The following is a 112,439-nucleotide window of genomic DNA, read 5'->3' on the forward strand; positions in this document are numbered from 1 at the left end:
TGATGGAGTCCATCAAGGAGGAGTCGGTCGCCTTCATCTTCAACGTCGAGGTCGACATCGAGGCGATGCAGGCCGACCTCGCAGCGCAGGCCGAGCTGGCCGAGCTCGAGGAGACCGAGGCCGAGGACATCCTGGTGCCGGGCGCCCCGGTGGCCGAGTTCCCGGGTCGGCAGTCCGGTGACGACGACGAGGACCGGCCGCAGGACAGCCCGCGGCCGCAGGACGCCCCGAAGCTGCGCGCCAAGGGCCTGACCGGGACGAGCCGTCCGCAGAAGCTGTCCTACTCGGCGCCGACGATCGACGGCGACGACGAGGTGTCGGTGCACATGGACGCCACCGAGGGTGGCGCCCTGGAGTACGCCGGTACGCCGCGCAACGCGGTCTGCCCGTGTGGCTCCGGCAAGAAGTACAAGCGCTGCCACGGCGATCCGGCCTCGGACGTCTACAAGAGCTGACGCAGTCCACGAAGGCCCGTCCCGAGGTATCGGGGCGGGCCTTCGCTGTTTGTGACCCGCGACATGGCCACGGTGTGCGGCGATGTGGTGCTCTGGTGGTCTGCGAAAGGAGCCGCTGATGGGGACCTGGCTGACGGAGAAGTTCGGGCTCACCGTGCCGGTGGTCGGTGCGCCGATGGCGAACGTGAGCGGTGGCCGGCTGACGGCGGCCATCTCGGCGGCCGGTGGCCTCGGCATGCTGGGTGCCGGTTCCGCGGTCACCGCCGACTGGATTCGTACCGAGGGAGCGATCGCCGCGGCAAGCGGCAAGCCGTACGGGGTCGGCCTGATGGCCTGGTCGGTCGCCGACCGCCCCGAGCATCTAGAGGCGGTCCTCGAGCTGCGGCCCGCCCTCGTCTCGCTCAGCTTCGGCGACCTCACGCCGTACGTCGAGCCGTTGCAGGCGGCCGGGATCGTCGTGGCCATGCAGGCCGGCACTGTCGCTGACGCCCAGCAAGGGATCGCGGCCGGTGTCGACATGATCGTTGCCCGGGGCGCGGAAGCCGGTGGGCACGGGCGCAACGAGGTCGGCACACTTCCTTTGCTGCAAGCGATTCTGGACCTCACCGACCTTCCCGTCCTCGCCGGCGGCGGTATCTCGGGCCCGCGGGGTCTGGCCGCCGTCCTCGCGGCCGGGGCGACCGGCGGCTGGATCGGTACCGCGTTCCTCACGGCCGAGGAGGCGCTGACGCCGGAGCCGTCGAAGCGGGCCCTGATCGAGGCCGACGAGACCGCCACCGTCTACGGCACGGTCTTCGACGCCGCCTCCAGAGCCGGCTGGCCGGACGAATTCGGCGGCCGAGCCCTCCGCAATGCGTACTACGACCGCTGGGAGGGCCAGGAGGCGGCCCTCAAGTCGGACGACGCCGGTCACGCCGAGTACGTCGCCGCTACCAAGGCCGCCGACCCGACCGCCGCCTCCCTGTACGCCGGGCAGGGCGTCGGCGCGCTCCGGAAAACCACCACCGCAGCCGACGTCCTGGCCGACCTCGCCACCTACCGCACCTACCTGGAGCGAGCCCTCTAGACCGGCACCCGCAATGACGGTTGCAGGTAGTTGCTGTGGGCATCCACCAACTCGTTGCACAAGGCCCATAACTGCTCGACGGGGAGCGTGGAGGCCGGGTCCATCAGGAGTGCCTGCCGGATCGAGAGCGGGTCGTCCTCCACGGCGGCACGGACGACCAGCTCGTTGACGTTCACATAGGACCGGTTCAGCGCCGCACACTGGGCCGGCAGAGCGCCGACCGCTGTGGGCTGAACACCCGAACCGTCAACCAGGCAAGGGACTTCGACGACGGAACCACCCGGCAGGTTCGAGATCAGGCCCTGGTTGACGACATTCCCGTAGATCGTCCGTGGCGTGCCCGTCACGATGCTGTGGATCACCTGCGGTGCGTACTCCATGGTCCCTTCGACCGCCAGCGGTTCACCGCGTTTCAGCGCATCGCGGGTCCCTTCGTACAGCGCGACGTTCTCTTCGACGATGCGCAGATAGTCGCCGATCGGCAACCGGAGCCGCTCCACCTCGGACTGGTGCGACAAGTACCAGGGCACGTACTCCGAGGAGTGCTCGCTCGTCTCCGTCGGGTAATAGCCGAGCCGCCGATACATGTCGACCCGCACCCGCCGCTCCAACTCGGGCTCCCGCGCGATCCGGTCGTCCAGCAAGGGATAGAGATCCTCCCCGGCGCGTTCGAACCGTAGTACCCACGCCTGGTGGTTGACGCCGGCCGCGAGGTAGGTGACGTCGCCGTACGGGACTCCCACCAACTGGGACAGGTCGTTCATCGTCCAGTAGACCGAGTGGCAGAGGCCGACGACATTGCGGACGCCGAGCGCCTTCAGATACCAGACATTCATCGCCATCGGGTTCGTGTAGTTCAGCAGCCAGGCATCGGGGCAGATCGCGGCGATGTCCTCGGCCAGCCCTTTCAGCACCGGGAAAGTTCGGAGCGCGCGGAAGACGCCGCCGACGCCGAGCGTGTCACCGATCGTCTGCCGTACGCCGTACTTCGCCGGTAGCTCGAAGTCGATCCGGGTGGCATCGTTCATCCCCACCTGGACGATGTTGATCACGAAGTCGGCGCCCTCGAGCGCCGCCCGTCGGTCGAGGTGCGCACTGATCCGCGGCCGGACACCACGCTGATCGGCGATGTACTGCGCGGCTCGGGCGGCCGTGTCGAGCCGCTCGGGATCGATGTCGTGCAACGCGATCTGCAGCTCGCCCAGGTCCGTGAAGCTGAACAGGTCGGCCAGCAACCCCTGCGTGAACACGACACTGCCCGCGCCGATGAAGGCGATCCTCGTCATCGGGCACTCTCCAGCGCCAGGTCCCAGTCGGGCTGGGCCGCAGTACCACCGGCCGCGCGAGTGGACAGCGAACCACAGGCGGCAGCGATCGCGAGAGCCTTCGGCCGGCCGAAGCCACGCAGTACGGCGGTGACGAAACCCGCGTCGAAGCTGTCGCCCGCCCCGACCGTGTCGACCGGTTCGATCGGCAGCGCCTCGGCTTTGAGCACCGACGAACCGTCGTGGGCGATCGCGCCGTCGGCACCGTTCTTCACGACCACCAGCGGGCCACGCCGGGCCAGGATCCCAGCGGCGTCGGCGAGGACGGGGTGGCCGGTGAGCGCGTGCGCCTCGGCGGCGTTCGGCAGCAGGATGTCGGTGACGCGCAGAACCGGGTCGAGCACCATCCGGTCCCAGCGGTCGGCCGGGTCGTCGTTGGTGTCGAGCGAGGTGGTCGCCTTGTTGCTGCGCGCCTCCTTGAACAACCCGGCGAGCCCGGCCGCAAGTTCCGGCATCAGGTAAAAGGACGCCGCGTGCACATGCCGGACCGACCTGAGCAACTCGGCGGGTACGTCGTACGCCGTGGTTGCGGGCAGGCAGCCGGCAGCGGTCAGGATCGCGCGATCCCCGGCCGACGTGAGCACCGTCGTCAGAGGCGTCGGCAGGATGGCGTCGACCACCAGCGCGGTGGTGTCGACGCCGCGTTCTTCCAGGGCCGCGCGAACGAAGGCACCGGCCGGGTCGTCACCGATCCGGCCCGCGAACGCCACGCTGAGGCCGAGCCGGGCGGCGCCGCAAGCCATGATCGCGGCGGATCCACCCAGGCACAGCGATCCCGTCGGGACCAGCCGTTCGCGCTGTCCGAAGGCGAGGGGTTGGTTCACCGGGCCGATCACCACGTCTGGATTGGCGTCGCCGATGACGAGCAGGTCGAAAGTCTTCATATCAGCCTTTGAGTCCGGTAGAGGCCAGCGAGCGGATGAACGCCTTCTGGGCCAGCAGGAAGCCGAGCAGCACCGGCAGCACGGTGATGACGTTGCCCGCCATCACGGCCGCCCATTGGGTGTGGTGCTGGCCCTGGAAGGTGGTCAGTCCGAGCTGGAGGGTGTAGTTCGAGTCGTGGTTGATCGCGATCAGCGGCCAGGTCAGGTCGTTCCAGGTGCTCAGGAAGGTCAGTACGGCGACTGTGCTGAGCGCGGGCCGGGCGAGCGGGAGGACGACGGAGACCAGGATCCGGAGCCGGCCGCAGCCGTCGATCCAGGCCGCCTCCTCGAGTTCGCGGGGCAGCGTGACGAAGAACTGGCGGAACAGGAACACCGAGAACGGCGTCACCAGCGACGGCACGATCAGCGCGCCCAGGGTGTCGATCAGCCCGAGATCCTTCATCACCAGGAAGGTCGGGATCATCGTCAGCTGGAACGGGATCACCATCGTCGCGAGCATCAGCCCCAGCAGCAGCCGCGAGCCGGCGAAGCGCATCCGGGCGAACGCGTACCCGCCGAGCGACCCGAACACCAGGTTCGCCGTCACCGCGACCGCCGAGACGATGAACGAGTTCAGGAACCACCTGGGAAACAAGGCGTTCCCGAGCACGAACCGGTAGCCGTCGAGCTTGATCCCCGACGGCCACAACGCCGGTGGGAACTTGTTGATCTCCGCGTTGCTCATCACCGAGCTGACCAGCAACCAGATCAACGGCAGCGCGAACAGCAATGCCAGGGGAGCCAGGACGAAATGCCACGGGCTGAACGGCAGCTTCTTCATCGAACCACCTTCCGTCGGCGCTGATACAGCTGCCAGACGAGTCCTGCGAGCAACAGAGCAACAGCCAGCGCGTACGCCGCCGCGGCGCTGTAGCCGGCCGTGAAGCTCTTGAACGCCTTCTCCCAGATGAAGTAGACGATCACCGTCGTCGATCCCAGCGGCCCGCCCTTGGTGGTGACGAAGACCAGGTCGAACACCTGCAACGCGTTGATCAGCTGGAACAGCACGAGAAAGACGGTGACCGGAGTGAGCGTCGGCAGCACCACATGCCGCAGTACGCCGGCTCGCCCTGCCCCGTCGATCCTGGCCGCCTCGACCAGTTCGGCCGGAACCCCTTGCAGGGCAGCGAGATAGACGATCACGCAGAAGCCGGTGCCGCTCCATAGCGAGATCGCGACCAGTAGGTAGAGCGCCTGACCGGGATCGCTGAAGAATCCCTGCGCGGGCAGGCCGAACTTGTGCAGCACCGAGTTCGCCACCCCGAACTCCGGATCGAGCACGAACGAGAACAACACGCCTTGCGCGGCCGCCGACACGACGAACGGCACGAACACCAGGGTGCGATAGATGCTGATGAACCGGATCTGCCGGTCCAGCATCAAGGCGATCCCGAGCCCCCCGACGACGCTGAGCGGAACGTACAGCGCCGTGTAGACCAAGGTGTGCTCGACCGCTGCCTGGAATGCCGGATCGGCGGACAACGCCTTGTAGTTGGCGAATCCGACCCACCGGCTCGGCGAGACCAGATCGTTGGCCTGGAACGACAACAGCAACGACCACAGCACGGGCACGACGCTGAGCCCGAGGATGATCAGCACCGACGGACTGACGAACGCCCAAGCGGTCGCCCCTTCACCCCTGGTACGACGCTTCGCCGCGGCCCGCCGGGCTCGTGGATCGATCGTGAACGTGCCGACGACGCTGGCCATCAGTTCGGCACAGCCAGGATGGAGTTCGACTGCTCGACGCACTCCTTCAGCGCGTCTGCCGGCGACTTCTTGCCCAGCAGGACCGCGACGATCGCCTGACCGAGTTGCTGGGAGATCTTCGGGTACGCCGTGATGGTCGGCCGGACCCGGGCGGTCTCGAGCGAATCCACGAAGACCTGCAAACCCGTCGTACTGGTGGCGTGCTTCTTCCACTCGGGGAGCGCGGCCGACGCCGTGGTCAGGGGGAGACTGCCACCCTGGATGTCCCAACGCACGTCCTGCTGGGGATTCGTCAGCCAGGTGAGGAACTCGGTCGCGGCTTTCACCTTCGCGGAGCCGTTGTCGAACACGGTCCAGGTGTCCGGTCCGGAGATCGTCAGCGGCTTACCGGAGTACGACGGCAGCGGGGCGACGCCGTAGTCGAGGCCCTTGTCGATCACGTCCGGGAGCTGCCAGGGGCCGGTGGCAACCATTCCCATCCGGCCGCCGAGGAAGACCTGGTAGAGCTGCTCGCCTCCGGGTTTGGGGTCGACGTACAGGGATTTGTCGGTGCGCAAGCGGTCGAGCGTGCCGAGTGCCTGCTCGCCGACCTTGTCGAAACCGACGGTCTTGCCGTCCGCGCTGACGACGTCGCCGCCGAGGTCCCAGATCATCGGCCAGAGCCGCCAGACGGTGTCCTCGTCGCCGACGCCCGGCCAGCCGGTGCCGAAGACGCCCTTGCCCGGATTGGTCAGCTTCTGCGCGGTGGCGATGAAGTCGTCCCAGGTCCAGCCCGCCTTCGGCGCCGGCACCCCGGCGGCCGCGAAGAGTTTCTTGTTGTAGACGACGCAGAGCGAGTCGACCAGGGCCGGCATCGCGCGCACCTTGCCCTGCACCGTCACGGCGTCCCGCGCTGCCGGCCAGTAGTCCTTGAGATCCACGGCCGAGGTCAGGTCGGCCACCTGGGGACTGCGGGTCATACTGGCCAGGTCCGAGCCGAAGATGTACGCGATGTCCGGGAAGGACCCGGCGGCCAGCCCCGCGGTGACCTTCTGCAGCATGCTGTCGGCGGTCACCCCGCCACCACCACCGACCACCTTGATCTTGGGATGGGTCCGGTTGAACTCGTTGACCAAGGCATCGATCGCCTTCTTGCCGCTGTCGACCTGGCCGTGCCAGAGGTCGACGGTGACGACGCCGTCGGCGCCGGCTCCGTCGTCCCCGGACTTGCCACAGGCGCCGAGGGTGCCGGCAGCGGCCAGGACGGCGGCCGCGCGCAGGACGTCGCGACGGGATGGTGATGACATGGGTGACCTCCTGAGAGGACTACTGGTGGAGGGTGGGGGTCAGCAGGTCTTGCGGACGTAGCCGCTGTCGCCGGGGACGGAGACGTCCACGTCGCGCTGCACGATGCTCAACCTGGTGCCGAAACCGCTGCAGGCCTTCTTCCGGCCGCTGTCGGTGTACTCGATCACGATCACGTTGTTACCGAAGGCAGCGGTGTAGTCGCCGCACTCGTCGTACTGACCGCACTCCTCGGCGACCGCGAAGTCCAGGCCGACCGACTGGCGCGAGCCGGCCAGTTCCACGGTGTTCTTCTGGGCGATGGCGAGGTTCTTGGTGTGCGCGTGGGTGGCCAGGAGTTTCAGGTACGCCTTGGCCTGGCTGGTGGTGATCAGGTTCTTCGAGCGGCTGTAGCTGTCGTAGTTGTCCGGCTCGATGCCCTGGTAGCCCTTGGCCGCGCAGCCGTCGATCCAGCCGTTGACCTTGGCCGCGATCCGGGTCTGCTTGGCGGTGGTGCGGATGTCCAGCAGCGCCTCGCCCCAGTCCTCGTCGATCACGACGTTGCCCTGGGCGTCGCGCAGCAGCAGGTCGGAGTCCCACTGGCTCTGCTCGCCGGGCTGGACCTGGAAGGCGTTGACATAACAGATGTTGTAGAGGCCGGCAGCGGGTGCGGCGGTCCGGTCGCGGGTGACGACCTGGACGCCCGACGGCGGCTTGTAGGCGCCGCCGATCTGGTAGTCGAACTTCGCGTGGGTCGGCGGGAGGGTGGCGGCTGCCGAGGCGTCGTTGCGGCTGAGTGCCGTGATGAGCGCGGTCAGTGCCAGAGCGGCAGCGAGACCGGCGAGCAGCAGGCGGAGGGAGAGCGGGCGAGATTCGGACACGATTGGCTCCATCGGTCCCGTGGACGCTACCCCGCCTCGGGCACGAGCCCTGGCGCCGGAGTACCGGACTTCGGGCGTTGCTGCCCTCTACCGGCTGGGTGCGTCACTCGGCACCAATCTCTTGGTGCCTGGCGCCCTAGTTAAGCGAGGCGGTAGCCGCCTCGTCAAGGGAAAGACTGCAAACGACTGCGTGGAACTTGTCGAAGAACGCGTTACTGCGCAGTTGGGCGTGAACCCTTGACGATGCGGGTTTACACCGGTTTAGTGAGCGTTTAAACCGGTTTAAACACTCAGAACGAAGGTGCGGATGAGCAAGGAACGGCCGACCATCGCGGATGTGGCCACCCGGGCAGGCGTGTCCAAGGGTGCTGTCTCGTTCGCCCTGAACGGCCGGCCCGGCCTGGCCAGTGCGACCGTCGACCGGATCCTCGCGGCTGCCGACGAGCTCGGCTGGCGGCCCAGCAACCGGGCCCGCTCGCTGTCGGTCTCGAAGGCGTTCGCGCTCGGCCTGGTGATCACCAGGGACCCGGCCGTGCTGTCCTCGGACCCGTTCTTCCCGGCCTTCATCGCCGGGGTGGAGAGCGTGCTCGCTCCGCGCGGCCAGGCCCTCGTGCTGCAGGTCGTGACGGCCGGCGAGGACGAGGCGGCGGGGTACCGGAGGCTGACTCAGGACGGCCGGGTGGACGGTGTCTTCCTGTCCGACCTCCGCCACGAGGACCCGAGGATCGAGCTGCTGGTGGAGCTCGGCCTGCCGGCCGTCACGCTGAACCGTCCGGTCGGTTCCTCACCCTTCCCGGCGGTCTGTCTCGACGACCGCCCGGGCACGGTCGCCGTCGTGGAGCACCTGCTCCAGCTCGGTCATCGGCGGATCGCGCACGTGGCCGGGCCGCCGGCCTTCGTGCACGCGACCGCCCGCTCGCAAGCCTTCACCGAGACCCTGGCCGCGGCCGGTCTCGAGCCGATCGCGGTCGAGGTCAGTGACTTCACCGCCGCCGGCGGCACCGAGGCCACCCGCCGGCTGCTCGCCCTTCCCGAACCGCCGACCGCGATCGTCTACGCCAACGACCGGATGGCGATCGCCGGTATCGGGGCGGCCCACCAGGCCGGCCTGACCGTGCCCGACGACCTCAGCGTCGCCGGCTTCGACGACAGCGAACTCGCCGAGTTCGTCCATCCCGCGTTGACCACCGTGCGCGCCGATCCGTTCGCCTTCGGCACCACCGCGGCCACCACCTTGATCCAGTCGATCGACGGCGACGGTGACGTCGCCGATGTGGAACTCCCACCGGCCCAGCTGGTTGTCCGGGGTTCCACGGCTCTTTTGGAGGAGTAATGAAGCGAAAAGTCACATCCGTCCTGCTCGCGCTGGGACTGGCCGGTACTGCGGCCGCCTGCGGCGGTGGTGGTGGCGGCAGCTCCGAGGCGGCCGCGCAGGCCAAGGGACCGATCACGGTCTGGTACTCCAACAACGCCGAGGAAGTCGCCTGGGCCAAGCAGATGGTCGCCTCCTGGAACTCCGCGCACGCGGATCAGAAGGTGACCGGCCAGGAGATCCCGACCGGTAAGTCGTCCGAAGAGGTCATCGGTGCCGCGATCACGGCCGGGAACGCGCCCTGTCTGATCTTCAACACCTCGCCGGCGTCGGTCTCCCAGTTCCAGAAGCAGGGTGGCCTGGTGGCGCTCGACAGCTTCTCCGACGGCAAGTCGTACATCGAGGAACGCAGCGGCAAGGTCGCCCAGCAGTACAAGTCGACCGACGGCAAGTACTACCAGCTGCCGTGGAAGGCCAATCCCGTGATGATCTTCTACAACAAGAAGGCGTTCGCGAAGGCCGGGATCGACACCGCGAAGCCGCCGCTGTCGACGTACGACGAATTCCTGGCCACCTCGCGCAAGGTGGTCGCCGCGGGCGGCGCGAAGTACGCGATCTATCCCGCGCCGAGCAACGAGTTCTTCCAGTCCTGGTTCGACTTCTACCCGCTGTTCGCGGCCGAGACCGGTGGCAAGCAGTTGATTGCCGACGGCAAGTCTCAGTTTGCCTCGGAGGAGGGCAAGAAGGTCGCCGCGTTCTGGCGGACCTTGTACGCCGAGAAGCTGGCCTCGCAGGAGAAGTACAACGGTGACTCGTTCGTCGACGGCAAGGCCGCGATGGCGATCGTGGGTCCGTGGGCGATCGCGACGTACAAGGGCAAGGTCCAGTGGGGTGCCGTGCCGGTGCCGACGTCGGAGGGCAAGCCGGCCGCCGAGACCTACACGTTCAGCGATGCGAAGAACGTCGCAATGTACTCCGCGTGCAAGAACCGCGGGACGGCGTGGGACGTGCTGAAGTTCGCCACCAGCAAGGAGCAGGACGGCAAGTTCCTGCAGGCGACCGGTCAGATGCCGCTGCGCGACGGGGTGTCGACCGCCTACCCGGAGTACTTCGCGAAGAACCCTGACTACAAGGCGTTCGCCGACCAGGCAGCCCGCACGGTCGAGGTGCCGAACGTCCCGAACTCCATCACGATCTGGCAGACCTTCCGCGACGCCTGGTCGAAGTCGGTCATCTTCGGCCAGCAGGATCCAGCCGCGGCCCTCGACGGAGCAGTCCAGAAGGTCGATCAGCTCGCCTCCGGATCATGAGCACGCGTGGCCGGGCGGCCGACGGGGGCGGCGCCCGAGTGATCACCCGGGTGATCGGGAAGCAGCCGATCGGGACGGCCTTCGTCACGCCGTACGTCGTGTTCCTGGCGGCCGTCTTCGCCTATCCACTCGGGTTCGCGGTCTAAATGTCCTTCCACGACTACTTCTTCGCGGCGCCGGGCGCGATCGTGGATCGGCCGTGGGTCGGGTTCGCCAACTACGCGACCGTGCTGTCGGACCCGGCGGTCCGCCGGTCGTTCGTGAATGTCGGGATCTTCCTGCTGATCAACGTGCCGCTGACCGTGGTGCTCTCGTTGCTGCTCGCCTGGTCGCTGAACGCGGCCATCCGGTGGCGCGGGTTCTTCCGGGTCAGCTACTACGTCCCGTACGTGACGGCTTCGGTGGCCGTGGTCGGTGTGTGGCTGTTCCTGTTCAACTCCGACGGCCTGGTGAACTCTGTGCTGGGGCCACTGGCGCCTGATCCATCCTGGCTGGTGAACTCCAAGTTGGCCATGCCGACCGTCGCGATCTACGTCACCTGGAAGCAACTCGGCTTCTTCATCCTGCTCTACCTGGCCGCGTTGCAGAACGTGTCGAAGGACCTGTACGAGGCGGCGTCGATGGACGGCGCCGGTCGGTGGAAGTCGTTCCGCAACGTCACTGTGCCAGGGGTCCGGCCGGCCACGACGCTGGTGGTGCTGCTGGCGACGGTGACCGGGGCGAACCTGTTCACCGAGCCTTACCTGCTCACCGGTGGCGGTGGTCCGGACGGAGCGTCTGCCTCGCCGGTGCTGATCATGTACCAGCGCGGCATCGAGCAGGGTAATCCCGACGTCGGCTCGGCGATCGGCGTACTGCTGGTGATCGGTGTGCTGATCCTGGCGCTGATCCAGCGCCGGCTACTGGATCGGGAGAGCTGATGAAGAGTCCGTGGCGGTTCGTCGCTTTGTTGCTGGGGGCATTCGTCTTCCTGTTCCCCTTCTACTACATGCTGATCGGCAGCCTGCAGGCCGAACCCGACTCCTCGGTCGGTGGGGCTTTCCCGAAGCCGGGCAACCTCACCTTGCACAACTACCAGGAGATCAACGCGGCGATCAAGTTGGGTAAATCGCTGCTGAACTCGGGCATCTTCACCGGTGGGGTCATCCTCGGCACGCTGGTCTTCGGAGTGCTCGCCGGTTATGCGCTGGCCCGGTTGCAGTTCCGCGGCCGGGGGACGGTGTTCAACCTGATGTTGCTGGTCCAGGTGATTCCGTTCCAGCTGCTGACGATTCCGCTCTACGTGTTGATCGTGCGCAGCTACGGCCTTGCCGATTCGTACCTCGGCATGATCCTGCCGTTCCTGATCAACTCGACCGCGGTGTTCGTGTTCCGGCAGTACTTCCTGCAATTGCCGCAGGAGTTGTTCGACGCTGCCCGGATCGACGGCGCCGGCGAGCTCGCCATCCTCTGGCGGGTGGCCGTTCCGTTGGTGAAGCCGGCCTTGCTGACCGGCGTCCTGCTGACCTTCATCGGCCCGTGGAACGAGTTCCTCTGGCCGTTCCTGATCACCAAGCAGCAGGGGCTCCAGCCGTTGGCGGTCTCGTTGTCCAACTACATCACCACCGTGTCGGCGCGAGCGGCGAACCCCTTCGGCGCAGTACTGGCCGGTGCCTGCGTGCTGGCCGCGCCGGCGGTCGCGCTGTTCATCGTCTTCCAGCGCCGCTTCATCTCCTCCAGCCTCGAATCCGGGGTCAAGGGCTAGATCCTGAAAGGTTTGTTGTGACTGTTCCTTACACTCTGACCCGTCTCGGCGTCGTGATGACACCGGAGCCCGGTAACGAGCTCGAGTCCGAGGGCGTGCTGAATCCGGCCAGCGGCTACGGGCCGGACGGGCAGCTCTACCTGCTGCCCCGCCTAGTTGCTCCTGGCAATATTTCCCGCGTGGGGCTGGCGGCGGTCGAGTTGACCGACGGAGTGCCGACCGGCGTACGCCGGGAGGGGGTCGTACTAGCTCCGGACGAAGGCTGGGAGCGCGGCCTGAACAACGCCGGGGTCGAGGATCCCCGCGTCACCTGGATTCCTTCGCTCGGTCAGCACGTGATGACCTATGTCGCCTATGGGCCGCTCGGGCCGAAGCCGGCGCTCGCGGTGTCGGAAGACCTGCGGCACTGGACCCGGTTGGGGCCGTTGCACTTCGAGTACCAGGCCGACCTCGACACCGATCTCAATCTGTTCCCGAACAAGGACACGGTGTTCTTCCCCGAACCGGTGCCGGGACCGGACGGCGAACCGGCGTACGCGATGTTGCACCGGCCGATGTGGGACCTGGGCTGGTTCCGCGAAGGCGAAGGGATTCACCTGCCGGCCGGGGTGACGGACGACCGGCCCGGGATCTGGGTGTCGTTCGTGCCGGTCTCCGCGGTGGAGCGCTCGCTGTCGAATCTCGTGCATCTGCAGGGACACCGGTTGGTGGCGATGTCGGAGTACCCGTTCGAGGAGCTCAAGATCGGGGCCGGACCGGCGCCGCTGCGGGTGCCGGAGGGATGGCTGGTGATCCATCACGGCGTGACCGGGGAGCAGCCGAAGGGCTTCGACCCGACGACGCAAAAGGTCAGCTACGCGGCGGGGGCGCTGTTGCTCGATCCCACGGACGTCACCAAGGTGATCGCTCGCACCGCCGAGCCGATCCTGGTGCCGGAAACCGAAGAGGAACGGATCGGCACCGTCGGGAACGTGGTGTTCCCGACGGCCATCGAGGAGGTCGACGGCGTGAGGTATGTCTTCTACGGAATGGCGGACGCGAAGATCGGTGTCGCCAGATTGGATCGGTTACCGTGACCGCCTCACGGCGGGCGGTGCTGGGCGCCGGCGGCGCGCTCGCGGTTGCCGCCGCGACGGGTGTCCTACCGGCTTCCGCTGGGCCGGCCTCTGCTGGGCGGGCTTCTGCCGGGTCGGCTTCGGCTACTGGGGTGGCTTCTGGGGCGGCGGGTGCTGCGGCCGGGTTGACCAATCTGGCTCATCTCGACTTCCTCGGTGCGGTCGTGACGCCACCGCCGGCCGCCGGACACGTTGCCTATGGCACCGAACCGCTGGGCGTGCTCTGGACGTACGCCGACCATCGGGACGACGGTTCGTATGCCCGGGTCGGCGGTGGCGCTTATGACCCGGCGACCAACACGTACGGGCAAGGAGCCTTCAACGCCGACGACATCGCCCGCGCTGCTGTGGTCTACCTGCGTCATTACCAGCTGCGTCGCGACTCCCACAGTCTTACGGCGGCTCGTGGATTGCTGCGTGGGTTGACGTTCCTCCAGACCGCTGAGGGTCCTCACGCCGGCAACGTCGTGCTCTGGATGCAGCCCGACGGCACGCTGAACCCGAGTGCTGATCCGCCAGAGCTCCCTGACCCGTCGGACTCCGGTCCGGCGTACTGGCTGGCCCGGACGGTGTGGGCGTTGGGGGAGGGCTACGCGGTCTTCAGGACGATCGACCGTCGCTTCGCTGCCTTCCTGCGGTCACGGCTCGAGTTGGCGATCGCGGCGCTGGAGCGTCAGGTGCTGGTGCGGTACGGGCAGTGGAACATCGTGGACGGCCGACGGGTACCGGCGTGGTTGATCGTGAACGGTGCGGACGCCACGTCCGAGGCTGTGCTCGGCTTGTCGGCCTATGTGCGCTGTGGTGGATCTCCGCGAGCGCGGAAGGCTTTGGCTCAGTTCGCCGCGGGTGTTGCGGCGATGGGCGCCGGCGACACCCGGACGTGGCCCTTCCGCGCACTCTTGCCGTGGGGCGAGTCGATCTCGGACTGGCACGCGTGGGGCGCCCAGATGCCCTCCGCGCTGGCTGCTGCGGCTACGGCGCTGGGGGACCGGTCGCTGCTGGGACCGGCCATCGGTGACGCGGCCGGCTTCACCCCGCTGCTGTTGACCGCGGGTGGACCAGACAACGGCTGGCTCCCCGTGCCGATCGACCGTACCCAGATCGCGTACGGCGTGGACGTTCGGGTGCAGGGGCTGCTCGGAGTGGCTCGCGCCGCGAGTCGCCCTGGGCTCCGCCAGGTCGCGGCGTTCGCAGCAGCCTGGTACTTCGGCGCCAACCGCGCCGGCGAACCGACGTACGATCCCGCGACGGGTCGCACCTTCGACGGTGTGTCCGGTGCAGGCGTGATCAATCGCAACTCCGGTGCCGAGTCCACGATTCACGGGCTGCTGTCCATGCTCGCGCTCGACGAACACCCTGACGTGGCTCGACTGGCTCAAGACCTCGGCGCAGGTGAGCGCAGTGTGTCCGGTCTGGAGTGGGTCGAGGCCGAGGCGGCGGTGCTTGCCGGTGGTGCCGCTGTCGTCACGCCGCCGTCTGCGTGGACCGGTGAATCCCAATGGAGCAACGGCTCCTACGTCTCGCTGCCGCCTTCATCGACCGCGAGCTGGACCGTGAGCGGCGCTGAGCAGCCACGATTGGTGTTGCCTGTCGTCAATCTGCTGCCTGGCGCTGGACGCACGAACTGGAGAGCCGGGTCTGCCGCGCTGGGAGGTGTCGACCACAGCAAGGTGGGGCCGCAGGGCATCTCCGCTGCGCCCGGTGCGCTGCTTCCCGCCACCCTGCGCGGTGTTCTGCCCGCCGGTGCGACCACCTTCACTGCTGTCGCGAGCGGGCCGTCGGTGCAGCTCGATGCTGTGCTTCTGTTGCCGATGATCTCCTCGCTCCGTCTCGGGCGTGGACTGCTGCTCACGAGCGTCGACGACCACACCAGAGCGGTCGATCTTCCTCAGGCGGCGATGTTCTACAGCTACGACAGCTCAGGTCAGCTGCACTCACGGCAGTACGCCGCACGGGCAGTCGTACTGCCGGGCGGCTTCACCGTCGTCCAGTAGCCGTCATCCCTGCAGGAGAGCGCGTGGTGGTACGCCGGTCAGTGCTTTGACCTCGCGGGTGAGGTGAGCCTGATCGGCGTACCCGGTCTGTGCTGCGACCGTCGCCAGGGTGAGTCCTGTGCGGGCGTGGTCGAGGGCGCGGTTCATTCGGAGTACGCGATCCAGCATCTTCGGTCCGTAGCCGAAAGCGTCCAGGCAGCGCCGATGGAGTTGTCGCTCACTCAGCCCGACGTTGGCGGCCAACGTGGGGACGGCGATGCCTCGGTGGATCCCCTGCACCACTTGACCTATCAGCCGGTCCGGTGGCTCGTCGAACAACCTGACCGCAGCGTCCTCGAGCCCGGCCGCCGGATGGGCGGCCTTGGCGACCCGATCGGCCAGCCGCCTGGCCCGACCGAGTGACCACAACTCCGCGAGCGGGACCCGATGGTCGACTACCTCGCGCGCCGGTACGCCGAGGAAGCCGGGCGCTGTGCCCGGCGCGAACCGGATCGCCGCGCATCGAGCCCCGCGCTCGGAGGATGAGACGTACGCCCTGGTGTCCGGGCCGGCGACGAGGAGCTCGCCTTCGATCCAGAGGAGGTCCATGCAACCGTCCGGGAGAATCCGGTACGCCCCACCGTCCGCCGTACGGGTCCACAGCACGGCGCCGGGTAACCGAGCGGCGCGCTCACGGTACGGGTGTGGTTCGTAACTCACCCTGACAGTGTCCCGCGCCCCACCGACAATTACTGGCTGGGCACGGTCCAGAGGCTGTCGGTCGACACCGTCACCCCGAAGCTACTCGCCAGGTTTGCGTCGCCGTAGGCCGTTCCGTACTTCACCACCAGGTCGACGCGCCAGCCTCCGACGTAAGCGCTGTGTGATTGCCCGTCCAGGTGATCCGCGGACCACTTCTGCACGTCCGGGAGGCCGTTGCCCCCGGCGATCCCCAGGGTGTTGCCCACCAGCTCAGTGAAGGTCTGCTTGGTCGTCGCCGCATCCGCGTCACGCGAGGTGTCGGTGGCTCCGATGATCAGGGTGGTGATACCGCTCGAACCCAGTCCGGCACTGAGAACGGAGGTGCGCCCCTTGCCGTCGCGGAAGCTGCCGGAACAGTCCTCCCGAGCCGCGTCACAGGTGAAGCCCTTGGCGGTCAGGGCGTCGGCAAGCTTGGCCGGCGAACTGGCCATCTCGATGCGCGGGACAGTGAGCGGGTATTTCCCCGACTTGGCCGCGCTCACGGTGGTCCCACTCGCGCCCTCGCGAACGTGGTACCTGCCCCAGGACCCGTCGAACGTGGCGTCGTCGGTCTTCGGCAGGTCGGAGACGGCCCGAGCGACCTTGTCCTGGTCGGCGTCGAACACCACTTCCGAAACCGTCTGCAGTACAGGTGCCAGCGTCACGAACGCCACCCCTTCCTGCTGGCTGAAGGTCTTGAGATTCAGCCCGATGACGGTGCCGCCGTTGTCGTACTGGAAGAGCACCTCGGCCGAGGTCATCCCCTTGTCCGCCCAGCTGAAGCAGCCGGCGCTCCCACCGGCCGCGATCGTGAACCGCACACTGCACTCCAGGCCCTTGCCGGTGAGCGCATCGGTCAGCTCTTTCGCCTGACCTGTGGTCTCGCCACCCGCCTGAGCGACATTCGGCGCCGCCGCAGGCGAACTGGCCGAGCCGCCGTCATCCCCGCGCTGCGCCAGCCACACCACGGCCCCACCAACAATCAAAACCAGCGCCAGCCCCACACCAACCAACACCCCCACCTTCCCTCGCCCCTTAGGCGGCCCGTATCCGGGACCGCCTTGTGGTGGAACACCTTGTGGCGGCCAGGGGGCGGGTGGTTGTTGCCCTTGCCAACCAGTTTGCGGGCCGGGGTAGGGCTGCTGTGGTGGCTGTGGTGGCTGTGGTGGCTGGGGTGGCTGGCCGGTCGGGCCGTAGGACGACATGCTGGGATCCTTCCGGGAAACGCGAGGCGTCCCAGAACATACCGCCGGACGAGGTCGTCGCTCGCGGACCCGACTGCCGGCGGTCAGCTCGCCGGCGGGTACTGCGTCACGTCGATGTCGATCACGGTGACGCCGGTCGGGATGTACTTGACCAAGGCAACGTTCTCACGCACCAGCTCGTCACGGACCGCAGCTCCGGTCCGCCGGTCGATCACGGTGCGCCAGATCTCGTTGCGACGGAAGTACTCCGAGCCGGCCCGGAAGAACCGCTCACCTCGCGCGAACACGCGGTAGGACGAGGAAGTGCTCTCGTCGGCGAGGATCTCGCCTTCCAGATACCGCTCGCCGACGCCCACCTTGAGCTGGAACGTCCGGTCGGTGTCGTTGCGGAACTGCAGATCCACGTAGTTGTAGACGATGCTGCAACCCACACCCCACGGGAGCACGCGGCCGTTGTCGGGGAAGGGGTCGAAGCTGTGTGTCGACCGCTGCGTCACCGTCAGCGGCGAGTGCAGGACCATCCAGTGCAGCAGGTTCGCCAGTTGGCAGATGCCGCCGCCGATCCCCGGCCGCGCCTGGCCGTTGGACAGCCGCATGCCCTTCAGATATCCCTTGCGCCGGGTCGCGTTCCCGACCAGCTTGTTGAAGGAGAACGTCTCGCCCGGCCGGATCACCAGACCGTCCACCTGGGCGCAGGCGAGCTTCAGATTGGTCACCTTGTTGTGCTGCATCCACATCTCGGTCTCGCCGAGCTGCCGGAGCAGCAGCGACTTGTGCCGCTTCACCCGGACGGGCAGGTCCTGGCTCTGCCGGGTCTGCGCGAACGCCGTGTCCGAACGCATCCACTCGATCCGCCGCCGGGCCCGGTGGTACCTGACCGCGACCGGATAGAGCGCGGGGATCCGCTGCGACCAACGCCGCGCCCCCACCCGCGGCAACACCCGGGCAACCTCAGCCGCAGTCAGCTCCGCCACCGCCCCGGAGCCGTCAGCCCGGTCCGACTCCTCGGCCGGCCGGGAGCCCTCGACTCGGCCCGACTCCGCCATCGGCTCGCCCTCAGCCCGGGCCAACTCCTCGGCCAGGTCCAGGGCATTGGTCACGCCGGCTTCGGGTGCCTGCAGGTTTGTCATCGTGATGCTCTCAGTCATTCGTTCCCCCGGAACGGGACACGGTCGATCCCCCTGATCGATCCGGCAAACGCTACGCCCGGCCGTGTACCAGCCAGGTGGCGGCGAGCACACGATCGAGTTGCGCCAGGTATGACGCCACCTCCACCAACCCGGTTCGAATCAATTTCAGCCGAGTTGGAGGGCGGTGCAGATCCAGCGGCCGCGGTGGACCTCGAGCCGGAGCGCGATCGCCCGCGAGCGTTCGCCGTACCGGACGTGCGCGGCGACTTCCGCGACCTCGGTCGCCGGCGTGGAGACGTGCACCGAGCGGACCGCGCTGCGCTCCTTCGAGCCGCGTGCGGTGGCCGTGGTGGTCAGTCCGAGCAGGCGCACCCGACGGTTCAGCTCACCGAAGACCACCGAATCCGTGAACCGGACCAGCTGCGAGATCGGCCGATCCCCGGCCAGGACCTCCGCGACCGCCTGCACCAACTTCGACGCCCACGCCTGCGGATCCGGCAGCCGCGGCCCCGCCGGCACCAATCGCAACGACGGCGCCGGTACGACGTCGCGCTCGAACTCGACCTCGTACCGCAAGGCCAGGGCGCCCTGCGTCATCGGCCCGGTGCGAACGGAGCCCGGGTACGTCGTGCCCGCGACGGCCGGGCCGGCCGACGTCGGATCAGTTTCCGGAAGGGGATGGACGGTGGCGAGGGTTGCGTAGGCACTCATGTCACTTCTCCTGGTGGGTTGGCGGCACGGGATGGCCGGCGGCTGGGATACGCAGCACCTGGCCGGGATAAAGCTGGTCTGGGTCAGGCCCGATCAGGGCTCGGTTGGCGGCGTACCACTGCGGCCAGCGCGCCGCGACGGCCGCGTCGGTGGCATCCGGCCCGAGCTCGGCAGCGGCCAGGTCCCACAAGGTGTCGCCGTACTGGACGACGCGCGTCGCAGGACGCACCGGATGCCCGGACCGCAGATCGGTGTAGCGAGTAGGAGCCCCCACCGTCGGCCGATCCGGCACCCCGACCCGCCCCGCCTTCGGCCGCACCGGCTGCACCGGCCGATCCGGCACCCCGACCCGCCCCGCCTTCGGCCGCACCGGCTGCACCGGCCGATCCGGCGCTCCGACCCGCCCGGCCTTCGGCTGCACGGGTCGTTGATTCGGCTCTGACGGGTGCGCTTCTCCAGTCAGCTGCACGCTCGACGCCTTCTCGACCGCACGCCAGTCGCCCGTCGTGTCGGAGGTGCGCGGTTGCGCTGCCTCGGTCGGTACGGCGGTGCGGTGGTCTTGGGCGTCTGTGGTGCGAAGGGCTCGGAAGTGCTGGTCGGGGTGGGCTGTCAGGCGCGGTTCGTCGGTCAGGGGCACGCTTGAGGGCTTTTCGGTTGCACGCCAGTCGGTCGGAGCAGCGAGGCGGAGTGACGAGGCCGGTTCGAGGGGAGCCCAGTCGGGGTGGGAGGTGTCGGTGGGCGCGGCGTGCGCGACGCCGATGGTGAGTGGGGTCACGGCTGCGACGCCCAACGCGGAACGGAGCAAGGCTCGCGAGGTCTGCGAGGTGATCCGGGCGGCAACCTGCGAGGCGCCGCGCCCGATGACACCGGGTGTTTGCTCGAGAACGGTCGCGAGGACGGCGGCCAGCAGCCACACATAGGCGACCCAGGCAACGGCGCCGACGGTCAGCACCGCCATCGAGGTCAGGTCTTGCGTCGTCGCCGCCTCGATCGAACCAGCCGTCGCCCAGCGCAGCCCAAGCCCCACTGCGGTCAGCGCGGCCAGCGCGAGGAGCCCTTTGAGCCCTCGGATCATCGCGTTCATCAGCTTTGGCCTCTGATCTGTGAGTTTGCTTGAGTTTGCGTTGGTCTGATCAATATAGACCCATGAAGCCGTGCTTTGGCAAGCCGAATCTGTGATCGGGTCGCTACGGAAGGTGAGAGTGACCACGCAGAGTGCCCATGAAGTAGGTTCTGGGTATGCGCTTGGATGCCTTGTTCGAGGACCTGGAGTCGCAGTTCGACGCGCTGCAGGACAGCGATCTGTACGGCGAGGTGGCCGATCGCATCCGCGCCGAAGTCGGCAAGATCACCGTGCTCGACCGGCTTCGCGGCGCGGTCGGCACCGTCGTACGGGTCGAGCTGACGCACGCCGAGCCGGTCGCCGGCACGCTCAGCAGGGTCGGGAAGGACTGCCTGCTGCTCGAAGCCGAGCGCTACGAGGAGTGGCTGATCCCAGTCACCGCACTGGCCGCGGTGCATGGTCTCGGACCGTGGGCCGAAGCAGCCGAAGGCGCGATCGCGGCGAAGCTCGGCCTGGCCCATCTGCTCCGCGGCATCGCCCGGGACCGCTCACCGGTGACGTTGTTCAGCGCGGCCGCTGGAGGGCACCCGGTCACCGGCACGATCGACCGCGTCGGCGCCGACTTCCTGGAGATCGCCGAACATCCGCTGGACGCACCCCGCCGCCGGACCGAGGTCTACAACTCCCGGCTCGTCCCCACCGCGGCCCTCACCGCAGTACGCCGGCGCTAACCCGCTGAGTTGGCGTCTTCGGAAACGTCCGCGTCTTCGCCGAAGGGGTGGGTGTCGATGAACTGTTTGGTCTCGGTGTAGAGCCGCTCGATGTACTTCTCCAGCTCCGACGACTCCACCCGCCACTGGCCGCGGCCGCCGATCTTCACCGCGGGGATGTCACCGCGGCGAACCAGTGCGTACACCTGGTTGGCAGAGATGTTCAGCACCTCCGCGACGTCGGAGAGCTGGAGGAAGCGCGGTGCCGGCATGCGCCGCCCTTTCGGGAAGGAAGTGGACTCGACGAGCTACTTGCTTCAGTTTGCCACGGTTGGCCTCCGGATGAGCCGCTTTGTCCACAGCAGCGGCACTTGTGGATGAAGATCTGCAGAGAACCTGCGGACACGGCAGAATGACGCTCTCTGAGCGCGATCACGCGATGACAGCGAATGACTGGGGAGTTCGAGTGGCCGACAATCCCGCGGTGCGGAGCGGATTCGCCGCACCGTCCATCCCGACCGTGCGGAACCGGCGGGCCCGGTGGAAGGACGGCAGGCTGGTCCTCGGCGTGTTGCTGGTCGCGATCACTGCGCTGGCAGGTGCCAAGCTGCTCGCGTCCGCGGACGACACGACGACCGTCTGGGCCGCCGAGCGCGATCTCCCCGCCGGCACCAAGCTCACCGGCGACGACCTCACCTCTGTCCGGGTCCGCTTCACCAGCAACGAGGAAGCCGGCCGGTACGTCGATGCGACCGCAAACCTCAAGGGCCTCGTCATCGTCCGGTCAGTCGGAGCAGGCGAGTTCGTACCGCGTGAGGCCGCCGTCACCCAGACCGAGAACGACCGCACCGAGTTGCCGCTGTCCATCGCGGCCGGCCGCCTGCCGGGGGACACCGCCGCGGGTGATCAGGTGGATGTCTGGGTCGTCCCCAAGGACGCGGAGCAACCGGCCAAGAAACTGTGGGACACCATCCGGGTGGTCCAGGTCGACACGGTCAAGGGGGTGGCCGGCGGATCCGCGCGTCGGCAGGTCCTGGTCGGCCTCGATCCTGCGGATCTCCCCAAGCTTCCCGCCGCGCTGGCAGCGATGAGCACAGGCGAGCCGGTGCTCGTCCGGCGAGGCCGCTGATGGCCGTACCGCTCCTTCTCGCGGTGACCGGTGCACCCTGGGAGGCAGACGTCGTACGCCGGGCCGAACGCGCTCCTGGCATCCGGATCGTCCGCAGATGTGTCGACATCGCCGATGTGATGGCAGCGGCCGCCAGTGGACAAGCCAGGGCCGTGTTGCTCGCAGAAGACCTTCCACGGTTGACGTCTGACGCGGTCGCCGCGCTGCATTCGCGGCGCATCGCAGTGGTCGCCATGGTCGATCCATCGGACAACGGCGAGTTCGCCGGCGGCGAGGATCGCCTCAGCCGGATGGGCATCGAGCGGATCCTCCCGGCCGACGTCAGTGCCGAGGACCTCGGCCGGGCGATCGTCGACGCGGTCGAGTCGGGCCCACCGGCGACCGTCTCGCACTTCGCCGGCGGGTTCGTGCCGTACCAGGGCGACGCCCCGCCGAGCGAGCCACCTCGCCCGTACGGCGAAGGGACGGGCCGAGTGATCGCGGTCTGGGGGCCAACCGGCGCACCAGGTCGCAGTACGGTCGCAGTCGGGTTGGCCACCGAGTTGGCAGCGCGAGGGATGCCCACCTTGCTCGCCGATGCGGATGTGTACGGCGGGACCGTGGCCCAGCAGCTCGGCATGCTCGACGAAACCTCAGGGTTGGCTGCCGCGGCCCGATCAGCGGGTGGCGGATCGCTCGACGTGACCGTGCTCGCGCGGCACGCACGGCAACTCAGCCCACATCTCCTGGTGCTGACCGGACTCAGCCGCGCCGATCGGTGGACCGAGCTGCGACCGGCAGCGATCGAGTCGGTGTGGCTCACCGCCCGGATGCTCGCCCCTTGCACTGTGGTCGATGCGGGCTTCTGCATCGAAAGCGACGAGGAGATCTCCTTCGACACGCTCGCACCCCGCCGCAACGGCGCAACGCTGGCAACGCTCGAAGAGGCCGATGAAGTCGTAGTCGTCGGTACTGCGGACCCGATCGGCTTGACCCGTCTCATCAGGGCACTCCACGAGCTGCGCGCAGCCGTGCCCTCGGCGAACCCACGAGTCGTGGTCAACCGCCTCCGCTCCGGCCCACTCGGCAACGCGCCCGCGGACGCCGTCGCCGAGGCCCTCAGCCGGTACGCCGGTGTCCAGGCCGCCGCGTTGCTGCCGTTCGACCAAGCTGCCTGTGATGCCGCGACGGCGCACGGGCGCAGCCTGGCCGACGCGGCGAAATCGAGCAAGCTGCGCAAGGCGATGCAAGGGTTCGCAGCCGGGGTTACGGCGGATCTCCTCAGTTGAAGATGGGGGTAAACCCCACCGACAAGCGGCCCGGGATATGCCAGGGTTGACCCCACAAGCACCGTCGGTACGGAGCGCACCGCCAGTAGCTCCGGCACCACGCAGCACCAGGGGAGAAGCATGTCCGAGGTCCAGGGCCGCCCGGCCGGCACCATGAGCACCGAGCGCAGGTACGGCATCGCGATCTCGGTCGCCCTCATCCTCGGCGGCGTGTACTGGGCCTTGACCGGTCTCACCGACGACAGCCGCACGAGCAACGGCTCGTACCAGGTGGAGAACAGCGCGATCACGATCGAGGCGGTCTCGGCTGACGTGGAGTTGCGGACCGGGGACGTCTCCGAGGTGACCGTCAGCAGGAAGTACAACCGGAACCTGTTCGGATCGGATCCGAAAGAGGAGTACAGCGACGGCAAGCTGCAGCTCAAGGACACCGGCTGTGGGTTCCTGTCGTTCGGGTGCGACACCCACTACGAGATCACCGTGCCGAAGGATCTGAAGGTCACGATCGAGAGCAGCAGCGGTGATCTGAAGGTCAGTGAGCTGTCCGGCGGCGCGACGGTACGGTCGTCGTCGGGCAACATCGACGTGGACCACATCGGTGGCCAGGTGACGCTGAAATCCTCCTCGGGCAGCATCAAGGCCGAGAACCTGAGCGCCTCCGCCGTGACCGGGCAAAGCAGTTCCGGAGATGTCGAGCTGACCTTCGACCTGGCTCCGCAGCAAGTCGAGGCGCAGACCAGCTCGGGTGATGTCGAGATCCACCTACCGGACGGCGCCGAGACCTACAAGGTCGACGCCAAGACCAGCAGCGGCGACGAACAGACAACCGTGAAAACCGACCCGGCCTCCGCCCGGGAGATCAAAGCCAGATCGTCCTCCGGCGACACGACCGTCGACTACGACAACTGACACTCACCGCCCATCAGGCCGCCAGCGTTCCGTAGTACGGGGCTTGACCGGGGGAAGGTGGACCGTTTGTCCTGAGTAGTCTTGCGCGCATGTCTGACGACAAGCCCGTGCCACGTGGCCTCCTGGTCGACTGGGGTGGAGTGCTCACTTCCGGTCTCGACGAGGCGCTGCGCCGCTGGGCCGAGCTGGACGGTCTCGACTTCGACGCGTACTACCGCGCGATGGTCGGCTGGCTCGGCGCCAGCCCGGTCGAGGCCGAGGTCAACCCGATCCACGCGCTCGAGCGCGGACAGCTCGCCGTACCGGACTTCGAGCGCAAACTCGCCGCCCTGCTGGTCCGCGAGGACGGCACCAACGTCCCCGCCGAGGGGCTGATCGAGCGGATGTTCGCGCACTTCGAGCACCAGCCGCAGATGTCGGCGCTGATCCGCCGCGCCCGGTCGCTCGGCATCCGGACCGCGCTGCTGTCGAACTCGTGGGGGAACTCCTACCCGCGCGAAACCTGGGACGGGATGTTCGACGAGATCGTCATCTCCGGTGAGGTCGGCCTGCGCAAGCCCGAGCCGGAGATCTTCCTGCTCGCCGCCGAGCGGATCGGGCTCGCCCCGGCCGAGTGCGTCTTCGTCGACGACATGGAGCCGAACATCGTCGGTGCCCGCGAACTCGGCATGACCGCGGTCCACCACACGTCGTACGAGCAGACGCGGCAGGAACTGGAATCGGTGTTCGGAGTAGAGCTGACGTGAGCGTGACCACCACTGTACGAACCACCAACCCGCGCCGGATCGTCATCGGCGTCCTCGTCTGCGCGGCCCTGGTCGCGCTCGGCGCCTGGGCGTACGGGCTGTTCGACGGGATGATCGACCTGCGGGTGTACCGGATGGGCGGCTCGGTGCTGCTCGACCGCGGATCCCTGTACGACGCCAAGCTCGCGGGCTCCGGCTTGCCGTTCACCTACCCGCCGTTCGCGGCGATCGCGATGCTGCCGCTGGCGGCCGTTCCGTGGGGCGTCGCGCTCGTCGCCTGGACGACGCTCTCGGTGCTCTGCATCGCCGCGATCTGGCGGAACAGCCTGCCGGCGTCGGCCTGGGCGTACTTCCCGGAGCGGAAGCGGGTGGTCGTCCTCGTCGCGTTGACGGCCGCGTCGTTGCTGCTGGAGCCGGTCTGGCAGACGCTGCAGTTCGGCCAGATCAACCTGTTGCTGACGGCAATGATCTTGCTGGATCTGATCCGGCCGGCCGGGGCGAAGTGGCGCGGGTTCTGGGTCGGCGTGACGATCGGGGTGAAGCTGACGCCGCTGCCGTTCCTGGCCTTCCTGCTGATCACCAAGCAGTGGCGCGCCTTCCGCAACGCCGTACTGGGGTTGCTGGCCACGATGGCGATCGGGTTCGCCGTGGTGCCGAACCAGTCCTGGCACTACTGGACCGTCGTGATCCGCGACGCGAACCGCGTCGGCGGCCTGGCCTACACCGGCAACCAGTCGTTCATGGGCTTCCTCAGCCGGCTCGGCGACGACTCGTCCTGGGTGGAGCCGACGTGGTTCGTCCTGTCGGCCGTCTTCGGACTCGCCGTCCTGTGGCTGGCCCGTCGGTTCTGGCTGGTGGACGAGCGCGTGACTGCGATTTCCGTGATGGCGCTGGCCGTCCTGTATGCGTCCCCGGTCTCGTGGAGCCACCACTGGGTGTGGATCATCCCGCTCGGGGTCAGCCTGATCCGCGCGGTCAACCGCCAGTGGGGCCTGAACCCGGCGGTCGTCACCGGCGTCCTTTGGTACGGGCTGTTCGTACTGCGGTCGATCTGGTGGGTCCCGTACCGCGACGACCGCGAGCTCTCCTGGAGCTTCTGGCAGTCCATCCCCGGCAACTCGCACCTGATCCTCGGGATGCTCGCCTTCCTGCTCCTGGCTTTCACCAGCCGCAACCTGCCCAAGCCGCCGGTGGCCCATACTGGACGGAACCGATCGGAAGGGGGCAGTGGTGAGTGATCAAGCGTTCGAGCCGTGCCCGGCGACAGATCCGCGGCTGGATCCAGAGGTAGTCGAAGAGCCCGTTCCGGACCTCGGCCATGATTTCGCGTACGACCTTGCGCACGAGGCAGGCGTCGGACGCCCGGCGGAGACTCCCCGTGACGCCGGGCAGCGCGAGGCCGTTGCCACCGCCACGCCGGAGTACGACGGTGACTACTCCTACGACCTGGCCCACGACGTCCCCAAACCGGGCGCCCAGTACTAAGCGGAGAACAGTAGTAGCAGGCCGCCGACCGTGTAGCCGACCATGACTACGAGTAGGGGGAGTTGGCCGGCTAGGGCTTTGTGCCGGGGGAAGAGGGCTACTGCTCGGTCGTGGGCGGAGATGACGCCCATGAGGTGGCCACCGACGACTGCGAGCACCTGGATGACGGCGATGGCCGTGCTGTGGTTGGTGATCGAGGTGTTGAGGCCGAGGAGGCCGGTGCCGAAGATGTTGGCGCCGTTGCTGAGCGGGTCGCTGAGGTAGATCAGGGTCCGCTGGCCTTCGAGGATGAGCAGGGTGAGGTAGTGCGCCACGACGTACCCGAAGGCGATCGGGACGACGGAGTGCGCGAACAACCCCGGCAGCGCAGTACGCGAACTGCTCGACAAGCGCCCGGCCAGCAGCGTCGCACTCGAGTACGTCACCAGCACGAAGAGGATGAAGCAGATCAGCGCCAGTGTGCCGAGGGTCGTCATCGAGTAGTCGGTGTTCTGCGCCCAGCCGATCCACGCCGTCGAGTTCGAGAAGCCGTCGTACGCCGTGGAGCCGAGTAGCGCGGCCACCATGCCGACCAGGCCGGGCTGTGCTTTCAGGCCGTCCAGGTTCTCCAGTGGCCGGCGGATCACCAGCGAGCCGTCCGTACGGCGACCCCACGGGGACAGCCGAGCCATCAGCGTCGCGTAGACCTCGAACGGGTCGGCGGTGGAGAACCAGCGGTCGCCGAACAGGATGGCGCCGAACATGGTGATCACGACGTACAGGGCGAGCCAGCCCTGCAGGACCGGCAGCGTGGCGCGGTCAGGAGCGACCAGTTCGAGCCAGGTGAACGCGAAGATGCCGAGCGCGGCCGGCCACAGTCCAAGCCGCGGCGACAGTTCGAACAGGCCCTTGGACGGCGGCTGACGCAGCGCCTTCGACAGCAGCAGGTGCAGGGTCCGGAGCGGGTTCAGCGTGCGCCAGACCGGGCCGAGCAGCAGCGAGATCGGTACCAGGCCGACCCAGACCAGGATGTAGATGAAGCCGAAGATCGGGTTCGTCAACCGGTCGACGCCGAACATCAGCGCGACCATCGCGTACAGGAAGATCGCCAGCCCGACGATCCGGACGAACCAGCGGAACCCGCTCGAGTCCACCGTCCGTGTGATTGCCTCCGGCAACGGCTTGCCGGAGGCGTTGCCGCGGTACTTCGGATTGCGCCAGGCGAAGCCGAGGATGACGAACGACAGCGCGATCGCCACCGCGGCGCCGCCGACGGCGAGGCCGAACGGAATGGGCAGGTCCTGGCGGCCGCCGATCCCGTGCAGTGGTAGCAGAAGCGGCAGGAGAAGAGGCATCACGGCGGATCAGGAGACGACGAGCTTGGCGACCAGCTTGCCGCTCTTGTGCGTCTCGACCTCGAAGGTGCCCTTCATGTTCGCGGTGAACTTGACCGAGGCCGCCTTGCCCGGAGAGAGCTCGAGCTCTTTGTCGTACCCGTGGATGTGCAGTTCCTCTTCGGTGTCGGAGACCGCGGTGACCAGCACGGTCTGGCCGGCCGCCACCTTGATGCTGGCGCCGCTCGGGCTGACCTTGCCGTTGGCAACGGTGACGTTGATGGTCACGTCGGCCTGGTCATGGGACGGGTCGGCGGTGTTCGACGGCGTGTCCGTCTTCGGCCCACCTGGGGTGGCGGTGGTCGGCGCCGAGGTGGGGACGGACGTCGGGACCGACGTCGGCGTGTTCGACGGGCTGGGGCTCGAACCGCTGTCGGAACCGCCACAGCCGGCCAGGACGAGCATGCCGAGGGCGGGCAGGAGCGCGAGCGCGGTGCCGCGGGAGAGCGTCGAACGCATGAGACGAGGGGCCTTTCACCAGAGATTCAGCTGACTAGGAACAGGGCGGTCGGTGGTCGGGGCCGACAGCTCGCCCTCTTGCCTGACGAACGTGCCAGGCCCAGTGTTCCCGGTATGCACCATCGGTTCTGCCACGATCGCTGAGGGCGACTGCCGCCACGCGGAGCCAGTGTGGCAGGCCAGGTCGCGAGCCGCTGTCGGCGGACCCGGTTAGGGTGACTGCACAAGGAACGACCAGGACAGGGAGGACCCGGATGCCGGACCGGTTGACATCGCTGGACCTCACGTTTCTGAAGGCCGAGAGCGCGGCGACGCCGATGCACGTCGGCACGGTGGACATCTTCGAGCCGCCGGTGCACGGTGACGACGGCTTCGACTACGAGAGCCTGGTCGCGCTGATCAGGGACCGGATCGCCTTCGTCCCGCGGTACCGGCAGCGCATCCAGCAGGTGCCGGGCCGGTTCGCCGGGCCGATCTGGGTCGACGACGAGGACTTCGACCTGACCTTCCACGTACGCCGGTCCGCCCTGCCCCGCCCCGGCACGCATGCCCAGTTGCTGGAGCTGGTCGCGCGGATCATGTCCAGACGCCTCGACCGGGCCCGGCCGCTGTGGGAGATGTACCTGGTCGAGGGGCTGCAGGGAGACCGGTTCGCGATCATCGCGAAGTCGCACCAGGCGCTTGTCGACGGCAACAGTACGGTCGACATCGGCCAGGTAGTCCTCGACTCCACCGCGCATCCCCGCGACACCCCGACCGACACCTGGCAGCCGGCCCACCCGCCGTCCGCGCTCGAGTTGCTCGCCGGTGTGTTCGCCGATGCGACCCGCCACCCCGCCGCGGTGCTGGAGCTGGCACGCGCCGAGATGGCCAGCCTGACCGGATCGACGTCGGTCCGCGAGGTGCTCGGCGACGTGGTCGGTTCGGTGGTCGCACAACGGCACGTCCAGGAGTCGTCGCTGCATGTCAAGACGTCCGGGCAGCGCCGGTTCAGCACGGTCCAGACCGAGCTCGAGGACTACCGGACGGTCCGCGCGATGCACGGCGGCACGGTGAACGACGTCGTACTGGCGGTGGTCGCCGGTGCGCTGCGCGCCTGGATGATGACCCGGGGCGAGTCGGTCAGCCCGACCCGCGGCGTACGGGCTGTGGTGCCGGTGAGCATCCGTGACGACGATGACGAGGAGCCGACCTCGCTCGGCTCCCGGGTGATCGCCTCGACGGTGAACCTGCCGGTCGGGGAGAACTCCCCGGTGATGCGACTGCACCAGATCTCGTACCAGACCAAGGTGCACAAGGACACCGGCCGCGCGGTCAGCGCCCGCTCGCTGGTCGGGATCGCCGGGTTCGCGCCGACGACGCTGCACGCGCTCGCGGCCCGGGTCGCCACCGCGACCGTCCGGCCGATCGACGACGTGGTGATCACGAACGTGCCCGGCCCCCAGTTCCCGCTGTATGCACAAGGCGCGCCGATGCTGGCGTCGTACCCGGTGGTGCCGTTGATGCCGGGGCAAGGGCTGTCCGTCGGCGTCACGTCGTACGACGGCAAGGTCTCGTTCGGGCTGAACGCGGACCGGACCGCGATGCCGGACCTGGTGGTGTTCGCCCAGTGCGTCACCGACGCGCTGGACGAGTTGCTGGACACCACCAAGGGGAGCAGGAACCGTGCTGCGCGCGGCCGGAAGAAACCTCGCACTCCGAAGAAGGCAGGCTCATGAGGGTCTACATCCCGAGCACGTTCCCGCTCCTCGATCTCGCCTGCCACGCGGGCGAGTTCGGCCCGGCACCACTGACCGTGTACGCCGTGACGCCGGCCTTGCGCGAGTGGTACACCGAAGGCGACGACGAGGAGCTCGAGTACGCCGCGATGGCGCAGGCGGCCCGCGCGTCGGTCGGCCTGCTCGCCGCGGACCCGAACGCCCCCCGGCGCCGCGTGGTGGTGGCCTGCGAGGTGAGCGCGATCCCACCGGCCAACGGCACGATGGAACTCGGCGACGCCCAGCTCGAGCTGCACGTGGTGGTGCCGTGGACGGCGGTCGCGGCGGTGCACCTCGACGCGACCAGGGCCGCCGACGTGGTCGGCAAGGCGGCGGAGCTGTGGGAAGCCGCCCGAAACGGCGACGAGGACGCTGTTTTCGCCCTCGACTCGTGCGAGGGTGAAGACCTGCTGTGGTACGCGACGCAGGAGATCCCGGATCTGCTGGCCGCCGAGGGACCGCGGGGAACGAAGGCTTGACGGGCTGAGCTAGGGAGCTGATGGCGATGCAGGCGATCTGGAAGGGTGCCATCTCGTTCGGGATGGTGACGATCCCGATCAAGGTGTTCTCCGCGACCGAGGAGAAGGACATCTCGTTCCGTCAGGTGCATGTCGCCGACGGCGGCCGGATCCGGTACAAGCGGGTCTGCTCCGAGTGCGGCGAGGAGGTGCCGTACTCCGACATCGGCAAGGGCTACGAGATGGCCGACGGCCGGATGGTGGTGCTCGAGCCGGAGGACTTCGCCGATCTGCCGCTGTCCAGCAAGAAGGTCATCGACGTCCTGGAGTTCGTGCCGGCCGACCAGGTCGACCCGCTCTACCTCGGCAAGTCGTACTACCTGGCCGCCGACGGTGGCCCCGGCGCCAAACCGTACGTGCTGCTCCGCGACGCGCTCGAGGGCTCCGAGCTGTATGCGCTGGTCAAGGTGGCGCTGCGCTCGCGGGAGTCGCTGGGGCTGCTGCGCACGCACGACAACGTGCTCGTCCTGCAGGTGATGCTGTGGCCGGACGAGGTTCGCGACTCGTCGTTCGCGGCGCCGTCGGAGGACGTCGAGATCCGCAAGCAGGAGAAGGCGATGGCGGAGTCGTACATCGACACCCTGCGCGGCGAGTTCGACCCGGACCAGTACCACGACGAGTACCGGACCGCGCTCGAGCAGGTCGTCGAGGCCAAAGCCGCCGGCGTGCCGATCCCGGAAGCCGAGGAGGAGGAGCAGGAGGGCGCCGAGGTCGTCGACCTGGTCGCCGCGCTCCGCGCCTCGGTCGAAGCAGCCAAGGCTCGCCGCGCGGGTGGCGGCACAGGCGGCGGCGGCAAGGGCGACGCCGCCGACGAGAAGCCAGCCGCCAAGAAAGCACCCGCCAAGAAGGCGGCACCGGCAAAGAAGGCAGCCGCCAAGAAGGCCCCCGCCAAGAAGACCGCAGCAAAGAAGACAGCCAAGAAGTCCGCCTGACGCGGATCGCAACTTCTGGCTGTCCCTGCGCATCGTGATGATCGAGGGGAAGGATCATCACGATGCGCAAACTGCTGCGTTGCCTGCTGGGTGGGTCGGTCGCGCTGGTGCTCTGCACCGGTACCGCGAGCACTGCCGGAGCGGTCGATCTGGATCGGATTCCGTTCCGGGTGCCGACCGTCGAGTTGCTCGGGGCCTCGTCGGCCGGGGTGCTCTACCGGGTGACCGGGAGCGACGAGTGGGCCGGCGAACAGGTGACGACCTGGGTCAAACCAGCCGGCGCCGCGGCGTACCAGGTGCCTCAGTCGTACAACCGGATGGCTGGGAACAGGATCTTCAGCTACTCCAGCGACCGGCGGTACCAGGTCGTCGGAACACCGGTCGACCAGGTCTGTGACGACTTCATCCCGGATCCGGTCGCGATCACCGCATTCGGCTGGATCAGCGCCGAGGCCGAGCGGGTCGAGCTCAGCTCCTCCGGTTGCCGGAAGACCACGCAGTACGCGCATGAAGGCCAGGTCGTGGTCGCCGACGAGACCGGATTCGTTGTCCAGCTGAGCCTCGACGGCGATGGCGGACGCAGACTGATCTACCACTCGTACGCCGATGCGGCGCATCCGCGGGTGATCGACGACGGCGGGCACAACAAGTACCTCGGCGGCCTCGCATTACGTGGTACGACGCTGACCTGGGCCGCGCTGGACTACACCGGCCTGACCAAGTCGTATGTGCTCAGGGCCAAGACCGACGGCTCCGCCCCGCTCGTCGTCAGCACGGTCAATGCCCTGGCAACCTCGACAGCCATCGCCGGCGCGACCACCGGCTGGGGTGCCTGCTATCTGAACGGCGGATGTTCGAGCGGTTCCATCGACGCGGACGGGACGGTGCACCAGCTGACCGGCACCCACAACGTCTTCAGCGGCGGCAGTCGCCTGTACTTCGATTTGCCGCAGGGAATCGTCACGGCGCAGGCTGTTGATCCGACCACCGCACGGACCAGGATCGCGGACGTCGCGCTGCTGCCCGCGTTCGCGAAGTCGGTCGCGTTGGGCGCCGGTGGCGTCGCGTACGCGGACGACCAACTCCCCAAGGACTCGGTGAACCAGCGCGGCTACAGCCGGTCAGGAACCACGATCACGGTCTCTGCGCAAACTCGGATCGCGCAGGCCGAGCGTGGTGGGCGGATCGCGCGAGACGGCCGGCGTACGGCGTACGTGGACGGCGCCGGGGACGTCTGGCTGAGTGTCGACGGTGGCGTCAAGACGAAGGTCTTCGACGCCGCTGTGAAGGTGGCGATCGTCGACGGCAACCTCCAGTTGTCGGGGACGAGAATGCTCTGGTGGAAGGCGAAGTACCGCGGTGAGGGCTGCGACATGGCTGCCTGCTTCCCGCTCTACGATCCGCCGGTACCGATGCTGTACAGCGCGGCGAACGGTGTGAGCGCTACCGTGACCGGGCCGGTTCCCTACAAGCCGGCAGCGCTGTGGGCCAACTACCTCGCTTATGCAGACAACGGGAATGCGATCTGGAGAAGGGATCTGTCGAGCAACGCTCTCGTCCAGGTGAAGGCAGCAGGCGGACCTCCGGTGACGAACGTCGCGGTGCACGACGACTACGTCTCCTGGTCGACCTGTGTCGCCGGTTCGCAGGTCTACTGTGACGCGTCGACTGTTGCCTTCCGCAACATGGCGACCAGGACCGCCGCAGTACGGATCACCACCCAGAGCACCCGGCAGCTCGTGATGTCCGGCGGCCATGTCGTGTACGACGAATATGTCGGCAACTTCCCGTCGACGGGCACTCTGAAGGTGCTGCGCCTCGGCACCACGGCGACCGGTGTCGTCGGCCCGATCTGGGGCAGCGCCCGGTTCGCCGTCCACGACGAGACGCTGGGCCGGGTCGGTCCGGACGGTGTCGCCAAGATCACGGCCAATTCGTCGTTCGTGGCGCCCCCGCGGTACCTGGGCAACAGGATCGCAACGGCGTCGTTCACACCGTCCGCCGGTGCGTGGCGGCCGGAGTTTCCGATCAGCAAGGCGCTCACGACGTGTCTGCTGACGATCAGATCCGGTACTACGGTGCGCCGGGTGCTCACCTGTCCGACCACCGTGGGCTCGGCACGTCCCGGCTGGAACGGCCTCGACTCGGCGGGGCATCTGGTGGCGAAGGGGACCTATTCGTGGACGTTGACGGGGAGTGACTCGGACGGGACGCTGCGGTGGTGGACCAATGCCACTCATCCGATCGCGGGGACGGTTCGGGTCACCTGACGCCGGGCCGGTGGTGCCAGGGGTGTAAGCGTCGTTGATAATTACCTTGACCGGACCAGTCGGGTTCGTGGTCTGCGGGTTTCGCGTGGCAGCATGAGGGGTGCGCGGACCTGCGTGGGCGATCCCCGCGCGACCCGCTGTCCAGTCCCGGCGTACACCTGAGCTGATCGAGGAGCACCGCACCATGGATGCCGTCACCGCCGTCCCGACACCTGTCAACGAGACCGTCCGTGGCTATGCGCCCGGCTCGCCCGAGCGGGCCGGCCTGGAGGCGAAGGTCAAGGAGTTCAACGCGGCCGGTGCGATCGAGCTGACCTGCACGATCGGCGGCGAGGAGCGGCTCGGCGGCGGTGCGCGGATCGACGTCGTCCAGCCGCACAAGCACGCCCACGTGCTGGGCACGCTGGGCAACGCGACCGAGGCCGACGGCAAGGCTGCGGTGGACGCGGCGCTGGCGGCGGCGCCGTCGTGGCGGGCGCTGTCCTTCGACGACCGCGCGGCGATCTTCCTCAAGGCGGCCGACCTGCTGGCCGGTCCCTGGCGCGACACCCTCAACGCGGCCACCATGCTCGGTCAGTCGAAGACGGTCCAGCAGGCCGAGATCGACGCGGCCTGCGAGCTGATCGACTTCCTGCGCTTCAACGTCGCGTTCGCGCGCACGATCCTCAACGACCAGCCGGTCTCCTCGCCCGGCGTGTGGAACCGCACCGACTACCGCCCGCTCGAGGGCTTCGTCTACGCAATCACCCCGTTCAACTTCACCGCCATCGCCGGCAATCTGCCGAGCGCGCCCGCGCTGATGGGCAACACCGTGGTGTGGAAGGCGTCGCCGACCCAGCAGTTCGCGGCGCACTGGACGATGCGGTTGTTCGAGGCGGCCGGACTGCCGGCCGGCGTGATCAACCTGGTCACCGGTGACGGCATCGACGTCAGCAAGGCCGCGCTGACCCACCCCGACCTGGCCGGTATCCACTTCACCGGTTCGACCAAGACCTTCCAGAGCCTGTGGGCCACGGTCGGGCAGAACATCGCCGGCTACAAGACCTACCCGCGGCTGGTCGGCGAGACCGGCGGTAAGGACTTCATCCTCGCGCACCCGTCGGCCGATCCCGCCGTCGTGAAGACCGCGATGGTCCGCGGCGCGTTCGAGTACCAGGGCCAGAAGTGCTCGGCCGCGAGCCGCGCGTACGTCGCCCGCAGCGTGTGGAGCAAGATCCGCGACGAGATCGCGGCGGAGACCGACTCGCTGACGATGGGCGATGTCGCCGATCTGTCCAACTTCATCGGTGCCGTCATCGACGACCGCGCGTTCGGCAAGCACAAGGCTGCGCTCGACCGGGCTCAGCAGGTCGACGCGATCGAGGTGCTGGCCGGTGGCACGTACGACGACAGCGAGGGGTACTTCGTCCGGCCGACGCTGCTGGTCTCCGACGACCCGACCGACGAGATCTTCACGACGGAGTACTTCGGGCCGATCCTCGCCGTGCACGTGTACGAGGACGGTGACTACTCGAAGGTCCTGCGGCAGATGGAGAGCGCGGCGGCGTACGGGCTGACGGGTGCGGTCATCGCGCAGGACCGGCACGCGGTGGCGGAGGCGAGCGACTACCTGCGGTTCGCGGCGGGCAACTTCTACGTCAACGACAAGCCGACCGGCGCGGTCGTCGGGCAGCAGCCGTTCGGCGGCTCCCGGGCCAGCGGTACGAACGACAAGGCCGGCTCGATGTGGAACCTGATCCGCTGGGCCAGCCCGCGCTCGATCAAGGAGACCTTCGCGCCCCCCACGGACTACCGCTACCCGCACCAGGGCTGACCCTGCAAAAGGGAAGGAAGAAAGGCGTGGTGGGAGGCCCGACCAGGACTGACGGCCTGCAAAGGGACGCAAGGCGTGGTGGGAGGCCCGACCAGGGCTGACGGGCGGACGCCGGGGTCGGGTTAGGTGCCTAGGCCTCGGCGGACGACGATGTAGAAGGTCGTCATGTCGTCGATGAGGGCTTCGAGTTGGGTGGCGGACTTGAGGTTCGCGTCCAGGAGCCAGTCGGAGATCAGGTCGAACAGGCCACCGACCAGGCCGATCGCGACCGCGTGCCGCATCCGCTTGTCGGCCGGGTCGCGCACCGGCACCTCGTCGTACCGGTCCCAGATGCTTTCGAGGAAACCGGCTGCCCAGCGGCGGTTCGCCCGGCGCTGGCGCTCGACCGTCTCCGAGATGCCCGCGGCGATCCCGAAGGTGACCTTGGCGACCCTCGGATCGTCGACCAGCGCGTGCGCGAAGGCGGCGATCAACGAGGGGACCGCCTGCTTCTCGTTGCCGACACCCTGCTGGGCGACGGCCATCATGTCGGCCTCGAGCCGCTCGGACGTGCGCTGCAGCAGGGCCAGATAGCAGGATTCACGGTTCTCGAAGACCTCGTAGAAGCTCTTCGTGCCGATGAACGCCGTCGTGCAGATCTGCTCGATGGTCGTGTTGAGGTAGCCGTTCGTCGCGAACAGATCGAGGGCCGCGTCGAGGAGTTGCTCGCGGCGCTCCGCTCGGCGCTCGTCCGCGTCCAGTCCTCTGATCAGTCGCCCCATGCGTGCACGTTACCCGGCTGCCACGCCCGGTAACCAATCGGTCTGTTATGAACACGAGGTCTTGTTCGTAACCCGAACCCGTGCTCAACTGTCCGTCATCCTGTCACTACCCTCAGGCACAGGACTGTACGCCATCCCGGGAGCCGCCATGAGCAAAGTCCTCAGGCGAGCCGCCCTGGCCCTCGTGGCCACCGCGATGCTCGCCACCTCGACCACGGCGGCCACTGCCGCCACCCAGACAACGACAGCCGCAGGCTTCGACGACTGGTCCTGCAAGCCCTCCGCCGCGCACCCGGAACCCCTGGTCCTGCTGCACGGCCTCGGCGGCAACGGCCCGGGCAACTACTCGTACCTCGGGCCCTTCCTCGCTGCAAAGGGCTACTGCGCCTTCACCCTCACCTACGGCCAGGCGACTCCGGCCATCCCGGTGGGGGGCACCGTCTCGGTGGTTCAGTCCGCCGCCGAGATCGAGGCCTTCATCGACCGGGTCCGGACGGCGACCGGCGCCGCGAAGGTGAGCATCGTCGGACATTCGGAGGGCGGCTTCCAGAGCATCTACGGTCCGAAGATCCGCGGGTACGCAGGCAAGGTGGCCAGTGTCGTCGCACTCGCGCCACCCACGCACGGTACGACGTTCGCCGGGCTGGTCAGCGTCGGCGACTATCTCGGTCTGCGGACCCAGGTCGACCAGGTACTCCGCGGCTTCGGCTGCCCCGCCTGCGACGAGATCATCGTCGGCGGCTCCGAAGTACAGAAGCTGACCGCGGGCCCGATTGCTCAGCCCGGGGTGAAGTACACGGTGATCGCGTCGCGCTTCGATGCGCTGGTCACGCCGCACGAGACCTCGTTCATCCGCGAGCCCGGCGTACGCAACGAATACGTCCAGGACTCCTGCCCGCTCGACCCGGTCGGCCATGTCGGCCTCGCCTTCGACCCGAGCGTCGCCCAACTGGTCGCGAACGCCCTGGATCCTGCGCACGCACACCCGGTGATCTGCGGCTTCGGTCCGCCGCTGTAACTCCTCAGGCGGTGTGGTGGAGGTACTGCAAGGGCGGCCCGATCAGCAAGGCGGTGCCGCAACTGACGCAGATCCACTCGCCGGCGGGATCGTCCACCGGGTGATCGGCCGCCTCGATCCGCTCGAAGAGCATGACAGCGTCGCAGAAGACGCAGTACTGCGAATCCTCCGACTGCGCGACGGTCCGGCGTTTCCGCATAGCAGGCTCACCTCCGGTGGCAACTCGTCTTTTTCAGAGTGCCACCGGAGGGCGCGGACTCAGCGCAGCGACACGGCGGTCACCAGCGACCAGTCGCCGGCCGGCTCAGTTGGTGCCGTCGTGCCAGTCGCGGCCGAGTTCGTGTTCCTTCTGCAGGCCCTTGCGGATCGCCTCGACGACGAACGGCTCGATCTTGCGGCCGATCAGCGGCACCGACACCTTCACGTCGAGGTCGATGGCCTGAACCGTCTCGCCGCCGGTGGAGCTGATCGTGGCCGTGCCCTTGAGCGTCACCGGGGTGTTGGCGATCTCGCCCTTCACGTCGGCGTTGCGCGAGCCGTCCGCGTTCGCCGGGTGCCAGGTCTCGGTCTGCACCACGGTCAGCGTCTGGCCGACGAACTTGCGGGCGATGTCCGGTACGTCGTCCGACGGCATCTCGCGCTGCACCCGCACCACCGTGTCGCCGCCCGACGTGGTGACCTTCACGTCGTACGACAGGGCCTTGGTCTTCTCGCAGGCCTGCTCGCGGAACGTGGCGTCCGTGACGATGGCGAATACTTCCTCAGGGGTCGCGTCGTACGACGCCGACATCTTCAGCTCCATGGCCGACATCATGGCATTACCCGTCGGTCACCATCGTCGAGAGAGCCTGACAACCTCACGCCTGAGAGTTCCGTATTCATCGGTGACGGGACGATCGAGGGGACAGTGGATGGCTGAGACGGGACGCGACGAACAGTTCAGCGAGTACGTCGTGCAACGAAGAACCCAGCTCCGGCGGATCGCCTATCTGCTCTGCGGAGACGTGCACAAGGCCGAGGACCTGGTCCAGACAGCCTTGATGAAGCTGTACGTCGCCTGGCCGCGGGTCCAACGGACCGGCAACGTCGATGCCTACGTACGCCGGATCCTGGTGAACTCCGGTATCGACGAGAGCCGCCGGCCGTGGCGCCGCGAGGAGTCCGGGCTGGAAGGCCTGGATCCGCAGGTCGCGCCAGGCCCGGGGGTCGAGGACAGAACAGCGCTGATGGACGCATTGGCGACGTTGCCGCTCGGCCAGCGCCGGGTGGTGATCCTGCGGCATTTCCTCGGGATGTCCATCGAGGAGACCGCAGGCGACCTGCAGTGCAGTCCCGGCACGGTGAAAAGCCAGAACTCGCGCGCGCTCGCGCGCCTCAACGACTTGCTGGCCCCGCAGTTCGGGGCCGTTGGAGGAAACGACCGATGATCGACGAGAACCTGCTGCAGCAACGCCTCACGGCGGCTGCGGCCGCGCAGGACGATCTGTTGCCGAGAGCACTCGAAGACGATGTCGCGGCCGGCCACCGCCGGCTCCGCCGCCGCCGCGTACTGGCCGGCAGCGTGCTCGGTGCAACGGCCGCAGTCGCCGTACTGGCTGTGGGTGTCACGAGCTGGCTGACCCCGAACGCAAGCCCGCAACCCGACACCGGCCCGGTCGCCGGCCAGTCGTCGACTCCGAGCATCCCGCCGACCAGCATCGGCCCTGGCCCCGGCACCACGGGCGACAAGCCGGTACCGGCCACTCCGGTGCAAGGGTCCGGTGCGGATGCGGTCTTCGTCCGGAACCTGAACGCCGCCATCTACGCCCATCTCGATCCGCAGAAGGTGCACCTGGACTTCAGCTCGGGCGGGTTCAAGGTCGATCGGCAGCTCGGCACCATCCTCAGCGGCGGGAACCGGATCGGCTGGCGGATGCCGGGCCAGATGGGAGCCGAGGGCTACGTCGCTCTCTCGATCGAGCCGAAGAACAGGACGCCCCGGGCGTGTGGCACGACTTCCGAGCCCCGGATGACCTGTCACGCGGTCAATCTGCCGAACGGCCGGACGGCACAACTCGGTCGCAAGGGCGATGCCGCGGATGTGCTGTACCAGCAGCCGGACGGCGAATGGGTCAGCGTCTCGGTCAGCACCTTGTTCGGTAACAACACCGAGATTCCCGTGCACGACCTGGGTATCACCGATCAGATGCTGCTCGCGCTCGTCCAGGACGACCGGCTCAACCTGCCGAAGCTGACCGGGAACGAGCAGAATCACGAGAACGCGCTGAAGGGCTTCTACCCGTCGGCGAAGGAGTTCCGCGCGGCGGTGGCGCGGGCGGTGCCGGGCGGCACGCTGACCGGCGGTCAGTTGGAGAAGGTCACGGAGCAGGTCGATTACAGCCTGAGCTGGCAGCGGGGCACGGTGTCGGCGACGATCGAGGTCGGTGTCGACGCGTCGACCGGCGTCAGCCCTTGTGATCAACAGCTGTCGATCATGGTCGCCTGCAGTCCGATCACCCTGCCGAACGGGAAGAAGGTGATGTTCGGCGAGCGGGCGATGACCTATCAGGGCGGCCCGATGTACGTGATCGGCGGCACCTACCTCCAGCCCGACGGCGACTCCGCCCACGTCCGCATCCTCTACCCCGGCAACAAGGTCCCAGCCGGCGCGCTCACCAAGGACCAGATCCTCACCCTCCTCACCGATCCCGAACTGGACAAGTAACTCTCAGACCGAATTCATCCACGACCAGGTATCCGAGGCGGCCGGCACCCCGGCCGCCTCGAACCACGCCAGCACCTGCGAATAGTTGAACTGCAGCGGCCTGTCTTCCCGGAGCTCACCGCGCGCGACCAGCTCCGTGAAGCACCACACCAACTGCTCCTCGGGAGTGTCTCCCGGCGCGATGTGGTCGAGATGCCGCTCGAGGAACGTGGTGAGGGCTGCGATGGACGAATACGGCGAGTACGCCGTGTACCCGTACTCCCGCCCCGCGTCGTCGGCCAACGGCCCCGTAGTCGTAGGACTCGGTGAACGAGACGCCTTTCTCTCCGCCGTGCGCATCCAAGACCAACACCAACTTGAAGATGCAGTCGGTGGATTTCCTGTACACGTTGATCAAAGTCGCCCGCCGAGCCGCCACACCGAGCAACGTAGAACCCACCGGGGTCATCAGACAGCAGGTGAACTGGAGGAAGCTCGATGCTCGATCGAATGGGTGCGATATCGCGAGCGACCTGAGCAATCGGGGGCAGGCCCAGAGCGAGGCAGCGGAGGGGCGGCGAAGGAGCGCCGTAGCTGGGGGTGGGGAGCGGGCGACGAAGGAGCGCGCGCGGGCGGGAGCCTTAAGGGGTGGCGTTCATCAGGTCCAGGGCGCTTTGTTGGCGGGCGGCGTCCAGTTTGTCGATGGGGCCGTACCAGCGGAGGCCGTACTGGTCCATGGGGGTGCGGTCGGCGGCGAAGGCGCGGTCGGCGTTGCGGCGGAGGTAGGTCGTGTAGGGGTGGTCGGACAGGGCCGCGTTCAGTTTGCCGAGGCCGCGGACGTGGGCGCCCTTGAAGGTCGGACCGTCACCGCCGCAGTCGCCCGATTCGCACGGCTCTTTGAGGATTCCGTCCGAGGTGTTGAGGCTGCTCGACGTCGTCGCCGCGTCGGCGATCTGCCGCGCAGTGGTCAGGTACGCCGTGTTGTTCGTTGCCCTCGACAACTCAGTGAGTGCGCCCAGCAGCACGCCCTGGTTGTAGGTCCACGCCGTGTCGCCGTTGTTCTTGCAGGTGGACAGATTGATGCCGTCGTTGACCAGGTGCGAGCTGTTGACCATCCCGGTCTGCTGGAACCAGGTCCACCCGTTCTGCGCCCGTTGCAAGTACGTCGTATCGCCGGCGATCCGGTTGTGCAGAGCGGCGCTCAGCTGGATATAGAGCGAGTTGGAGATCGCGTTCTTGTACGTCTTCGCCTCGCTCCACCAGACGCCACCGCCGCAGGTGCCGTCCCAGTACGCCGCCATGTGGTCGGCGTCGGCTCTCGCAGTCTGGAGATAGCGGGACTCGCCGGTCAGGTCGTAGGCCGCGATCCACGCGAGACCCCACCAGCCCGTGTCGTCGATGTAGTCGTTGCGGAACTGCCCTTCCGCCGCGTTGACGTTGAGGTCATAGGTCTTGGCGATCGCGTACTTGTAGCTCGGCATCCCGGTGATGCGCGCGTTGTCGATGATCGCGTTCAGCGCGTTGGCGGTGTTCCACCAGCCGGTGGTGTCGAACCTGCCGGTGGAGAGGTTGTAGAACTGCATCTGCGCGGTCGCGGCCGCCGTACGCCGGTCGCCCGCGTTCCAGGTGGTCCGGGCCCACGCGGTACAAGCGATGTCGGGGCGATCGCCGGCCTTGCCGCAGGCGCGCAGAGCGCCGACGCCGAGGTTGTTCCAGTCGTCGACGTTGTACATCAGGGTTCGCCAGCCGCTCTGGCCGGACGGGATCGCGGTGTTGCCGAGGCGGCTGCCGCCGGACCAGCTGCGGCCGCCGTCCATCGAGCGGTCCAGCCACACCTCGTCGCCGGGACTGCCGTTCTCGATCGAGGCCCAGCCCATCGCGTCGGCGTCGTCGAAGTGCAGCCGGAGCGTGCGGCCGAAGATCGTCGCGCTGACCGGGATGCGGTCGCCGGGGGAGAGCGCGGGGTCGCGGGCGTCGCAGTACTTGTTGCAGATGGTCGCGCTCGACTTCATCGGCACCGCCGGAGTGGAGGGAACTGGGGGAGATGGCGCGCCGGCCGGAAGCGACAACGCTGTCAGCAGGGCAGTGGTGATGGCTGCGACGATCATGGTCGTTCTCCCTGGGGCGGTAGGAAGAGAGCGCTTCCATCGAAAGGTAGGACCCGTTTTGCGAACGGGTCAATACGTCGCGTGATGGAAGATGCGGGGAAACGTGAGACAACCGGCGAGCGGCAACGGGCTCAGCGGTGGGTGATGGAGGTGCCGGCCTTCGGTTGGTCGACTGCGTCCGCGATGAGTGTTGCCAAGACTCCGATGGCCAGCAGGGACGTCACGAGGATCGCGACAGTGCGGCCGCAGGCGTTGCGGCGGGCCAGCTCGGTACGACGAACCGGGCGGAGCGAACACGGGTCGAACGACGTGTCGGCGGGTGCTTCGAACATCGCGAGGAAGCGAAGTCCCCAGACCTGCGGCAGCAACCACCACGGCCTACGGGCTTGTGCTTGTTTGATGGCTTCCTGCCGCACGCGGTCGCGGACGAACGACCTGGCGTCGGTGGCGCCACGCAGAAGCCTTTCGAGGCGGCGGTGGTCGGGGAGCGCGCGCTGCACCACGCCGTGCGCGGCGATGACGCGACGATGGCGTCCGCCGTACGCGGGCAGCAGGGCGCAGGCGATGCGGACCAACTCGGGGTAGTTGTCGAGCAGAGCCGCCTCGGCATCGGCCGGGCTGATCGCTGCGACATCGGCCGGGCTGATCGGGGAGCAGGCCGTCAGCAGAGGCCTTTGCAGGGTGGTGGTGTCGCTCATGACCGGCTCGCCGCTCCTCGTTGCCCGAACAAACTCTCTTCCAAAGCAACGAGCGACTCCGGCTGCGGTCACCCTGATCGTGATTTTCGCTGCGTGCGTTCACTCTCCGTGAGACGGTTATCCTCGGCCTCGTGACCAGCGCGAGCGAGACAGAGGGAGCCGGTACCGGCGGCGAAGCGGTGACCGGGCGATGGGACGGGGTCGACGTCAACTTCGGCGAAGAAGGCGGCCGGCTCACCTACGGTAGTTACCTGCGGCTGGGGCTTCTGCTCGACCAGCAACGGCTGGAGTCCGATCCGCCCGCGCACGACGAACTGCTGTTCATCACCATCCACCAGGTGTACGAGCTGTGGTTCAAGCAGGTCCTGCACGAGCTGACCGCGTCCCGCGACGCGATGCTGGCCGGCGAACTCTGGCTCGCCCAGCATCTGCTCCGCCGGGTGCACACGATCGAACGGACCCTCACCCAGCAGGTCGACATCCTGGAGACGATGACGCCGCAGGACTTCGGTGAGTTCCGGCACCGGTTGTCACCGGCGAGCGGGTTCCAGTCGGTGCAGTTCCGCGAGATCGAGTTCCTGTCCGGGGCCAAGGATCCGTCGTTCGTGAAGCGCTTCCGCGGTTTGTCGGAGGACGAGAAGGTGCGGCTGCAACGGCGGTTGGAGGAGCCGACGTTGTGGGAGGCCTTCCTCGTCGTGCTCAAGAACGCGGGGTTCTCCGTCGGCTCCGACGAAGACCTGCGCAAGGCCCTGCAGACGGTGGCGAACGACCGCGCGCAGTACGCCGCCACCTGGGAACTAGCCGAAGCGCTGCTCCAGCACGACGAACTCGCTGCCGCCTGGCGCGCCCGCCACGTCGTCATGGTCGAGCGCATGATCGGCACCAAACCAGGCACCGGCGGCTCCTCCGGCGCCGGCTACCTCCGCTCCCGCCTCGACCTCCGCTACTACCCCGACCTCTGGCACCTCCGCACTTCGCTGTAGCTGGCCGATCCCACTCTTGACCTTGACCTCGGGGGCAGGCTTTAGGGTCGGGGGATGGGCGGAGTCGTTGTTGTCGGAGTTGGGCCGGGGATCGGTGTCGCGGTGGCCGGACGGTTCGTCCGGGAAGGGATGAGCGCAGGGCTGATCGCGCGGTCCGAGGAGAAACTGAAGCTCGCCGCGGATGCGCTGGCGGGCGCTGAGGTGCTCGCCGTCGCGGCGGACAGTACGGACGAGGACCGGCTGCGGGCGGCGCTCGACCGGATCGTCGCGGAACACGGCGTCCCCGACGTGGTCGTCTACAACGCGGCGGTGATCCAAGCCGATGCGATCGGCGACCTGAGCGCCCAGCAGCAGTTGGACGCGTGGGCGGTCAACGTGGTCGGTGCGATCACCACCGCGGCGCACGTCGTACCGGCGATGGTCGAGCGCGGCGGCGGCACGTTCATCATCACCGGCGGGATGCCGCAGCCGAAGGCCGGCTACTTGAGCCTGTCTCTCGGCAAGGCGGGGGTGCGATCGCTCGTGACGATGCTCGACCAGCAGTACGGCGCTGCAGGGCTCCACGCCGCGACCGTGACGGTTGGTGGCGGGGTCGCGCCCGGATCACTCTGGGATCCAGAGGACATCGCAGAGCACTACTGGCGCTTGCATGCTCAGTCGCGGGCCGACTGGACGCACGAAGTCGTGCTTTGACTTGCCGACAGCGCTGTAGCTCAGTCGGTGGGGCGGTTCAGGGCGTCCGTCAGCTGGGCGAGGATTTTGTCGGGGGAATCGGTCCAGTCGGTGGTGAGGACGTGGTGGACCTCCCAGCCGCCGGTGGTGAGGGCGCGGGGGTGGGTGGTGAGGCGTTCGAGGAGGGAGTCGGCGGCTACTCGCTGCGGGGTGTCGACCAGTACGGCGATTCGGTGGCCCTCGTCTTCGGGGCGGCGGAGGGCGAGGTCGCAGCGGAAGACGGATTCGCCGACCTCTGTTTCCACCACGACGCCGAGTTCTCCAAGACGCTGCGCCAGTTGGTCGATCACCGCAGAACGATCGACGGTCCGATGCCGGCCGGCCGGAGTGCCGGTGCCGGTTGAGGTGCGGCTGGGTGGTGTGCGGCGGGTGACGGCGTACGGGGCGAGGGCTGCTCGGGTGGCTTCGGGGTCGGCTTGGGAGACCGCGTTGGCGTAGGCGAGGAAGCGGCGCAGGGTGTTGGCGCCGTCGTTGTAGGTGTTGGTGATCGCTTCGGGTTCGATGCTGCTGACGATCACCATGTGTTCACGGGCGCGGCTGAAGATGACGTTCAGGCGTTTCTCGCCGCCGGAGGTGTTGATCGGACCGAAGTTCATCAGCATCCGCCCGTCCGGTCCGGCGGCGTAGCAGACGCTCATGATGACGATGTCGCGTTCGTCGCCCTGGACGTTCTCCAGGTTCTTCACGAACAGCCCGGCGTCCTGGTCGTCGCGGGTCCTCACCTGCTCGGCCTCGTACCGCGCGCCGAATTCCGGGTCCTGCTCGCCCAGCTCGTCCAGCGCCCGCTCGATCTCGCCCTGCTGTGCCTCCGAGAACGCGACGATGCCGAGACTCTTGTCCGTCTCGCGACTGAGCAACTCGCGCACCAACCCGGCGATCCAGGCGGCCTCGGCAGGATTCGTACGCCGTACGTAGGTGCCGTCGACGACTCGCACCGACGTGATGCTGCCGGCCAGTACGCCGTCCGCGATCTCGGCGCTGACGGGCGCACCGGCGCGCACGGTCCACGGCGGCGCCGGTACGGCGGGGAGCCGGTCCGGGATCGTGGCCAGCCGGCCTTGGTAGAAAGCGGCGTTGCTGAAGGAGATCAACGCCTCCGACCGGCTCCGGTAGTGCCAGGTGAGCATCGTCGACACCAGCCGCAACGCGCTGATCGCAAGGAAGCTGTCGTCGGTCAACGCAACCCCGACCCCTTCGTCGGCGTCGTCATCCGAGTCCACCGCCGGTGTCGTCACCCGGAAGTACTGCGTCGGCGGCAACTGCATCTGGTCGCCGACCACGATCACCTGCGGCGCCCGGTGCAGCGCGGGGATCGCCTCCTCGATCGGGATCTGACTCGCCTCGTCGTAGATCACCACATCGAACGTCGCGTCCAGCGGCAACGTGTCCGACACCGACGACGGGCTCATCAGCCACACCGGCCGCAGCAGCGACACCACCGAGCCGGGTGCGCCCGAGGCAAGCTCGCGGATCGACTTGTATCGCATCACCTTGCCGAACTCGTGCTCCAGCTCCCGCCGACCGGCACTGAAAGCCTTCTTCCGCGCGCGATCCTCCGCCGACATCCCGGTCACACTCAGCTCGGAGTGCGCGACCTCGGCGAGGAACCGCCGCCGTACGCCGGCCACGACCACGTCGGCGTTGACCCCGGTGAGTTCGTCGTACACCATGCCCAGCTCGCCCACTACGTCGTCCAGCTGAGCAGACGACAACCGTGGACCGGTCGCACGAGCGCGCTCCCAGTGCAGCGCGCACACGGCGTACTCCAGTTGCGCAGGCGTCGCCTCCAACCTTCGCACTGCGGTTGCCACGGACGCGGGGCAGTCCGCAAGCGCACGCATCGCCGGCACCAGCGCCTGAATCATCGGCACCAACTGCCCCGACGACAAAGCCGAAACAACCTCCCGTACTGCGGCCAGCGTCAACCCCGAGTACGCCTCGATCAGGAACCCCCGGGTCGCCTCGTCCGTCGCCTCCAGACTCGTAGCGACCGCAGCCAGCTTCGCGGCTCGCTCCGAAACGGCGAGCCCGGTCAGCGACGGATCCTTCCGGAACCGCTGCAGCTGCGCGGCCAACTCGGCAGGATCGCGCGTCCCCCACTGGCGCTCGGTTTCACTCTCGTACTGCGTGACCGCGGCCGCCGCGTCGTGCGCGGCCACCAGTTTCGTCAGCACCTCCGTGACCGAAGGCTGAACCGCTCGCCCGGACGAGTCGTGCCGCGAACGAACCAGCGTCTTCACTCGGCGCCAATCCCCGCTGAGGAAGGAGAACAGACCGCCTTCCTTGCTCTGGGCAACTGTCAGGGCGGAGCGCGCGTCCGCCGGCGGCAGCGGGTCCTGCCAATCGCCGGCGGCCTCCCAGGCTCGCTGTTCCGCCGCGATCAGCGCCTCCCGGCGCTCCACCGCTTCATCCAGCTTCTGCCCGGCCGTAGACGAAGGATCGATCGCCGAACCGAGGCCTCGTTCGACCAGCGGCAGCAGGACCACGCCGAGGTCGGCAACCTTCCGCACCCAGTCCAACGGCCGGTCGCCGATCTCTTCGTCATCCGCCGCGCCTTGCAGGGCAGCGAAAACCGCATCCCAGTGGACGCGCAGCTCGCCGGCGCGAGCAGGAATCTCGGTGTCCGCAGCCGGAGCAGCCCAGATTTCCGGCGCGACGAAGGCGAGCGGACTCCGAGCCAGTACGCCGTCGCTCGCCGGGTCAGCCTTGATCAGCGCCTGTCCCAACCGCTCAACCGCATCCCGCCCGGCCCACCACTCACCCGCCGCCGGAACCAACCGCCGCTCAGAAGGTTCCAGCCCGCCACCCCACCGCGAATCCCGCAACTCCGCCAGCCTGCCGACCACCACCCGCAACGCCGGACCATCGAACCCCGATCCCGCAGCCGCGCTGGAGGGCTGTCCCAGCAGGGTTTCGAATTCGGTGACGGTGGTGAGGAGGCGGTTGACGCGGGAGAGCAGGGCATCGCGGCGTACGGAGAGGTCGTCGGCGTCGTCCTCGGCGGTCAGCCAGGTCTCGTAGGTTTCGCGGAGCCCGTGGACGAACGCTTTCTTGTCCGCCTGCGAGTCGTGGATCAGCGTGCACAGCCCGTCCAGCCGCCGACTCGCCAGCCGTGCGTGCACGACGTCCAGCGCCGCGCGCTTCTGGCAGACGAACAGTACCCGCTGCCCGCGTGCCACGAAGTCCGCGATCATGTTCGTGATCGTCTGCGACTTGCCCGTCCCCGGCGGCCCCTGGATCACGAAGCTCTCACCACGCTGCGCCCGCGCGACCGCCGCCACCTGCGAACCATCCGCCGGCACCACCAGATGCCGAGCTTCGACAGGCAACTCGGGCGGCTCACTGCTGATCGGCCGTGGCCGATCCGAGAACAACTGCTCGAAGGAAGCGCAGGACCGGCCGGTCTCCAGCAGTTCGTCGTAGTCGCGGACCAGCCCGAGCGTGCGGTAGTTGAAGTTCGCCAGCGCGACCGCGCACAGGTCGACGTCCCACGAGTACGGACCGCCGTCCGTGTCGATCGTGTACGTGTCGGTCTCGAGCGCGCCCGGTTGCCGCGGCGCGGGCTCGGCACCGAGCGCGATGCTCAGCGGCAACTCCTGCGCGGCCAACTGGCTCCGGAAGATCTGCACACCCAGCGGCTCGTAGTCGGAGCGTCGGTACGAGTACGAGTAGTGCCGTCCGCCGAACTCGTTCGCCGTGTTCCCGTGCTGGCGACGCCGGTAGTTCCGCAGTTTGACCATCGCCCGCTGCCGGACGACATCGATCCGCGGCTTCTCCCTCAGGTGCAGTTGCAGTCCCGGCTCCGACGCCTGGATCTCCTTGGCCAACCGCTCGTGCAGCAAGGCGATCGCGTCGGGCTCGGTCAGATCCACCGTCACCGGCAGCGTGATCCCGTAGAGCTGATGCAAATGGTGCCGCAGCGTCGGATTCACCTCGGCGACCGGATCGGTGATCCGCAGCGTGTAGGAGTCCCGTACGCCGCGCTTCTTCGCCAGCTCCACCTTGACCAGCACCAGTGGCGACGTCAGCCGGGTCTCCGGGTCGTTCTTCAGATCGTGCCAGCGCAGGAAGGCCGGCACGAGCCTGAGTTGGTCCTGCCCGTACTCCGCCCGGTCGCGGCGCGCCGTCGAGATCAGCTTGTCGAGCGAGCCGGCGGCGTACGGCGCCTCGTCGTACCGGATCCATTTGCCGAGCGACTGGGCCGAGCCGCCGACGAGCCGGGCGGCGAGGTCGGCATTCCAGGTGAACAGTTGCTCCGCACGGATCGTCCGGAGGTCCAGCATCAACGGGACGGAGACCTCGGTCAGGTTCACGGTCTGCGCGGTGTGCCGGAAGTTGACCAGGCGGTTGCGGCGGGACAGGTCGAACAACCGATCGCGCAGCGCTCGCAGTACGGCAGCCCGGCGGTCCGCGGCGCCGGAGGTGATCGCGTCGACGTCGAAATCGAGCGGCTGGTCGCGGTAGTTCTCGAGTTGTTCGATCAGTGAGCGGAGGTCCTGCGCGCGGTGGTGCCGGTCCGGCTCGGCCATCTGCGCAGCCACCGAGAGGATCACCGGATGCAGCCCTGAGCCGAGCGAGTAGAAGTTGCCCCGGGCATCGATCAGCCGGGCCACGTCGCCGGCGCGGTCGAGGTCGAGGCCGCAGCCGAGGCCGATCAGCAGCTGGCCGAGGCTTAAGATGTCGGTGAGCGGGTCGTGGTGCCCGATCACGTGCTCCCAGCTCTGCCAGCCCGGAACCAGGACCGGCGCGGTGATTGCCGCCGGCATCGGATCGGTCACCTGGACCCGGCGCCGGCCGCCGCTCTCGCCGAGGTCGATCTCCTCCTGCCGGTGCGCGATCACGTCAACGGCATCGGACCGATGTCCCTGCCTGGCTTCGAGTTCCGCGGCCACCAGGCAGGGCCGTGCGGCGTTCTCCGGTGCGAAGCCCAGCCGGCTGTGATCGTCAACGGTCAGCTTGTCGAGCCCTCGCAACGGCGCCACCAGCCCGCGCTCGTGCACCGCGGCCGTCTCGTGGAACAACGGCAACACGGCCGCCAGCAACGCGTCGCTGCTCAGCCCACCCCGCGAAACGGCCAACTCCACCAGCTCGCGCGCGCCGCTCATAGGAGTGCCTCCGCAGCCGCCGCCAGCTCAGCGCGACGCTTGTCGGACCAGCCGAGCTCGTCGTCCGCGAGATCGTCGTACGGCGTGAGCCCTGCCTTGCGGGCAACGCCCATCGACGCGATCAACCCGGCATCCCCGGTCTCGGGATCGGCCGTCGCCAGATCGAGCAGCAGATAGCACAGGTACTGCTTGGTTGCCGGGGTCAACGATCTGGGGCGCGGTATCGGCGCCCCGTCGACAGGCCGCACGGCCAGCGGCTCGTCGAACCTCGTGATCACCCCACCCGGTACGCCGAGCGGCCCGGGTGGATCGGCGAAGCCGGCCGCGTACGTCGCGACCGCGTCGGTCCGGAGCCCTTCGGTGTGGGCGATGTGGGCCGCGAAATCCGTGCTCAGCTCACGCAACAGCTCCGCGTCGAGGAGGTCCGGCGAATCCACGTCGAGCGGGCCGGTCAGCAGGATCTCCACGTCCTCGTCGGCCAGCCAGTTCTTCAAAGCCCAGGCCCGGGCGACTCCCTCGGGATGGCTGGTGCCTCGCGAGCCGGTGCTCAGATCGAGCTCGTCGGCTTGCCGCAGATAGGCCTCGGGATCGACAGTGGCCAGACCGGTCTGGGTCTTGAGGAGCGCGCGCACCGTCGTACTGAGGTCACCGCAGGCGACCAGGGCACCGCGGTCGGCGAACAGCTCGGAGGCCATCACCCAGCGCCGATGGGTTTCCAGATACTGCCCCGGCGTCCGAGCGTCGCCCGCGGCGGCGTCGAGCAACCGGTCGACGGCGAGATAGGCACCGTCCTCGAGCGTCCAGAGCAGGCGGTGGGCCAGCTCGTGACCGCAGATCGCGGCCAGTTCGCCGGCGTCCAGCCGCTCCAGCAGCGGACCCTCGAACAAGATGACCGCCTTGGCGGCCTGATGAAACAGCCTCGCGTTGGGCGCCGCGGATCCTTCGCCCTGGTAGTACTCGATCGGCATTTCGAGGCCGAGCGCCGCCGCGGCGCGTCGCCCCGCGGCGTGCAACTCGGAGTGGCCGGCCTCGTCCAGGCGGTAGGTGTGGCGCAGCAACGCTTCGTCCAGCTCGGGGTCACTGCCCGCCGTCGGCAGCAGAGCCTGCCACGCACGTTGATCCACCCGGCGAACATGCCCCAGCACGCTCCGGTGATAACTCAACGGCCCCACAGTTCGAACCACAGCGCCACCCTAACGAGCCCCACAGACAAGAAAGTCAGGAAACTCTGGTACCCATCAGATACACGGCGGCCGGGGAGCGCAGCGCGGTGATGTCGTCGAGGGGGTTGCCGGGCACAACGACCAGGTCGGCGTCGTAGCCGGGCAGGATCCGGCCCTTGCGAGGCAACCGGCACGCGATGGCGGCGTGCGACGTGGCGGAGGCGAGGGCAGCGGTCGAGGGGATTCCGCCGGCGACCATCGCGATCACGGACTCGGGAAGGACGCCGTGATACTTCCCCGGATTGATGCCGGCGTCGGACCCCGACACCAGGTGTACGCCGGCCTGATAGAGGTCCGCGTACAGGCGCCCCCGGGTCTCGACGTCCAGCCCGGTACGACGCATCAGTTCCAGTACTGCCGGCGGCGGAACGGCGCCGGGCCGAGCGCCGAGGGTCGGGCAGACCGTAGTACGGGAGGAGACCAGGTCTTCGACGACCGAGGGGTCGACGTCGAGGCCGTCCGGGCCCAGGAAGGAACAGTGCTCGATCCCGTCGACCCCTGCGGCCAGGGCGTACTTGATCGAGTTGAGGGAGTGGGCGTGGGCAATGACGGGCAACCCGACCGCCCGTGCTTCGTCGACGACGAGCCGGAGCTCCTCGGCCCCGAACTGCACCGCCGCCGGGTCCGTTCCGGGAGTGTTGACGCCGCCGCTGGCCATGACCTTCACCAGATCAGCGCCTCGCTCGGCCCGCTCGCGAACCGCCCGCCGGAGTTCGTCCGGGCCGGACACCGCGCCGCCCATGTTCCAGCAATGCCCTTGTGGAACAGTGATCGGCGGCCCACTCGCCACCACGGCCGGGAACCCGGACCGATCGCCACCAGCGCGCCACTCCACCACAGCCCATGAGCGATCGCCCAGGTCCCGCACAGCAGTCACCCCGGCCGCCAGCTGATCCGCCAGCGACTTCTCGATCACCGCGACCATCTCGTCAGCGCTGCAATCGGGAATCCGGTCCAGCGCCGCAGGCCCACTGTCACAACAAAGATGAACGTGTACGTCGACCAACCCGGGCACCAAGGTCGCACCGTCGTACGCAACTGTTTCGCACCCGGCCGGCGGCTCAGCTCCACCGGCCAGGACCGACGTGACGCAGCCTCCCTCGACCAGCACCACAGCACCCCCGCCGGAGTACCGCTCCCCGTCGAACACCCCGTCCACCCGAATCCCCAACACACACCGACAGTAACTCCGGCGCGGCGCGCGAGTCAGTAGTGTCGCGCGAGCCGGGGATGGGCATGAAGAAGGTCTGGCCCGAACGATTGAGGGGATGGCGGACGTGAAGCTCTACTCGGATGTGGGAACGCAGCGGTTCGGACAGGTGTTCGGGGACCTGTTGCTGCTGGGCTGGATCGCGTTCTGTACGGCGCTGGGGCTGATCGTCTTCAAGATCACCAACGCGCTGGGATATCCGGGCCGGAAGGCGGCCGAGGCGGGGGACGGGCTGGCGGGCGATCTGCACAACCTGTCCGGGCCGATCGGCAAGGTACCGCTGGTCGGCGACCAGTTGCGGTCGCCGATCGACGGGGCCGCGAGCGCGGCGACGAAGCTGGCGGAGGCGGGCCGCGACCAGGCGCACGCGGTCGAGCAGTTGGCCTATCTGCTGGCCGGCGTCACCATCGGGCTGCCGGTGCTGTTCGCGTTGCTGATCTGGCTGCCGCGCCGGATCCGGTTCTCGCGCCGGGCGACCGCGGCCCGCAAGTTCATCGACAACGCGGCCGACCTGGACCTGTTCGCGCTCCGGGCGATGGCGAACCAGCCGATGCACAAGCTGGCCAAGATCTCCGCCGATCCGGTCACGGCCTGGCGCGAAGGAGACGCCGCGGTGATCACCCAGCTCGCCGACCTCGAACTGCGCACCACCGGCTTGAGACTGCCGAAACCCGCCTTGGAGAGCTGAACCGCCAGCCGGCTGCCGTCTACGCTCACCGTATGGCGCGGGTACTGCTGGTAGAGGACGACGACGCGATCCGGACCTCGTTGGGGAAGTCCCTGACCGCGGCCGGTCATGTCGTCACGGCGCTGGCTGCGGGCGCGGACGGCGTCGCCTCGGTGGCCAGGGACCGGCCCGACGTCATGCTGCTCGACCTCGGCCTGCCCGATCTCGACGGCCGCGACGTGCTCGCCATGGTCCGCGCGGTCAGCGACGTACCGGTCATCGTGGCGACCGCTCGCGACGACGACGCCAGCGTGGTCCGGCTGCTCGATGCGGGCGCTGACGACTACGTCATCAAGCCGTTCAGCTCGGCCCAGATCGACGCGCGGATCCGGGCCGTACTGCGGCGCGGCGGCGCCGACCAGCAGGAGGATGCCGCGCTGACCCTCGGCGGGTTGTCGATCGATCCGCGCAGCCGCGAGGTCACCGTCGACGGCAAGCCGGTCGACCTGACCCGCAAGGAGTTCGACCTGCTCGTCGCGCTGGCCCGAAGGCCGGGTGCCGTCGTCACCAAACGCGAACTGCTGGCCGAGGTGTGGGGACTGCCGTGGGGTGGCGGCGACCGGACGGTCGACGTGCACCTGTCCTGGTTGCGGCGCAAGCTCGGCGAGACGGCCGCGGAACCACGCTTCCTGCACAGCGTGCGCGGGGTCGGCGTGAAGCTCGCGGAGGCCTGACCGTGCGCCGCCGGATCATGTTCTTGTCGGTCGGGATGACCACCTTGGTGGTGCTCGCGTTCGCGATCCCGTTGACGTTGCTGATGCGCAGCGCAGCTTCCGACGAGTCCCTGAAGAACGCCCGTTACCGGGCCGAGGCGGTCGCGTACTACGTCGGCGAGAAGAACCACACGCCCGACGAGATCAAGACCTACATCCAAGGCATCACCAGCCAGGGTCCTGGCCGGATCTCGGTCCGGCTGGCCGACGGTACGACGCTGGGTGATCCGCCGCCGGGCGGCGTACCGACTCCCAAGGAGCTGCCGGACGGGGACGATGACGGGAAGGGCCCACCGAAGGTCTCGGACGCGTCGTTCCGCAAGGTCGACGACGGGGTGGCGACCGACGTCTCCGTCGACACGCACGCCGGGCCGGCCTCGGTCTGCCTGTTCCTGACCGTGGACGAGGTCTACGAGGGACTCGTTCCGCAACTGCTGATCCTGCTCGCGGCCAGCCTCGGCGTCCTGATCCTGAGTGTCGTCGGCGCGGAAGTCGTCTCCCGGCGCCTAGCCCGTCCACTCGAAGAAACAGCCCGTACCGCGGAACGCCTCGCCAAGGGCGACGTCGACGCCAGGGCTCCCACGACCGGCCCAGCCGAGGTTGCCAAGGTCGGTGCCGCGCTCAACGGACTGGCCGACCGCATCGACGAAGTGATCGCAGTCGAACGCGAGGCCGTCGCCGACCTGTCCCACCGACTCCGTACGCCGTTGACCGCGCTGCGCCTCCAGGTCGAGGCGCTCCCGGACCGGGACCGCGCCGAGGAACTGAACGTCCAGGTCAACAGCCTCGAACGCACCCTCACGGCAGTGATCAGCGCAGCCCGAAGGCCGCAGCGCGAGGGTCGGGTGCCGCACTGCGACGCCGTGGCGGTGACCCGTGACCGGGCGGCCTTCTGGGAGCCGTTGTTCGAGGACCAGGGCCGGGAACTCACTCTCGACCTGCCGACTCCACCGGCCGAAGTACGGTCGTCGGCCGAGGATCTGGCCGCTGCCCTGGACGCTCTGGTCGAGAACGTCGTGGCCCACACCCCTGACGGCACCCCGGCCCGGATCATCCTCACTCGCCAGCCGGCCGGCGGCGTACTGATCGTGGTCGCGGACGAGGGCCCCGGCATCCCGCTCGGCGCCGGTGAGCGCGGCCGTAGTGACCGCGGATCGACCGGGCTCGGTCTGGACATCGCCCGCCGCTGTGCCGAGGCGGCCGGCGGACGGCTCACCATTCATCCGAACCTGCCTGCGGGTTCCTCGGTTCACCTCACCCTTGGCGCGCCCTGACGCTAGTGACAGGTCGGGGCGAGGAGTTGCGCGGCCTTCTGGTCGTCGCGAGTGATCGGCAGCTTGTACTTCGCCGCGACGTGCAGATAGCGGGCCACATACGTGCACCGAAAGGACTTGTTGAGCGGTAGCCATTCGCCCGGTCCCTGGTCGGACTTGCTGGCGTTGGTGGCGCCGTCGACGGCCAGCAGGTTGTCGGCCTGGTCGTTCGCGAAGTCCACCCGGCGTTGCGCCGGCCAGGTCGAGGCGCCGAGATCCCAGGCACGCGCCAGCGGGTAGAGATGGTCGATCTGTACCTTGCCGGCCGCTGCCTTGCGGAACTCGATCGTCCGGCCGGTATAGGGATCCAGCAGCTTGCCGGACATCACCACGCACTGGCGCGTGCCGGGTTTGTAGGTCACCTCGGTCAGTTGCTTGGCCAGCACGTTGTTGCGGGTGTCGCACCCGTCATGACCGCCTACTCCCGCGTGGTTGTCGGACCACGCCGGCCCGAAGGAGCAGGCACCCTCCTTCCCGCACTCGCGGCCGTAGCCCTTCACCTTCGGGCGGGCGGCGACCACTTTGACCTTGGCGAGTTCGGCGCCGATCGAGCTGGCCGAAGTACCGGCGGGTTCGGCGGGTTGCGGCTCGATCGCCGTACAGGCGGTGGTGAGGAGGAGCAGGCAGAGGACGAGGGAAAGGGGGCGCGGGGCAGGCGTCATCGGTGGGTGCGGCACTCACTTCGTTGATCGGCGGAGGCGACTCGTCAGCTTCGTCGCTGGCGAGTTCTATCACGCCCTCAGGCTGCGGCGTCGCGAACGAGCGCAGTGTCGACGAACTGCTCGAATCTGACGATGAGTCCGCCCCGGACGACGAAGTGATGAGCCACCCGAACGGCCAACGGTTTGCCCGTCGACCGATGCTGCGCGGTGTAGCGAGCCAGTACGACGACGCTCTCGCCGTCGACGACGTATGTGTCGTCGTGGGCGGTCCAGCCGTCCCACTCGGCGGCGAGCTTCTCCATCACGTTCGCCGTCACGCCGTCGGGCGTGCGGTAGGTACCCGCCAACGGGAAGCCGGCCATCTCGGTCCACTCCACGTCAGGAGCCAACGTCGCACGGAGCGCCTCGAGATCACCCGCCGCCGAGGCGAGGTACTGCCGCCGTACGACGTCCGCCGGGGCGACGTCGGCGGTCAGCCCCATGTCATCTCGCCCTTGGCGACCTTCGTACCCAGACCGGCCGCGATCTTCAGACCGGCGTCGGGGTACGCGGCCAGCAAGGAGGCCTCCGCCTCGGCGGCATCCGCGGACGACTCGATCGTCTTCTCGAAGAGTTCGAGGTACTCACGCGTGTGGACGATGGCGGTCAGGTCAGTCGGCGCATCGGCGACGCGGTGCCCTGCCACGACGTACGCCGGAGCGAGCGCCTCCAGGTCCTTCAGCACGCGGATCCACTCGGCGCGGAGTTCCGGGGTGGCGCTGTCGGCGGTCCAGACGTGCAGACCCTCGAAGAGCAGGACGCCACCGACCAGTGAACGCGAGGCCGGGTCGAACAGGTACCAGGCGCGGTCGCTGAGCTGGTCGCTGGCGCGGCGTACCTCGATGGTCGTCTCGTCCACGGTGATGGTCGGCTCGGTGAGCGGAGCGATGTCGACCAGGCGCGTCGGGAGGTTCTGACCGAGGTGGGCCCAGGCCTGGAGCTTCGCCTGGTAGCTGTGCTGGATGTGCTCGATGACGTCGGCCGGAGCCACGAAGACGGCCTCGGGGAACGCGTCGGCGATGACCTCGGCGCCGAAGTAGAAGTCCGGGTCACCCGCGGTGATGGCGACGGTCGTGAGGCGCTTGCCCGAGTCGAGTACGGCAGCGACGATCCGGTGGCCGTCAGCGCGGGTGAAGGCTGCGTCGACCACGACCGCCTCGGTCTCGCCGGTGATCAGCACGCTGGTCTTGTTCAGCGACGTGTCGGCCGCGTCGATGATGGAGTACGTAGGATTCGTCATGCTGGTAACGCTAGGGCTGCTGGAGCCGATTCTCACGGTCGTGATGGGTAGACGAATGGTAAAAACGGGACAATCGGCGATTCGGCGCGTCCGCTTCCAGCCACCCGCCCAGGCCGTCGGCGACATCGAGGTGAACACGCTCAAGGGCATCCGCGACCGCGGCGGGCCGGCCGAATTCCTCACCCCACAGCGGCTCGACTTCGATCTGCTGGTCCATCTCGAGCGCGGGGCCGCAGTACACACTGTCGACTTCACCGACTACCCGCTGCAGCCGGGCGACGTGCTGTGGATCCGAGCCGGCCAGGTCCACCAGTGGGGCGCGATCGACGACATCGAGGGAGCGGTGGTGCTGTTCGGCCCGCATACGGTCGACGACCACACCAGCAACCTCATCCGGTCGTACCTGCTCCGCCCGCGAAGTCATTGGCCCGCCTCCGAACTCGAAGGCTCGCCGGTCGCGCAGGCACTCGAACTGCTCACGATCAGCGCCGGCCGGCACGCGACCGAGCGAAGCGACCTGCGCCAGGCTGCCCTCGCGCACGGGCTCGCCGCGCTCCTTGTCCAGTTGGCCTTGATCGAACCGCCCGGTGGCGGCCCCGCGATGCGGCTGACCCACGAGGCCTACGGCTGGTTCCGCGATCATCTCGAGGAGCACTTCCACGAGTGGCACAAGGTCAGCGAGTACGCCGACCGGCTCGGGTACTCCGCCCGTACGCTCAACCGCCTCGCCCGGCAGTACACCGGCCTGTCCGCCAAGGAGTTGATCGACGAACGCATCCTCCTGGAAGCCAAGCGCCGGCTCGCTCACGGTGACGCGGCCGTGGCCGAGATCGCCGAGGACCTCGGTTTCGACGACGCGTCGAACTTCTCGTCGTACTTCCGCCGGCAGACCCGACTGACCCCCGGCACTTTCCGGAGCCGGACCCGCGCCGGTAGTCCGGGCGGGTAGACGAAATCGCCGGCCCAGGACGGGCCGGCGACTTCTGGGGAGGGGATCAGGCGTGCCGCGGAACGGCGCCGGTCAGCTTCGGCATCACCTCGGCCTCGACCGGAACGCGGCGCAGGTGGGCGTAGCCGAGTGCGGACATCATCAGCAGCAGCCCGGCGGCCGCGAACGCTGTGATCGCGGCGATCAGGGCGATCTGGCCCATCTTGCCGAAGGCGTAGGCGTTGAGCAGCAGGCCGCGGAGCGTCTCACCGCGGAAGACGGTCTGCACCTGTCCGGCCAGCTTGGTGTCGGTCGGGTTGGCCAGCGACTCCTGGGACAGCTGCGAGTAGGTCTTGCCGCCGGCCATCTCCCGGATGTGAACGGCGATGAAGTGGTTGGCGTAGGCCTCGGCCTGCGCGCCGGTCACCAGTTGCTGGCCGGCGTACTTGGACAGGTACGGCTTGACTGCCGGGTCCTCGAGAGAGTCGCTGCCTGCCTTGGGAAAGAAGATCTGCTGGGCAGCGAGCTGACTGTGGACCTGGTTGCCGACGAAGTTGTGGGCCCACAGCAACAGTCCGCCCGCGGCGACCAGGACGATCGCGAGGACTAGACCGGCGGAGGTGAGCAGCGCGTCGAATGTCTTGCGGCGCATGATCTTTTCCTTTCGCGCCGCCAGAACCGGCGGCAGAGGGTTGAACGGTGATGCTTAGAGTCTTGGCCCACCACCTCCGCACCGCTATGGACCGAACGACCCTGCTCCGAGGGCAGAAAGCCCCCAATAGTCCCGACGGCCTCGCCGCGCGGCGATCAGCAGGAAGGCCGCTCAGGGCGGCCGGCGATCTGTAGGCCGAACATGGAGACCGCGGCGCCGACGGTGATCAGCAGAGCCATCGGGACGGCTGTTGCCGCGCCGCCGAGGCCTGCGATCGGCGCGATCGTGCCGGCGGCGACCCACTGGACGAAACCCTGCACGGCCGAACCGGTACCAGGGTGATCGGGTACGGCGGTCGACGCGAGCGCGCCGCCGTTGGGAATGATGAGTCCCTGGGCCGTCATCAGTACGAAGAAGCACCCGATCGCCAGGGCCAAGGGGGTGTCGAACCACAGCGCGCCGGTGAGCAGGGCGACGCCCGCCGAGAGGGCGGCGAGCTGACCGGCCAGGATGATCTTTCGGGTGGAAACGCGGCCGGCGAGGCGGGCGGCGGCGAGCGCGGCCAGCGTCATACCGGCGGCGTTGGCGGCGAAGTCGACGGAGTACGCGATCGGCGAGAGTCCGTTCATGGTTTGCAGAACGAAGGCGGAGGTGGCGACGTACGCGAACAGCGCGCCCATGGCGGCCCCGGCCACCAGCAGATAACCGACGTACTCGCGACTGGCGAGCACACTCCGCCCGGCCATGACGAAGTTGCGCAGCCCGCCCGGGTGGCGGCTTTCGCGCGGCAGTGATTCGGGCACGGTCAGCACGACGGCCAGGGTCATCGCGAGGCCCAGCGCGGCGACGAGCCAGAAGGACACCCGCCACTCGGAAAACTGCAGGATCAGCCCGCCGATCAAGGGGCCGACGATTGGAGCGATGCCTCCGACCGCGGCGATGACGTTCAGGACCCGGACCAGTCGGGCGCCGGTCGCCAGGTCGACGATGATCGCGCGTCCGATCACCATCGCCCAGCCACCGGCGAAGCCCTGAACAAGGCGCGCCAAGGTCATCACCGCGATCGTCGGGGCGAGGGCGCAGACGATCGACGCCGCGGTCATCGCCAGCAGCGCCCCGAGCAGCGGAAGGCGTCGGCCGCGCTGGTCCGACACCGGCCCACCGACCAGCTGCCCGAGCGCCATCCCGACGAAGAAGGTCGTCAACGTGAGCTGCACCTGCGTCGCGCTGGTCGAAAGCTCACGGGCCACCTGCGGAAAGGCAGGGACGTACATATCCGTCGCCAGCGGAGCGATCGCAGTCAGGAACACGACGGACGCCACCAGGGCGATGGTCAGCCCTGCGCGTGCGGTTGGAACCACCAGCGTGGACAAGGTCGATTCCCTTCGCTCAGACGGTGAGGAGGACCTTGATGGCGGTGCGTTTGTCCATGGCCTGGTAGCCCTCGGCGGCTCGGGCCAGGGGGAGGGTGAGGTCGAAAACCCTGCCTGGGTTGATCTTGCGGTCCCAGATGAGCTGGACGAGTTCGGGTAGGTACTGCCGTACCGGAGCGGGTCCGCCGTGGAGGTGTACGCCGGCCATGAACAGCTCGTCGCCGGGAATCGCGACGTCGTGCGAGACGCCGACGAACCCGACATGGCCGCCGGCGCGGGTCGAGTGGATCGCCTGCATCATGGCTTCCTGAGTACCGACCGCCTCGATCACCGAGTGCGCTCCGAGGCTGCCGGTGAGCTCCTTGACGCGCGTCACTCCCTCCTCACCGCGCTCTTCCACGATGTCGGTGGCGCCGAACTCCTTGGCCAGCGCCTGCCGATCGGCGTGCCGGCTGAAGGCGATGATCCGCTCCGCACCGAGTTGCTTGGCGGCCAGGATCCCCAGCAGCCCGACGGCGCCGTCACCCACGACAGCAACCGTCTTGCCGGAACCAACCTCGGCCGCGACGGCTGCGAACCAGCCCGTGCCGAGCACATCCGAGGCAGCCATCAGCGACGGGATCAGTTCGGGATCGGGCATCCCGGGAGTGGCGACGAGAGTGCCGTCGGCGAGCGGGATGCGCGCGAGCTCCGACTGGGTGCCGAGCGTGCCCATCAGGACCCGGTGCACGCAGTACGCCTGGTAGCCGGCCTGGCAGATCTCGCAGGTGTTGTCCGAGGCCCAGAACGATCCGACCACGAAGTCGCCGACCTCGACGGTGCGAACCTCCGGCCCGATCTCCTCGACGACGCCGACGTACTCGTGTCCCATCACCTGGTGATCGACCGGCTCGGCGCCCCGGTACGGCCACAGGTCGCTGCCGCAGATGCAGGTCGCGGCCAGCCGGATGATCGCGTCGGTCGGCTCGATGATCTTCGGGTCCTCGCGGTCCTCCACCCGGACGTTCCCGGGGCCGTGCATCACTACCTGGCGCATCGCGCGCTCCTCCTCGGATCGACGGTGAGGCCTCAGCAACTGGGGCCACTCGACGAGTCAACGCGACCGGCCGGCGCTGAAGAAGTCACCGTCGATGGGTGTACTGACAGGGCACCCTTTGTTGCTCTGTCACCCCTTCCTGGCCGACTACTGTCGTAGTCGTGGACAACCGTCAGGAGGTGCGCGAGTTCCTCACCACTCGCCGCGCCCGCATCACTCCGGACCAGGCAGGGCTCCCCACCACCGGCGCCCGCCGGGTCCCCGGTCTGCGTCGCAGCGAGGTGGCGACCATCGCGGGACTGAGCGTCGAGTACTACGCCAGGCTCGAGCGGGGCCAGATCGCCGGTGCGTCCACCAGCGTGCTCGAAGCGCTCGCGCGAGCGCTGCAACTCGACGACACCGAGCGGGCCCATCTCTTCGATCTCGCCCGCGCCGCCGACGGCATCCCGACATCGGGCCGCTCGCGCCGGCGTACGGCAGGCAAGGCCGCCTCGCGACTCAGCCTGCAGTGGGCGCTCGATGCGATCAAGGACGGTGTCGCCTTCGTCCGCGACCCACACCAGAACCTGCTGACCACGAACGCGCTGGGCCGCGCCTTCTACTCACCGGTCATCGGTGACGGCGGGCGTACGCCGAACCTGGCCAGGTTCCAGTTCCTCGATCCCGTCTCGAAGGACTTCTACCCCGACTGGGACCTGTTCGCCCAGATGTGTGTCGGCATCATGCGTGCCGAAGCCGGTCGCGACCCGCACGACCGCGGTCTGCAGGACCTCGTCGGTGAACTCTCCACCCGCAGCGAGGTCTTCCGGCGATTGTGGGCAGACCACAACGTCCGGACCCATGGCACCGGCACCAAACGGTTCAACCACCCCGTCGTCGGCGAACTGACGCTCGCGTACGAAGAGCTCGCGATCACCGCCGAGCCAGGGCTGGTCCTTCTCGTCTACACCGCCGAACCCGGTTCGCCGTCCGCCGAACGACTCCAGTTGCTCGCCTCGTGGACAGCACCGGTCGAAACCCCGACCACCAACAGCTAGAGGAACCATGCAGATCACTCGCAGCTCCATCGCCACGGTCAAAGGCCCGGCGGACTGGTTCACCGGCGACGTCTTCATCGACGCCGTCGCGGCGGCCCCCGCGCCGTCGCGGATCGCGGCCAACCTCGTCCACTTCATGCCCGGCGCCCGGACCCACTGGCACCGCCACCCGCTGAGCCAGACGGTCTTCGTCACCGAAGGCGTCGGGCTCTGCCAGCGCCGCGGCGGCCCCGTCGAGGTCATCCGTCCCGGCGACCGGGTGCTGTTCGAGGCCGACGAGGAACACTGGCACGGTGCCGCGCCCGATCGGCTGATGGTCCACCTGGCGATCAACGAGGCCGATGACGACCACGAGATGGTCCACTGGCTGGACCCGGTGACCGACGAGGAGTACCTGGCTTGATTGCGGCCGTGGCCGTGGGGTACAGCTGTCTGAGTGCTGGTAGCTGAGAGGTACAAGGTCGGTCGCTCGTTGGGGCGCGGCGGGATGGGAGAGGTCTTCCATGCCGTGGACGAGCAACTGCAGCGTCCGGTCGCGCTCAAGTTGATGTTGCCGACCGTCGGTGATCTCACCTCGGCCGAGCGGTTCCGCCGCGAGGCGCGGGCCGCCGCCAGGTTGAGCGATCCGCATCTGGTCGCGGTCTACGACTTCGGCCGGCACGGCGATCAGTCCTTCCTGGTGATGGAGCTGGTCGAGGGCAGCACGGTCGCTGCAGAGCTGGTCGAGCACGGCCCACTGCCGAAGGACCGGGCGATCGACATCGTCGAGCAGAGTGCCGCAGGTCTCGCCGCAGCGCACGCGCTGGACGTCGTCCACCGGGATGTGAAACCTGGCAACCTCCTGCTGACGCCGACCGGCACCGTGAAGGTCGCCGACTTCGGCATCGCGCACCTGCCGGGTGACGGCGCGACCACGCTGACCGGCACCGGCCAGATCATCGGCAGCACTCGCTACCTCGCTCCGGAACGAGCGCAAGGCGGCCGGGCGGTCAAGGCCTCGGACGTCTATTCACTGGGCTGCGTGCTCTACGAACTCGTCACCGGCCAGCCGCCGTTCACCGGCGAACACCCGACGGCGATCCTCTACCAGCACGTCGACACCCCGCCGACGCCACCGAGCACGATCCGTCCCGAACTGGCCGGCACCTTCGAGGCCGTCCTGCTCCGGATGCTCGCCAAGGACCCCACCGAACGCCCTACCGCGGCCGACATCGCGGGCGGCGCCCTGCGCGCACCACTCGAAACGGTCGGTACGGCGCCTCCGGTCGCCACGGCGCCCCTGGTGCCCGCTGCTCCGATCGTCGGCGGAGCCGTTCCCGACCACACCGCGCCCATCACACCTGCAGCGGTCCCGGTCGTCGCAGCCCCACCTCGACGCGACCGTCGTCAGGTACTGATGGCAGGCGCGATCGCCGCCGTCGCCGTCGCCGCGGCAGTGACCGCGATCCTGCTCAACAACCGAGGCCCGAACCTGCCCGCGACCACCGACGTCGGCCCCAAGCCGGGCATCACCTCCGGTACGCCGGGGGCCAAGTCGACCGACGAGCCGACCTCCGGCCCGACCCAGTCCGGTGCGGCGAACCAGCCCACTCAGAGCTCCTCGACCCAGCCGTCGCCGAGCACCTCCCCGACGGGCTCGCCCACCCCGCAGACGCCGACCCCGTCGACCAGCACCCAGTCGCCGGACACGCCGTCGCCGAGCAACCCCACCAGCAGTCCCACCGCGAGTACGCCGACCAAGACCGCCCCGTCGCCCACGACCTCCGAGTCGAGCACGCCCGATCCCACCACCACGCCGCCGGCCGGAACACCGACCCCCGGCACCAAGAACGGTGGGACACCGAACCCGAAGTCCTAGAACGCCTCGGCGGCCCGGGTGGGTCCCAGGCCGCCGAGCAGTTGGATCAGTAGACGGTGACGCCGTACACGCTCGCGGCTTCGGTCACCGGCTGGAAGAACGTCGTACCGCCGCTGGAGCAGTCGCCGCTGCCGCCGGAGGTGATGCCGAGCGCCTTCGTACCGTCGTACAGGGGACCGCCGGAGTCGCCGGGCTCCGCGCACACGGTCGTCTGGATCAGTCCGCCGACCCTGCCGCCGCCGGAGCCGGAGTACCGGACGGTGACGTTGAGTGCGGTCACCTTGCCGCTGTGGACGCCGGTGGTCGAGCCCTTACGGGTGACGGTCTCGCCGACGAACGCGTTGGCAGCGGTGAACCCGCCCGGGTGGCTCAGCGACGCGTTGTCGTACCGGACGAGCGCGTAGTCGTTGCCGGGGAAGCTGTAGCCGATGGTCGGGCCGATCAACGTGGAGTGGTTGGAGTTGGTGTACCAGGTATTCGCCACCTTGCCGCAGTGGCCGGCGGTGAGGAAGTAGTACGTGCCACCCTTCACCACGTTGAACCCGAGGGAACAGCGGTACTGGCCGCCGTAGATCGCGTCGCCCGCCGACAGCAGTGGTGTGAAGACCCCGCTGGTGCGATTGACCTGGACCGCATCGTGTTTCAGCGCGGCGACCTGTGCCGCGGACACCGTGCTGTCCGCGGTGACCACCACCTTGCCGGAGGCGGCATCGGTGTACCACGCGATGCCCTTGACCCCTGAGCGTTCCACCGCGGCGTTGGCGGCGGACAGTCGAGCGGCCGCCGAAGGAGCGGCTCCGGCTGCCGGTACGGCGTACAGGGAAGCCGCGATCGCGCTGAGCGCGGCCAAGAGCTGGGTGCTCCGGCGCAGGCGGCTTCGAATTGACGTGCGTTCGATCCTCACTGTTCCTCCCGAGGAGTGAACGGGACCTGTGGACGGGGTCCCTCGAACCGCCGGGCCGATGGCGGCAGGTAGCCGTTCCACCACTGCCCGACATTTCGGAGTATTTGCCTGTCCGGTGCCACGCGCAACCGCTCGGCCGCCATCAGCAGCCGCTTGCCGTGGGCAAAGACCGGCGGGCACGGTGGCCAAAGGGCCAGGCCGGTTCTACGCTGAGGCAGATCGGCTGGAGGGGTGATTCGACAGGATGCTCGGGCGCCAGGCGGAACGTGCCGTCCTCGACGATCTACTGGCTACCGTCCGCAGCGGCGCAAGCCAGGTGCTGGTCGTTCGCGGCGAGGCGGGGGTCGGGAAGAGCGCGCTGCTGCACTATGCAACCGAGTCCGGGGCGGATCTGCGCATCCTGCGCGCGGCCGGCGTCGAGTCCGAGATGGAGTTGGCCTTCGCAGCCCTGCACCAGTTGTGCGTACCGCTGCTCGACCGGATGGACCAGATTCCCGAGCCGCAGCGCCGGGCGCTCGCGACGGTCTTCGGGCTCGCGCCCGGTCCGGCTCCGGATCGCTTCATGGTCGGGCTCGCCGTGCTCAGCCTCATCTCGGACTTCGCGGAGAAGGAACCGGCGCTGGTGGTGGTCGACGACGCTCAGTGGCTCGACACCGCGAGCGCTCAGACCCTGGGCTTCGTCGCTCGCCGGCTCGGTGCCGATGCAGTCGGTCTGCTGTTCGGTGCCCGCGAGGTCGGTATCGAGTTGAAGGGTCTGCCCGAGCTCGAGGTCGACGGGCTGCCTGACCACGACGCGCGGGCCCTGCTCGGATCGGCCGTCGAGTTCCTGCTCGACGAGCCGATCCGCGAGCGGCTGGTGGCCGAGACCCGCGGGAATCCGCTGGCCCTGCTCGAGCTTCCCCGCGGCCTCACGGCCACCCAGCTCGCCGGTGGGTTCGGTCTGCTCGGCGGCCAGGGACTGTCCGGACGGATCGAGCAGAGCTTCCTCCGCCAGGCCGACGCGCTGCCGGCTGCCACCCGGCAGCTGCTGCTCGTCGCGGCGGCCGAGCCGGTCGGCGATCCGGTGCTGGTACGCCGGGCGGCCGACCAACTCGGAATCGCGGCGGCGTTCGCGGAGATCGACGGCTTGCTGAGCCTGGGGCAGCGAGTCACTTTCCGGCATCCGCTCGTCCGGTCGGCCTTGTACGGATCGGCCTCGGCGGCGGAGCGACGCGCAGTACACCTCGCACTGGCCGAAGCGACGAATTCCGCTGCCGACCCCGACCGGCGCGCGTGGCATCTCGCGGCGGCCGCCAACGGACCGGACGAGGAAGTAGCCGTCGAGCTCGAGCGGTCCGCGGACCGTGCTCAGGCCAGGGGCGGTTTCGCAGCGGCCGCGGCGTTCTGGCAGCGTGCGGTTGCGCTGACCAGCGACCCGGCACGGCGTACCGACCGTGCCTTGGCCGGAGCACACGCCAGCCTCCAAGCAGGCGCGTTCCGGACCGCCTGGTCGTTGCTCGCGACGGCCGAGGCGGGAACGCTGGACGACCTCGGCCATGCCCGGGTCGATCTGCTCCGCGCGGAAGCCGCGTTCGCCCAGCAGCGCGGCCGCGAAGCGCCCGGTCTGTTGTTACGTGCGGCACAGACCGTCGAATCGCTGGACGCGCGACTCGCCAGGGACACTTACCTCGATGCCTGGAGCGCCGCTCTCTTCGCGGGACGCCTCGCCGGCGCGGTCGGGCTCCGCGAGGTTTCTGTGGCGGCCACGACGGCACCGCGACCGGACGCGGCGCCCCGGAGTTCCGACGTACTCCTCGACGGCCTGGCGCTCGTCTTCGCCGAAGGACGCAACGCCGCGGTCCCGTTGCTCAAACAAGCCGCAACGGCGTTCGGCGGGCCGGAGGTCACCGCCGAGGAGGTACTGCGCTGGGGTTGGCTCGCCACCGCCGCGGCCGCCACAGCGTGGGACTTCGAATCCTGTCTGACCACCGCCAGCCGGCAAGTGGAGACAGCTCGTGCCGCCGGGGCGCTCGCCGTACTCGCCGTCGGCGTCAACGTCCTCGGCCAGGTGGCCGCCATGGCGGGAGATTTCGCCGAGGCGGTGTCGCTGCGAGCCGAGGCCGACGCAGTACGGGAAGCCACCGGCACGCATGTCCTGCAGTACGGCGCACTGGTGCTGTCCGCATTCCGCGGCCGGGCCGACGAGGCCTTCGGGTTGATCGAGGACACGATCGCGAGAGCGACGGCCGAGGGGCAGGGCACAGCGGCGCAGTACGCGCGCTGGACGAAGTCGGTGATCCTGAACGCTTTGAGTCGTCACGACGAAGCGTTGCTCTGGGCAACTTCTGCCGCGGAGGACACGCCGGAGCTGTTCGTCTCCTCGTGGGCGTTGAGCGAACAGGTCGAGGCCGCCGTCCGGAGCGGACGGCATCGCGAGGCCGCCGCCGCGTGGGCGCGACTGCGCGAAACGACCGCGGGCACCGACGAGTACTGGGGTCTCGGTCTGGAGGCACGAGCACGAGCGCTGGTACGCCGCGACGCCGAAGCGGAACAGGCTTACGGCGAAGCGATCGAGTTGCTCACCGGCACCAGGTTGCGCCCGGACCTGGCGCGCGCCCACCTGCTCTACGGCGAATGGCTTCGCCGGGAGAGCCGCCGACGTGATGCACGGACTCAGCTGCGTACTGCGTACGACCTGTTCACCTCGATCGGTATGGAAGCGTTCGCCGAGCGTGCTCGCCGGGAGTTGCAGGCGACCGGAGAGACCCTCCGCAGGCGAACCGCCGCGTCGTCGGCGGGCGAAGAGCTGACGCCTCAGGAACGCCAGATCGCGGTCCTGGTCAGCGACGGCCTCTCCAACCCCGAGGTGGGTGCGCGGCTGTTCCTCAGTCCGCGCACGGTCGAATGGCACCTGCGAAAGATCTTCGACAAGCTGTCCATCAGCTCACGCCGGCAACTGCGGGACGCGCTGCCCGAAGCCGAGACCGCGAGGACCTAACCCGGCAGCAGTTGCTGACCGCCGTCCACGTCGTACGTCGCACCTGTCAGCGCACCGTTGGTCATCAGCTGGACGATCAGCGCGGCCACATCTTCCGGGCCGACCACTCGCCGGATCGGCAGCGTGGCGCGAAGCCCTGCGCGGCGGTCCTCGAGTCCATCACCCAGCAGGCGCGCGGACAACGGAGTGTCGACGAACCCGGCCGCCACGGCGTTGACCCGGACGGGGGCGATTTCGAGCGCGGCATTCGCTGCGATCGCGGACAGCGCCGCGGTAGCGATCGCGGCCATGCTCAGTCCGACCCCGGGACGCCGGGCACCGGTACCGCTGATGAAGGTCAGCGAGCCGCCCGCACGGACCCGCCCGATGCACAGCCGGGCGATGCGCAGCGAGCCGACCAGATGCTCGTCCATGAAAGCTCGCGCCTGGTCGAAGTCCAGGTCGGTGATCGGCGCGTAGAACGGTCCGCCGCCACTCACCAGTACATGATCGATCTGGGCCGGCAGACCGGCGAAGAACTCCGCCACGCCGGCGGAGTCGCCGAGGTCCAGGGTGGCGGCAGTCTCCGCTGCGACCTCGTCGGCGGCCGCGTCGAGCCGCTCGCGATTGCGCCCGGTGACAACGAGCCGGGCACCGGCCGCGCCGGCCTGCCGGGCGGTCTCCAGCCCGATCCCCGAACTTCCGCCGAGCACGACGACGACCTGCCCGGTCAGGCTGCCGTCCGATCGCGCGGTGGACAGAGTGGTTGATTCGGTCATGCTGCTCTCCTGTTCGTTGCGGCTGCTACCGGTACGGCGCAGCCGTGCACGCGTGGTGTCGCCGACATTCGGGTGACCGGCGGGCGGCCCCGCGCCACGAAGAGCATCGTGATCACGGCCGCCACGACGCTCAGCGCTGCCATCACCAGCATCGCCGTCCGGTACCTGTTTGCGAGTGGCTGGGCAAGGTCGTCCGAGCTGCCCACGCCGAGCAGAGCGGGAACGAGCGCGATCAGTACCACTCCTCCGATCCGCGACGCGGCGTCGTTGATCGCCGACGCTTCACCGAGATCGCCGTCGTCGACGGCCGCGAGTACGCCGGCTGTGAGCGGTGCGACGGTCAGACCGATGCCGAGACCCCAGAGCAGCGCGCCCGGGAGGATCGCCCGGACGTAACTGTCACCAGGCTGCGCGGCCGACAGCCACGCGAAGCCACCGGCCACGATCAGGATGCCGATCGTCATCGGCCAGCGGGTGCCGAAGCGTGCCACCAGGCTGCCGACCAACGGCGAGACGATCAGGAAGACGGCCGACTCCGGGATCAGGGCCGCGCCGGCCGCGGTGGCGCTGTAGCCCAACTGGAGCTGACACTGCAGGACGACCAGGTAGCCGGTTGCCGAGAGTGCGCCGTAGAAGAGGATCGTCGCCGCGTTGATCGCGACGAACTGCCGGATCCGGAACAGGGCCGTCCGCAGCATCGGCGCTGACCGGCGCTGCTCCACCGGAATCAGTCCGGCCAAGCAGACCACGCCGACCGCGGCAGAGAGCAGGACCTCCCAGCTACGCCAGCCGGAGGACGGTCCCTCGGTCAGCGCATAGATCAGTCCGCCCAGACCGAGGACGGCGAGCAGCGAACCGGCGAGGTCGACAGAGAGCGGCCGTCGCGTCCGGTCGACCTCCGGCACAGTGCGCAGAATCCAGGCGGCGACAACGATCAGCGGGAAGTTCAGCAGGAACACGTAGCGCCAGGAGCCGTGGTCGATGAGCCACCCACCGGCGTACGGACCGAGCGTCGTACCAAGGGTCGACACGCCTGCCCAGACACCGATTCCGCGAGCGCGGTCCACCGGTCGCAGGGTTCCGTTGAGCAAGGCCAGACTGCTCGGCACGACGAGCGCCCCGCCGGCGCCCTGGACCACGCGCGCCGCGATCAGCGCGCCGACGTTCGGGGCGGCGGCGCAGCACAAGGACGCGACGAGCATGACCAGGAGGCCGGCGAAGAGGATGCGCCGCCAACCGAAATGGTCGGCCAGCGCTCCGGCGAGCAGCAGCAGAGCCGCGACGGTGATCAGGTAGCCGGTCAGCACCCACTGCAGCTCGCTCACACCGGCGTGCAGGTCGCGGCTGATCGCCGGTACGGCGACGTTGACCATGTAGGCGTCGATGAAACCGACCATCGACGCGAGCACTGTCGCCGCGATCAGAGCGCCACCGGCTCTGCTGCGCAGCTCGACCAGTCCGACCTGGTCGTACGACGTGGTCGGCACCTCGTTCGCAGTCATGCTGCCAGGGTCCGGCGAACGGTCCCGAACTCGACCCCGGGAGAGTCCCTGGTCACGCGAACCAGGGACTGTCCCTGGCTCCGCCGCACCGCCTGCAGGGCCAGACTCGCCGTGTTGATGGTCTTCGAGGGGAGCGCCCGACATGGACACGCAGTACGACGTCATCGTGCTCGGAGCAGGTGCGCCGGGCGAACACTGTGCCGCCGCGCTGGCCAAGGGTGGCGCCCGCGTCGCCGTCGTCGAACGCGAGCTTCTCGGCGGCGAGTGCTCCTACTGGGCCTGCATTCCGTCGAAGACGCTGCTCCGCCCCGGCGAGGCACTGGCCGCCGCCCTCGACGCTCCCGGTGCGCGCGAGGCCGTGACCGGCACCCTCGATCCCCACGGCGTGATGAGCTGGCGCGACTTCATGGTGTCCGGCTACGACGACTCGAGTCAGGTGTCGTGGGCGAAGGGCGCCGGTCTCGACGTACTGCGTGGCCACGGCCGGCTGGCGGGTCCGCACACCGTCGCGGTCGATGACCGGACCTACACCGCGCAGCACATCGTCATCGCGACCGGTGCGGATCCGGTGATCCCACCGGTGCCCGGTCTCCAGTCGCTACCGGGTGTCTGGACCAACCGCGACGTCACCGGGCTGGTCGAAGTACCTGATCGGCTGCTCGTGCTCGGCGGCGGGGCGACCGGGGTCGAGATGAGTCAGGCGCTGGCTCGGATGGGCGCGGCGGTGACCCTCATCGAGCGCGCTGAACACCTGCTGCCCCGTGACCCGCGAGCGGTGGGCGAGGCGGTCGCAGCCGCGCTCAGTGCGGACAACGTGGACGTGCGGGTCGGTGTGGGCGCGGAAAACGTGCGGCTCGTGGATTCGTCGTACGTGGTCGACCTCAGCGACGGAACCGAGGTGCGGGGTGACCGCCTGCTGGTCGCGACCGGCCGACGGCCGCGCGTCGACGGGATCGGCCTGGAGACCGTCGGCATCACCGCGAACCCACGGGGTATCGAGGTCGACGCCAGACTCGCCTCGGGGCCGGACCTGTGGGCGATCGGCGACGTCACCGGCCTGTGGCAACTCACGCATGTCGGCGAGTACCAGGGCAGGGTCGTGGCGAGCAACATCCTCGGGCGGCCGCGGACGGCGGACTACGAGGCGGTACCGCGCGTCGTGTACTGCGACCCGCAGGCCGCCTCGGTCGGCGCGGCGGACGGGCCGTTCGTGAGTACCGTCCAGCTGTCCGGGGTGGCGCGGACCGCGACGTACCTGCGCTCGTACGACACCCGCCCTGGGTTCCTCACGATCGTGTCGGACGGGACCGTGGTGACCGGTGCCTACGCGGTCGGTCCAGAGGCTGGCGAATGGCTCCAGCAGGCGACCCTGGCGATCCGCGCCAAGGTGCCGGTAGAGGTGCTGCTCGATGTGATCCAGCCGTTCCCGACGTTCTCCGAGGCGTTCCTGCATGTACTGCGGGACCTGGACGCGCAACTACACCCGGGTGCGACGGCGACTGACCAGGGATTCTCACGGGCGTGACGCCGTCCGGGCGACGGCAGATTAGGTGTCAACGAACAAGGTTCATCTCTGGAGGAAGTCATGAGCACTACCGAAGTACGCAGTGACGAGTCGGGCGCGGTGGCCCCGGGTTCCGTCGACCTGAAGTTCGAGGCCGTCGTCATTCCGGTCGCGGACGTCGACCGGTCGAAGGAGTTCTACACCGGCCTCGGCTGGCGGCTCGACGCCGACTTCGCGTTCGACAACGGCTTCCGCGTCGTCCAGTTGACGCCGCCGGGTTCGCCCGCGTCGGTCCAGTTCGGTACGAAGATCACGTCGGCCGAGCCCGGTACGGCGCAGGGTCTCTACCTGGTCGTCTCCGATGTCGAGGCTGCGCGGGCTGACCTGGTTGAGCACGGCGCAACCGTCAGCGAGGTCTTCCACCCCGGCGCACCGGGCGCTCAGTTCGAGGTCGGCGACCTCAGCGGGCGCGTGTCCGGGCCTGCTGACGAGCGGTCCAGCTACAGCTCCTTCGCGACCTTCAGCGACCCCGACGGCAACACCTGGCTGCTCCAGGAGGTCACGACGCGCCTCCCCGGCCGCGTCGACCCGGCGCAAACGACGTACAGCTCGGTCGAAGACCTCGAGGGAGCGCTGAAGCGCGCCGCGGCCGCCCACGGCGAACACGAGGCCCGCACAGGCCAGGCTGACGAAAACTGGCCGGCCTGGTACGCGAAGTACATGGTCGCCGAACGCACCGGCACTGACCTCCCTCAATAACGGTGCCGACGCCGAAACCGGCGGCTCGGATCAATCTCCCGAGCCGCCGGCCCTCGGCGCCACCGGTGGAGCTCGCCCAAGTCTGGCTAGTCCTCGTCGCGGACGGGCTGACGGTGGGCTCGGATACGGAGGACGCGGATCACGAACACGGTGGCGAGCACGGCCAGGGAGACGGCGTAGAAGGTCACGCCGGTAGTCAACGCGTCGTGATGTTGCCACCGCGTATCAAGTTTTCGATACGCGGCGACAACATCACGATCGCCAGCAACTCACGAGGTGTCGTTCAAGCGCGGCGGCCCGGCCGGGGCGCCCAGTCGGCGGCCGTTGCCAGGTCGGCGAAGGAGTGGATCAGGCGCGAGCGGCGGGTGGCGATCCAGGCCAGGGCGACCTTGTTGGGTGCGAGGTCGTTCACCGGGAGGGTGCTGACGTCGGGGCGGTGGTAGAAGTCCGCGACCGACTGAGGGACGATCGAGATCCCGTTGCCTGCAGCAACGTGTTCAAGCTTCTCCTCGACGCTGTGCAGGACGGGCACCGCTCGCGGGTGACCTGAGCGCAGCTCGAGGGCGATGTCGCGCCACTCGGGAACGGCGTCCGGGTCCTGGAGCAGGTGCTCGTCGGCCAGGTCGGTGATGTCGATCGATGGCTTGCCGGCCAGCCGGTGGTCGGCGGGGACCATCGCCACCCGCGGCTCCTCGAACAACGGCCGGAGCACCAGCCCGGCCTGGTCGATGGGGAGCCGGACGATGCTGACGTCGACCCGGCCGTCGTGGAGCACCTCGACCTGGTCGTCCCAGGTGGTCCGGACGACCTCGACCTCGAGCTCCGGGTTCGCCGCGGCGAACCGCCGGACGACCGAGGTCACCGTGAGCCCGGGCATGAAGCCGATCGTGAACGTCTTCGCACCACGCGCCGCCTGCGCGACCCGCCGGCGGGTGGCGTCGGCCGCGGCCAGCAGCGGACGCGCGTCGTCCAGCAACTGCCGGCCGGCCGGAGTCAGCTCGGTGGCCCGCTTCGTCCGGACGAAGAGCTGTGCCCGGAGTTCGTTCTCGAGCGCCCGGATCTGACGCGACAGCACCGGCTGCGCGATGTGCAGCCGGTCCGCCGCGCGTCCGAAGTGCAGCTCCTCGGCGACGGCGACGAAGTACCTGAGCTTGCGGAGGTCGACGTCCATAATACCTTCAGGGTATTACAGCCGTGGAAACAGGTCTTGGACCCAGGCACTCTGGCGGCCGCATCGTGGAACGGACACCGAACCACGAAAGGCAGCAGACATGAGCATCCAGGACCAGCGCGTCGTCGTCCTCGGCGGGACGTCGGGTATCGGCCTCGCCACCGCCCGGCTGGCAGCCGGCAGCGGCGCGACCGTGATCGTTGCCTCCAGCAACCCCGACTCGGTGGAGCGGGCGCTCGGCGAGCTGCCGGCGTCGGTCACCGGCACCGCGCTCGACCTCACCGACACCGCCGCCGTCAGCGCGTTCTTCGCCGATCTCGAGCCGATCGACCACCTCGTCTACACCGCCGGTGAGTCGCTGACGCTCGTCGACGCCCGCGCCATGGACCTCGACCGTGCTCGCACGGCCTTCGAGCTGCGGTACTTCGCCCTCCTCCACACCGTCAGCGCGGCCAGCGGCAAGTTCCGCCCAGGCGGATCGATCACGCTGACCACCGGTACGGCGGCCGACCGCCCGGGCCCCGGCTGGTCCGTGGCGGCCAGCGTGTGCGGCGCCATGGACGCGCTCACCCGCTCGCTCGCGGTCGAACTGGCCCCGATCCGGGTCAACGCCGTCAAGCCCGGCGTCGTGCGGACGCCGCTCTGGCCGGAGGGCTTCGACTACGAGGCGGCCGGCGACAGCCTGCCGGTCGGCCGGATCGGCGAGCCGGAGGACATCGCCGCGGCGTACGTCTTCCTGATGGACCAGCCCTACGCGAGCGGCTCGATCCTGACCGTCGGCGGTGGCAACGTCCTCGTCTGAGACCTGGCAGGGTGGAGAGATGGCACGCATCCTGATCACCGGATCCGCGGACGGTCTCGGGCGGATGCTCGCGGCCGAGCTGCTCGACCAGGACCACGACGTCGTACTGCACGCCCGCAATGAACGGCGTGCGGCCGACGCGACCGAGGCGCTGCCCAAGGCGTCCGGGGTCCTGATCGGCGACCTCGCGAGCATCGCCGAGACCCAGGACGTGGCCCGGCAGGCGAACGCGTCCGGCCGGTTCGACGTCGTCGTCCACAATGCCGCCGTCGGATACCAGGAGCCGCGGATCGAGACCGTCGACGGGCTGGAGCACGTCTTCGCAATCAACTCGCTGGCGCCGTACCTGCTGACCGCGCTGATCGACCGGCCGGACCGGCTGATCTATCTCAGCTCCGGGATGCACGAAGGGGGCGACGTGGTGCTGGACGACCTGCAGTGGGAGCGCCGGCGGTGGCGAGGGGCGCAGGCGTACTCCGACTCGAAGCTGCACGACGTGCTCATCGCGTTCGCCGTCGCGCGGCTGTGGCCGGAGGTGCTCTCGAACGCGGTCGATCCGGGATGGGTGCCGACGAAGATGGGCGGCCGGGGCGCGCCGGGTGACCTGAGCCAGGCGCACCTGACGCAGGCGTGGCTGGCGACGGCGGACAGTACGCCGAGCGGCGAGTACTTCTACCACCTGCGGACGCACCGGACGAATCCGGTGGCCGGGGTGAGCGAGACGCAGGACGCCTTCCTGGAAGCCTGCGCCTCGCTCACCGGGGTGCGGCTAGGCCGCTGAGCCGAAGTTCGTCAGTTGATGGTGGCTTTGACCTCGTCCTTGTGTTCGGCGAGCCAGGTCTTGAAGGACTGCAGCTCCGGGTTCAGCTCGCGCACCAGCTTCAGGTCGCGGTCGCCGGTGAAGCGGGCGGAGTCCTCGGCGTAGAACTGGAACATGTTGGCGAATTCGACGGCCATCGGGAAGGGGAGGGCGCGGAACTCGTCCCAGGTGTAGGGCTGGTAGGTGACCTCTTCGCCGAGGGCGTCGGTCAGGGCTGCCGCGTATTCCGTGCCGGTCAGGTGGTCGCCGGCGATGCTCACGGTCTTGCCGATGAACTCGTTGCCCCGCTTGAAGATGCCCAGTACCGTCCGGCCGATGTCGACGGCCGCGATGCCGGACAACGGCTGGTCGGCCATCGGCATCGTGAGGATCAGCTTGCCGCTCTCGTCGCGGACCGGACCCATGCCCTGCAACATCGCCTCGAAGTAGAACGTGGTCTGCAGGAATGTGGTCGGTACGCCGTACTGCGTGAACAGCTCGTTCGCCTCGCCCTTGGCGTCGAAGTGCGGCACCTTGTAGCGCCCGTCGTCCAGGCTCGGCACCCGCTCGGTGTCACCGAAGTGCAGCCGGGTGTCCTCGAGGGTGGACCAGACGACGTGCGCCACGCCGGCGTCCTTGGCCGCCCGGGCAGCGTTGGCCGCCTGCTCCAACTCCATCTGCCCGCGGGATCGTGCGGCTTCTTCTTCCGGCGTCCGGTGCACCCAGTAGTTCGTCACCACGTAGGCACCGTGCGCACCCTCGAAAGCCTTGCGCAGGCTCGCCTCGTCGTCGAGGTCGGCCTCGACCACCTCGGCACCGGCTGCAGCCAGGGCCTTGGCGCTGTCCGACTCCGCGTTCCGGGTCAGGGCCCGTACGGCGTACGTCGCGTCCGGGTCGTTCAGGATCGCCCGGACCAGCCCGCCGCCCTGCGAACCGGTGGCTCCGACTACGGCGATGAGCAACTTGTCAGTCATCAGAAACTCCTGCTCGAAGATCTTGGTTGATGTGTCAACTCACCTCGAGCATAGCGCGCTGGGTTGATGTGTCAACCCCATCCGCTACGATGGGAAGGTGGCGGACGAACCGTGGCTCGACGACGACGAGCAGAAGGCCTGGCGCAGCTACCTGCTGATGCGCCGGACGCTGGAGTCGCACCTGGAGCGGCACCTGCAGCGTGAGTTCGGCCTGTCCGGGTCGGACTTCGAGATCCTGGTCAACCTGTCGGAGTCCGAGACCGGCCGGATGCGTGCCTTCGAGCTGGGCGAGGCGACCCAGTGGGAGAAGAGCCGGATGTCGCATCACCTGAGCCGGATGGAGAAGCGCGGCCTGATCCGCAAGGAGGCGTGCGACTCGCGCTATCCGGAGATCGCGCTGACCGAGGCGGGCCGGGCCGCGATCGAGGCCTGCGCTCCCGCTCATGCAGGCCGGGTCCGTGAGCTGTTCGTCGACGTTCTCGGCGCCGAGCGGCTGGAAACCCTGGGCCGTGCCGCGCAGGACGTGCTCGCCGCCATCGACGATCACAAGCGCTCCACCTGCCCGCCCGGCGTCACCGGCTGCTGAGCTTTGCTGAGAGCTCTTCTCAGGGGAGTTTCAGCAGAACTTGATCGCCGCTTGAGGTTGCCTTGGCGTGCGCCTGAGGCGTTGGCGGCGAGGCTTCAGGCATGGTCACCCAAGAACCTCATTCAGAGCGGTCCCGCTGGTTGCGCCGGGCCGGTGCCGCTGCCATCGCAACCGCAGTACTCGGCGCCGGCGGTACCGGCCTCGTCGTAGCAGTCCTGTCGACGCAGCAGGCCGACGGCAGCACCGGTACTACGGCCAGCTCCGACGACTCTGACAGCAGCAACTCCAGCTCCGACGACCAGGGCAGCAGTAGCAGTAGCGGCAGTGGTCTCGGCTCCACGCACCAGGGCTCGCCGACGCAAGGCGGGAGCAACGGCTCATGACCACGCTCGGCGAACGTGAGACGCGCTCGATGAGTGTTTCGCGAACCTGGTCGGCCTGGAGTTGCACTGTGCGGCTGACGGTCGACGACCCCGCAGTACTGGGTGCTGCGTGTGGTGCGCTCAAGGCGTTGATGGATCGCGTCGACAAGGCAGCCAGCAGGTTCCGTCTGGATTCAGAGCTTGCCGCGGTCAACAGGCGGGCCGGTTCGATGGTGCCTGTATCGCGGCTGCTGGTCGATCTCGTGGACGTCAGCCTGGTTGCCGCGTCCATCAGCGGCGGTGCGGTCGATCCGACGGTCGGAGCAGCAGTAGTTGCTGCGGGCTACGACCAGGACATCGTTGCCGTACGCAACCGTCTTTCGAAGACAGCGGCGAGCCCGGTGCCGGCGTCCGGGTGGCAGAACGTCCAGCTCAATCGGAAGCTGGCGATGGTCGGCGTACCGAAGGGCACTCTGCTCGACCTGGGCGCCACCGCGAAGGCCTGGACCGCCGACAGGGCTGCTCTTGTGCTCAGCAGGCGCCACGGCTGCGCAGTACTGGTGGAGATCGGTGGTGACCTTCGAGCCGCCGGTACGCCGGCCGAGCCGTGGGTGATCGGTGTTGCCGAGCGCGAGGGCGACCCGGTCGCCAAGGTGACGTTGTCCCACGGAGGCCTCACGACCTCGACCCGTACTGCGCGGAGATGGGCCACCCACAAAGGTGAAGCGCACCATGTGATCGACCCTCGCACCGGCGCTCCGGCCGACGGACCTTGGCGTACCGCCTCGGTCTGGGCGCCGACCGCAGTACGGGCGAACACCTTCAGTACTGCGCTGGTCGCGACCGGGGAAGCGGCTCTCGGTCGGCTGACGCTCGCCGGTCACCCTGCTCGGCTGGTGGCCGACGACGGCGAGATCACGGAGCTGGCGGGCTGGCCGTCGGCGAGCAGGGCCGCCTGATGACGCTCTGGTACCTGGCTCGTGCCAGTGGCGTCATGGCGATGGTCCTCTTCACCATCGCTGCTTCGCTCGGAGCGATCGGTGCAGGCAACCGCAAGCCTGAGCAGCGGTTCTGGCTCCAGTACGTCCACCGCTCGGCTGCTGTGACCGGTCTGCTTCTACTGGCCACACACGTCACCGGTGTCATCGCCGACAGCTACGTAAACATCAGTTCCTCAGTCCTGATCTGGCCTTTCAGCAGTGGCTACCGGCCCTTCGCGGTGACGCTCGGAGTGCTGGCCATGTACGGCCTGGTGCTTGCAGCGCTGGTCGGCGCTGCCAGAGGACGACTGGCAAGCTCACAGGCATTCACCAAGCGCTGGCGATCCATTCACATCGCCGCGTCCATCGGCTGGCTCCTGTCGGTCGGCCACGGCCTCCTGGCGGGTACCGATCGCAGTACGCCGTGGATGCTCGCCATCACCATCAGCTGCGTTGTCGCGGTAGGCGCCTCAGTCGCCGTCCGCGCCCGAACCCGCGCACTACAAGCCAGTACGCCGCTCAGTCTCGCTCGAGCAGGGAGATTCCGATGACACTCGTGCAGGAGAACCCACCGCTGCTGCGGTCCATCGGTCAGCCACGGCTGCTCGCGGGACTGCTGGAGGGTAGGGCGGATCTTCAACACCACCTCTGGACTCATGGCAGGCAACCACAGCTCAGCAGGGAGACCTACAGCGAGCTAGCGACCGCCGTCGGACTCAGAGGTCGAGGCGGCGCGGGTTTCCCGGTCGCGCTCAAGCTGGCCGACTTACCTGCGAAGGGGATCGAGGCCGTGGTCGTCAACGGCTCCGAGAGCGAGCCGCTGAGTCGCAAGGACCGCCTACTGCTCACGCTGGCGCCACACCTCGTACTGGATGGGGCCGCGGGGCTTGCTCAAGCACTGCACGCTCGGGAGGTGCTGGTAGCTGTCCACGACGCTACTGCGGCTGCCTCGATCAGGGCGGCGATCGAGGAACGGCAGGACGCCGTACCGATCCAGGTGAGCGATACACCCGGCCGGTTCGTCGCGGGGGAGGCTCGTGCTGTCCTGAGCATCCTTGAGGGGGGTCCGGCCGTGCCGCCCGGGCGGCGGGTGCTGCCGACGAGGAAGGGCTACCACCAGCGCCCGACGTTCCTGTCGAACGTGGAGACCTTCGCGCAGCTCGCAGTACTGGCAAGGCTCGGCTCCCGTGAGTTCAGCAGCACCGGTGTGAGCAGTGAGCCGGGGACCCAACTGCTGACGGTCGCCGGCGCAGTGCAGCGCCCTGGTGTCATCGAGACGCCCACCGGCGTACCGCTGGAGACCGTTCTCCAGTACGCCGGGGCGCCGGTCGCTGGGCCGGTCCTGATCGGCGGGTACCACGGGCAATGGTTGCCGAGGCCGGACGGCATCAAGCTGAGTCGTCCCGAGGTCGCCCTGGGTGCTGGGATCGTCGTAGCGCTCGGTCCGGACACCTGTCCGCTCGGCGAGGTGCATCGGGTAGCGCAGTGGCTGGCGAGTCAGTCGGCCGGTCAATGCGGGCCGTGCGTGTTCGGGACGGCAGCGCTGGTCGACGACTTCGGCCGGCTGCTGAGTGGCGACCCGGCCGGTTGGCACGACGCGCATCGCCACCTCGGCCTGGTGCCTGGGAGAGGCGCGTGCGCTCATCCCGACGGCTCGGCTCGCTTCCTCGCGTCGGCCCTCGAGGTCTTCGGTGACGACGTCCGCCAGCACCTGGCCGGCGGGTGCGGCCGCGCAGTACTGGGTGTGCTGCCTGTGCCTGGAGGTGGATGGTGAAGAAGCTGGAGATCGACTGGACCCGCTGTGACGGGCACGGGCTCTGCGCGACCCTGCTCGGCGACGACGTGGTGCTCGACGAGTGGGGCTTCCCGGTGCTCGATGGACGCCCGGTCACCCCTGGTGAACTGACGAACGCGCGCCGCGCAGTACTGGCCTGTCCGGCCCTTGCTCTGCGTCTCGGCGAGGTGTGAAGAGTGATCTGTCAGGCATCGGAAAGGAGCGTCCCGGGATCACACCAGTGACAGAAGTGGACTAATCTCTGAGGGGGGCGCACAAGGGCGTGCGGCCCGGCGCAAGGAAGCGTCGACGCCACGTGGAGACGGTGGGGAATGCAGAGCAAGCTGGACGTCCAGAAGGCGGATGTTCTCGCCAAAGCGGTATTCGCTGGAACGCACGGCAAGGACCAGTCGGTCGATGCCGGGAAGCTGCGAAGCTTCCTCGAGCGGTACTACCGCTATGTCGCGGCCGAGGATGTCGCCGAGCGGCAGCCGACGGACTGTCTGGGCGCTGCGCGACACCATTACAAGTCCGCCTCGGTCCGGCCGCAGGGCACGGCCAAGGTGCACGTCTTCACCCCGACCGTGGAAGAGCACGGCTGGTCCGCGAACGGCCGGACGGTCGTGGAGATCGTCGTCGACGACATGCCGTTCCTGGTCGACAGCGCCTCGATGGTGATCACCGAGCACGGTCTCGAGCTGCAGTTGCTGGTGCACCCGCAGTTCGTGGTCCGGCGTGACATCGCCGGCAACCTGCAGGAGGTCCTCGCCGACGACGCCGCTGCGGACGAGCACGACCTGGTCCGAGAGAGCTGGATGCACCTGGAGGTCGAGCGGATCGCCGACCCCGCAGAGCACCGGGAGCTGGAGAAGGCCCTGCAACTGGTCCTGAACGACGTCCGCGAGGCGGTCGAGGACTGGCCGAAGATGCACGAGAAGGCGGTCAGCATCGCCGCCGACCTGGACCCGGCCGAGCTGCCGGTCAGTCCCGGCGAGGTCGAGGACGCCCGGGAGCTGCTGGCCTGGCTCGCCGACGAGCACTTCACCTTTCTGGGCTACCGCGAGTACGCGTTCTCCATGCGCGGTGAGCAGGGCGTTCTGCGCGGCGTCCCGGGCACCGGCCTCGGCATCCTGCGCAAGGACCCGAACCAGGACGAGAACGCCGGCCTGCTGCCGCCCGAGGTGAGCGCCAAGGCGCGCGAGAAGAAGTTGCTGATCCTGACCAAGGCGAACTCGCGGTCCACGGTGCACCGCTCGTCGTACCTGGACTACGTCGGCATCAAGCAGTTCGACGAGAACGGCGAGCCGGTCGCGGAGCGCCGGTTCATCGGCCTGCTCTCGTCCACCGCCTACACCGAGAGCGTCATGCAGGTCCCGGTACTGCGGCGCAAGGCGATCGAGCTGTTCAAGCAGACCGGCTTCGACCCGAACAGCCACAGCGGCAAGGGCCTGCTGGACGTGCTGGAGACGTACCCGCGCGACGAGCTGCTGCAAGCACCCGTGGAAGACCTGCTGCCGATCGTGCAGTCGGTGCTGCACCTGCAGGAGCGCCGGGCGGTCAAGCTGTTCGTCCGCCGCGACGTCTACAACCGGTACCTGTCCTGCCTGGTGTACTTGCCTCGCGACCGCTACACCACCGCGGTCCGGCTCAAGATGCAGCAGATCCTCAAGGACGCGATCGGCGCCGACTCGGTGGACTACGCCGCCTACGTGACCGAGTCTGTGCTCGCCCGGGTGCACTTCGTGGTGCGGATGAAGCAGGGCGAGACCGTAGGGGACTATGACCCGGACCTGCTCGAGCAGCGGGTCATCGAGGCGACCAGGGCCTGGCAGGACGACTTCACCGTCGCGCTGCACGCCCACGGCGGCGACGGCGCCGTCACCAGGCTGAGCAGCCAGTACGCGGGCGCCTTCCCCGAGGCGTACAAGGAAGACTTCGACGCCCGGGTCGCGGTGAAGGACGCGATGATCCTCGACGGCCTCCCGGCCGAGGACGGCCTGGCGATGTCGCTCTACAGCCCGATCGACGAGCAGTGGGAGGGCGAGCGCCGCTTCAAGGTCTACCGCACCGGTACTGCGTTGTCGCTGTCCCAGGTGCTGCCACATCTGACCCACATGGGCGTCGAGGTGATCGACGAGCGGCCGTACGAGATCCGCCGGCCCGGCGGTACGGCGTACATCTACGACTTCGGGCTGCGGGCACCCCGCAACGTCGAGGAGCGTGAGGAGAACCGTGCGCTCTTCTCGGACACCTTCCAGGCCGTCTGGTCGGGGCGGGCCGAGTCCGACAAGCTGAACGCGCTGGTACTGCGGGGGAGCCTGAGTTGGCGGCAGGTGTCGATCCTGCGCGCCTACCAGAAGTACATCCGCCAGGGCGGTACGCCGTTCAGCCAGGACTACATCGAGAACACCTTCCTCAACCACGTCGATGTGGCCGGCCTGCTGGTCCGGTTGTTCGAGACCAGCTTCGACCCGGAGCGCGGCGCGGCCGACGACCCGAACCGGCAGAGTGCGGTCGAGCAACTGGAGAAGGAGATCGTCGCTTCGCTGGACACCGTGCAGAGCCTGGACGAGGACCGGATCCTTCGGTCCTACCTGACGGTGATCAAGGCCACGCTGCGGACGAACTACTTCCAGCCGGGACCGGACGGGAAGCCGCGCGACTACATCTCGTTCAAGCTGGAGCCGAAGGCGATCCCGGAGTTGCCGCAGCCCCGCCCGGCGTACGAGATCTTCGTGTACTCGCCGCGGGTGGAAGGTGTGCACCTGCGGTTCGGCGCGGTCGCCCGGGGTGGGTTGCGCTGGTCGGACCGGCGGGAAGACTTCCGCACCGAGGTGCTCGGGCTGGTCAAGGCGCAGATGGTGAAGAACTCCGTGATCGTGCCGGTCGGGGCGAAGGGCGGCTTCTACGCCAAGCAGTTGCCCGACCCGTCGGTGGACCGCGACGCCTGGCTCGCCGAGGGCATCGCGTCGTACAAGACCTTCATTTCGGGGCTGTTGGACATCACCGACAACATCGTTGCTGGTGGCATCGTTCCGCCGTCGTCGGTGGTGCGCTACGACGGTGACGACGCCTATCTGGTGGTCGCGGCCGACAAGGGCACGGCGACGTTCTCCGACATCGCGAACGGGGTGGCGAAGGAGTACGGGTTCTGGCTCGGCGACGCGTTCGCCTCGGGCGGCTCGGTCGGGTACGACCACAAGGCGATGGGCATTACCGCCCGTGGCGCGTGGGAGTCGGTCAAGCGGCACTTCCGCGAGATGGGTCACGACTGCCAGACCACCGACTTCACCGTGGTCGGGGTCGGTGACATGTCGGGTGACGTGTTCGGCAACGGGATGCTGCTGTCGGAGCACATCCGGCTGGTCGCGGCGTTCGACCACCGGCACATCTTCCTCGACCCCACTCCGGACGCCGCGGCCTCGTTCGTCGAGCGCAAGCGGCTGTTCGAGTTGCCGCGGTCGTCGTGGGGCGACTACGATCCGGCGCTGATCTCCGCCGGTGGTGGGATCTACCCGCGGACCGACAAGGCGATCCCGATCTCGCCGGAGGTCCGCGAGGCACTCGGCCTGGAGGGCAACCCGACGAAGCTGACGCCCGCGGAGTTGATGCAGGCGATCCTGAAGGCGCCGGTCGACCTGTTCTGGAACGGCGGCATCGGGACGTACGTGAAGGCGGCGAACGAATCGCACGCGGACGTCGGTGACAAGGCCAACGACGCGATCCGGATCAACGGCGCGGACCTGCGCGCGAAGGCGGTCGGCGAGGGCGGCAACCTCGGCTTCACCCAGCTCGGCCGGATCGAGTACGCCGCCAAGGGCGGCCGGATCAACACCGACTTCATCGACAACGTCGCCGGCGTGGACACCTCCGACCACGAGGTGAACATCAAGATCCTGCTGGACAAGGTGGTCGCCGACGGCGACCTGACCGAGAAGCAGCGCAACGATGTGATCGCGTCGATGACCGACGAGGTCGCGGCGCTGGTGCTGAAGAGCAACTACCGGCAGAACATCGGGCTCGCCAACGCGACCGCCCAGGCCGCGGCGCTGCTGCACGTGCACGCCGACTGGGTCCGGCGGCTGGAGAAGCAAGGTCTGCTGGACCGTGAGCTGGAGTTCCTGCCGAGCGTCGCGGAGTTCAAGAAGCGCAAGGCCGAAGGGCGTGGGCTGACTCCGCCGGAGCTGTCGGTGCTGATCGCGTACACGAAGATCGTGCTGGAAGCGGAGTTGCTGAAGACGACGCTGCCGGACGACGAGTACCTGGAGTCCAAGCTCGCGTCGTACTTCCCGGTCGCGATCCAGGAGCGGTTCGCCGAACCGATGAAGTCGCACCAGTTGCGCCGCGAGATCATCACCACCCAGGTCGTCAACGAGTTCATCAACTCCTCCGGGATCACCGCCTACCACCGGCTCTCGCTCGAGACCGGCGGCTCGATCGAGGACGTCGTTCGGGCCAACCTCGCGGCCTCGCGGATCTTCGCGCAGCCGGAGTTGCTGGCCCGCAATGCCGAGCTGGACAACGTGATCCACGCCGACACGCAGACCGCGATGCGGCTGGAGACGCGCACGCTGGTGGAGCGGGCGACGCGGTGGCTCGTGTCCAACCGGCGGCCTCCGGTGGACATCGCGGAGCTGGTGGACTTCTTCGCGCCAGGGATCGCCAAGCTCACGACCGCGCTCCCCGACGTACTACGAGGTCGCGAGCTGGCCTTGTTCGAGCACCGCCGGGAGGCGCTGATGTCGGCCGGGGTCGCCGAGGACTTCGCCACCCGGATCGCGGTACTGCCACCGGCGTACGCCGGACTCGGCATCGTGGAGACCGCCGAGTCGGACGACCTCGACCTGCTCGAGGTCGCCAAGGTCCACTTCGCGCTCGGCGAGCGGCTGCACCTCGGCCTCTTCCTCGAACGTATCGTCGGGCTGCCGCGGACCGACCGCTGGCAGACGATGGCCCGCGCGGCGCTGCGTGACGACCTGCACGCCGTCCACGCCCGGCTGACCCGGCAGGTGCTGAGCCAGACCGACGCGACGGCCGATCCGGAAGACCGGGTCGCGGCGTGGCAGGACATGAACGCGACCGCGCTCTCGCGGGCCGAGACGATGATGGGGGAGATCGTCGACACCGAGGGGCCGGAGTTGGCCCACCTGTCCGTCGGCCTGCGCCTCGTCCGAACCCTCCTCGGCAATCACGCCTGACAGCATCCGGAGTACCGGCGACCGGCCGGTACTCCGGAGGTTAGGCTTCGGCGGTGGCGACCCTTGTGGATGTGGTGGGTGGTTGTGAGTATCCGGGCCGAGGGGTGGCGATCGGGCGGGACAGCGACGGGCGGCCGTTCGCGGCGTACTGGCTGACCGGGCGCAGTCCGGCCTCCCAGCAGCGCGAACTCGTGATCTCCGAGCGCGAGATCGTCGTACAGGAGGTCGGTGGTGGCGCGACCGACGAGTTGCGGCACTACACCGCGGCGATCCGCGACGAGGACTGGTTCATCGTCGGCAACGGCAACCACGTCTCCGAGCTCGCCGGTACGCACGCCGACTGCGTGGACCTCCAGGTCGCCCTGCGCAACCTCGACTACGAACCCGACCCACCGATCCGTACGCCGCGCATCTTCGCCGGCGCCGTTGTCGAAGGCCCGGAGTTGCTGGACGTCGTGGTCGGTTCGGCCCGCTCGTACTCCGCGGACCAGGTGCAGCACCCCTCCCTGTTCCTCCGCCGCTCCGAGGAGGCCACGGCCGGCGTCGTCACGACGTACTCCGGTACGGCGGCTCAGGTGGTGACCGACGGCTACCCGGTCGTCACGTCGGTCGACGTCGAGTGGGAGTCCCTGCCCGACCTGCTCTGGAACCGCCTCGACCCGTCTCTGCGCGTCGCCCTAGCCATCATCCCGCTGCACACGGAGAGCCTCGAAGACTCGATCATCCGGGCCCGCTGAGACGTCAGCGGTCGGAGACGACCACCTCGACGGAGTACTGGTCGGCGCGGTAGCAGTGGTCGCCGAACTCGACCGCGATGCCGTCGGCGTCGTACGCGCTGCGGGTCATGGTTACCAGCGGCTCGGCCTTGGTGAGCTGGAGCGTACGGCGTTCCTCGGCGGTCGCGTTGCGGGCGCCGATCCGCTGCCGCGCGACGCTCGGGCGGATACCGCGCGCCCTGAGCAGCGCGTACAGACCCTCCTTCTGAAGCGCGTCGGCGGTCAGGTCGTTCATTGCCGGCGGCAACCAGTTGCGCATGATCGCGAGCGGGGCGTCACCGGCGTACCGGAGCCGCACGATCGCGACGACGGGGGTGCCCGGCGGCAGGCCGAGCGCCTCGGCGGCGCGGTCGTCGTGGGCCTCGCAGTTCAAGGACAGTACGTCGGTGCGCGGTGTGCGGCCCTCGCGCTCGAGGTCGTCGTACAGGCTGGTCAGCTCGGCCTTGCGGTGCACCATCTGGTTCGCGACGGTGGTGCCGATACCGCGGCGGCGGACCAGCAGGCCCTTGTTCACCAGTTCGGAGATCGCGCGCCGGACGGTCGGCCGGGACAGGCTCAGCCGGTCCGACATCGCCTGCTCGTTCTCGAACGGGTCGCCCGGGCGCAGGGTGCCGTCGCTGATCGCGGCGATCAGCTGCTCGGCGAGCTGGTGGTAGAGCGGCACCGGGCTCGCCCGATCGATCTGGATCGGGAGGGCGGCCATGCCGGGATGTTACCTGAACGACCTTTGTATGTCTCGACATGAAAATGTGCTTACAAACTATTGACACCTTTCGGAGAGCGGGCAAAGCTAGCGAGGCGAACCAGCACCGCCACTGGTGGTACTGCGGTGGGCGCGGGGCGGTTGAACTCACGAGCCTTGACGAGAGGGCACAGATGCGAATCGGGTTGGTCGGAGCCGGGCGGATCGGGGCGTTCCATGCCGCGACTCTCAACGGGCTGGCGGCGGTGGACCAGGTGGTGGTGGCAGACGCCGACGCGAGCCGGGCGGAAATGGTCGCGAAGGACCTCGGGCTGGAGTTCGCGCCGGGAGTCGATGAGGTCCTGGGCAGCGGTATCGACGCTTTTGTGATCGCCGCCGCGACCGCGGCCCATGCCGAGTTGATCGGCAAGGCCGTCGCGGCCGGGATTCCGACCTTCTGTGAGAAGCCGGTCGCGCTCGACCTGGCCGAGACCCAGAAGGTGGTCGCGCTGGTCGAGGCGTCGGAGGTGCCGGTGCACATCGGCTTCCAGCGCCGGTTCGACCTCGGCTACCAGTCCGCCCGCGAGCAGGTGGCCAGCGGGACGCTCGGGTTCATCCATCACATCCGGGCGAACACCAACGACGCGTTCCCGCCGCCTGCGGAGTACATCGCGACCAGTGGTGGCTTCTTCCGCGACTGCACGGTGCACGACTTCGACATCCTCCGGTTCGTCACCGGCGGCGAGGTGGTCAGCGTCTTCGCGACCGGCGCGAACCGCGGCGAGCCCTTCTTTGGCGAGTACGGCGACGTCGACGCGGCCGCCGCCTTGCTCACACTCGACGACGGCACCTTCGCCGCCGTCAGCGGGACCCGCTACAACGCCGCGGGCCACGATGTGCGGATGGAGGTGCTCGGTTCGCTCGGCTCGATAGCGGTCGGACTGGACGAACACACCGCGCTGAAGTCGGCCGAAGCCGGCGTCACCTTCCCGGGCGGCGAACCGCACGCCACATTCATGGACCGGTTCCGGCCGGCCTACGTCGCCGAACTGACCGCCTTCACCGAGGTGGTCGCCGGTACTCGCGAGGTCCCGTGCACGGTCCGCGACGCCCTGCAGGCCTTCCGGATCGCCGACGCCTGCGAACTGTCCCGACGCGAGCAGCGCGTCGTCCTGCTGGAGGAGATCGGCGCATGACCGCACTTGCTGACCGGATCGCGGGAGCCCCGATCTCGTGGGGAGTCTGCGAGGTGCCCGGCTGGGGTTACCAGTACGACGCGGAGACCGTGCTGGCGCAGATGCGCGAGGTCGGGATCGCCGCGACCGAGTTCGGGCCGGACGGGTTCCTGCCGGACGACCCGGCGGAGAAGGCGAAAACGCTGGCCGACCGGGGACTGCGTGCGGTCGGGGGATTCGTCCCCGTCGTACTGCACGATCCTTCGCACGACCCGGCTGCGGAGGTCGCGCAGGCGCTGGAGGGATTCGTCGCCGCGGGAGCGAGCACGCTGGTACTGGCGGCCGCGACCGGCCAGGACGGGTACGACGATCGCCCGGTGCTGGACGACGCCGGCTGGGCCACGATGCTCGCCAACCTCGACCGGCTCGCCGGAATCGCCGCGGCAGCAGGGATCCGGGCCACGATCCACCCGCACGTCGGCACGATGGTGGAGAACGCGGACGACGTACGCCGGGTGCTCGGCGGCTCCTCGATCGGGTTGACGCTCGACACCGGGCACCTGCTGATCGGCGGAGTCGACCCGGTCGCGCTGGCTTTGGAGCACACGGACCGGATCCGGCATACGCATCTGAAGGATGTCGATGCCGCATGGGCTGCTCGGGTGCAGAGCGGTGAGGTGAGTTACACCGACGCCGTCCGGCAGGGGATGTACCGGCCGCTCGGTCAGGGCGACATCGACCTGCGCGCGATCGTCGTCGCGCTGGAGAAGGCCGGGTACGACGGCTGGTACGTGCTCGAGCAGGACACGATCCTTCCGGACCGGCCCGTCGACGACGGACCGCTGACCGACGTACGGGCGAGTATCGAGCATCTGCGGCGCATCGCCGAGGCGGTCTGATGGCGGACGACGTACTGACGATCGGGCGGATCGGAGTCGACCTGTATCCGTTGCAGACGGGCACGCATCTGGAGGATGTCGAAAGCTTCGGCAAGTTCCTTGGCGGGAGCGCGACCAACGTTGCGGTGGCCGCCGCTCGGCACGGTCGGCGGTCGGCGGTGATCAGCCGGACGGGGAACGATCCGTTCGGCACCTTCATCCACCGGACGCTGCGCGAACTCGGCGTGGACGACCGTTTCGTCACCGCGGTCGAGGGCTTGCCGACGCCGATCACGTTCTGCGAGATCTTCCCGCCGGACAACTTCCCGCTGTACTTCTACCGGTTTCCGAAGGCGCCCGACCTGGTGATCAATCCGGCCGAGCTGGATCTGCAGGCGATCAAGGACGCGCGGATCTACTGGTCGACTGTCACCGGGTTGTCCGCCGAGCCGAGCCGGTCGGCGCACTTCGCGGCCTGGGAGGCGCGGGAACGTCGAGCGATCACCGTGTTGGACCTGGACTACCGGCCGATGTTCTGGGCGGATCCTTCCGAAGCGCACGAGCAGGTCAGCTGGGCGCTGGAGCACTGCACTGTTGCCGTGGGCAACCGTGAGGAGTGTGAGGTGGCGGTCGGTGAGACCGACCCCGACAAGGCTGCGCAGGCTTTGCTGGATCGCGGGCTCGACCTGGCCGTGGTGAAGCAGGGCCCGAAGGGGACGCTGGCACGCACTCGCGACGAGCGCGTGGAAGTACCGCCGTACCCGGTGGAGGTGGTCAACGGCCTCGGCGCCGGCGACGGCTTCGGCGGCGCCCTCTGCCACGGCCTCCTGGCCGGCTGGCCCCTCGAAAAGATCATCCGCTTCGCCAACACCGCCGGCGCCATCGTCGCCTCCCGCCTCGAATGCTCCACCGCTATGCCCACCGAACCCGAAGTCCTCGCACTCATGGGCGAAACCGCATGACCGGCCGAGTGCTCGACCTCGCCATCAGAAGTTGCCGTTCGTCCGCTTCCCCCTCCAACGGCGAGATGCGCGGGTTGAGCGGGCGAGAGGCGATGAGGCGCCGCGAGGTTGTCGCGAGCGGTTGGAGGTGGCGTGCGTCCGCTTCCCCCGCCGATGGCGCGATGCGTGGGTTGATGGGGCGAGGGGCGATGAGGCGCCGCGAGGTTGTCGCGAGCGGTTGGAGGTGGTGTGCGTTCCCTTCCCCCGCCGATGGCGCGATGCGTGGGTTGATGGGGCATGAGGCAGTGAGCCGCTGCCCGGTGAGCACTGTGCCGACTGGAGGCGCGGTGCTGGGACTGATGGGTGGTCACGTATGAGTGGGGCTGAGGTGGGGGTGCGAGCCAGTGGGGTGGATTTGACGGAGTTGCGGGTGCGGCAGCCGGAGCGGATTGCGGAGGCTTGGCAGCAACGGCGTCGGCGGGAGGTTGTCGGTGCGGACGGGCGGCTGCTGATCGTGGCGGCTGATCACCCCGCTCGAGGGGCGCTCGGCGTACGGGGCGACGCGATGGCGATGGCGAGCCGGCCGGGGCTGATCGACCGGCTGGTGACCGCGCTCGAGCGCCCGGGCGTCGACGGCGTACTGGCGACCCCCGACGTACTGGAAGACCTGCTGCTGCTGGGCGCCTTGGAAGGCAAGGTCGTCATCGGCTCGATGAACCGGGGCGGATTACAAGGCGCGTCGTTCGAGCTGGACGACCGATTCACGGCATACAGCACGGCCGACGACTTGCTCGCGCGCCGGCTGGACGGCGGCAAGATGCTGACTCGGATCTGCCTCGACGATCCCGGCACGGTCGCGACGCTGGAGAGCAGCGCCCGAGCCGTCACCGAACTGGCCGACCGCAAACTGCTGGCGATGGTCGAGCCGTTCTGGTCAGTACGCCGCGAGGGACGCGTGGTCAACCTGCTCGACCCGGACTCAGTGATCAAGTCGGTCCACATCGCCTCCGGCCTCGGCGCCACCAGCGCCTACACCTGGCTCAAGCTCCCGGTGGTCGACGACCTTGAACGGGTGATGGAGGCAACCACCCTCCCGACGCTCCTCCTCGGCGGCGACCCAACCGTCGCCCCCGAGGAAACCTACGCCTCCTGGGGCAAGGCACTCAGCCTCCCGTCGGTCCGCGGCCTGGTCGTCGGCCGCGCCCTCCTGTTCCCACCCGACGGCAACGTCGCCTCCGCCGTAGACCAGGCAAGCACCCTAGTCCACGGAGCCCCCGCATGACCCCCACCAACCACCTCCGTCCCGGGAGTCGCCACGTGGTCTCCACCGAGCAGCTCCGTCCCGGGGGTCGCCGCGTGGTCTCCACCGAGCAGCTCCGTCCCGGGGGTCGCCGCGTGGTCTCCGCCGAGCAGTTTCGTCCCGGGGGTCGTCACGTGGTCTGCACCGAGCAGTTTCGTCCCGGGGGTCGTCGTCGCGTGGATTCCAGTGAGTTTGTTTGTTTTGTGGTTGAGGGAGGTTGTTGGTGACTGCTTGGTATCGGCCTGCTGGGTCTACTGCGCGGGACGGGTTCGAGCTGGCTGTCAGCCCCGGGGAACCCGACTGGCACCACACCGGCCTGTACGTCGCGACGCTTCGCCCCGGGCAGTCCATCGAGTTCGAGACGGGCGACTGTGAGTACCTCGTGCTCCCGCTGAGCGGATCGGCCGAGGTGATCGTCGAGGGGGAGACCGTTCCGCTCGGCGGCCGTGCCGACGTGTTCGCCGGTCCGACCGACCTCGCCTACGTACCCCGTGGCGCGACGGTCGCTGTCACGAGCGCGGGCGGCGCCCGGATCGCCTTCCCGCACGCGAAAGCCGCCTCCGACTACCCGTTCCGGCGGATCGGCGTCGAGCAGGTCGAGACCGAGCTTCGCGGCGCCGGTGTTGCCTCCCGCCAGGTGCGGAACTTCGGCACGCCCGCGGTGCTCGAGGCGGACTCGATCATCGCGTGCGAGGTTCTCACCCCGGCCGGGAACTGGTCGTCGTACCCGCCGCACAAGCACGACGAGCACAAGCCTGGTAAGGAAAGCGAACTCGAGGAGATCTACTACTTCGAGTTGCAGCTGTCCGACGATGCCCCCGAAAGCGTCAAGGGCAACGACCCGATCGGTTACCAGCGGGTCTATGGCACCCAGGACCGCCCCATCGACGTCCTCGCGGAAGTCCGCAGTGGGGATCTGGTGCTGGTGCCGCATGGTTGGCACGGTCCTGCGATGGCGCCTCCTGGCTACGACATGTACTACCTGAACGTGATGGCCGGCCCCGGCACCGAACGCGAATGGCTGATCAGCGACGACCCCCACCACGGCTGGGTCCGCGACCTGTGGCCCAGTCAAGACATCGACCCACGGCTACCTTTCGGATCCCGACAATGAACGCTCCTGAACCGAACGACGCCGGACAAGCCGGACAAGCCGGACGAGCCGGACGGGCCGGACGAGCTGGGGTAGCCGGACGGGCCGGGGTAGCCGGTGGGGCCGGACGAGCCGGGGTAGCCGGACGAGCCGAGGTAGCCGGTGGGGCCGGACGAGCCGGGGTAGCCGGTGGGGCCGGACGAGCCGGGGTAGCCGGTGGGGCCGGACGAGCCGGGGTAGCCGGTCGAGCCGAGGTAGCCGGTCGAGCCGGTCGAGCCGATGGAAGCGGGCGAGCTGGGGTAGCCGTTCGGATCGGACGAGGGGATCGAGGCGGGGGGCTTGGTGTGGGTGGGGACGGGAAGTGTGGGTTCGGAGTGAAGCTGACTAGTTGGTTCGGAGGAGATCGGTGATGACGGTTCGACTCACGGTCGCGCAGGCGGTGGTGCGATTCCTGAGCGTCCAGTACTCGGAGCGCGACGGCGAGCGGCAGAAGCTGTTCGCGGGGTGCTTCGGCATCTTCGGTCACGGCAACGTGGCCGGCCTCGGCCAGGCGCTGTTGCAGTCCGAACTCGAGGACCCCGAAGCGCTGCCGTACATCCTGGCCCGCAACGAGCAAGCCATGGTGCACAGCGCTGCCGCCTTCGCCCGCACCCGCGACCGCCTGCAGATCTACGCCTGTACTGCGAGCATCGGCCCCGGCTCGACCAACATGGTCACGGGCGCGGCTCTCGCCACCGTCAACAGACTCCCGGTGCTGCTCCTCCCTTCGGATGTCTTCGCAACCCGGGTTGCGACTCCCGTGCTGCAGGAGTTGGAGACCTTCTCCGCCGGCGACGTCTCGGTGAACGACACCTTCCGGCCCGTCTCGAAGTACTTCGACCGGATCTGGCGTCCCGAGCAGTTGCCCTCGGCATTGATGAACGCGATGCGTGTGCTGACCGATCCGGTCGAGACCGGCGCGGTGACCCTGGCCCTGCCGCAGGACGTGCAGGCAGAAGCCCACGACTGGCCGGAGGAGCTCTTCGCGGAGCGCACCTGGTACGTCGCACGGCCGTTGCCGGAAGCATCCATTGTCGACAAAGCGGTAGATCTCCTACGGGCCTCGGAGCGACCGCTGATCGTGGCCGGTGGCGGCGTGGCCTATTCGCGGGCGCAGGACGCGCTCCGCGACTTCGCCGAGGCGACCGGGATCCCGGTGGCGGAAAGCCAAGCAGGCAAGGGATCTCTGCGCTACGACCACCCGCAGTCGGTCGGCGCGATCGGGTCCACGGGCACCACGGCGGCCAACGCCCTGGCGCGCGACGCCGACCTGGTGATCGGCATCGGCACGCGGTACGGCGACTTCACGACCGCCTCCCGGACGGCGTTCCAGAACCCGGACGTGCGGTTCATCAATATCAACGTGGCGCGCTTCGACGGTGGTAAACATGCCGGCCTCCCTGTCGTCGCGGATGCCCGGGAAGCCCTTGTTTCCCTGCGATCCGCGGTCGGTGATTGGTCTGTACAGGAAAAGTACAAGGATCTGACCGCCGAACTCGCACGAGTTTGGGACGAGACCGTCTCCCAGGCGTACAACCCGCCTGCGGAGGTTGTGGACAACCTCGCCGACGGACTGCTCACCCAGGGCCAGGTGCTCGGTGCCGTCAACGAATTGTCGGAGCCGCGTGATGTGGTGGTTTGTGCAGCCGGTTCTATGCCGGGCGACCTGCACAAACTGTGGCGGACACGCGACCCGAAGGGATACCACGTCGAATATGGCTACTCCTGCATGGGTTACGAGATCGCCGGCGGTCTCGGCGTCCGCCTCGGCGCACCGGACCGCGACGTCTTCGTCCTGGTCGGCGACGGGTCGTACCTGATGATGTCGTCCGAGCTGGTCACGGCGGTCCAGGAGAACGTGAAGATCATCGTCGTCCTGGTCCAGAACCATGGCTTCGCCTCGATCGGCGCACTCTCGGAATCCCTTGGCTCACAGCGATTCGGTACGGCGTACCGGCGGCGCAGCGGCGACGGGCGGCTGGACGGGGATTACCTGCCGGTCGACCTCGCGGCCAACGTGCGCAGCCTCGGCGTCGAGGTGCTCGAGGTGAACAGCCGCGCCGAGTTGGAGAAGGCGATCGGTACGGCGAAGGCGGCGAGCGGCCCGATCGCGATCCACGTGAAGACCGACCCGTTGATCGGTTCGCCCGACAGCGATTCCTGGTGGGACGTCCCGGTCAGCCAGGTGTCGACCCTGCAGTCGACGCAGACCGCCTCCGCGGGGTACGAGAAGTCCAAGCAGGACCAGCGGCCGTACTTGACGCCGGTGGAGGGGAAGAGCTGATGCAGCGGCCGGCGCAGGAGGAGAGCTGATGCCGAGGCATCGTCAGGTGGAGGGGGAGAGCTGATGCCGAGGCATCGTCAGGTGGAGGGGGAGAGCTGATGGGGCAGGTGAAGATCGGTAGCGCGCCGGACTCCTGGGGTGTGTGGTTCGCCGACGACGAGCAGCAGACGCCTTGGGAGCGGTTCCTCGACGAGGTGGCCGCTGCGGGCTACAAGCGGATCGAGCTAGGACCGTACGGCTACCTCCCGACCGATCCCGCACGGCTGAAGGACGAGCTCGACAAGCGCGGCCTCGAGGTCACGGCCGGCACGAGCTTCGAGCACCTGCACCGGCCGGACTCGTGGGACTCGACCTGGAAGGACATCTCGGCGACCGCCGAGCTCGCTGCAGCGGTGGGGGCCAAGCACCTCGTCGTGATGCCTTCGATGTGGCGTGGCGACAACGGTGAGATCGTCGAGCCGCGGCTGGATCACGAGGGGCAGGCGCGACAAGGCAAGCAGGTGACCGAGCTGGGTCGCCGGATCGCCGCGGAGTACGGGCTGAAGACGCAGTACCACCCGCATGCGGACGGGCACGTGGACAGTCAGGAGACCGTGGTGCGGTTCCTCGACGAGACCGACGGCGAGCACGTGAACCTCTGTCTGGACACGGGCCACATCAGCTACTGCGGTGGCGACAACCTGAAGCTGATCCAGGACTACCCGGAACGGATCGGCTATGTGCACCTGAAACAGGTCGACCCGAAAGTGCTGGCAGAGGTGGAAGCGGCCGGCGTCGGTTTCGACGAGGCGGTCCGGCGCGGGGTGATGTGCGAGCCGCCCAACGGCGTACCGGAGTTCCCGCCGCTGCTGGACGCGCTGGCTGCCTTGGACGTCGACGTCTTCGCCATCGTGGAACAGGACATGTATCCGTGCCCGCCGGAAGTGCCGCTGCCCATCGCGGAACGCACATTGGCGTATCTGCGGACGCACGGGGGTGGTGTTTCCGTTTGACGACCGGGCAGGGTATGCCTTCCTGGTCACACCCGAACGCCGCGGCGTTACCGCGGGAACGTCTGAAAGGCTGGTTGTAGTCATGGTTCGGTGGCAGAAGAAGGCGGTGGCCGCGGGGGCGGCCCTCGTGCTGGTCGCGGCGCTGGGTGCCTGCAGTTCCTCCGGCGGCAAGAAGGACGAGGAGAAGGCGGGCGGTTCGGGCGGCAACGTCGCGAACACGCCGCGGATGAAGGTCGCGTTGATCACCCACTCCAAGCCGGGTGACACCTTCTGGGACATCGTCCGGCGCGGCGCCGAAGCTGCCGCGCAGAAGGACAACATCGAGCTGCAGTACTCCTCCGACCCCGACGGCGCCGGCCAGGCCAACCTGGTGCAGACGGCGATCGACTCGAAGGTCGACGGCATCGCGGTCACCCTGAACAAGCCGGACGCGGTGATTCCGAACGTCAAGAAGGCGGTCGCGGCAGGCATCCCGGTGACCGTCCTCAACGGCGGCCTGGACACCTGGAAGACCTCGGGAGCGATCGGGTACTTCGGCCAGGACGAGCGGATCGCCGGGCAGGCGACCGGTGAGAAGCTCAAGGCTCTCGGTGCCAAGAAGGTCATCTGCGTCATCCACGAGCAGGGCAACGTCAGCCTCGAGGCTCGCTGCCAGGGCATCAAGGACAAGTTCGGCGCGGTCGAGAACCTGAACGTCGACGGCGCCGACCAGCCCGGGACCCAGGCGACGATCACGTCGAAGCTGCAGCAGGACAAGACCGCCGACTACGTCGTCGCGCTGAACGCCGGCGTCGCCCTGACCGCGGTTCAGGCGGCCAAGGACGCGGGCTCGTCGGCCAAGATCGGCAGCTTCGACATGAGCAAGGAGATGGCCAAGGCGGTCAAGGACGGAACGGTCGACTTCGCCGTCGACCAGCAGCCGTACCTGCAGGGCTACCTGGCCGTCGACGCGATCTGGCTGAACAAGACCAACGGCGACACGATCGGTGGTGGCGAGGCCACGCTCACCGGCCCGGCGTTCATCGACAAGACGAACATCGAGGCCGTCGAGAAGTACGCCACGGCCGGAACGCGCTGAGGTCACGGCCATGGCATCGACTCTCGCGACCCCGGACAGCGTCGACGACCGGGTCTCCACCCGGTCGGTCGGCGTGCGTCTGCTGAGCCGCCCCGAGATCGGATCGCTGGTCGGCGCGGCGGTGATCCTGCTTTTCTTCGCGGCCACCGCCGCGCCCTTCCGCGACATCAACAACGTCGGGACGATCCTCTACGGGGCCGCCCTGATCGGTGTCATGGCCGTCCCGGTCTCCTTGCTGATGATCGGCGGGGAGTTCGACCTGTCGGCCGGTGTCGCGGTGACGACGGCCGGCCTGACCGCCGGTATCTTCGCCTACCAGTTCAGCGTCAACGTCTGGCTCGGGATGGTGGTCTCGCTGGTGGTCGCGCTGGCGGTCGGCGCCTTCAACGGCTGGCTGCTGATGCGGACCGGGCTGCCGAGCTTCCTGGTGACGCTCGGCACCTTCTTCATCCTGCAGGGGCTGAACATCGCCGTTACCCGGCTGACGTCCGGCGCGGTCGCGTCGAACTCGGTCGGCGACATGGACGGGTTCTCCTCGGCCCACGCGGTGTTCGCCTCCCAGTTCAAGCTCGGCGGCATCACCGTCAAGATCATCATCGTCTGGTGGATCGTGTTCGTCGCGGTCGCCGCCTGGTTCCTGCTCCGGACCAAGGTCGGCAACTGGATCTTCGCCGTCGGGGGCGACGCCGCGGCGGCCCGGGCGGTCGGCGTACCGGTCAAGAAGGTGAAGATCGGCCTGTTCATGACGGTCGGCTTCTTCGCCTGGTTCACCGGCATGCACCTGTTGTTCGCGCAGAACGGCGTCGTGCAGTCCGGTGAGGGCGTCGGCAAGGAGTTCCTCTACATCATCGCGGCGGTGGTCGGCGGCTGCCTGCTCACCGGCGGGTACGGGTCCGTCGTCGGCGCCGCGGTCGGCGCGCTCATCTTCGGCATGGTGCAACTCGGCGTCGTGTACGCCGGGTGGAACCCGGACTGGTTCAAGGCCTTCCTGGGCGTGATGTTGCTGCTGGCCACGATCGTGAACCTCGTCGTCAAGAAGAAGGCGGAAGCGCGATGACCACCACGACGAGTTTCGACCACGAGGCTGCCAGCAGCCCGACGATGCCGGTCGTCCAGCTCGACGACGTCGGCAAGAGCTACGGCAACGTCCAGGCGCTGCGGGGCGTCTCCTTGTCGGTGCGTCAGGGCGAGATCACCTGCGTGCTCGGCGACAACGGCGCCGGCAAGTCGACGCTGATCAAGATCATCGCCGGCCTGCACGAGCACAGCGACGGCGTACTGACGGTGAACGGCGAGGAACGTCAGTTCAAGTCGCCGCGCGAGTCGCTGGACAGTGGCATCGCCACGGTCTACCAGGACCTGGCGTTGGCCCCACTGATGTCGGTTTGGCGGAACTTCTTCCTCGGCAACGAGCTCACCGGCCGGTTCGGCACGCTGGACGCGACCAGGATGAAGCGGATCGCCACTGAGGAGCTGACCAAGATGGGGATCTCGATCCCCAACCTGGAGCAGCCGGTCGGGATGTTGTCCGGCGGTCAGCGCCAGTGCATCGCGATCGCCCGGGCGATCCACTTCGGCGCCAAGGTGCTGATCCTGGACGAGCCGACGGCCGCGCTCGGCGTGAAGCAGTCCGGCGTCGTCCTCAAGTACATCGTGAAGGCGCGCGACGCAGGACTCGGCGTCGTCTTCATCACCCACAACCCGCACCACGCCTACCTCGTCGGCAACCACTTCGTCGTACTCAAGCTGGGCCGGGTCGCGCTCGACACCCATCGCGCCGACATCACCCTGGAACAGCTGACCAACGAGATGGCCGGTGGTTCGGAGCTGGAGGCGCTGAGCCACGAGTTGCGCGACATCGACGCGGGTGCCGTGGTGCGCCCGGCGGACAGGCCGGCGCAGATCCAGTCCCCACTGGAGAGCACATGAGCCAGGACCTGAGGGTCGGCATCATCGGCGTCGGGGCGATGGGCGCCGATCATGCCGAGCGGGTCGCGCGGCGGACCTCCGGGGCGCGACTGGTCGCGGTGTCCGATCCGGATGCGGCCCGGGCGACGGCCCTCGCGACAGCGCTCGACGGCGTACAGGTGATCGGGGATCCCTTGCAGCTGATCGCCGAGGTCGACGCGGTGATCATCGCGTCACCCGGATTCGCGCACGCCGAGCAGTTGATGGCCTGCCTGGAGCACGGCAAGCCGGTGCTCTGCGAGAAACCTCTGACGATGGACGCCGAGTCCTCGTTGCGGGTGGTCGAGGCGGAGCACAAGACCGGCCGCTCGTTGATCCAGGTCGGCTTCATGCGCCGCTTCGACCCGGAGTACGCGGCGTTGAAGCAGTTGCTCGACTCCGGCGACCTCGGCCGGACGCTGCTGCTGCACAACGTGCACCGGAACAAGACCGCCGCGGAGTCGTTCCGGAGCGAGATGATCGTCCGCGATTCGCTTGTCCACGAAGTGGATGTGGCGCGCTGGCTGTTCGACGACGAGATCGCCCGGATCACCGTGCACGCGCCGAAACCGACCAGCCTGGTCGGCCAGGGCGTGCTCGACCCACAGCTCGCGATCTTCGAGATGGCGGGCGGGGCGATCGCCGACGTGGAGGTGTTCGTCAACTTCCAGGTCGGGTACGAAGTGCGCTGCGAGGCCGTGGCGGAGAAGGGCAGCGCCACCATCGGCCTCGGGGTCGACGTACTGACCAGACAAGCCGGACACTGGGGAGGGGCGGTGCCGGACGACTTCCGGGTCCGTTTCGGGCCGGCCTACGACATCGAGGTCCAGCGCTGGGTGAACGCCGCGGCGTCGGGCGGCATCGACGGCCCGACGGCCTGGGACGGGTACGCCGCCGCCGCGGTCTGTACGGCGGGCGTGCGGTCGCTGACCGAAGGCCGCCCGGTGGAGGTCGAACTGGCCCGCCGCAGCGAGGTCCTCGGCTGAAACCTCGAACCGAACCATCACCGAACGACCGATGAAGCAAGGGATGCAGCTGTGAGCACTGAGCGAATCACCCATCTGATCGGCGGAACCCCCTGGACGGGCGTCTCCGAGCGCACCAGCAAGGTCTACAACCCCGCCACCGGGGAGGTGACCGGCGAGCTGGACCTGGCCTCCGCCGCGACGGTCGACGAGGTGGTGAAGGTCGCCAACGACGCCTCGAAGGCCTGGGGCCGGACGTCGCTCACCAAGCGCGCGCAGGTGCTGTTCGCCTTCCGCCAGTTGCTGAACGAGCGCAAGGAGGACATCGCGGCGCTGATCACCGCTGAGCACGGCAAGGTGCTGTCCGACGCGCTCGGCGAGGTGACCCGCGGTCTGGAGGTGGTGGAGTTCGCCTGCGGCATCCCGCACCTGATGAAGGGCGGCTTCAGCGAGAACGTGTCGACCAACGTCGACGTGTACTCGATCCGCCAGCCGCTCGGCGCGGTCGCGGTGATCTCGCCGTTCAACTTCCCGGCGATGGTGCCGTTGTGGTTCGTCCCGATCGCCGTCGCTTGCGGCAACAGCGTGGTGATCAAGCCGTCCGAGAAGGACCCGTCCGCGGTGAACGCGGTCGCCGCATTGTGGAAGGAAGCAGGCCTGCCCGACGGCGTGATGAACGTCGTGCACGGTGACAAGGAGGCCGTCGACCGGCTTCTCGAGCACCCGGACATCAAGGCCGTCTCGTTCGTCGGCTCGACCCCGATCGCGCGGTATGTGTACGAGAAGGGCACCGCGAACGGCAAGCGCGTGCAGGCACTCGGCGGCGCGAAGAACCACATGGTCGTCCTCCCGGACGCCGATCTCGACCTCGCCGCCGACGCCGCGGTGAACGCCGGCTTCGGCTCGGCCGGTGAGCGCTGTATGGCGATCTCCGCGCTGATCGCCGTCGACCCGGTCGCCGACGACCTGATCGCCAAGATCCGCGAGCGGATGGCGACGCTGAAGACCGGCGACGGCACCCGCGGCTGCGACATGGGCCCGCTGGTGACCGGCGAGCACCGCGACAAGGTCGTCGGGTATGTCGAGGCCGGGGTGTCCGCCGGCGCGGAGCTCGCGGTCGACGGTCGCGAGGGTCCGTTCGACGGCGGCGACAACGGCTTCTGGCTCGGCCCGACCCTGTTCGACAAGGTCACGCCGGACATGTCGATCTACACCGACGAGATCTTCGGCCCGGTGCTCTCGGTGGTCCGCGTCCCGTCGTACGACGAGGCGCTGAACCTGGTGAACTCCAACCCGTACGGCAACGGCACGGCCATCTTCACCAACGACGGCGGCGCCGCCCGGCGGTACCAGACCGAGGTCGAGGTCGGCATGGTCGGCGTCAACGTCCCGATCCCGGTGCCGATGGCGTACTACTCCTTCGGCGGCTGGAAGAACTCGCTGTTCGGCGACACCCACGCCCACGGCACCGAAGGTGTCCACTTCTTCACCCGCGGCAAGGTGATCACCTCACGCTGGCTCGACCCGTCGCACGGCGGCCTGAACCTGGGCTTCCCGACCCACGACTGACTCGCGACAGCCTCAGCCCGGCGGCACTACCCACGCAGTACTGCCGCCAGGGCTGTCGCTGTGGGCAGGTCCGCGTGGCCGTGCAGGAGTTCGACGCGGTGCACGAGGCGAGGCCTGCTCAGGGCCACCGTGACGACCGCGTCGGCAACGTGCGGAACCGAGGCAGGCAGTACTGCGAGGCCGTGGCCGGCGGCAACCAAGGACAGCAAGGTCAGGACGTCTGTTCCTGCGTACCCGATCGAGGACCGGATGCCGTCGGACTCGGTCGCGCTGCGTAGGTCGCTCAAGGCCGCAGCGGTGTCCGGCGCGTCGATCCACCGCGCGTCCACGAGTTCGTCGAGGGTGAGCCGATGCTTCCCGGCCAACGGATGCTGCCTGGGAAGGGCAACGACCAGCGGCTCATCGGCGACCGCGGTGGTCGCCAGCGCCCCGAGGTCGAACAGCCGCAGCGGATCGCTCGGTGCGGCGATACCGTCGATCAACCCGAGATGGAACTGACCGGCCGCCACCCCCTTGGCGACCGCCTCGCGCCCGGTGACTTCCAGCGTCACCTCGAGCCCGGGATTGCTCCGGCGCAACTCGCCCAGCGCGTTGGCCAGATGCGCCGAGGCCGCCAGCGGCGAGGCGCCGAGGACGAGCGATCCGGGCGGGTCGCCGATCGCGCGCTGCACGTCCGCGCGGGCAGCCTCCAAGCGCAGCATGATCGGGCCGGCATGCTCGAGCAACCGCTCGCCTGGAGCGGTCGGAACTACCGGGCGCCGCAACAACAACGCCGTACCGAGGTCGTTCTCCAATGCTGCGATGTGCTGGGAGACCGCGGACTGGGTGTACCCGAGCCGGCTCGCGGCAGCCGAGAACGACCCGCACTCGGCGACGGTCACAAAGGTGCGGAGCAGATGAGGATCCACGTCGATCAGTATCTCTTATGCAGACTGCAGAGATCATCGTTGGCGCTGATCGCGGCCCGAGCGGCACGATGAAGCCATGACTCACGCGTACTCCGGGCGGATCGCCCTCATCGCCGATCGATCACCTCATGTCCGCTCTCACCAGCGAGTGCCCAGCCTGCTGACCAACCTGCGGGAACGCGACCAGCTCGACCTCGACGTGTACTGGATCCCCACCACCGAGGTCGGCGCTCTGGACGGCTTCGACGGCATCTGGCTTCTCCCGGGGAGTCCGTACGAAAGCGAAAGCGGCGCGATCGCCGCAGTACGGGCAGCGAGGGAGAGCGGTACGCCGTTCCTCGGTACCTGTGGTGGCTTCCAGCACGCGATGCTCGAGTTCGCCCGCAACGTCTGCGGTGCCGCGCAGGTCCAGCACGGGGAGAACCACCCGGAGGCCGAGGACCAGCTGATCGTGGCGCTGGAGTGCTCGCTCGACGGGCACGAAGGACCGATCCAGGTGCAGCCCGGAACGCTCGCCGCCGAACTGCTCGGCGTGGAGCGGTCGGTCGAGCGCTACCACTGCTCGTACGGCCTGGATTCCGGCCGGCTGGACCTGCTGCGCGAGCACGGCCTGGTCTTCAGCGGGTTCGACGACTCTGGTGATGTCCGGATCGCCGAACTCCCGTCCCACCCGTTCTTCCTGGCCACTCTGTTCCAGCCGGAGCTGGCCGGGGACGGGTCCAGACCGCATCCGCTGATCCGTGGCTTCGCCCGCGCAGCAGCCGCGCGGGCCGCCGTCAGGGTGTAACGTCAAAAGCAACCCCCGGGGCATCAGGAGTACCGCGGCGAACGAGGCTCGTTGAGCCGATTCAGCCCTACCCAGCCCTGGAGTGTCTTCGATGGCCAAGAACAAGGGCGGACGCGAAGTCCGCAAGCCGAAACAACCTAAACAGGCGAAAGCCAATCCGAACGACAGCCTGATCGTGCCCCCGACCAAGCACGGGCGGAAGTAGCCAGGCAGACGGCCCGGCGGTAGTCGGCTGGGCAGGCGGGAGCCCGGTCGCCTGCGGTAGCAGAACGACCGGGTCCGCAGTATCCGCCCGAGGTCGCGCCGGCCTCAGCCCGGGCGCCCGCAGTACGGCCGGTCTCAGCCCGGGCGCCCGCAGTACGGCCGGTCTCAGCCCGGGCGCCCGCAGTACGGCCGGCTCCAGCCGCGCGCCCGCAGTACGGGCTAGAGGTGGCTGATCGGCCTCGGCTGGAGTCCTGCGGCGCGGTAGCAGGCGTCGATCAGCTCCATCGTCGCGACCGCGTCGTCGGCGTCGATCGGCAGCTCGGCGCCGTCGCGCAGGTGGGCGGTGAGCGCCTCCAGCTGATACGCGTACGACGACTTGCGGCCGAGCTGCTCGACCCAGGTGTCCTCCTTGGTCTTCACCATCACCCGGTCGTCAAGCTGCGGCAGGACGAAGCTCGGCGCGAACGCCTCGCCGCGGGTGCCGACGACCCGCAGGCTGAACTCGAGCTCCTCGGCAGCCATGCTGATCCGCACCGCACCCGTTGCTCCGTTGGGATACGCCAGATCGGCATTGAGCCACTCGTCCACACCCGGCAGCCGCTTGCGCTCACCGGCGCGTGCGCCCGCCGGCGTCGGCGTACCGCCACCCCAGGGCGCGAGCATCCGGGTCGCGTGCAAGGCATAGCAGCCGACGTCCATCACAGCACCGCCTGCCAGCGCCAGAGACCAGCGCGGATCGTCGTCGTCCGGTGGCGGCATCACCATCGTTGCCTCGACGTGCTGCAGTTCGCCGAGCTCGCCCTTGGCCAGCAACTCGTGCAGGCGCCGGGTCACCGGGTGGAAGAGGTAGTGGAACCCTTCCATCAGTACGACGCCGGCCTCGCGCGCCGCATCGCGCACCTGCGCGGCCTCGATCGCGTTGCTGGCCGACGGTTTCTCGGTCAGCACATGCTTGCCTGCGGCAATGGCTCGCAGATTCCACGGCCCGTGCAACCCGTTCGCCAACGGGTTGTAGATCACCTCGACCTCGGGGTCGTCGATCACTTCCTGGTACGACTCGTGCACCCGTTCGACGCCGTGCTCCGCGGCGAACGCCTCCGCCCGTTCGGTGTCCCGCGCGGCGACCGCGACCAGCCGGGCACCGGTCAGCCGGGCCGGCTCGGCGATCGCGCGCCCCGCGATCCGGGCGGCGCCGAGGATTCCGATACGCAGCGGTTCCATGCCTTCTCCTTCAGCTACTGATCCGTACGAAATTACTCGTCGAGGGCGGTCCGCAGACGACCCGCGGCCTGGGTCCGGGGCGGGACCGTCGCGGGGGAAGGCGCCATCCTGCCGGAGGTTCCGCAGTACCGATAGATGCTGACCGCCATCCGGACCCAGGGAATCGTGGGTGGCGATCACGCTCGGTGCCTGCGGCAACAGGTTGGAGAACCCTTGACGGTGTTGTCGAAGCGGTGTTCATTAGCTTCTGACTGGAGCGCTCGTAGTCATCGGCGCTGGTCGCAACGGGGTGCCTGAATCAAGGAGATCGACCAGATGCAAACCGACCATGGGCTGGAAGTCGTCCGGATCGCGCTGATCGGGGCGGGCAGGATCGGGACGATGCACGCGGGCAACATCGCTCGCCGGGTGCCGGCGGCCGAGCTGAGGACCGTGGCCGATCCGCGCCTGGACGCAGCCCAGCAGGTCGCCGCCTTGTACGACGCGACCGCGACCGCTGATGTCGACGACGTGTTCAAGGATCCCGACATCCACGCGGTGGCGATCACCTCGATCGCGGCGGCGCACGCCGACCTGATCGAGAAGGCGGCCGAGGCCGGCAAGGCGGTCTTCTGCGAAAAGCCTGCCGGGTTGACGATGGCCGAGATCGACCGCGCGGTCGCGGCCACCGAGCGCGCCGGCGTACCGTTCCAGGTCGGCTTCAACCGCCGGTTCGCGAAGGACTTCGCCGCGGCGTACCGGACGATTCGCGACGGTGGGATCGGCACGCCGCAGTTGATGCGGTCGATCACCCGCGACCCGGGCCGGGCGGACGGCGTGGTGCGCGCGGCCAACGTGAAGCCCTGGACGATCTTCCGCGAGACGTTGATCCACGACTTCGACACGCTGCTGTGGCTGAACGAAGGTGCCGAGCCGATCGAGGTCTACACCAGAGCGGACACGCTGGTCGCCCCGCAGTACAAGGAAAAAGGGCTGATCGACACCGCGGTCGTGATGGTCACCTTCGACAACGGAGCGATCGCGACCGCCGAGGCGAACTTCTCCGCGCTGTACGGGTACGACGTCCGCGGCGAGGTGTTCGGCTCGAAGGGGATGGTGACGGCCGGGCGGCACGGCAGTACACCGATGCTGCAGTACTCCGAGGACGGGATCCAGCAGCGGACGTTGCGCAGCGACGAGGAGATGTTCGCCGACGCCTACGTCCAGGAGCTCTGCGACTTCACCGACGCGATCCGTACGAACGGCACGCCGCCGGTGACCGGCGCCGACGCACGGCGGGCGTTGCGACTCGCCTTGGCGGCGATGAAATCCCATCAGGAACACCGGCCGGTGAAGCCCGAAGAGATCGCCTGACGCCGGCCGCCCGATCTTCCCCGAGGTCGTGTCCGGGACGCGATCAGGAAACGAAGAGATCTGATCAAATCCGTCGTTCGACTCGACGGTAGGCCCTTGACGCCCCAAGATGTGCCCATGAGTACCGTCCAGGTCAGCGTCGATCGCAACAGCCGCACCCCGCTTCACGTCCAGCTTGCCCAGCAGCTCGAAGCAGCGATCCAGGGTGGCGAGCTGCCGGTCGGATCCAGGCTCAGCAACGAGGTCGACCTCGCGGAGGCCTACGGGCTGAGCCGCCCGACCGTGCGGCAGGCCATCGCGCGGCTGGTCGACCAGGGCCTGCTCGTGCGCAAGCGCGGCGTCGGTACTCAGGTGGTCGGCAACTCGGGCCAGGTCCGCCGCTCGCTGGAACTCACCAGCCTGTACGACGACCTGTCGGCCGCACATCGCAAGCCTGAGACCGAGGTACTGCGCTTCGGTGTCGCGCCGGCCAGCCCAGAGGTCGCTACTGCTCTGCAGTGCGAGATGGGAGATCGCGTACTACGGCTGGAGCGGCTCCGGCGAGCAGATGGCGAGCCGCTCGCCCTGATGCGCAACTGGTTGCCGCCGGAGATGCTGGACACCGATCCGGCGACTCTGGCCGAGCGCGGCCTCTACGAGTTACTCAGAGCCGAGGGCGTCCGCCTGAAGGTGGCACACCAGACGATCTCGGCCATACCCGCCACACCCGAACAAGCCCGGCTCCTCTCCGAGGAACCGGGCTGTCCGCTGCTTGCGACGACACGGATCACGTACGACGACCACGGGCGCGCTGTCGAGTACGGCTCACATCTGTTCCGTGCTTCCCGCTACGCCTTCGAGCACACCCTCGTCCACCGCTGACCGACCCCTCAGACGGCTCGCGGCGGACGAGGGCGAGACCTACTTGGTGCCGCCGGGGAAGACCCAGAGCTTGCTGTCGGCCATCTTCGTCAACTGCTCAACGGTGTATGCCGGAGTTGCCCGAGTGTGCTTGACCTGGGGCTTCTCGCCCAACCCGTTGTAGCTCGACAGGCTGATGTAGCGCCCGTCGGGGAGGTACAGCGCGACGGAGTTCGCGAGGATTCCGTACTTCTGCTGGCGGGAGTCGCCGTAGGACGGGACGTTCTTCTGCCAGGTGAGCACCGAGCCGTCGGACCGGACCTTGCAGTTGGCCAGACCTCTTTCGGCCTGGCACTTCTTGACAGGCGTTTGGGTCGTCAGCATGACGGTCACCGCCGAAGCGCCCTTGCCGTCGTCGGTGAGGTAAGAAGCCCCGTTGAAACCGTTCTTGCCGCCGCCCCAGGTGTAAGGCTGACTCAGCTGCGCGTGGCCGGGGATGACCTTCTTCAGGGTCGCCAGCGTTTCGGCCACGGGCACCACCGGCGGCTTGGGTTCAGCAGCGGGCGGTTCGGTGAAGGTGCTCTTCGGCGGGTAGCCCCAGTTCTTGCTGGCGGCGAGTCGCGCCAGTTCCGGCAGCGAGAACAGCGGTTGCTTCCGCGTGGCGGGGCTTCCCTCACCTGCGGCGCTCATGCTCGTCAGGTTGACCTGAGTTCCGTCGGGGTGGGTCAGCGTGACCGCATTCGACGACGCCTCCTTGATCTTGCCGTCCCTGACGATCTCGTCCCGGAACACTGCGACCAAGGCGCTTCCGTCTGCCTGCATCGTGCAGGTGTGCGGGAGGCTGTTGGAGCAGTCCCTCGGGTCGTAGCTGTACCCCGTGGTGACCATCAGCCACGACGCACCCTTGCCGTCGTTGACGACGACCGAGGCGGAGTTCTGGCCGCCCGGTCCACCGTCCATCCACGTCGGCTTGGAGGCCTGGAGACCGGCGGGGAGAAGCTTGCGCAGTGTGGCCAGGGTGTCCTTCCCGGTCGCCGGCGGGATGGCCTTGGCCGGAATGGTGGCTGCCGTGGTGGGCGCACCGGCCACGGGGGCTTGCTTCTGGTCCGGGCTGCCGAAGACCTGGGTGCCGCCGACGACGATGCCGGCGGTGGCCAGGACGGCGCCGACGGCGCTGACGCTGAGGAGGGCGGTGCGGCGCCGCCGTAGTACGGCGCCGCGGTGCATGCCGCGTTCCACCAGGTCGGTGGAGGTGGGTTCGAGGTGCTCGGTGGCCCGGCGCATCAGGTCGGGCAGGGAGTCGTTCAGATTGGTCATCAGGGCTCCTGGTACGTCAGGTCAGAGGGCGATCAGGTGGACGGCGTCGTCGCCGAGGACGGTCCGCAGGCGGTCGAGCGCCCGCGAGGTCCTCGTTCTGATCGCACCGGCGTTCTTGCCGAGATCGAGCGCGACCTGTTCGACGCTGCGATCTTCGAAGAACCGCAGCACCAGAACGGCGCGATCGAGCGGAGCCAGTTCGGCCAGGGCGTTCTGCAGCGACAGGCGCAGCGCGTGGTCACCCGGTCGTTCGGCGCGGTCCGGCAGGTCCGAGCTGGGCTGCTCGGTCCAGCTCCGTCGGCGCCGTTGCGAGATGAACGTCCGCACCAGCACGGTCTGCGCGTACGCCGGTGGGTTGTCGATCCGCTGGAGTCCGCGCCAGGCCCGGAACATCTTGGCCAGCGTCTCCTGGACCAGGTCCTCGGCATGGTGCCGATCCCCGGCCAGCAACCAGGCCGTCCGGTACAAGTGAGGTGTTCGCGCTCGGGCGAACTCCTCGAAGTCCTCCGCGTTCGGTCTCATCGCAGCCTCTCCGTCGTGGTCTCACTCTCTACGACGCCCCGGGCCACCGACCGCGTTACACCGCCCGTACTGCGGAACGCCAGGCGGCTGGGCCTCAGGCGTGGTGCCGCGCCTCGACCGCCTGCGGCCGGCCGGCGGCACGTAGTACGTGGGCATTGCAGGAAGATGCAAAAGGCTGGCTGGGCGGTGAGTGGCTGGATACGGTCAGTGAACCTGTGCCCGTGTGAGGGTTATCCACAGGGCCCGGCAGCGGGTTGGCGCGGGTGGGCTCCGGCTTGGAAGAATGATCGCGCAGGGTGATCAGCAGGTCGCCGGACGAGACGCCACTGGGGAGACGGATGACAGCCGACAGACTTGCCGCGCGCCGGTCCGGCTGGAACGGCGCGGTCGAGCTGATCGACGCCCAGGTCCGCGACGTGGTCCGGCGCGAAGGGATCGACCCACTCCGCAATCCCGCCGCGGTGAACACGATCGTCGCGACCGTCGTGAAGGAGTACGACGAGCGCAGCCTGACCGGGATCGTGCCGCCGATCGGCGACCTGGAAGCGGTCAGCCGCGAAGTGCACGACCGGGTGGCCGGTTTCGGCCCGCTGCAGCGGTATCTGGACGATCCGGCCGTCGAGGAGATCTGGATCAACGAGCCGAGCCGGGTGTTCATCGCCCGCGAGGGGCGGCACGAGCTGACCACCACGGTGCTCACCGAGGAAGAGGTCGCCGATCTGGTCGAGCGGATGCTGAAGACGACCGGGCGGCGGATCGACGTCTCCCAGCCGTTCACGGACGCGCGGCTTCCGGACGGCAGCCGGGTGCACATCGTTCTCGGCGGCATCACCCAGCGCTATGCGGCGATCAACATCCGCAAGTTCACCGTCCGGGCGACCCGGCTGGCGGATCTCGTCTCGCTCGGGTCGATCACACCGCACGGCGCGGCCGTTCTCGACGCGGCCGTTGCCTCCGGCCTCAACATCCTCGTCTCGGGTGGCACCCAAGCCGGCAAGACGACGATGCTGAATGCGCTGGCCGGGTCGATCCCAGGCAGTGAGCGGGTGATCAGCTGTGAAGAGGTCTTCGAGATCAAGCTGCCGATCCCGGACTGGGTCTCGATGCAGACCCGGCAGGCCGGCCTGGAAGGCACCGGCGAGGTCAGGTTGCGCGACCTGGTCAAGGAATCCCTACGGATGCGGCCGTCGCGGATCATCGTCGGCGAGGTCCGCGGCGAGGAGTGCCTCGACCTGCTGCTGGCTTTGAACAGCGGGCTCCCCGGCATGTGCACGATCCACGCGAACTCCGCGCGCGAGGCGCTGACCAAGATGTGCACGCTGCCGCTGCTGGCCGGCGAGAACATCGGGTCCAGGTTCGTGCTGCCGACCGTCGCCGGGTGCGTGGATCTGGTGGTACATCTCGGCATCGCGTCCGACGGGCAGCGGCGCGTGCGCGAGATCGTCTCGGTGAGTGGGCGGATCGAGGACCAGACGATCGAGACCGAGACGCTCTTTGCGACTCTCGACGGGCAGTTGCGGCGCGCCGAGGGACAACTCCCGCATCCGGAGCGCTTCCAGCAAGCCGGGTACTCGCCGGCCGGCTTGCTCACCGAGTTACCACGCGGGGTGAACTGATGGGGCTCCTGCTCGGCTTGTTCTTCGGGATCGGCTTGCTGCTGGTTGCCTGGTCGTTCCTTTCACCACAGGACGCGACGCCGCGGGGCGAGGGCCGGTTGCTCAGACGGAGCCGCGAGTTGCTGGCCGGCGCCGGCGTCGAGGGCGTGACTCCGGCCGCCTTCATCGGTGCCTGCGTGCTGACGGGTCTGATCGCCTTCGTGCTGATGTTCGTGGTGTCGGCCGCGTTGCCGATCGGGTTGGTGTTCGGCGTGATGGCAGGCGGTGTTCCTGTTGCACTGTTGAAAAGCCGGGCGCGGAAACGGCTGGCGGAGTTCCGCGAGCTCTGGCCCGACGTGGTGGACAACATCGCTTCCGCAGTACGGGCCGGTTTGTCGCTGTCGGAGGCTCTGGCACAGGTCGGGGAGCGTGGGCCGCTGCCGTTGCGGGACCCGTTCCGGCGGTTCGGTGCGGACTATGCCTCGACCGGGCGGTTCGCCGATTCGCTGGATCGGCTGAAGGCCCGGCTGGCGGATCCGGTCGGTGACCGGGTGATCGAGGCGCTCCGGATCGCCCGCGAGGTGGGCGGTGGCGACCTGGGCCGGTTGCTGCGCTCGCTGTCGAGTTTTCTGCGCGACGACGCGCGGACCAGATCCGAGCTGGAGGCGCGTCAGTCCTGGTCGGTGAACGGTGCCCGGGTGGCGGTGGCCGCGCCGTGGCTGGTGCTGGGCATGTTGTCGTTTCAGGGCGACGTGATCCAGCGCTATAACTCGCCGGTCGGTGCCTTGATCATCGGCGTCGGCGCGGTGGTCTGTGTGATCGCGTACCGGTTGATGCTGCGGATCGGTCGGCTGCCCGAGCCCGAGCGGGTGCTGCGATGAGCCCGATAGTGCTGGGCGCGTTCCTCGGCGGGCTGCTCGGAGCCGGCCTGCTGCTGATGGTGCGGCGGTTGCCGTTCCTGCGACGGCCTTCGGTCGACGACCGGATCGGGCCGTACTTGCGAGATATCGGCGGCTCGGCGGTGTTCTCCGGTGTGGTCGACTCCAGCTCGCCGTTCTACGCGATCCTGCGGTTGTTCGGGCCGTCGCTGCGGGCCGGGGCGATCCGGCTCGAGCGGCTGCTCGGTGGCGCGAGCTCCGTGCGGCGCCGGCTGTCCCGAGCCGCCATCGACCGCACTGTCGAGGAGTTCCGGATCGAGCAGGTGCTCTGGGGCGCGGCCGGGTTCGGTGTCGGGCTCGTGGTCGCCTTGGTCTCGCTGTCGCTCGGCATCGGCAATCCGGTCGGGCTGCTCGTCCTTTCGGGATTCCTTGCCGTGATCGGTGTGCTTGCCCGGGACACCTACCTCACCACGCAGGTGCGGCGCCGGGAGCGGCGGTTGCTCGCCGAATTGCCAACGGTGGCAGAGCTTCTGGCGTTGTCGGTGGCTGCCGGTGAGGGTCCGGCCGCAGCGCTCGACCGGGTGGCACGGTCCTGTCGTGGCGAGCTGTCGATCGAGCTCCAGCGGGTGCTCGCGGAAACCCGCGCCGGCGAACCATTGGTCCGTGCGCTCGACGGCCTGGCCGACCGGACCGGTCTGGTCGCCCTGTCCCGGTTCGCCGACGGCCTCGCGGTCGCCCTCGAACGAGGCACCCCGCTGGCCGACGTACTACGGGCGCAGGCGGGCGATATCCGTGAGGCGAACCGGCGCGAGCTGATCGAGTCGGGTGCACGTCGCGAAGTGGCCATGATGATCCCGGTGGTGTTTCTCGTGCTCCCGGTGACCATCGCTTTCGCCTTCTATCCAGGCGCTGTCGGCATCCGGCTGATCGCCGGATGAATTGAGGAGAACTGATGTCCCTACTGCTGACCAGACTGTTGCTCACCTGGGCGATGAAGCCGAGACCGGCCGCCCGGGAGCGCGGCGACGTGCCGGGCTGGGTGCTGATCACCGTGATGACAGCCGGCCTGGTCGTCACGATCTGGGCCTTCGCGGCCGATCAGCTCCAGGCCATCCTCGAGAAGGCGCTGAACTCCGTCACCAACAAGTGATCCCGTCGCGCTCACCGATCGGCCGGGCTCGTGGCTTGTCGGCCCGAGGCCGGCGGTACGAGCGCGGCTCGGCGGTGGTCGACTTCGTGATGGTGTCGACGCTGGTGGTTCCGTTGTTCCTCGGGATCCTGCAGGTCGGGCTGTTCCTGTACGTGCGGAACACGGTGACCGCCGCGGCGTCCGAAGGTGCCCACTATGCGGCAGTCCTGAACCGCGAGCCCGCCGACGGTGAAGCCCGTACCCGCGAACTGGTGGACGGCGTCGTACGCAACGAACTGATCGACTCGGTCACCGCCGAAGCGGTCGACGTGGACGGTCAGCCCGGGGTCGTCGTCGTGGTCGAGGCCCACATGCCACCCCTCGGCCTGTGGGGCCCCGGCATCACCTTCCACGCCGAAGGCCACGCCATCAAGGAAACCGGCCAATGAACAATGCCAACCGCCAGGTGCCGCTCTCGAAGGTGTGCCACGTGCCAGCCGAGGCGCGGGCCGGAGGAGGCGGGACGGGCACACCCGATCTGGCCTCCGTGGTTCGCCCGCGGGGCGGAGTGGGTGGGGAGGGAGTACCCGATCTGGCCTCGGCCTCGGTGGTTCGCCCGCTGGGCGGGGTGGGTGGGAGCGGAGGACCGGGCCCGTTCGCGGAGGCGCGCCCGTTGGGTGGAGTGGGTGGGGAGGGCGGACCGGGCGCGGTCGCGGGTGTGCGGCGTGGGTGGCGGGGGGAGCGGGGTAGTGCTGTGGTGGAGTTTTCCTGGTTGGCGTTGTTGTTGATGGTGCCGTTGGTTTATCTGATGCTCGGCGTGTTCGATGTCCAGCGGGCGTCGTACGGGGCGACTGCTGCTACCCGGGCGGCCGCGCGGGCGTTCATCATCGTTCCGGCGGGGCTGTCCGAGGACGAGGCTCGGTCGCGGGCGTACGAGGCGGCGCGGTTGGCGATGAAGGACCAAGGTATCGAGCTGAGCTCCGATCAGTTGCGGATCACCTGCAACCCCGCCTGCCTCGAGCCCGGTTCGACCGTCACCGTCGAGCTCGACACCGAGATGCCGCTCCCGCTCATCCCCGACGCGCTCGGCGGCGAGCGACCCGCGGTCCGCATCAGCTCCGTCCACACCGAGCCCTACGGCGACTACCGCGAAGCCAAGGGCACCCGATGATTCCCCGCCACCGCCACCGCCACCACCGCATCCGCAACTGCGACCGTCGCGAACTCGGGCCGAGCGGGCGCGGAAGAGATGAGCGGGGGCAGATGACGGTGTTGATTATTGGGTTTGCGGCGGTGGTGTTGATGGTGATCGTGGTGGTGACGGATATCTCGAAGGTGTTTCTGGTGCGGCGCGATCTGGATGCGACGGCTGATGGTGCGGTGCTGGCGGCGGCGAACGGGCTGGCGGCGATCTACGCACAGGGTGGTTCCGGCGAGAACGCGCAGCTCGACCCGGACGAAGCGCGCCGGCTGACCGCGGAGTACCTGGATTCTGTTGGCGCGAGCAACAGATTCGACGGC

General features: G+C 68.5%; 107 protein-coding genes (2 of these 107 running past the window's edge). 68 read left to right on the forward strand and 39 right to left on the reverse strand.

Annotated elements, in window-relative coordinates; genetic code table 11:
- Both secA and DIZ26_RS27875 read left to right on the forward strand, forming a co-directional pair.
- Window positions 1-455, forward strand: partial view of a preprotein translocase subunit SecA gene (secA, locus tag DIZ26_RS27870; protein WP_112246749.1) — the end only. It extends 2,470 nt beyond the left edge of the window; only the last 455 of its 2,925 coding nucleotides appear in the window; its start codon lies beyond the left edge, outside the window; it ends in the stop codon at window positions 453-455.
- A 118-nt stretch (window positions 456-573) separates the two neighbouring features.
- Window positions 574-1,521 (forward strand): NAD(P)H-dependent flavin oxidoreductase, encoded by a 948-nt coding sequence (locus DIZ26_RS27875; protein ID WP_112246751.1) that lies wholly within the window; start codon window positions 574-576, stop codon window positions 1,519-1,521.
- On the opposite strand, the gene melA is transcribed toward DIZ26_RS27875, so the two are convergent.
- From melA to DIZ26_RS27905, 6 genes are read right to left on the reverse strand one after another with little or no spacing between them, the layout of a single operon-like run.
- Complete coding sequence (melA, locus tag DIZ26_RS27880) at window positions 1,518-2,807, reverse strand: alpha-glucosidase/alpha-galactosidase (RefSeq protein WP_112246753.1); 1,290 nt, start codon at window positions 2,805-2,807, stop codon at window positions 1,518-1,520. The genes DIZ26_RS27875 and melA overlap by 4 nt on opposite strands.
- Window positions 2,804-3,730, reverse strand: coding sequence for a carbohydrate kinase family protein (locus tag DIZ26_RS27885; RefSeq protein ID WP_112246755.1), 927 nt, complete (start codon window positions 3,728-3,730; stop codon window positions 2,804-2,806). Before DIZ26_RS27885 ends, melA begins: the two co-directional genes overlap by 4 nt.
- Window position 3,731: 1 nt before the next feature.
- Window positions 3,732-4,550, reverse strand: a complete 819-nt coding sequence (locus tag DIZ26_RS27890; RefSeq protein ID WP_112246757.1) for a carbohydrate ABC transporter permease — start codon at window positions 4,548-4,550, stop codon at window positions 3,732-3,734.
- Window positions 4,547-5,479 (reverse strand): carbohydrate ABC transporter permease, encoded by a 933-nt coding sequence (locus DIZ26_RS27895; protein ID WP_112246759.1) that lies wholly within the window; start codon window positions 5,477-5,479, stop codon window positions 4,547-4,549. Before DIZ26_RS27895 ends, DIZ26_RS27890 begins: the two co-directional genes overlap by 4 nt.
- Complete coding sequence (locus DIZ26_RS27900) at window positions 5,479-6,765, reverse strand: ABC transporter substrate-binding protein (protein WP_112246761.1); 1,287 nt, start codon at window positions 6,763-6,765, stop codon at window positions 5,479-5,481. Before DIZ26_RS27900 ends, DIZ26_RS27895 begins: the two co-directional genes overlap by 1 nt.
- Window positions 6,766-6,804: 39 nt before the next feature.
- Window positions 6,805-7,623 carry an endo alpha-1,4 polygalactosaminidase gene (locus tag DIZ26_RS27905; protein ID WP_232828633.1) on the reverse strand — a complete coding sequence of 273 codons (819 nt, stop codon included), beginning with the start codon at window positions 7,621-7,623 and terminating at the stop codon, window positions 6,805-6,807.
- A gap of 307 nt (window positions 7,624-7,930) precedes the next feature.
- Between DIZ26_RS27905 and DIZ26_RS27910 the strand changes: the two genes are divergently transcribed.
- From DIZ26_RS27910 to DIZ26_RS27940, 7 genes are all read left to right on the forward strand, one after another.
- A complete protein-coding gene (locus DIZ26_RS27910; RefSeq protein ID WP_112246765.1) occupies window positions 7,931-8,956 on the forward strand; it encodes a LacI family DNA-binding transcriptional regulator in 1,026 nt (341 codons plus the stop codon).
- Window positions 8,956-10,245, forward strand: coding sequence for an extracellular solute-binding protein (locus tag DIZ26_RS27915; RefSeq protein WP_112246767.1), 1,290 nt, complete (start codon window positions 8,956-8,958; stop codon window positions 10,243-10,245). Before DIZ26_RS27910 ends, DIZ26_RS27915 begins: the two co-directional genes overlap by 1 nt.
- Window positions 10,242-10,391: a hypothetical protein gene (locus DIZ26_RS38420; RefSeq protein WP_232828634.1), complete on the forward strand. Its 150-nt coding sequence runs from the start codon at window positions 10,242-10,244 to the stop codon at window positions 10,389-10,391. Before DIZ26_RS27915 ends, DIZ26_RS38420 begins: the two co-directional genes overlap by 4 nt.
- On the forward strand, window positions 10,392-11,165 hold the full coding sequence (locus DIZ26_RS27920; RefSeq protein ID WP_232828635.1) for a carbohydrate ABC transporter permease: 774 nt from the start codon (window positions 10,392-10,394) through the stop codon (window positions 11,163-11,165).
- On the forward strand, window positions 11,165-11,989 hold the full coding sequence (locus DIZ26_RS27925) for a carbohydrate ABC transporter permease (RefSeq protein WP_112246769.1): 825 nt from the start codon (window positions 11,165-11,167) through the stop codon (window positions 11,987-11,989). Before DIZ26_RS27920 ends, DIZ26_RS27925 begins: the two co-directional genes overlap by 1 nt.
- A 17-nt stretch (window positions 11,990-12,006) precedes the next feature.
- Window positions 12,007-13,065, forward strand: a complete 1,059-nt coding sequence (locus tag DIZ26_RS27930) for a glycoside hydrolase family 130 protein (RefSeq protein ID WP_232828636.1) — start codon at window positions 12,007-12,009, stop codon at window positions 13,063-13,065.
- Between the two features lie 131 nt (window positions 13,066-13,196).
- On the forward strand, window positions 13,197-15,098 hold the full coding sequence (locus tag DIZ26_RS27940; RefSeq protein WP_232828637.1) for a hypothetical protein: 1,902 nt from the start codon (window positions 13,197-13,199) through the stop codon (window positions 15,096-15,098).
- A gap of 3 nt (window positions 15,099-15,101) precedes the next feature.
- On the opposite strand, the gene DIZ26_RS27945 is transcribed toward DIZ26_RS27940, so the two are convergent.
- The 5 genes from DIZ26_RS27945 to DIZ26_RS38010 form a co-directional block, all read right to left on the reverse strand.
- A complete protein-coding gene (locus DIZ26_RS27945; protein ID WP_232828638.1) occupies window positions 15,102-15,797 on the reverse strand; it encodes a helix-turn-helix transcriptional regulator in 696 nt (231 codons plus the stop codon).
- Between the two features lie 29 nt (window positions 15,798-15,826).
- A complete protein-coding gene (locus DIZ26_RS27950; RefSeq protein ID WP_157979830.1) occupies window positions 15,827-16,834 on the reverse strand; it encodes a hypothetical protein in 1,008 nt (335 codons plus the stop codon).
- 272 nt (window positions 16,835-17,106) lie between these two features.
- A complete protein-coding gene (locus DIZ26_RS27955) occupies window positions 17,107-18,171 on the reverse strand; it encodes a VanW family protein (RefSeq protein WP_232828639.1) in 1,065 nt (354 codons plus the stop codon).
- Between the two features lie 147 nt (window positions 18,172-18,318).
- Complete coding sequence (locus DIZ26_RS37570) at window positions 18,319-18,864, reverse strand: Rv3235 family protein (protein ID WP_157979831.1); 546 nt, start codon at window positions 18,862-18,864, stop codon at window positions 18,319-18,321.
- Window position 18,865: 1 nt separating this feature from the next.
- Window positions 18,866-19,948 (reverse strand): LysM peptidoglycan-binding domain-containing protein, encoded by a 1,083-nt coding sequence (locus DIZ26_RS38010; RefSeq protein ID WP_198676315.1) that lies wholly within the window; start codon window positions 19,946-19,948, stop codon window positions 18,866-18,868.
- Window positions 19,949-20,103: 155 nt separating this feature from the next.
- Between DIZ26_RS38010 and DIZ26_RS27975 the strand changes: the two genes are divergently transcribed.
- Complete coding sequence (locus DIZ26_RS27975) at window positions 20,104-20,658, forward strand: hypothetical protein (protein WP_112246777.1); 555 nt, start codon at window positions 20,104-20,106, stop codon at window positions 20,656-20,658.
- Here the strand turns inward: DIZ26_RS27975 and DIZ26_RS27980 are convergent.
- Complete coding sequence (locus tag DIZ26_RS27980) at window positions 20,655-20,909, reverse strand: helix-turn-helix domain-containing protein (protein ID WP_112246779.1); 255 nt, start codon at window positions 20,907-20,909, stop codon at window positions 20,655-20,657. The genes DIZ26_RS27975 and DIZ26_RS27980 overlap by 4 nt on opposite strands.
- A 194-nt stretch (window positions 20,910-21,103) precedes the next feature.
- Here DIZ26_RS27980 and DIZ26_RS27985 point away from each other — a divergent pair, with 194 nt between their 5' ends.
- The 6 genes from DIZ26_RS27985 to DIZ26_RS28010 all read left to right on the forward strand — a co-directional run bounded on the left by DIZ26_RS27985 (window position 21,104) and on the right by DIZ26_RS28010 (window position 26,174).
- A complete protein-coding gene (locus DIZ26_RS27985; RefSeq protein ID WP_112246781.1) occupies window positions 21,104-21,766 on the forward strand; it encodes an SAF domain-containing protein in 663 nt (220 codons plus the stop codon).
- Window positions 21,766-23,034, forward strand: coding sequence for an AAA family ATPase (locus DIZ26_RS27990; protein WP_112246783.1), 1,269 nt, complete (start codon window positions 21,766-21,768; stop codon window positions 23,032-23,034). Before DIZ26_RS27985 ends, DIZ26_RS27990 begins: the two co-directional genes overlap by 1 nt.
- A 120-nt stretch (window positions 23,035-23,154) precedes the next feature.
- Window positions 23,155-23,943, forward strand: a complete 789-nt coding sequence (locus tag DIZ26_RS27995; protein WP_112246785.1) for a DUF4097 family beta strand repeat-containing protein — start codon at window positions 23,155-23,157, stop codon at window positions 23,941-23,943.
- 89 nt (window positions 23,944-24,032) lie between these two features.
- Window positions 24,033-24,689 (forward strand): HAD family hydrolase, encoded by a 657-nt coding sequence (locus tag DIZ26_RS28000; RefSeq protein WP_112246787.1) that lies wholly within the window; start codon window positions 24,033-24,035, stop codon window positions 24,687-24,689.
- Between the two features lie 2 nt (window positions 24,690-24,691).
- Window positions 24,692-25,927 (forward strand): glycosyltransferase 87 family protein, encoded by a 1,236-nt coding sequence (locus DIZ26_RS28005; protein WP_232828640.1) that lies wholly within the window; start codon window positions 24,692-24,694, stop codon window positions 25,925-25,927.
- Entirely contained in the window at window positions 25,920-26,174 is a 255-nt protein-coding gene (locus DIZ26_RS28010) for a hypothetical protein (protein WP_112246791.1), read from the forward strand. The genes DIZ26_RS28005 and DIZ26_RS28010 overlap by 8 nt, the downstream gene beginning before the upstream one ends.
- On the opposite strand, the gene DIZ26_RS28015 is transcribed toward DIZ26_RS28010, so the two are convergent.
- On the reverse strand, window positions 26,171-27,508 hold the full coding sequence (locus tag DIZ26_RS28015; protein WP_112246793.1) for a hypothetical protein: 1,338 nt from the start codon (window positions 27,506-27,508) through the stop codon (window positions 26,171-26,173). The genes DIZ26_RS28010 and DIZ26_RS28015 overlap by 4 nt on opposite strands.
- A gap of 9 nt (window positions 27,509-27,517) precedes the next feature.
- Window positions 27,518-28,006, reverse strand: a complete 489-nt coding sequence (locus tag DIZ26_RS28020) for a cupredoxin domain-containing protein (protein ID WP_112246795.1) — start codon at window positions 28,004-28,006, stop codon at window positions 27,518-27,520.
- A 254-nt stretch (window positions 28,007-28,260) separates the two neighbouring features.
- On the opposite strand from DIZ26_RS28020, the gene DIZ26_RS28025 reads away from it, so the two are divergent.
- The 5 genes from DIZ26_RS28025 (at window position 28,261) to pruA (ending at window position 35,296) form a co-directional block, all read left to right on the forward strand.
- A complete protein-coding gene (locus tag DIZ26_RS28025) occupies window positions 28,261-29,724 on the forward strand; it encodes a WS/DGAT/MGAT family O-acyltransferase (protein ID WP_112246797.1) in 1,464 nt (487 codons plus the stop codon).
- A complete protein-coding gene (locus DIZ26_RS28030) occupies window positions 29,721-30,242 on the forward strand; it encodes a DUF6912 family protein (RefSeq protein ID WP_112246799.1) in 522 nt (173 codons plus the stop codon). Before DIZ26_RS28025 ends, DIZ26_RS28030 begins: the two co-directional genes overlap by 4 nt.
- A 20-nt stretch (window positions 30,243-30,262) precedes the next feature.
- A complete protein-coding gene (ku, locus tag DIZ26_RS28035) occupies window positions 30,263-31,213 on the forward strand; it encodes a non-homologous end joining protein Ku (protein ID WP_232828641.1) in 951 nt (316 codons plus the stop codon).
- Window positions 31,214-31,275: 62 nt separating this feature from the next.
- Window positions 31,276-33,483 (forward strand): hypothetical protein, encoded by a 2,208-nt coding sequence (locus DIZ26_RS28040; RefSeq protein ID WP_112246801.1) that lies wholly within the window; start codon window positions 31,276-31,278, stop codon window positions 33,481-33,483.
- A 100-nt stretch (window positions 33,484-33,583) separates the two neighbouring features.
- Window positions 33,584-35,296: an L-glutamate gamma-semialdehyde dehydrogenase gene (pruA, locus tag DIZ26_RS28045; protein WP_232828642.1), complete on the forward strand. Its 1,713-nt coding sequence runs from the start codon at window positions 33,584-33,586 to the stop codon at window positions 35,294-35,296.
- A 122-nt stretch (window positions 35,297-35,418) separates the two neighbouring features.
- Here the strand turns inward: pruA and DIZ26_RS28050 are convergent, their stop codons facing one another.
- Window positions 35,419-36,057 carry a TetR/AcrR family transcriptional regulator gene (locus DIZ26_RS28050; protein ID WP_112246805.1) on the reverse strand — a complete coding sequence of 213 codons (639 nt, stop codon included), beginning with the start codon at window positions 36,055-36,057 and terminating at the stop codon, window positions 35,419-35,421.
- Window positions 36,058-36,205: 148 nt separating this feature from the next.
- Between DIZ26_RS28050 and DIZ26_RS28055 the strand changes: the two genes are divergently transcribed.
- Window positions 36,206-37,075, forward strand: a complete 870-nt coding sequence (locus DIZ26_RS28055) for an alpha/beta fold hydrolase (RefSeq protein WP_112246807.1) — start codon at window positions 36,206-36,208, stop codon at window positions 37,073-37,075.
- Between the two features lie 4 nt (window positions 37,076-37,079).
- On the opposite strand, the gene DIZ26_RS28060 is transcribed toward DIZ26_RS28055, so the two are convergent.
- A complete protein-coding gene (locus tag DIZ26_RS28060) occupies window positions 37,080-37,274 on the reverse strand; it encodes a hypothetical protein (protein ID WP_112246809.1) in 195 nt (64 codons plus the stop codon).
- Between the two features lie 105 nt (window positions 37,275-37,379).
- Window positions 37,380-37,877, reverse strand: a complete 498-nt coding sequence (locus DIZ26_RS28065; protein ID WP_112246811.1) for a DUF2505 domain-containing protein — start codon at window positions 37,875-37,877, stop codon at window positions 37,380-37,382.
- 109 nt (window positions 37,878-37,986) lie between these two features.
- Here DIZ26_RS28065 and DIZ26_RS28070 point away from each other — a divergent pair, with 109 nt between their 5' ends.
- Together DIZ26_RS28070 and DIZ26_RS28075 are read left to right on the forward strand one after the other, a co-directional pair.
- Window positions 37,987-38,502 carry a SigE family RNA polymerase sigma factor gene (locus DIZ26_RS28070; protein ID WP_112246813.1) on the forward strand — a complete coding sequence of 172 codons (516 nt, stop codon included), beginning with the start codon at window positions 37,987-37,989 and terminating at the stop codon, window positions 38,500-38,502.
- On the forward strand, window positions 38,499-39,779 hold the full coding sequence (locus tag DIZ26_RS28075) for a hypothetical protein (protein ID WP_112246815.1): 1,281 nt from the start codon (window positions 38,499-38,501) through the stop codon (window positions 39,777-39,779). The genes DIZ26_RS28070 and DIZ26_RS28075 overlap by 4 nt, the downstream gene beginning before the upstream one ends.
- Before the next feature lie 3 nt (window positions 39,780-39,782).
- On the opposite strand, the gene DIZ26_RS28080 is transcribed toward DIZ26_RS28075, so the two are convergent.
- The 3 genes from DIZ26_RS28080 to DIZ26_RS28090 form a co-directional block, all read right to left on the reverse strand.
- Complete coding sequence (locus DIZ26_RS28080) at window positions 39,783-40,061, reverse strand: hypothetical protein (protein WP_112246817.1); 279 nt, start codon at window positions 40,059-40,061, stop codon at window positions 39,783-39,785.
- Window positions 40,062-40,399: 338 nt separating this feature from the next.
- Window positions 40,400-41,866: a glycoside hydrolase family 76 protein gene (locus DIZ26_RS28085; protein ID WP_112246819.1), complete on the reverse strand. Its 1,467-nt coding sequence runs from the start codon at window positions 41,864-41,866 to the stop codon at window positions 40,400-40,402.
- 131 nt (window positions 41,867-41,997) lie between these two features.
- On the reverse strand, window positions 41,998-42,564 hold the full coding sequence (locus tag DIZ26_RS28090; RefSeq protein ID WP_112246821.1) for a hypothetical protein: 567 nt from the start codon (window positions 42,562-42,564) through the stop codon (window positions 41,998-42,000).
- 131 nt (window positions 42,565-42,695) lie between these two features.
- Here DIZ26_RS28090 and DIZ26_RS28095 point away from each other — a divergent pair, with 131 nt between their 5' ends.
- The gene (locus DIZ26_RS28095; protein WP_232828643.1) at window positions 42,696-43,547 is read left to right on the forward strand and encodes a tryptophan 2,3-dioxygenase; all 852 of its coding nucleotides are present in this window, start codon (window positions 42,696-42,698) and stop codon (window positions 43,545-43,547) included.
- 54 nt (window positions 43,548-43,601) lie between these two features.
- Window positions 43,602-44,240, forward strand: coding sequence for an SDR family NAD(P)-dependent oxidoreductase (locus DIZ26_RS28100; RefSeq protein ID WP_112246823.1), 639 nt, complete (start codon window positions 43,602-43,604; stop codon window positions 44,238-44,240).
- Between the two features lie 20 nt (window positions 44,241-44,260).
- On the opposite strand, the gene DIZ26_RS28105 is transcribed toward DIZ26_RS28100, so the two are convergent.
- The 3 genes from DIZ26_RS28105 to DIZ26_RS28115 all read right to left on the reverse strand — a co-directional run bounded on the left by DIZ26_RS28105 (window position 44,261) and on the right by DIZ26_RS28115 (window position 51,781).
- Window positions 44,261-49,384 (reverse strand): AAA domain-containing protein, encoded by a 5,124-nt coding sequence (locus DIZ26_RS28105; RefSeq protein ID WP_112246825.1) that lies wholly within the window; start codon window positions 49,382-49,384, stop codon window positions 44,261-44,263.
- The gene (locus DIZ26_RS28110; protein ID WP_157979832.1) at window positions 49,381-50,508 is read right to left on the reverse strand and encodes a M48 family metalloprotease; all 1,128 of its coding nucleotides are present in this window, start codon (window positions 50,506-50,508) and stop codon (window positions 49,381-49,383) included. The genes DIZ26_RS28105 and DIZ26_RS28110 overlap by 4 nt, the downstream gene beginning before the upstream one ends.
- Window positions 50,509-50,602: 94 nt before the next feature.
- Window positions 50,603-51,781 (reverse strand): amidohydrolase family protein, encoded by a 1,179-nt coding sequence (locus DIZ26_RS28115; protein ID WP_112246829.1) that lies wholly within the window; start codon window positions 51,779-51,781, stop codon window positions 50,603-50,605.
- Window positions 51,782-51,875: 94 nt separating this feature from the next.
- Between DIZ26_RS28115 and DIZ26_RS28120 the strand changes: the two genes are divergently transcribed.
- From DIZ26_RS28120 to DIZ26_RS28130, 3 genes are read left to right on the forward strand one after another with little or no spacing between them, the layout of a single operon-like run.
- Window positions 51,876-52,505, forward strand: a complete 630-nt coding sequence (locus DIZ26_RS28120; protein WP_112246831.1) for a hypothetical protein — start codon at window positions 51,876-51,878, stop codon at window positions 52,503-52,505.
- A 32-nt stretch (window positions 52,506-52,537) separates the two neighbouring features.
- Complete coding sequence (locus tag DIZ26_RS28125) at window positions 52,538-53,218, forward strand: response regulator transcription factor (protein ID WP_112246833.1); 681 nt, start codon at window positions 52,538-52,540, stop codon at window positions 53,216-53,218.
- Window positions 53,219-53,220: 2 nt separating this feature from the next.
- Window positions 53,221-54,531 (forward strand): HAMP domain-containing sensor histidine kinase, encoded by a 1,311-nt coding sequence (locus tag DIZ26_RS28130; protein ID WP_112246835.1) that lies wholly within the window; start codon window positions 53,221-53,223, stop codon window positions 54,529-54,531.
- A gap of 2 nt (window positions 54,532-54,533) precedes the next feature.
- Here the strand turns inward: DIZ26_RS28130 and DIZ26_RS28135 are convergent, their stop codons facing one another.
- The 3 genes from DIZ26_RS28135 to DIZ26_RS28145 form a co-directional block, all read right to left on the reverse strand.
- Window positions 54,534-55,232 carry an HNH endonuclease family protein gene (locus tag DIZ26_RS28135; RefSeq protein WP_112246836.1) on the reverse strand — a complete coding sequence of 233 codons (699 nt, stop codon included), beginning with the start codon at window positions 55,230-55,232 and terminating at the stop codon, window positions 54,534-54,536.
- 77 nt (window positions 55,233-55,309) lie between these two features.
- Window positions 55,310-55,714: a nuclear transport factor 2 family protein gene (locus DIZ26_RS28140; protein WP_112246838.1), complete on the reverse strand. Its 405-nt coding sequence runs from the start codon at window positions 55,712-55,714 to the stop codon at window positions 55,310-55,312.
- Window positions 55,705-56,511 carry an MBL fold metallo-hydrolase gene (locus DIZ26_RS28145; RefSeq protein ID WP_112246840.1) on the reverse strand — a complete coding sequence of 269 codons (807 nt, stop codon included), beginning with the start codon at window positions 56,509-56,511 and terminating at the stop codon, window positions 55,705-55,707. The genes DIZ26_RS28140 and DIZ26_RS28145 overlap by 10 nt, the downstream gene beginning before the upstream one ends.
- A 55-nt stretch (window positions 56,512-56,566) precedes the next feature.
- Here DIZ26_RS28145 and DIZ26_RS28150 point away from each other — a divergent pair, with 55 nt between their 5' ends.
- The gene (locus DIZ26_RS28150) at window positions 56,567-57,460 is read left to right on the forward strand and encodes an AraC family transcriptional regulator (RefSeq protein WP_112246842.1); all 894 of its coding nucleotides are present in this window, start codon (window positions 56,567-56,569) and stop codon (window positions 57,458-57,460) included.
- 46 nt (window positions 57,461-57,506) lie between these two features.
- Here the strand turns inward: DIZ26_RS28150 and DIZ26_RS28155 are convergent, their stop codons facing one another.
- The 3 genes from DIZ26_RS28155 to DIZ26_RS28165 form a co-directional block, all read right to left on the reverse strand.
- Window positions 57,507-58,091, reverse strand: coding sequence for a hypothetical protein (locus DIZ26_RS28155; RefSeq protein ID WP_112246844.1), 585 nt, complete (start codon window positions 58,089-58,091; stop codon window positions 57,507-57,509).
- Window positions 58,092-58,246: 155 nt separating this feature from the next.
- Entirely contained in the window at window positions 58,247-59,413 is a 1,167-nt protein-coding gene (locus tag DIZ26_RS28160; RefSeq protein WP_232828644.1) for a multidrug effflux MFS transporter, read from the reverse strand.
- Between the two features lie 67 nt (window positions 59,414-59,480).
- Window positions 59,481-60,500: a zinc-dependent alcohol dehydrogenase family protein gene (locus DIZ26_RS28165; RefSeq protein ID WP_112246848.1), complete on the reverse strand. Its 1,020-nt coding sequence runs from the start codon at window positions 60,498-60,500 to the stop codon at window positions 59,481-59,483.
- A 161-nt stretch (window positions 60,501-60,661) separates the two neighbouring features.
- Here DIZ26_RS28165 and DIZ26_RS28170 point away from each other — a divergent pair, with 161 nt between their 5' ends.
- The 3 genes from DIZ26_RS28170 to DIZ26_RS28180 are packed head-to-tail and all read left to right on the forward strand — an operon-like array spanning window position 60,662 to window position 63,395.
- Entirely contained in the window at window positions 60,662-61,537 is an 876-nt protein-coding gene (locus DIZ26_RS28170; protein WP_112246850.1) for a helix-turn-helix transcriptional regulator, read from the forward strand.
- A gap of 7 nt (window positions 61,538-61,544) precedes the next feature.
- Complete coding sequence (locus DIZ26_RS28175) at window positions 61,545-61,940, forward strand: (R)-mandelonitrile lyase (RefSeq protein ID WP_112246852.1); 396 nt, start codon at window positions 61,545-61,547, stop codon at window positions 61,938-61,940.
- A 33-nt stretch (window positions 61,941-61,973) separates the two neighbouring features.
- Window positions 61,974-63,395, forward strand: a complete 1,422-nt coding sequence (locus tag DIZ26_RS28180; RefSeq protein ID WP_112246854.1) for a serine/threonine-protein kinase — start codon at window positions 61,974-61,976, stop codon at window positions 63,393-63,395.
- Between the two features lie 46 nt (window positions 63,396-63,441).
- Here the strand turns inward: DIZ26_RS28180 and DIZ26_RS28185 are convergent, their stop codons facing one another.
- Window positions 63,442-64,299 carry a S1 family peptidase gene (locus DIZ26_RS28185; protein WP_112246856.1) on the reverse strand — a complete coding sequence of 286 codons (858 nt, stop codon included), beginning with the start codon at window positions 64,297-64,299 and terminating at the stop codon, window positions 63,442-63,444.
- Between the two features lie 244 nt (window positions 64,300-64,543).
- Here DIZ26_RS28185 and DIZ26_RS28190 point away from each other — a divergent pair, with 244 nt between their 5' ends.
- Window positions 64,544-67,276, forward strand: coding sequence for a helix-turn-helix transcriptional regulator (locus DIZ26_RS28190; protein ID WP_112246858.1), 2,733 nt, complete (start codon window positions 64,544-64,546; stop codon window positions 67,274-67,276).
- On the opposite strand, the gene DIZ26_RS28195 is transcribed toward DIZ26_RS28190, so the two are convergent.
- Entirely contained in the window at window positions 67,273-68,034 is a 762-nt protein-coding gene (locus tag DIZ26_RS28195) for an SDR family oxidoreductase (RefSeq protein ID WP_112246860.1), read from the reverse strand. The genes DIZ26_RS28190 and DIZ26_RS28195 overlap by 4 nt on opposite strands.
- Window positions 68,031-69,536, reverse strand: coding sequence for an MFS transporter (locus tag DIZ26_RS28200; RefSeq protein WP_198676316.1), 1,506 nt, complete (start codon window positions 69,534-69,536; stop codon window positions 68,031-68,033). Before DIZ26_RS28200 ends, DIZ26_RS28195 begins: the two co-directional genes overlap by 4 nt.
- Before the next feature lie 142 nt (window positions 69,537-69,678).
- Here DIZ26_RS28200 and DIZ26_RS28205 point away from each other — a divergent pair, with 142 nt between their 5' ends.
- Both DIZ26_RS28205 and DIZ26_RS28210 read left to right on the forward strand, forming a co-directional pair.
- On the forward strand, window positions 69,679-71,061 hold the full coding sequence (locus DIZ26_RS28205) for a dihydrolipoyl dehydrogenase family protein (protein ID WP_112246864.1): 1,383 nt from the start codon (window positions 69,679-69,681) through the stop codon (window positions 71,059-71,061).
- Between the two features lie 60 nt (window positions 71,062-71,121).
- Window positions 71,122-71,799: a VOC family protein gene (locus tag DIZ26_RS28210; protein WP_112246866.1), complete on the forward strand. Its 678-nt coding sequence runs from the start codon at window positions 71,122-71,124 to the stop codon at window positions 71,797-71,799.
- A 283-nt stretch (window positions 71,800-72,082) separates the two neighbouring features.
- Here the strand turns inward: DIZ26_RS28210 and DIZ26_RS28215 are convergent, their stop codons facing one another.
- On the reverse strand, window positions 72,083-72,970 hold the full coding sequence (locus DIZ26_RS28215) for a LysR family transcriptional regulator (protein ID WP_112246868.1): 888 nt from the start codon (window positions 72,968-72,970) through the stop codon (window positions 72,083-72,085).
- Window positions 72,971-73,070: 100 nt separating this feature from the next.
- On the opposite strand from DIZ26_RS28215, the gene DIZ26_RS28220 reads away from it, so the two are divergent.
- Window positions 73,071-73,772 (forward strand): SDR family oxidoreductase, encoded by a 702-nt coding sequence (locus tag DIZ26_RS28220; protein ID WP_112246870.1) that lies wholly within the window; start codon window positions 73,071-73,073, stop codon window positions 73,770-73,772.
- Between the two features lie 19 nt (window positions 73,773-73,791).
- On the forward strand, window positions 73,792-74,553 hold the full coding sequence (locus tag DIZ26_RS28225) for an SDR family NAD(P)-dependent oxidoreductase (protein ID WP_112246872.1): 762 nt from the start codon (window positions 73,792-73,794) through the stop codon (window positions 74,551-74,553).
- An 11-nt stretch (window positions 74,554-74,564) separates the two neighbouring features.
- Here the strand turns inward: DIZ26_RS28225 and DIZ26_RS28230 are convergent, their stop codons facing one another.
- The gene (locus DIZ26_RS28230) at window positions 74,565-75,545 is read right to left on the reverse strand and encodes an NmrA/HSCARG family protein (RefSeq protein WP_112246874.1); all 981 of its coding nucleotides are present in this window, start codon (window positions 75,543-75,545) and stop codon (window positions 74,565-74,567) included.
- Between the two features lie 97 nt (window positions 75,546-75,642).
- Here DIZ26_RS28230 and DIZ26_RS28235 point away from each other — a divergent pair, with 97 nt between their 5' ends.
- From DIZ26_RS28235 to DIZ26_RS28270, 8 genes are all read left to right on the forward strand, one after another.
- Window positions 75,643-76,131: a MarR family winged helix-turn-helix transcriptional regulator gene (locus DIZ26_RS28235; RefSeq protein WP_112246876.1), complete on the forward strand. Its 489-nt coding sequence runs from the start codon at window positions 75,643-75,645 to the stop codon at window positions 76,129-76,131.
- A gap of 101 nt (window positions 76,132-76,232) precedes the next feature.
- Window positions 76,233-76,514: a hypothetical protein gene (locus DIZ26_RS28240; RefSeq protein WP_112246878.1), complete on the forward strand. Its 282-nt coding sequence runs from the start codon at window positions 76,233-76,235 to the stop codon at window positions 76,512-76,514.
- Between the two features lie 29 nt (window positions 76,515-76,543).
- On the forward strand, window positions 76,544-77,452 hold the full coding sequence (locus DIZ26_RS28245; protein ID WP_157979833.1) for an FAD:protein FMN transferase: 909 nt from the start codon (window positions 76,544-76,546) through the stop codon (window positions 77,450-77,452).
- Complete coding sequence (locus DIZ26_RS28250) at window positions 77,452-78,024, forward strand: hypothetical protein (protein WP_112246882.1); 573 nt, start codon at window positions 77,452-77,454, stop codon at window positions 78,022-78,024. Before DIZ26_RS28245 ends, DIZ26_RS28250 begins: the two co-directional genes overlap by 1 nt.
- Window positions 78,021-79,247 carry an NADH-ubiquinone oxidoreductase-F iron-sulfur binding region domain-containing protein gene (locus tag DIZ26_RS28255; protein ID WP_112246884.1) on the forward strand — a complete coding sequence of 409 codons (1,227 nt, stop codon included), beginning with the start codon at window positions 78,021-78,023 and terminating at the stop codon, window positions 79,245-79,247. Before DIZ26_RS28250 ends, DIZ26_RS28255 begins: the two co-directional genes overlap by 4 nt.
- Complete coding sequence (locus tag DIZ26_RS28260) at window positions 79,241-79,441, forward strand: ferredoxin (RefSeq protein ID WP_232828646.1); 201 nt, start codon at window positions 79,241-79,243, stop codon at window positions 79,439-79,441. Before DIZ26_RS28255 ends, DIZ26_RS28260 begins: the two co-directional genes overlap by 7 nt.
- 138 nt (window positions 79,442-79,579) lie before the next feature.
- Window positions 79,580-84,445, forward strand: a complete 4,866-nt coding sequence (locus tag DIZ26_RS28265; protein WP_112246886.1) for an NAD-glutamate dehydrogenase — start codon at window positions 79,580-79,582, stop codon at window positions 84,443-84,445.
- Between the two features lie 53 nt (window positions 84,446-84,498).
- Complete coding sequence (locus DIZ26_RS28270; RefSeq protein ID WP_112246888.1) at window positions 84,499-85,182, forward strand: IMP cyclohydrolase; 684 nt, start codon at window positions 84,499-84,501, stop codon at window positions 85,180-85,182.
- Between the two features lie 4 nt (window positions 85,183-85,186).
- Here DIZ26_RS28270 and DIZ26_RS28275 read toward each other — a convergent pair whose 3' ends face one another.
- Window positions 85,187-85,924, reverse strand: coding sequence for a GntR family transcriptional regulator (locus DIZ26_RS28275; protein WP_112246890.1), 738 nt, complete (start codon window positions 85,922-85,924; stop codon window positions 85,187-85,189).
- A 173-nt stretch (window positions 85,925-86,097) separates the two neighbouring features.
- Between DIZ26_RS28275 and DIZ26_RS28280 the strand changes: the two genes are divergently transcribed.
- The 12 genes from DIZ26_RS28280 (at window position 86,098) to DIZ26_RS28340 (ending at window position 100,164) form a co-directional block, all read left to right on the forward strand.
- Window positions 86,098-87,099 (forward strand): Gfo/Idh/MocA family protein, encoded by a 1,002-nt coding sequence (locus DIZ26_RS28280; protein ID WP_112246892.1) that lies wholly within the window; start codon window positions 86,098-86,100, stop codon window positions 87,097-87,099.
- A complete protein-coding gene (locus DIZ26_RS28285; RefSeq protein ID WP_112246894.1) occupies window positions 87,096-87,977 on the forward strand; it encodes a sugar phosphate isomerase/epimerase family protein in 882 nt (293 codons plus the stop codon). The genes DIZ26_RS28280 and DIZ26_RS28285 overlap by 4 nt, the downstream gene beginning before the upstream one ends.
- The gene (iolC, locus tag DIZ26_RS28290) at window positions 87,977-88,918 is read left to right on the forward strand and encodes a 5-dehydro-2-deoxygluconokinase (RefSeq protein WP_112246896.1); all 942 of its coding nucleotides are present in this window, start codon (window positions 87,977-87,979) and stop codon (window positions 88,916-88,918) included. Before DIZ26_RS28285 ends, iolC begins: the two co-directional genes overlap by 1 nt.
- A gap of 352 nt (window positions 88,919-89,270) precedes the next feature.
- Window positions 89,271-90,179, forward strand: a complete 909-nt coding sequence (locus DIZ26_RS28295) for a Cgl0159 family (beta/alpha)8-fold protein (protein WP_232828647.1) — start codon at window positions 89,271-89,273, stop codon at window positions 90,177-90,179.
- A 241-nt stretch (window positions 90,180-90,420) separates the two neighbouring features.
- A complete protein-coding gene (iolB, locus tag DIZ26_RS28300) occupies window positions 90,421-91,311 on the forward strand; it encodes a 5-deoxy-glucuronate isomerase (RefSeq protein ID WP_112246899.1) in 891 nt (296 codons plus the stop codon).
- A 388-nt stretch (window positions 91,312-91,699) separates the two neighbouring features.
- Entirely contained in the window at window positions 91,700-93,613 is a 1,914-nt protein-coding gene (gene iolD / locus DIZ26_RS28310; RefSeq protein WP_112246901.1) for a 3D-(3,5/4)-trihydroxycyclohexane-1,2-dione acylhydrolase (decyclizing), read from the forward strand.
- A 98-nt stretch (window positions 93,614-93,711) separates the two neighbouring features.
- Window positions 93,712-94,605: a TIM barrel protein gene (locus DIZ26_RS28315; RefSeq protein WP_112246903.1), complete on the forward strand. Its 894-nt coding sequence runs from the start codon at window positions 93,712-93,714 to the stop codon at window positions 94,603-94,605.
- An 82-nt stretch (window positions 94,606-94,687) separates the two neighbouring features.
- Window positions 94,688-95,683: a sugar ABC transporter substrate-binding protein gene (locus DIZ26_RS28320; protein WP_112246905.1), complete on the forward strand. Its 996-nt coding sequence runs from the start codon at window positions 94,688-94,690 to the stop codon at window positions 95,681-95,683.
- A 10-nt stretch (window positions 95,684-95,693) separates the two neighbouring features.
- Entirely contained in the window at window positions 95,694-96,740 is a 1,047-nt protein-coding gene (locus DIZ26_RS28325; protein WP_112246907.1) for an ABC transporter permease, read from the forward strand.
- Entirely contained in the window at window positions 96,737-97,612 is an 876-nt protein-coding gene (locus tag DIZ26_RS28330) for an ATP-binding cassette domain-containing protein (RefSeq protein WP_112246908.1), read from the forward strand. The genes DIZ26_RS28325 and DIZ26_RS28330 overlap by 4 nt, the downstream gene beginning before the upstream one ends.
- Window positions 97,609-98,616 carry a Gfo/Idh/MocA family protein gene (locus DIZ26_RS28335; RefSeq protein WP_112246910.1) on the forward strand — a complete coding sequence of 336 codons (1,008 nt, stop codon included), beginning with the start codon at window positions 97,609-97,611 and terminating at the stop codon, window positions 98,614-98,616. Before DIZ26_RS28330 ends, DIZ26_RS28335 begins: the two co-directional genes overlap by 4 nt.
- 51 nt (window positions 98,617-98,667) lie before the next feature.
- Window positions 98,668-100,164 carry a CoA-acylating methylmalonate-semialdehyde dehydrogenase gene (locus DIZ26_RS28340; protein WP_112246912.1) on the forward strand — a complete coding sequence of 499 codons (1,497 nt, stop codon included), beginning with the start codon at window positions 98,668-98,670 and terminating at the stop codon, window positions 100,162-100,164.
- A gap of 26 nt (window positions 100,165-100,190) precedes the next feature.
- Here DIZ26_RS28340 and DIZ26_RS28345 read toward each other — a convergent pair whose 3' ends face one another.
- Window positions 100,191-101,072 carry a LysR family transcriptional regulator gene (locus DIZ26_RS28345; RefSeq protein WP_112246914.1) on the reverse strand — a complete coding sequence of 294 codons (882 nt, stop codon included), beginning with the start codon at window positions 101,070-101,072 and terminating at the stop codon, window positions 100,191-100,193.
- Between the two features lie 76 nt (window positions 101,073-101,148).
- Here DIZ26_RS28345 and DIZ26_RS28350 point away from each other — a divergent pair, with 76 nt between their 5' ends.
- Window positions 101,149-101,859 (forward strand): CTP synthase C-terminal region-related (seleno)protein, encoded by a 711-nt coding sequence (locus DIZ26_RS28350; protein ID WP_112246916.1) that lies wholly within the window; start codon window positions 101,149-101,151, stop codon window positions 101,857-101,859.
- Window positions 101,860-102,282: 423 nt separating this feature from the next.
- Here the strand turns inward: DIZ26_RS28350 and DIZ26_RS28355 are convergent, their stop codons facing one another.
- Entirely contained in the window at window positions 102,283-103,284 is a 1,002-nt protein-coding gene (locus DIZ26_RS28355) for a Gfo/Idh/MocA family protein (RefSeq protein WP_112246918.1), read from the reverse strand.
- A 315-nt stretch (window positions 103,285-103,599) separates the two neighbouring features.
- On the opposite strand from DIZ26_RS28355, the gene DIZ26_RS28360 reads away from it, so the two are divergent.
- Together DIZ26_RS28360 and DIZ26_RS28365 are read left to right on the forward strand one after the other, a co-directional pair.
- Window positions 103,600-104,637, forward strand: coding sequence for a Gfo/Idh/MocA family oxidoreductase (locus tag DIZ26_RS28360; protein ID WP_112246920.1), 1,038 nt, complete (start codon window positions 103,600-103,602; stop codon window positions 104,635-104,637).
- 117 nt (window positions 104,638-104,754) lie between these two features.
- Entirely contained in the window at window positions 104,755-105,498 is a 744-nt protein-coding gene (locus tag DIZ26_RS28365; RefSeq protein WP_112246922.1) for a GntR family transcriptional regulator, read from the forward strand.
- A gap of 39 nt (window positions 105,499-105,537) precedes the next feature.
- On the opposite strand, the gene DIZ26_RS28370 is transcribed toward DIZ26_RS28365, so the two are convergent.
- Window positions 105,538-106,794 (reverse strand): hypothetical protein, encoded by a 1,257-nt coding sequence (locus tag DIZ26_RS28370; RefSeq protein WP_112246924.1) that lies wholly within the window; start codon window positions 106,792-106,794, stop codon window positions 105,538-105,540.
- A 21-nt stretch (window positions 106,795-106,815) separates the two neighbouring features.
- Complete coding sequence (locus DIZ26_RS28375; protein ID WP_112246927.1) at window positions 106,816-107,316, reverse strand: SigE family RNA polymerase sigma factor; 501 nt, start codon at window positions 107,314-107,316, stop codon at window positions 106,816-106,818.
- 338 nt (window positions 107,317-107,654) lie between these two features.
- On the opposite strand from DIZ26_RS28375, the gene DIZ26_RS28380 reads away from it, so the two are divergent.
- From DIZ26_RS28380 to DIZ26_RS28410, 7 genes are all read left to right on the forward strand, one after another.
- Window positions 107,655-108,932: a CpaF family protein gene (locus DIZ26_RS28380; protein WP_112246929.1), complete on the forward strand. Its 1,278-nt coding sequence runs from the start codon at window positions 107,655-107,657 to the stop codon at window positions 108,930-108,932.
- Window positions 108,932-109,792: a type II secretion system F family protein gene (locus tag DIZ26_RS28385; protein WP_112246931.1), complete on the forward strand. Its 861-nt coding sequence runs from the start codon at window positions 108,932-108,934 to the stop codon at window positions 109,790-109,792. The genes DIZ26_RS28380 and DIZ26_RS28385 overlap by 1 nt, the downstream gene beginning before the upstream one ends.
- Window positions 109,789-110,727, forward strand: coding sequence for a type II secretion system F family protein (locus DIZ26_RS28390; protein ID WP_112246933.1), 939 nt, complete (start codon window positions 109,789-109,791; stop codon window positions 110,725-110,727). Before DIZ26_RS28385 ends, DIZ26_RS28390 begins: the two co-directional genes overlap by 4 nt.
- Before the next feature lie 14 nt (window positions 110,728-110,741).
- Window positions 110,742-110,939, forward strand: a complete 198-nt coding sequence (locus DIZ26_RS28395) for a hypothetical protein (RefSeq protein ID WP_112246935.1) — start codon at window positions 110,742-110,744, stop codon at window positions 110,937-110,939.
- A 35-nt stretch (window positions 110,940-110,974) separates the two neighbouring features.
- On the forward strand, window positions 110,975-111,367 hold the full coding sequence (locus tag DIZ26_RS28400) for a TadE/TadG family type IV pilus assembly protein (RefSeq protein ID WP_232828648.1): 393 nt from the start codon (window positions 110,975-110,977) through the stop codon (window positions 111,365-111,367).
- A gap of 305 nt (window positions 111,368-111,672) precedes the next feature.
- The gene (locus DIZ26_RS28405; RefSeq protein WP_232828649.1) at window positions 111,673-112,089 is read left to right on the forward strand and encodes a hypothetical protein; all 417 of its coding nucleotides are present in this window, start codon (window positions 111,673-111,675) and stop codon (window positions 112,087-112,089) included.
- Between the two features lie 92 nt (window positions 112,090-112,181).
- Window positions 112,182-112,439, forward strand: partial view of a pilus assembly protein TadG-related protein gene (locus DIZ26_RS28410; protein WP_112246937.1) — the 5' portion only. It continues 141 nt past the right edge of the window; only the first 258 of its 399 coding nucleotides appear in the window; its start codon is at window positions 112,182-112,184; its stop codon lies beyond the right edge, outside the window.

This window comes from Kribbella monticola (assembly GCF_003261635.1).
GTDB lineage: Bacteria > Actinomycetota > Actinomycetes > Propionibacteriales > Kribbellaceae > Kribbella > Kribbella monticola.

Bases quoted from the DNA above. Each gene is read 5' to 3' on its own strand.
- DIZ26_RS28295 (WP_232828647.1), top strand. From the start codon at position 89,271: ATGAGTGGGGCTGAGGTGGGGGTGCGAGCCAGTGGGGTGGATTTGACG.
- DIZ26_RS27885 (WP_112246755.1), bottom strand. From the start codon at position 3,730: ATGAAGACTTTCGACCTGCTCGTCATCGGCGACGCCAATCCAGACGTG.
- DIZ26_RS37570 (WP_157979831.1), bottom strand. From the start codon at position 18,864: ATGAGTGCCTACGCAACCCTCGCCACCGTCCATCCCCTTCCGGAAACT.
- DIZ26_RS28085 (WP_112246819.1), bottom strand. From the start codon at position 41,866: ATGATCGTCGCAGCCATCACCACTGCCCTGCTGACAGCGTTGTCGCTT.
- DIZ26_RS28230 (WP_112246874.1), bottom strand. From the start codon at position 75,545: ATGACTGACAAGTTGCTCATCGCCGTAGTCGGAGCCACCGGTTCGCAG.
- DIZ26_RS28050 (WP_112246805.1), bottom strand. From the start codon at position 36,057: ATGGGGCGACTGATCAGAGGACTGGACGCGGACGAGCGCCGAGCGGAG.
- DIZ26_RS28375 (WP_112246927.1), bottom strand. From the start codon at position 107,316: ATGAGACCGAACGCGGAGGACTTCGAGGAGTTCGCCCGAGCGCGAACA.
- DIZ26_RS28100 (WP_112246823.1), top strand. From the start codon at position 43,602: ATGGGCGGAGTCGTTGTTGTCGGAGTTGGGCCGGGGATCGGTGTCGCG.
- DIZ26_RS28145 (WP_112246840.1), bottom strand. From the start codon at position 56,511: ATGACGAATCCTACGTACTCCATCATCGACGCGGCCGACACGTCGCTG.
- DIZ26_RS28250 (WP_112246882.1), top strand. From the start codon at position 77,452: ATGACGCTCTGGTACCTGGCTCGTGCCAGTGGCGTCATGGCGATGGTC.
- DIZ26_RS28385 (WP_112246931.1), top strand. From the start codon at position 108,932: ATGGGGCTCCTGCTCGGCTTGTTCTTCGGGATCGGCTTGCTGCTGGTT.
- DIZ26_RS28105 (WP_112246825.1), bottom strand. From the start codon at position 49,384: ATGAGCGGCGCGCGCGAGCTGGTGGAGTTGGCCGTTTCGCGGGGTGGG.
- melA (WP_112246753.1), bottom strand. From the start codon at position 2,807: ATGACGAGGATCGCCTTCATCGGCGCGGGCAGTGTCGTGTTCACGCAG.
- DIZ26_RS28350 (WP_112246916.1), top strand. From the start codon at position 101,149: ATGACTCACGCGTACTCCGGGCGGATCGCCCTCATCGCCGATCGATCA.
- DIZ26_RS27975 (WP_112246777.1), top strand. From the start codon at position 20,104: ATGCGCTTGGATGCCTTGTTCGAGGACCTGGAGTCGCAGTTCGACGCG.
- ku (WP_232828641.1), top strand. From the start codon at position 30,263: ATGGCGATGCAGGCGATCTGGAAGGGTGCCATCTCGTTCGGGATGGTG.
- DIZ26_RS28325 (WP_112246907.1), top strand. From the start codon at position 95,694: ATGGCATCGACTCTCGCGACCCCGGACAGCGTCGACGACCGGGTCTCC.
- DIZ26_RS28365 (WP_112246922.1), top strand. From the start codon at position 104,755: ATGAGTACCGTCCAGGTCAGCGTCGATCGCAACAGCCGCACCCCGCTT.
- DIZ26_RS28330 (WP_112246908.1), top strand. From the start codon at position 96,737: ATGACCACCACGACGAGTTTCGACCACGAGGCTGCCAGCAGCCCGACG.
- DIZ26_RS28060 (WP_112246809.1), bottom strand. From the start codon at position 37,274: ATGCGGAAACGCCGGACCGTCGCGCAGTCGGAGGATTCGCAGTACTGC.
- DIZ26_RS27875 (WP_112246751.1), top strand. From the start codon at position 574: ATGGGGACCTGGCTGACGGAGAAGTTCGGGCTCACCGTGCCGGTGGTC.
- DIZ26_RS28205 (WP_112246864.1), top strand. From the start codon at position 69,679: ATGGACACGCAGTACGACGTCATCGTGCTCGGAGCAGGTGCGCCGGGC.
- DIZ26_RS27910 (WP_112246765.1), top strand. From the start codon at position 7,931: ATGAGCAAGGAACGGCCGACCATCGCGGATGTGGCCACCCGGGCAGGC.
- DIZ26_RS27980 (WP_112246779.1), bottom strand. From the start codon at position 20,909: ATGCCGGCACCGCGCTTCCTCCAGCTCTCCGACGTCGCGGAGGTGCTG.
- DIZ26_RS28175 (WP_112246852.1), top strand. From the start codon at position 61,545: ATGCAGATCACTCGCAGCTCCATCGCCACGGTCAAAGGCCCGGCGGAC.
- DIZ26_RS28265 (WP_112246886.1), top strand. From the start codon at position 79,580: ATGCAGAGCAAGCTGGACGTCCAGAAGGCGGATGTTCTCGCCAAAGCG.
- DIZ26_RS28135 (WP_112246836.1), bottom strand. From the start codon at position 55,232: ATGACGCCTGCCCCGCGCCCCCTTTCCCTCGTCCTCTGCCTGCTCCTC.
- DIZ26_RS28395 (WP_112246935.1), top strand. From the start codon at position 110,742: ATGTCCCTACTGCTGACCAGACTGTTGCTCACCTGGGCGATGAAGCCG.
- DIZ26_RS28125 (WP_112246833.1), top strand. From the start codon at position 52,538: ATGGCGCGGGTACTGCTGGTAGAGGACGACGACGCGATCCGGACCTCG.
- DIZ26_RS27895 (WP_112246759.1), bottom strand. From the start codon at position 5,479: ATGGCCAGCGTCGTCGGCACGTTCACGATCGATCCACGAGCCCGGCGG.
- DIZ26_RS28090 (WP_112246821.1), bottom strand. From the start codon at position 42,564: ATGAGCGACACCACCACCCTGCAAAGGCCTCTGCTGACGGCCTGCTCC.
- DIZ26_RS28025 (WP_112246797.1), top strand. From the start codon at position 28,261: ATGCCGGACCGGTTGACATCGCTGGACCTCACGTTTCTGAAGGCCGAG.
- DIZ26_RS28390 (WP_112246933.1), top strand. From the start codon at position 109,789: ATGAGCCCGATAGTGCTGGGCGCGTTCCTCGGCGGGCTGCTCGGAGCC.
- DIZ26_RS28335 (WP_112246910.1), top strand. From the start codon at position 97,609: ATGAGCCAGGACCTGAGGGTCGGCATCATCGGCGTCGGGGCGATGGGC.
- DIZ26_RS38420 (WP_232828634.1), top strand. From the start codon at position 10,242: ATGAGCACGCGTGGCCGGGCGGCCGACGGGGGCGGCGCCCGAGTGATC.
- DIZ26_RS28015 (WP_112246793.1), bottom strand. From the start codon at position 27,508: ATGCCTCTTCTCCTGCCGCTTCTGCTACCACTGCACGGGATCGGCGGC.
- DIZ26_RS28190 (WP_112246858.1), top strand. From the start codon at position 64,544: ATGCTCGGGCGCCAGGCGGAACGTGCCGTCCTCGACGATCTACTGGCT.
- iolD (WP_112246901.1), top strand. From the start codon at position 91,700: ATGACGGTTCGACTCACGGTCGCGCAGGCGGTGGTGCGATTCCTGAGC.
- DIZ26_RS27990 (WP_112246783.1), top strand. From the start codon at position 21,766: ATGGCCGTACCGCTCCTTCTCGCGGTGACCGGTGCACCCTGGGAGGCA.
- DIZ26_RS28320 (WP_112246905.1), top strand. From the start codon at position 94,688: ATGGTTCGGTGGCAGAAGAAGGCGGTGGCCGCGGGGGCGGCCCTCGTG.
- DIZ26_RS27915 (WP_112246767.1), top strand. From the start codon at position 8,956: ATGAAGCGAAAAGTCACATCCGTCCTGCTCGCGCTGGGACTGGCCGGT.
- DIZ26_RS27955 (WP_232828639.1), bottom strand. From the start codon at position 18,171: ATGACTGAGAGCATCACGATGACAAACCTGCAGGCACCCGAAGCCGGC.
- DIZ26_RS38010 (WP_198676315.1), bottom strand. From the start codon at position 19,948: ATGAACGCGATGATCCGAGGGCTCAAAGGGCTCCTCGCGCTGGCCGCG.
- DIZ26_RS27995 (WP_112246785.1), top strand. From the start codon at position 23,155: ATGTCCGAGGTCCAGGGCCGCCCGGCCGGCACCATGAGCACCGAGCGC.
- iolC (WP_112246896.1), top strand. From the start codon at position 87,977: ATGGCGGACGACGTACTGACGATCGGGCGGATCGGAGTCGACCTGTAT.
- DIZ26_RS28245 (WP_157979833.1), top strand. From the start codon at position 76,544: ATGAGTGTTTCGCGAACCTGGTCGGCCTGGAGTTGCACTGTGCGGCTG.
- DIZ26_RS28380 (WP_112246929.1), top strand. From the start codon at position 107,655: ATGACAGCCGACAGACTTGCCGCGCGCCGGTCCGGCTGGAACGGCGCG.
- DIZ26_RS28030 (WP_112246799.1), top strand. From the start codon at position 29,721: ATGAGGGTCTACATCCCGAGCACGTTCCCGCTCCTCGATCTCGCCTGC.
- DIZ26_RS28355 (WP_112246918.1), bottom strand. From the start codon at position 103,284: ATGGAACCGCTGCGTATCGGAATCCTCGGCGCCGCCCGGATCGCGGGG.
- DIZ26_RS28225 (WP_112246872.1), top strand. From the start codon at position 73,792: ATGGCACGCATCCTGATCACCGGATCCGCGGACGGTCTCGGGCGGATG.
- DIZ26_RS28020 (WP_112246795.1), bottom strand. From the start codon at position 28,006: ATGCGTTCGACGCTCTCCCGCGGCACCGCGCTCGCGCTCCTGCCCGCC.
- DIZ26_RS28285 (WP_112246894.1), top strand. From the start codon at position 87,096: ATGACCGCACTTGCTGACCGGATCGCGGGAGCCCCGATCTCGTGGGGA.
- DIZ26_RS28200 (WP_198676316.1), bottom strand. From the start codon at position 69,536: ATGACTGCGAACGAGGTGCCGACCACGTCGTACGACCAGGTCGGACTG.
- DIZ26_RS28255 (WP_112246884.1), top strand. From the start codon at position 78,021: ATGACACTCGTGCAGGAGAACCCACCGCTGCTGCGGTCCATCGGTCAG.
- DIZ26_RS28240 (WP_112246878.1), top strand. From the start codon at position 76,233: ATGGTCACCCAAGAACCTCATTCAGAGCGGTCCCGCTGGTTGCGCCGG.
- DIZ26_RS28210 (WP_112246866.1), top strand. From the start codon at position 71,122: ATGAGCACTACCGAAGTACGCAGTGACGAGTCGGGCGCGGTGGCCCCG.
- DIZ26_RS28055 (WP_112246807.1), top strand. From the start codon at position 36,206: ATGAGCAAAGTCCTCAGGCGAGCCGCCCTGGCCCTCGTGGCCACCGCG.
- DIZ26_RS28215 (WP_112246868.1), bottom strand. From the start codon at position 72,970: ATGGACGTCGACCTCCGCAAGCTCAGGTACTTCGTCGCCGTCGCCGAG.
- DIZ26_RS28155 (WP_112246844.1), bottom strand. From the start codon at position 58,091: ATGCGCCGCAAGACATTCGACGCGCTGCTCACCTCCGCCGGTCTAGTC.
- DIZ26_RS28120 (WP_112246831.1), top strand. From the start codon at position 51,876: ATGGCGGACGTGAAGCTCTACTCGGATGTGGGAACGCAGCGGTTCGGA.
- DIZ26_RS28065 (WP_112246811.1), bottom strand. From the start codon at position 37,877: ATGGAGCTGAAGATGTCGGCGTCGTACGACGCGACCCCTGAGGAAGTA.
- DIZ26_RS28315 (WP_112246903.1), top strand. From the start codon at position 93,712: ATGGGGCAGGTGAAGATCGGTAGCGCGCCGGACTCCTGGGGTGTGTGG.
- DIZ26_RS28220 (WP_112246870.1), top strand. From the start codon at position 73,071: ATGAGCATCCAGGACCAGCGCGTCGTCGTCCTCGGCGGGACGTCGGGT.
- DIZ26_RS28040 (WP_112246801.1), top strand. From the start codon at position 31,276: ATGCGCAAACTGCTGCGTTGCCTGCTGGGTGGGTCGGTCGCGCTGGTG.
- DIZ26_RS28275 (WP_112246890.1), bottom strand. From the start codon at position 85,924: ATGGCCGCCCTCCCGATCCAGATCGATCGGGCGAGCCCGGTGCCGCTC.
- DIZ26_RS28360 (WP_112246920.1), top strand. From the start codon at position 103,600: ATGCAAACCGACCATGGGCTGGAAGTCGTCCGGATCGCGCTGATCGGG.
- DIZ26_RS28140 (WP_112246838.1), bottom strand. From the start codon at position 55,714: ATGGGGCTGACCGCCGACGTCGCCCCGGCGGACGTCGTACGGCGGCAG.
- DIZ26_RS27900 (WP_112246761.1), bottom strand. From the start codon at position 6,765: ATGTCATCACCATCCCGTCGCGACGTCCTGCGCGCGGCCGCCGTCCTG.
- DIZ26_RS28075 (WP_112246815.1), top strand. From the start codon at position 38,499: ATGATCGACGAGAACCTGCTGCAGCAACGCCTCACGGCGGCTGCGGCC.
- DIZ26_RS27920 (WP_232828635.1), top strand. From the start codon at position 10,392: ATGTCCTTCCACGACTACTTCTTCGCGGCGCCGGGCGCGATCGTGGAT.
- DIZ26_RS28195 (WP_112246860.1), bottom strand. From the start codon at position 68,034: ATGACCGAATCAACCACTCTGTCCACCGCGCGATCGGACGGCAGCCTG.
- DIZ26_RS28000 (WP_112246787.1), top strand. From the start codon at position 24,033: ATGTCTGACGACAAGCCCGTGCCACGTGGCCTCCTGGTCGACTGGGGT.
- DIZ26_RS27890 (WP_112246757.1), bottom strand. From the start codon at position 4,550: ATGAAGAAGCTGCCGTTCAGCCCGTGGCATTTCGTCCTGGCTCCCCTG.
- DIZ26_RS28260 (WP_232828646.1), top strand. From the start codon at position 79,241: ATGGTGAAGAAGCTGGAGATCGACTGGACCCGCTGTGACGGGCACGGG.
- DIZ26_RS27925 (WP_112246769.1), top strand. From the start codon at position 11,165: ATGAAGAGTCCGTGGCGGTTCGTCGCTTTGTTGCTGGGGGCATTCGTC.
- DIZ26_RS28150 (WP_112246842.1), top strand. From the start codon at position 56,567: ATGGTAAAAACGGGACAATCGGCGATTCGGCGCGTCCGCTTCCAGCCA.
- DIZ26_RS28370 (WP_112246924.1), bottom strand. From the start codon at position 106,794: ATGACCAATCTGAACGACTCCCTGCCCGACCTGATGCGCCGGGCCACC.
- DIZ26_RS28070 (WP_112246813.1), top strand. From the start codon at position 37,987: ATGGCTGAGACGGGACGCGACGAACAGTTCAGCGAGTACGTCGTGCAA.
- DIZ26_RS28165 (WP_112246848.1), bottom strand. From the start codon at position 60,500: ATGCGCCAGGTAGTGATGCACGGCCCCGGGAACGTCCGGGTGGAGGAC.
- DIZ26_RS28280 (WP_112246892.1), top strand. From the start codon at position 86,098: ATGCGAATCGGGTTGGTCGGAGCCGGGCGGATCGGGGCGTTCCATGCC.